Origin of the sequence: Streptomyces sp. NPDC051315 (assembly GCF_044455165.1) — a bacterium.
In the GTDB taxonomy this organism is placed as follows: Bacteria; Actinomycetota; Actinomycetes; order Streptomycetales; family Streptomycetaceae; genus Streptomyces.
On record NZ_JBITEN010000008.1, the window covers coordinates 112723 to 224506 of the forward strand.

Here is a 111784-nt window from a genome sequence, read left to right on the forward strand (position 1 = left end):
GCCTGAGCCAGGCTGGCCCCAGCAGGACGAAGGTCGTATCCCGGAGGTGAGGACCATGAGCACCCTGCCGGTCGTCGCGGCGGTCGACGGTTCCGAGGACAGCTGGCGCGCCCTCGACTGGGCCCTGGACGCCGCGCGCAGACGCGGTGCGCCGCTGCGCGTGGCACACGTACGCCAGTACGCCGTCTGGGGGCAGCCCGGCGCCCCTGTCGTCGTACCCCCGCCTCCGGACCAGGACCCGGTGCTCGCCGACGCCCGCACCCGGCTGGCGGGGCGTGCGGAGGCGGCGGACCTGCAGTACGTCGGCCTGGACGGCGCGCCGGGTGCCCTGCTGCCCGAACTGGGCGCGGAGGCGGAACTGCTCGTCCTCGGCTCCCGGGGACGCGGCGGTTTCGCCAGACTGCTGCTCGGCTCCAACGGCCTGACCGCCGCGCGGGACGCCGAGTGCCCGGTCGTGGTCGTACCCCGGCCAGGCCGCGAGGTCGACGGCCCGCGGCCCGAGCCCGAGCCCGGACCCCGCGTGGTCGTGGGCCTCAAGGTCGACGGGCCCGACGACGCCGCCCTCGGCTTCGCCTTCACCGAGGCCGCCCTGCGCCACGCCCGCCTCCAGGTGCTCGCCGCCTACCCCTGGCCGCTCCAGACCTGGGCCGCGCCCGGCGAACTGATCACGCCGGAGGTCGACCAGGAGGCCGTCGAGCACGAGACCCGCACCCTCGCCGAGGGCTTCCTCGCCGCGCACCGGGAACGCCACCCCGCGGTGCGCGCCGAGGCCTGGCCGGTCCCCGGCGACGCGGCCGGCCACCTCGTCGCGGCCTCCAAGGACGCCGACCTGGTGGTCGTGGGCCGCCACCGTCGCCGGCTGCTGGCCCCCGCCCGCATGCTGGGCTCCGTCACCCACGCCGTCCTGCTGCACGCGGCGAGCCCGGTGGCGGTCGTACCGCCCGCGCCGGGGGACGAGTAGGCCGCGGTCCACGCGGTCCCGGTTACGGGACACCGACGCCCCGCTCATCGGTCGCGCGGAGGACGCCGAGGGAACCGGCCGGCCCAGGGGCGCGGGAAGCACGCGACCGGCTCCGGGCGATCCGCACCCGGACGACGACCCCGGCCGATCGCCCGCTCCCTCGACCGCGCCGCCGTACGCCACCCCGTACCATGGCCGCATGTCGTTCCTCCGCCGCCGCAGCGCCACGCCCGCCGGGCCCGACTTCGACGTTCTGGCCATGGACCCGGGCGACTGGCCCGGCAATCTCGGCGCCGGCCTGCTGCCCGCCCCCGACGGCACCTGCCAGGGCGTCTTCCTGCGCTACGACCTCTTCGGCGGCCGCGGCCCCGCCATGATCATCGGCAACCTCCCCGAGGGCTCCCCGGCCCGCGAGGTCGAGGAGGGCCAGGTGCCCTTCGAGGTCGCCCAACTGCTGCTCGCGCTGGAGAACGACGAGGAGGTCACCGTCGTCGGCACCGAGGACACGCCGGTGATGCAGGGTGACAACCTCCTGATCGTCCGCCGTCTCAAGCTCTCCGAGAGCCGCATCTCCTGCGTGCAGTTCGACCGCAGCGACAACGTGCTGGTGACCATCGCCGCCTGGGACCGCCCCATCACGGACGACCTGTACGCCCTGCTGAAGCCCCTCCCGGCGGAACTCTTCCAGCAGGGCTGAGCGGGACCGGCCCGGGTCTACGCCGCCGACAGACGTACGTCCGCCGCCCGGACGAACGCCACCCGGTGCCCGTACTGGATCTGGTAGTACAGGTCCTTGCCGACCACGACCCGGTGGGCGTCGGTGGCGAAGGTGACCGCGTAGTAGTACTCGCCCGGCACCTTGTCACCGACCGCGTACTTCTGGCCCTTCGGCAGCCGGTACGGCAGCGGTGAGACCGCCTGGGCCGGGACCCCCGCCGGATAGGCCGACGCCTCCGGATAGGCGCGCCCGTAGAGGGGGACGCTGCCCACGCCGGCCCTCGGGGTGACCACCAGGCCGGACGCGGGCACGGCCGCCGGCCGCTTCGCAGGGTTGCGGAACCAGGCCTTCTGACCCAGGTACCAGATCGCCGTCCAGTCCCCCCACCGGTCGGCGACCACGTACTGCTGGCCGGTGGAGACCCGCGACGAGATGTCGTTCACGCCCGTCGTCGGCGTCGTGCCCAGACCGACGTCCTTGATCAGGGCGGCAGTCTCCGAGTGGTCGGAGTACAGCCGCACCGCGCTGGAGCCGTGCGCCGCGCACGGTGCGCCCGTGGTGACGCAGCCCGTGTACGGCGGCTGGTTGGCCGGGTAGTCCGGCAGGATCGTCACCAGCCCGCCGCTCCCGTCGGCCGTGCTCCCGAAGGGACGGCCCAGCAGCTCGAAGTAGTGCCGCCAGTCCCAGTACGGCCCGGGATCCGTGTGCATCCCCGGAACGGTCGCCGTCGTCGGGCCGGGCACGTTGTCGTGGCCCAGGATGTGCTGCCGGTCCAGCGGGATGCCGTACTTCGCCGCCAGGTACGTCACCAGCCGCGCCGACGACCGGTACATCGCCTCCGTGTACCAGGAGTCGGGGAACGCGAGGAAGCCCTCGTGCTCCAGGCCGATCGACTTGGCGTTGACGTACCAGTTGCCCGCGTGCCAGGCCACGTCCTTCGCCTTCACGTGCTGCGCGATGTGGCCGTCGGTGGAGCGCAGCGAGTAGTTCCAGGACACGTAGGCGGGGTCCTGGACGAGGTCGACGACCCCTTCCCAGCCGCCCTCGGTGTCGTGGACGACGATGTACCTGATGGACTGGGAGTCCGGGCGGTCGCCCAGGTCGTGGTTGCCGTAGTCGTCGTCGCCGAGCTGCTCGTACGGCGCCGGGACCCACTCGCAGGAGACGGTCCTCGGGCACTCGGTCCCCGCGGCGGAGGCCATGCGCAGACCGGTGTGCCGAAGCTGGGTGGTGTCGGGAACCAGCCCGGGCCGCGCGGGCAGGGCGATCCGCTGCCCGGCGTCCGTGGTGCGCTCGGCGCCGGTGCGGATCACGTCGTACACGTCGTTGGCGTAGGCGGCGCCCGTCGCGCTGTCGTCGGCGCCCGAGAAGCGCGCCACCGCGCCGTACCAGTCCGCCGGATCGGGGCTCAGCGGTTCGCCGAGGTCGCGCTGGGCGGCGGCGAGCAGGGCGGCGCCGCCGGCCACGTTCGCCGCGGGGTCGGTGCGCAGCTCCTCGGGGTTGCGATCGGTCAGCTCGGCGGCCTGGAGGAGCGTGGTCAGACGGGCCGGGATCTCCGCGTCCTCCGGGAGCGCCCTGTCGGGGCGCAGGGGCGGGCGGGCGTCGTCACCGCGGGGGTCCTCCGTGCCCTCGCTGTGGTGCGGGGCCGTGGTCAGGGCGGTGCGGGCGTCGGTGAGGTGCATCGGACCGTAGCCGCCGGTCACACTCGGCGCTCCGCCGTGCGTGTCCCAGCGGGACTGGAGGTAGGACACGCCCAGCAGCACGCTCTGCGGCACGCGGTACTCGGCGGCCGCGGCGGCGAACGCCCGCTGGAGTCCGGTCGTGGAGTCGCTCGTCGCTCCGGTGGACGGGGTGGCGTTCGTGGAGTCGCTCGTCACTCCGGTGGACGGGGTGGCGCCGATCAGCGGCAGCAGCAGAGCCGCCGACGCGGCGGCGCCGGCGGCTCTGCGGGCGCGGGCAGGACCGGGGAGAGATCTGGGGCGGGTGACGGATCCTCGCAATGCGGCCTCCTGGAACGAACGTGCGGGGGCGTGCGGGGCCGGGCGTGAGGCAGTGGTACCCGGTTGCCGACGATCCGTCAATCATGCCGCCGCGAGTGCCCTTTCCCATGTCACCAGGGGTCCGGCGAGTTCCCCCGCGGCGCGCTTCGGGCCTGCGTGCGTCGGTGGAGCACACCAATGGGGGACCGCCGAGCGGTGAGCGCGCCCCGGCACCGGCGGACATACGAAGGTCCGCGGTGCGCCGCCGCTCTGGCGCACCGCGGACCTCCTCCCCCTCAGCGAGTGCCGACCGCTGCCCGCACGGCCCGGCGAGCCATCTGGCAGTCGTCGTGCAGCCGCCGCAGCAGCAGCCGCTGCTCCTCGCCGGACGGCGCGGCACCCGGGTGGGCCACCCCGGGAGCCGTCGGGGTCGTGTCGTGCATCGAACGCTGCACGGCCGTCTCGTAGGTGCGGATCTCCCGGGTCAGCACCAGCATCAGGTTCACCAGGAACGCGTCGCGGGAGGCCGGGCCCGCCGACTGCGCGATCTGGCTGATCTGACGGCGCGCCGCCGGCGCCTCGCCCAGCACCGACCACAGCGTCGCCAGGTCGTAGCCCGGCAGGTACCACCCCGCGTGCTCCCAGTCCACCAGCACTGGACCGGCCGGTGAGACGAGGATGTTCGACAGGAGGGCGTCGCCGTGGCAGAACTGGCCCATGCCCTGGCGGCCGGCGGTCGCCGCGATGCCGTGCAGCAGCTTCTGCAGGTCCCCCAGGTCCCGGTCGGTGAGCAGTCCCAGCTCGTGGTAGCGGGAGATCCGGGCGGCGTAGTCCAGCGGCGCGTCGAAGTTGCCCGCCGGCGGCCGCCAGGCGTTGAGCCGGCAGAGCGCGCCGAGCGCCGCCCTGATGTCCGCGCGCGGCGGGGCCTCCGCCGGGTGCCGCTGGAGGGCCGCCACCCGTCCCGGCATCCGTTCGACGACGAGCGTGCAGTTGTCCGGGTCCGCCGCGATCAGCCTCGGCACCCGCACAGGGGGGCGGTGCCGGACGAACGTGCGGTACGCGGCTATCTCGTGCCGGATCCGCTCGGACCAGACGGGGGAGTGGTCCAGTAAACACTTCGCGACGGCCGTGCTGCGTCCCGTCGTACCGACGAGGAGCACGGAGCGGCCGCTGCGGCGCAGCACCTGCACCGGGGCGAACTCCGGGCAGATCCGGTGCACCGACGCGATCGCCGTACGCAGCTGGGCGCCCTGGGGGCCGGACAAGTCGAGTCTCCCGCTGAGCGGTTGCGTGCCGAGTCCCGCGGGACGCCGGCCGCGGCCCGTGCCGAGCACGGGGGCCGCCGACCGCGCGGGGTCGAGGTAGGGGCCGCCGCCGCCCGGGCGGGTGTGCAGCGACCGGGGCGGGGCGGACACGGAGGACGATGCTGCGTACATGGGCGAGACAGATCCCTTCGTGTGCCTGCGACGTCAAAGCGCTGCCCGGCCCGGTCTCCCGGGTGCACCCTGGGGAATGTCCCTCGGTGACCGGGGCGGGGTGGCGCGTTCCTACCTGACACCCATGGCCCAGTGGCACACCATCTGGCGGACCCTGGCGAAACCCTGGCGAATAGTCCCTCGGCAACTTTCACCGGGCTACTGTCAACTCAGCCGAGAACCTGGGGGCTTACGTGAGCGGACAACCCAACACCCGGCTCGCGGACCTGTTCGGCCTGGCCGGCTGGTCCAAGGGCGAACTCGCGAGGCTGGTCAACCGGCAGGCGGCGGCCATGGGCCACCCCCAGCTGGCGACGGACACCTCCCGGGTGCGGCGGTGGATCGACATGGGAGAGATCCCGCGCGATCCGGTGCCGCGGGTGCTGGCGGCTCTGTTCACCGAGCGACTCGGCCGTGTCGTGACCATCGAGGATCTCGGTCTGGTCCGGCACGGGCGTACGGGGAAACGGCAGGGCGGCGGGAGTGCGGAACATCCCGACGGCGTGCCGTGGGCGCCCGAACGGACCGCCGCGGTCCTCACCGAATTCACGGGAATGGACCTCATGCTCAACCGACGCGGCTTGGTGGGCGCGGGTGCCGCGCTCGCCGCGGGATCAGCACTCAGCAGTGCCATGTACGACTGGCTGCACACCGACCCCACCCTCTCCGCCGACGCTCCCGTCATCGACCACCCCCTCGTGCACGCCGACTCCGCCGGGTTCGACCGCTACGAGGCCGCCCCCATCGGGACGGAGGAGGTCGACGAACTGGAGCGCTCGGTCGAGGTGTTCCGAGCCTGGGACGCCGCCCGCGGAGGCGGGCTCCAGCGCAAGGCCGTGGTGGGCCAGCTCAACGAGGTGGGCGGCATGCTCGCCTACCGTCATCCCCCTCATCTCCAGCGACGCCTGTGGGGCGTCGCCGCCAACCTCGCCGTCCTCGCGGGCTGGATGTCGCACGACGTCGGCCTGGAGCCCACGGCGCAGAAGTACTTCGTCATCGCCGCCCATGCCGCGAGAGAGGGCGGTGACCGGCCGCGGGCCGGGGAGGCGCTCTCCCGGGCGGCCCGTCAGATGGTGCACCTCGGCCGCCCCGACGACGCCCTCGACCTGATGAAGCTCGCCCAGTCCGGCTCCGGCGACGAGGTGCTGCCGCGGACCCGGGCGATGTTCCACACCATCGAGGCCTGGGCGCAGGCGTCCATGGGCAAGGGCCAGGCCATGCGCCGCACCCTGGGCCGGGCGGAGGACCTGTTCGTCTCCGACAAGGGCGATGTGGAACCGCCCTCCTGGATGCAGACCTTCAAGGACGAGGACCTGTACGGCATGCAGGCCCTGGCCTACCGCACCCTGGCCGAGTTCGAGCCGGGGGCGGCCGCGCACGCCCAGTACTACGCGGAGAAGGCGCTGGCGCTGCGCGTCGACGGGCGGGAACGGTCGAAGATCTTCGACCATCTGTCCATGGCGTCGGCCTGCTTCATCGCGGACGACCCCGAACAGGCGGACCGGTACGCCCGGCTGGCCCTGATGTCCATGGGGTCGAACTCCTCCCGCCGCACCTGGGACCGGCTGCGCCAGATGTACCGGCTCACCGCGGAGTACTCCGACTACCCGAGGATCAGTGAGCTGCGGGAGGAGATCCGGCAGGCGCTGCCGAAGCCGAGGGGAGGCCGGGGCGGGAGCGCCGCTCAGGCGTAGGCCCGCCGGGACAGGCCGGTCCGTCAGGCGTCTGGGTCCTCCGGTACGGGTCGGGCAGGCGTTGGCCCGTTGCGCCGCCCGGTCGGTGGGGCCGGTGTCGCGGTCTCCCCCGGTCCGTTACGGCGTCACCCGGGCGACGAGCACACAGGCGTCGTCCTCGCGGTCGCCCGTGCCGAACTCCTCCACGACCACCCGCACGCACTCCTGTGCGGTGTGCGCCGCGTCGAAGCGCGGGGCCAGGTCCAGCAGGGGGGCGGGGTCGGCCGGTGCGTCGGTGTGGGGCACCAGCCCGTCGGTGTGCAGCAGGAGCAGGTCGCCCGCCCGGAGGGTCTCCTCCGCCTGTCCGTAGGCGGCGTTCGAGGTGGCGCCGAGGAGGACGCCGTCCGGTGCGCCGAGCCGGCGCCCCGTCCCGTCGCGGAACAGCAGCGGGGCGGGGATTCCGGCCTGCGCCCACATCAGGGTGCGGGTCCGGGCCCGGTAGCGGCAGCAGACGGCACCAGCGAGGGCGGGCTGGGCGCCCGCGTCCAGTAACTGGTTGAGCCAGGACATCAGCTGGGACGGCTGGGTGCCGGCCATGGCCATGCCGCGCAGGGCGCCCAGCATCATCGCCATGGTGGAGGCGACGGCGGGGCCGTGCCCGGTGAGGTCGCCGACGCTCAACAGGATCTCCCCGTCGGAGAGTTCGAGCGCGTCGTACCAGTCGCCGCCGATCGGTGAGCTGGTGCGGGAGGGCAGATGGCGTGCGGCGATGTCGAGGTGACGGGGGCCCTGGTGCGGGAGCCGCAGGGAGCCGCGCCGGGGCGGCAGCACGGCTTCCTGCAGCTCGACCGCGAGCCGGTGCTCGGTCTGTGCCTGGTACCGCTGGCGTTGCAGCGAGTCACGGGTCTCGCGCACCGCCCGCTGGCCGCGGCGCAGTTCGCTGACGTCGCGCAGTACGGCCCACATGGAGGCGGTGCTGCCGTCGGCGTCGAGCACGGGCTCGCCCATCATGTGCACGGTCCGGACCTCGTGGTCCGGCCGTACGACCCGGAACTCCCCGTCGATGGGCCGGGCGTCGACGAGACAGTCGGTCACCATCGCGGTGAGTTTCGGGCGGTCCTCCTCGTGGACGAGCGAGGGCAGTTCGTCGAGGGTGAGCGCGGGTGCGGCCGGGTCGCGGCCGAGGAGCTCGTACAGCTCCGCGGACCAGACGGCCTCGTCCGTCAGCAGGTTCCACTCCGCGCTGCCGACCCGGCTGAGCAGGGCGCCGGGCCGGGGAGGGGGCGGCGCGGGTGCGTCCTGAACCGTGGGCGGGCCGTCCCGCAGTTCGGCCAAGTGCGCGTCGAGATCGTCGAGTTGATGCAGCGCCAGGTCGTAGAGCGCGCGCTGCCAGCGTTCCCGGGGGTCTGTGTCGTCACTCTGCGTGTCCCGTCGTACGGCGTCCACCTCGCCCTTGAGTCGGCGCGTCTGTGTGATCAGCGCGTCGACCGAGCCGCGTCCTGGCGGCTGGGCGGCTGGGCGGTCCGCAGAGAGATGGGGCGGCATGACGCACTCCGATGCGGGGGACGGGACGACCAAGGGCGACGGAAGGGCCGTTACGACTGTTGCACAGCCCGCGACGCGGTGTAAGGGATTTGGCAACACACGATACGGTGATGCGTCTGGCATATGCCACAGTCTTCACGGAGGCATTGTGCGGTGTGAATGACGTACGCCTGGGGCTCGGGCAAATCGTAGACGGCGTACGCGACTTGGGGGATTCGAAAGGGCGCGCGACCGGGTTCCTCCGCGTGTTCGACGGCCCTGTGTTCCATGCCTGTGGCGCCCTCCGGGGTCGGCCCCTGTACTCGTGACGCAGCTCACATCAATTCACCCCTGCTTTCGCGTAATGCGAACCGCCCCTGTGAGGTCCTACAAGCAGCACCCGAAACGGCCGACTTCTCAACGCTGCGGAGACCGACCATGGACCTCGCCCACGTCACTGTCGAACAGCCCGCCCGTGCCGAGCTCATCACCACGGGAGAGCGGGAACTGCCGGTGTCCGCCACGCTCCGCTACACCTCCGACGACCCGCTCGCCGTGCACCTAGACTTCCCGTCCGAGGCCTGTCTGGAGGGCGAGGCCGTCACCTGGACCTTCGGCCGTGCGCTGCTGGAGGAGGGGCTGCGCGGGCCGGCCGGGACCGGTGACGTGCAGATCTGGCCGTGCGGCCGGGCCCGTACGGTCATGGAGCTGCACTCGCCGCTCGGGCTGGCCATGCTCCAGTTCGACACGGCCGCCCTGCGCCGCTTCCTGCTGCGCACTCACGCCGTGGTCGAGCCGGGGCGGGAGGACGTCGCCGCCGCGGTCGACCGGGGGCTGAACGCGCTCCTCGGCAACGTCTGAGCCGTCCTGCGGCGTCAGCGGTACAGGTCCGGGCGCGGGGCGAGCTCGACGGCCACACGCGTGCCGTTCTCCAGTGCCCGGACCCCGGCCTCGGCGACGACGGAGGCCGCGTACCCGTCCCAGGCGGTCGGGCCGGTGACGCCGCCCCGGCGGGTGGCGTCCACCCAGGCCTGCACCTCGCGGTCGTAGGCCTCGGCGAACCGGACCAGGTAGTCCTGGGGCACGTCGGAACCGGCGGAGCCGCGCGCGGTCACCAGCATGCCGTGGTCGTCGCCGATGCGCGCGCTGCCCGCCTCGCACACGGCCTCGCAGCGCACCTGGTAGCCGAAGCCGCAGTTGACGAAGACCTCCACGTCGACCAGGGCCCCGCCGTCGGTCTCGAACAGTACGAACTGAGGGTCGAGCAGCCCCTCGGGCGCGCCGGACGAGGGGCGCGGCCGCACCACCGTGACCGCCGTCAGCTCCTGCCCCAGCAGCCAGCGGGCCGCGTCGATCTCGTGCGACACCGAGCTGTCGATCAGCATGGCGCTGGTGAAGCCGGGGGGTGAGGAGACGTTGCGGTGGGTGCAGTGCAGCATCAGGGGCCGACCGAGCCGCCCGTCGGCCAGCAGGGCCCTGAGCCTGCGGTACTCGGCGTCGTAGCGCCGCATGAAGCCGATCTGCGCGAGCCGCCGTCCCCGCCTCGCCTCCGCCTCCAGGACGCGCAGCGCGCCGGCGGAGTCCGGCACCATCGGCTTCTCGCACAGCACCGGCAGACCGCGGGCGAAGGCCGCGAGCAGGGCCTGCTCGTGCGCGGGCCCGGGCGAGGCGATCAGTACGGCCTCCACGCCGGGGGAGTCGAGGGCGGCCTCCACCTCCGTGTGGACCGAGACCCCGTCGATCCCGGCGACGGCCTCCTCGGCGCGGGCGGAGTCGAGGTCGGCCACCGCGGCGACCCTAGCCCCGCTCACCACCCGGTCGAGGCGCCGTATGTGGTCTGCGCCCATGTGTCCGGCGCCCAGCACCGCCACGCCCAGCAGGTCACCCACGTGCCCTCTCCCTCCCGGCCGGTGATCACGCCGTAGCGTACGCCGCCGGGGGGAGCGCCGGACAAGGCCGCCTCAGTAGCGCAGTACCCCCGCGATGCCCTCCGCCTCGCCCAGGGTGCCGTCCGGGACGAAGCGCACCTCCGCGCCCGTCTCCAGGCACTGCTCGACGATCTCGTCGACGATGTCGTCGCGGGCGTCCAGGTCGCCGCTCGCGGCCGGGGTCAGGTGGTCGCCGTCGTCGCGGACCGTCACGCGGTAGTTCTCCTCGACCGCCAGCAGCCGGACCCGGCCCTCCCGGGCGTTCTGCCAGACCTCGTCGACGCCGGCCGCGAAGGTCCGGTGCCCGCGGGCGGAGTCCAGCTCCCGGGCCACGGCGTTCGTGTCCCGGCGGGCCTCCTCGTCGAGCAGCGGGCGTACCGCCTGCCACACGGTGTCCGGGGTGGCGTGGGTGAGGCCGCCGTGCGGGACGTGCACCGCGTCCCGGGTGACGCCGCCGAACTCGTCCAGCAGGGACAACGCCGCCTGCTCGCCGGTGACGTACAGCGGGCGCGGGTTCTCGCGCAACAGCCGGGCCATGGCGGTCTCGGCGTCGCGCAGGAAGTGGCGGGTGCCCTCGTCGCGGAAGGTGCTCGGCAGGTCGCCGATCCGCTCCATGCGCTCGGCGTCGAAGTTCTCCCGGCTCCTGACCAGCGGGAAGCCGCCGGTGCGCGCCTCGGTGACCCGGCCGGGGCCGCCGTTCCACAGCGTGACGCGGTCGGCGGAGACCGACAGCACCCAGAACAGCCGCTCGGCGGCCCGCGCGGAGACCAGGTTGCGGGTGAGGAAGGTGTCGGAGAGGACGACGCGTTCCGGTACGGGGCGGGGCAGCGACCACACCTGGTGCTCGCCCGGCGCGGCGAAGATCACCAGGCCGTCCTCGGTGTGGGTCAGGTCGATCTCGGCCAGTGCCCGGTCGAGCTGCTCGGCGACGTCGACGCGCCGCTCCCGGGTGACCGACGGGTCGGTCTCCAGCTGCTTCTTGGCCTCGGTCACGACGTTGCGCAGTCGCACCCGGTCCTGGGTGCTGTCGGGTTCGCGGCGGTGCGTCGGGGTCAGCACGGACACCGCGGGGTAGGGGCGCGGACGGCGCAGTGCGGAGAGGGTCGCGGGGCTGAGTGCGTGCTCCATATCAGCACGATAGGTCCGATTCGTCCCCGGGGCATGACGTGCCCCGGACGTGCGGACCTCACCGTCGTCGACGGACGCGAGCACCACTCGCGGACCTGCGACTCTCCGCCCAGACGCCCACCAGCACCGCATCCCGGCCGCACCGCCGCCCTCTCCTGGACGGCGGCGCCGACGGCGCAACGGGCCGTCCCCGTCGCGGTGGGGGGCCTCGACGCGGCCGGCGAGGCCGTGGCGGCCCCTCGACGCAGGACAGGACCTCATCTCCGGGGCGGCGCCCGGCGGTTGGGGCGCTCAGGGGCTTCCCCCGCCCCGCCCCGGAGGTCACCGGCAAGGCCTCCACCCCGCGCGGCGGCTCCCTCGACGGCGTCGACCGCTTCGACGCCGCCTTCTCCGGCCCCTGCCCGCGCGAGGCCGCCGCCCCCGACGTCCCCGGACGCATCCTCGACTTCCCTGGTACCCGACGGTGACGCCGGACGCGGCGGCCGGTTACCGTACGCGGCAGTAACCGGACGGCACCGCACCGCAGGAGGCACCCATGCCGCAGCTCGAAGTCGACGGCGCGACCCTGACGTACGACGACGAGGGCCCGCGCGGCGGCGGGGTCCCCCTGGTGTTCGTCCACGGCTGGACGGCGAACCGGCACCGCTGGGACCACCAGGTGGCGTACTTCTCCGAGCGTCGCCGGGTGATCCGGCTCGATCTGCGGGGGCACGGGGAGAGCGGCGGGGCGGGCGTGAAGACCATCGGCGAGCTGGCCGGGGACGTGCTCGCCCTCCTCGACCACCTCGAGATCGAACGGTTCGTCCTCGTCGGCCACTCGATGGGCGGGATGATCGCCCAGACCGTCGCCCTCGCCCACCCGGAGCGCGTCGAGCGGATGGTGCTGGTGAACTCCATCGGACGCATGGCCTACAGCCGGGGCAGGGGCCTGCTGATGGCCGTCTCCACCCTCGTCCCCTTCAAGCTGTTCGTCGCCGCCAACATCCAGCGCGCCTTCGCCCCCGGCTACCCGCGCGAGGAGATCCGCCGGTACGTCGCATCCTCCGCGGACACCCCGCGCGAGGTGGTCATGACGCTGTACGGCGCCATGCGGGCCTTCGACGTCCTGGACCGGGCGGGGGAGATCCGCACCCCGACCCTGATGATCCACGGCTACCACGACATCCAGCTGCCGGTGCGGCAGATGCTGCGGATGGCCAAGGCCTATCCGGACGCCACCGTCCGCATCCTCGACGCGGGCCACGAGCTCCCCGTGGAGAAGCCCGCCGAGCTGACGGCCGCGATCGACGCCTTCGTGACCCCCGCTAGCTGAAGGAGTCCGGGTCCGCCGCCTTCCAGTCCGCCGCCCACGACTCCGGCGGCCCGGCCAGCAGAGCGCCCGGCTCCAGCCACTCGTACAGCTCCGCGTACGAGCGGACCGTCGTCGGCCCCGTCCGCCGCACCAGGTGGGCGGGGCCGAGTCCGACCGGCTCCCGTACGCCCATCGCCGCCATGATCCGGACGGCGCCGCGGACCGTCGCCCGCTGGTAGCGGAGGACCTGTCGTGACCTGTCGCCGACGTCCAGGGCGCGCGCCCGCGACCGGTCCTGGGTGGTGACGCCGGCGGGGCAGGTGCCGGTGTGGCAGCGCCGGGCCTCGACGCAGCCGAGGGCGAGCATCATCGCGCGGGCCGCGTTCGTGTAGTCGGCGCCCTGGACGAGGCGCCGGACGATGTCCGAGCCGGTGGCCACCCTCCCGCTCGCCCCGATCCGGATCCGGTCCCGCAGACCGGCGCCGACCAGCGCGTTGTGCACCGTGATCAGCCCCTCGGTGAGCGGCATGCCCAGCCGGCCGGCGGACTCCGCGGGCGCCGCGCCCGTCCCGCCCTCCGACCCGTCCACGACCACGAAGTCCGGCGTCACCCCTTCCGCCACCATCGCCCTGCACAGTGCCAGGAACTCCCGTCGCGACCCGACGCACAGCTTGAACCCGACCGGCTTGCCGCCCGCCAGCTCCCGCATCCGCGCCAGGAACAGCACCAGTTCCCGGGGCGTGGAGAACACCCGGTGACGCGGCGGCGACACCACCGTCTCGCCCGCCGGCACCCCGCGCTCGCGCGCGACCGCGGCGCTCACCTTCACTCCGGGCAGTTCCCCGCCACCGCTCGGCGCGGCCCCCTGCGAGAGCTTCAGCGACACGCACCTCACCTCCGGCAGCGCCGCCTTGTCCGCGAACACCCGGGCGTCGAAACCACCGTCGCCGGTGCGGCAGCCGAAGTACCCCGTCCCGATCTCCCAGACGAGGTCCCCGCCCCCGCGCAGGTGGTGCTCCGACAGCCCGCCCTCCCCGGTGTCCTGCGCGAAACGCCCCAGCCGGGCAGCCTGGTTGAGCGCGAGAACCGCCCGCGACGACAGCGCCCCGAAGCTCATCCCGGACACGTTCAGCAACGCCATGTCGTACGGCTGCCGGCAGTCGGGCCCGCCCACCCGCACCACCGGCGGCTCCTCGGGCGGCTCGACCGGGCGCAGGGACGGCACCAGGAACTCGTGGCCGTCCGCGTACACGTCGACCTCCCCGGCACGCTCCCGGACGACGGCGCGCCCGCCGTGCGGACGACCGGCCGGGGGAGAGACGCGCGGCACCGCGCCCCGGCGCCGCACCGGGCACCGGCAGCCCAGCCCGGTCAGCGCCAGCAGCGGCCCGGCCGCGCACCACCACCAGGCGGACAGGGCGTACGAGGCGGCCGTCGCCCCGGCCGCGGCGAGGGCGACGAGCAGCAGTGAGAGGTAGCGGAGCACTCAGCCGTCCTCGTCCGCCCCGCAGGAGCTGCCACTCGGCGGCAGGGAGCCGTGGAGCAGGAAGTCGTCGACCTTGCGGTGCACGCACTTCGACGAGCCGTACCCGGTGTGTCCCTCGCTCCGGTTGTCGAGGACCACGGCCGACGGCCCGAGCCGCTCCGCCGTCTCCACGGTCCAGTGGTACGGCGTCGCCGGGTCGCCCCGGGTGCCGATGAGCAGCATCCTCGGCGTGTCGAGGTCCTTCACCCGCTCGCGGATGTAGTCGGTCCCCTTGGGCCGGCCGTAGCACATCAGCACCTGGGTGAGCCGGTACCGGCCGAAGACCGGTGACGCCTTCTCGTAGGCGGCGCGCAGCCGCTTCAGGTCGGCGGTGACCTGCTCGGCGGTGGGGCGGTCGGGGTCGTCCGCGCAGTTGATCGCCATCAGCGCCGCCGGCAGGTTGTCGAGCGGGATGTCCTCCTCGTCCACCAGGCCCCCGGTGGGCTCGGCGCCGCCCGGGTCCCGGAACGGCAGCGCCAGGCCCCCGGTCGCGAACGCCATGACCCCGCTGGTGTCCCCGTGCTCGACGAGCTGTGCCAGCGCCCGCTCCAGCGACGGCCACAGGTCCTTGCTGTACAGCCCCTGCCCGATGGCGCCCACGAGGTCCTGCCCGCTGAACTCCTCGCCGAAGTCCGTCGCCACCGGGTCCTCGTCCAGCGAGCGGACCAGCCGTACGACCTCCTCCCGGCCCTTGCGCGGGTCCTGCCCGAACGGGCAGGCGATGTCGTCGGCGCACCAGTCGACGAAGTCCTCCAGCGCCACCTGCTGCCCCCGGGCGCTCGCGATGCCCTGCTCGGCCAGCGGCTCGGTGAGCGTGTCGACGCCGTCCAGGACGAGCCGGCCCACCCGGTCGGGGAACTGGGCGGCGTACACCGCGCCGAGCCGGGTGCCGTAGGAGAACCCCAGGAAGTTGAGCTTCTTGTCGCCGAGCGCATCGCGCATCACGTCCAGGTCGCGGGCCGCGTCGACGGTGCCTATGTGCGGCAGGACGGGCCCGGAGTGGTCGGCGCACGCGGCGGCGGCCTTCTTCAGCCGGTCGAGGAGCAGCCGCGGGTCGTCGACGTCGGCCGGGGTGTCGTCGAGGGCGGCGAACGCGTCGTGCTCACCGTCCCCGCAACTGACCGGCGAGGACCGGCCGACGCCCCGCGGGTCGAAGGACACCACGTCATAGCCGTCGGTGAGGTCCATGAAGTCCTTGCCGTCGTACGCCAGTGTGGGGACGCCCGGGCCGCCGGGCCCGCCGAAGTTCAGCAGCACCGAACCGCGCTTGTCGCCGGTGGCCCGGTAGCGGGCGAGCGCCAGGTCGAGGGTTCCGGCCTCGGGGCGCGCGTAGTCGAGGGGGACGGTCACCTTGCCGCACTGCAGATCGTCGGGCATCCCGTCGCCCTCGCACTGTTTCCACGTGACCTTCTGTTCGTAGAACCGCGACAGGCCGGGATCACGGTCACGCTGTGTGTCCGCGGTCGCCGTCGGCAGTCCGGCGCCCAGCAGGGTCAGTACGGCGGCCGCGGCGAGCGCACAGCGTCGCGGCCGGGGCCGTCTCGACAGCTTGGCCAGCATCAGTGCCTCCAGGGGCGCCCCACAGCGGACCGGGAACCGGCGCCCTCGCCCACCATAGGCGGGCCGTGCGGGGGCCGCCTCCGGGAGCTCCGCAGCGGCGCTACGCTGCGCGCGCGCCGGGGCCAGGGAACCGGGGGCCGCGTGTTCGACGCGGTGACGCCCGATGGGGTGAAAGACCGAATGGGCATAACTCGGACGCTTCGGGTCGCGTTCTACGGGGTGCGGGCGAGCGCCCGCGACCATGTCTGGAAGGCAGGGACCCATGAGACGGGTTACCCGAAACGGTGTGATCGCCGTCGCCGCCGCCTCGGGCGCGATGGCCATGACGATGCCCGCGTTCGCCGACTCCGCCGCCAACGGCTCCGCGGCCGGCTCGCCCGGGCTGGTCTCCGGCAACGGCGTCCAGCTGCCGGTGCACGTCCCGGTGAACCTCTGCGGGAACACCGTGAACGCGGGGGGCTTGCTGAACCCCGCCGTCGGCAACAGCTGCGTCAACGGGGGCTCGACCGCCGCGCGGACGACGTCCGGCGGCGGCGCGACGGCGACCGGCGGCGGCGCGACGGCGACCGGCGACACGGCGCACTCGCCGGGCGCCGTCTCCGGCAACAACGTCGAGCTGCCCGTCGACCTCCCCCTGAACGCCACCGGCAACAGCGTGAACGTCGTCGGCATCGGCAACCCGGCGTTCGGCAACCAGTCCGTGAACACCTCGGACGGGGGGCCCGCACCCGCGGCCGAGCCCCCGGTGCGGCACACCCCGCCCGCCGCCTCCCGGCCGGCCCCCGCTTCCCCGGACACCGTCCCGCAGGCCGGGGCGCCCCAGGCGCCGACGGCCCAGGCGGGCGTCCCCTCCCTCGCCCACACCGGGGCCGACGCCACCGCGCCCGTGCTCCTGGGCAGCACGGCCCTGATCCTCGGCGGCGCGATCCTTTACCGCCGGTCCCGGCCGGGCACGGAGCGCTGACCCACGCCCGCGCGGTCGGTCGCGGGGCGGGCTGCTCCCCCGGAGCCCGCCCTCGGGCGCCGAGGAACCGCCGGCCCGGTCCCGCGGTCGCCGTACGCGAACGCCCCGTGAGCCCGGTAAATGAGTGGAGACGGCCGGGCCGGAATGCTGGGGTGGGCCCATGGACCACACAGCCGTACTCGCCCTCTACGACCGCGACATGCGCCGGGGCGCACACCCCGACGGCCCCGACGCCCGCATCGAACGCACCGCCGGAGTGACCCGCCAGGTCGCCTCCGCGCAAGGCTGGAACGGCGTCGTCTGGTCCGGCCTGGACACGGCCGACGCGGACACGGCGATCGCCGAACAGATCGCCCGTTACACCGCACTCGGCCACGGGTTCGAGTGGAAGGTCTACGGGCACGACCGTCCCGCCGACCTCGGACAGCGGCTCGCGAGGGCCGGGTTCACGTCCGAACCCGAGGAGACGCTGATGATCGGCGAGACCAGGGACCTGCTGTTCGACGCCGCGCTCCCCGACGGCGTGCGGATCGTCCCCGTCACCGACCCGGCCGGCGTCGGTCTGGTGACCGACGCGCACGAGAGGGCGTTCGGCACGGACGCCTCACGGCTGCGCCACCAGCTGCTGGCCCGCCTCGCCGCCGACCCCGACACGGTCGTCGCCGTCGTCGCCCTCGCCGGGGACGAGCCGGTGAGCTCGGCGCGGATGGAACTGGTGCCCGGGACACGGTTCGCGGGCCTGTGGGGCGGCGGCACCGTCGAGGGCTGGCGCGGCCGCGGCATCTACCGGGCCCTGGTCGCCCACCGCGCCCGGGTCGCCGCCGACCGCGGCTACCGCTACCTCCAGGTCGACGCCTCCGACCGGAGCCGCCCCATTCTGGAGCGGCTCGGCCTCGCGGCCCTGAGCACGACCACGCCGTACGTGTACGTGCCCTGAGCGCCTCGTGGGGCGACGCGGCCCGGCCGGCCCGCTCGTGGGCCGACCGGGCCGCCTTCCCGTGTGCCGGGAGTGGCGTCGACCGTGTCGGGGTGGCTACGACCTGGGGACGCTCTTCGCCGCCGTACCGGCGCACAGCAACCCGAGGAGCAGGGCGAAGGCGCCGATGACGACGTTGTTCACGACAACACCGGCGTCGGGGCTGTCTCCGACGACCCACGGAGCGATGATCATCCAGATGCCCAGCGCGCACATGGCCCAGCTGAGGCCGTACATGCGGGCCGGAGCCGCGGTGAATCCGAGTGCCAGCACGCCGAGCGCAATGCCGACGACCAGGTTGTGGACCACGAGCGCGGGCTGGCCGGCGGTGTAGTGGAGTATCCACGGGGACACGGCGCAGTACAGACCGAGCAGGAACACCGGTCCGTCCACGAGCGCCACATCACGACCACCGAGGACGCGGTCGTACCGCGACCGCATCTCGGGTACATCGGGGTGAGTCGACATGTCGCCTCTGGTGGGCGAGGCGTTGGCCATGACTCGTCTCCTTCGACTCGCAGGCCGACCGCGTCTGTGGTGCGGTGTGCGGTAAGCGCCGCGCAGGTCCATTCTGCGCTTGCCCGCTCTTTGGGTGTGGGAGGTGGGACGGGCCGTGCCGGTCGGGCGGGGGCTCGCCCCCGGAGCGTACCGACCCTCTCCGGGGGCGAGGGGGAGCGGGGCCGCGCTCCCGCCGCGGCGCCCGAGGGGACGGGACGCCGCGGGAAGGACTTCCGTCGGTGCGCGCGCTTCGGATGCACTGATCCGCGCCGCCGCCCGGTGCGATTCGGGGGCATTCGATGCTGAGGCTCGGAGGCTGCGATTCGGGCGTATCGAGTCCGCGCCGCGATCGGAGGCATTCGATGCAGCGTTCGTGCGTCGAAAGGGCGTCGACATGTCCGCGAGCGGACCTCGGGAGCCGGTCAGGAGGGTGTCCCCGGCTCCAGACGCAGGCGCAGCTGGTGCATCCCGCGCCGGGCGTGGCTCTTGACCGTGCCCAGCGGCCAGCCGGTGCGCGCCGCGATCTGGGTCTGCGTCAGGTCCTCGTAGAAGGCCAGCCGCAGCACCTGCCGCTGGGGCGCCGGCAGCCTGGCGAGTTCGGCGCTCACCAGGACGCGGTCGAGGACGGTCTCGGGGCGGTCGCGTCCGGGGTCGGCCAGGGCGAGGACGGACCCGGCCGAGGCGACCAGCTCGCGGCGACGGGTGCGGGCGGCGAGGGCGTCGGCGATCTTGCGCCGGGTGATGCCGACGATCCAGCCGCCGACCGTGCCGCGTTCGGGCCGGTAGCCCGCGTGACCGCGCCAGACGCCGAGGAACACCTGCTGGGTGACGTCCTCGGCCTCCTTGGCGTCGCCCAGGGAACGCCGGGCCAGCGTGTGCACCAGCGCCGACCAGCGCCGGTAGGCGGCGGCCAGACACGCCTCGTCGCCCGCGGCCAGGCCGCGGGCCAGTTCCTCGTCGGGCAGGTGGTCCGCGGTGGGCGCGCCCTCGGTGGTGGTGGAGGCGGGCGGGGCCAGGGCGCAGGACGGCAGGCTCATGGCGGCGGCTCCTCACGTCGGGCGGCCTGTCAGCGGGCCGGGACGTCGTCCGGGGGTGTTCCCGTGCCGTCATCGTGCGAGCCGCGGCGCCCGCGCCTCAACATGCGTCGTTTTCGCGTCGTATCGTCGAGTCATGAGCGAGTCCCCGAGCCCGGACGACCCCGGCCTGACCACCGGGGCCTTGGCCCGCCGACTGGGCGTGGCGCCCACCACGCTGCGGTCCTGGGACCGGAGGTACGGCATCGGACCCGCGGTCCGCGCCGACGGACGCCACCGTCGCTGGCGGCCGGACGACGTGGCCGTGCTGGAGGCGATGTGCCGGCTGACGACGGCCGGGGTGCCGCCCGCCGAGGCGGCGCGGGCGGCGAGGGAGGCCGGTCGCGGAGCGGGGGCGAGCCCCCTGCCGCGGGCCGGCAGCGTGCCGGACGGCGTGGGCCGGTCCCAAGTGGCCGGTGCGCTCCCCTTCGGCGGCGACGTGCGTCAGGAGTGCAGGGGACTCGCCCGCGCCGCCGTACGGCTCGACGCGCCGGCCGTCGAGGAGCAGCTGGGCACGGCCGTCGAACAGTACGGGCTGACCGTCGCCTGGCAGGAGGTGATGGTGCCGACCCTGCACGCCGTGGGACGCAAGTGGGCGTCGTCCGGCGACCGGTACGTCGAGGTCGAGCACCTGCTGTCCTGGCACGTCTCCACCGCCCTGCGCCGCGCCACCGGAGGGTCCGTCCCCGGGGAGGGGGCGGGCGGCGCGGGGCCGGTGGTGCTGGCCTGCGTGCCCGGCGAGCAGCACACCCTGCCGTTGGAGGCGCTCAACGCGGGGCTGAGCCGGCTCGGGCTCCCCACCCGCATGTTCGGCGCCGCCGTGCCCGCGGAGGCGCTGACGGCCGCGGTGCGGCGCCTGGGGCCGTCAGCGGTGGTCCTGTGGGCGCAGGCCCGCTCCACGGCGAGTCTGGCGCTGGCCCGGCACGTCGCCGAGACGCGGTGGGGCGTGCACGGCGCACGGCGCGGGCCGACGGTCGTGCTCGGCGGTCCCGGCTGGGCGGGACGCGCCGCGCAGGGGATGCCACGGCCGACCGGACTCCGGGAGGCCCTGGAGATGCTGTCCGGCGCGCAGGTGCTCGCGTAGGCGGGGGACGGTCCCCGGACGTTCACGTGAGGCGCCCCGCGCTGCCAGGCCTTGGCCTCCCTTGCCCCGCAGCGCGGCGGGAACCGGTCCGACGTGTCGGCGTGAGCTGGTACGACCTTCCGGCGTCAGCTGGTACGACGTCCCGGTGTGGCGGGTACGACGTCCCGGCGTGAGCCGGTGCCAGTCCCGGAGTCTGATGGTCCTGCGTCCTGCGTCCTGCGTCCTGCGTCCTGGCGTCCGGCGTGCTGCGGCGGGCCGGCCGGCGGAACGTGGTCGCGCCCACGTCCCACCGACTTGTCCCGGCGTCCCGGTGTCTCTGCGTCCCGGCGTCCGGTGTTCCCGCGTCCCGGTGCCGGCTCGCGCGGCGCCCCGGTGTCAGCGGCGCTCCTCGCCGAGCAGCCCCGCCACCACTGCGTCGGCCGCCGGAGCGAGCAGGCGGCGCGCGTCCGGCACGTCCTGCAGGCCCACGACCAGCGCGAGGCAGATGTCCGCCGCCTCGGCCGCGGTGACGCCGTCCGCCGTGCCGGCCTCGGTGAACAGGCCGACCAGCAGGCCCCGCAGGTCCGTGCCGAACGCGGCGCACAGCGAGCCGAAACGGCGGCCCTTGTCGTCGAACAGTTCGGCGGTGTGCGGGGAGTCCCCGGCGAGCCGCAGGACCAGGTCGAGCTTTGCGGCCAGGACGCCCCGCACGCGCTGGGCGTACGGGACCTCCGGTGCGGCAGCGGCCCGCCGGGCCCGCTCCAGGGCCCGGTCGTGCAGCCGGGCGGCGAGCCGCCGGAAGGCGTCGTCCTTGTTGCGAACGTACTGGTAGACCGCCGACCGGGAGACGCCCATCGTCGAGGCGATGTCGTCCATCGTGGTGCGCCGCACGCCGTACCGGGTGAGGCACTGGTACGTGGCGTCCAGGACCTCGGGGAGCCGGTCGGCGCCCACGGTCAGCCCAGCTTCTTCAGCAGCTCGGCGGCGAGCGGCTCGGAGGAGGCCGGGTTCTGGCCGGTGACGAGGTTGCGGTCCACGATCACGTGCGGTGCCCACGGCTCGCCGACCCGCACGTCGACGCCGGCCTCGGTCAGCCGGTCCTGGAGCAGCCACCGGGCCTGCTCGCCCAGCCCCGCCTGGAGCTCCTCGGCGTTGGTGAAGGCGGCGACTCGGTAGCCCGCGAACGCGTTGGAGCCGTCCTCCCGCACCGCGGCCAGCAGGGCGGCGGGGCCGTGGCAGACCACCCCGAGCGGCTTGCCCGACTCCAGCGTCCGGACCAGGAGCCGGCCGGAGTCGGCGTCGACGGCCAGGTCCTCCATCGGCCCGTGCCCGCCGGGGTAGAAGACGGCCGCGTAGTCGTCGAGGTCCACGTCCTCCAGGCGCACCGGGTGCTCGAGCTCGGTCATGGCCGAGAGCCCGGCGGCGATCCGGTCGGCGGCCTCCTGACCGCCGTTGGCCTCGGCGGCGAGGCTGCCCTTGTCGACCGGCGGGACGACTCCGCCGGGCGTCGCCACGACGACCTCGTGCCCCGCCGCCCGGAACGCCTGGTGGGGGGCGACGGCCTCCTCGGCCCAGAAGCCGGTGGCGTGCCGGGTGCCGTCGGCGAGCGTCCAGTGGTCGGCGCCGGTCATCACGAACAGGATCTTTGCCATGGTGTGTCTCCGCGGTGTCGGTGCTGACGTCCCGGATGCGGAACGTCAGCGTGTCGTGTCTCCGAAAGTAGGCCCCGTCACCCATAGGGATCCAATGGAACTTCCAATGGCAGGCATTGGAAACGTAATGGAGTGCAAGGGAATACTGGGCCGGGTGGAGCACACCCAGCACCTCGACCTCAACCTGCTGCGCACCTTCCTCGCGGTGTACCGCTCGGGCTCGTTCACCGGGGCCGCGCAGTCCCTCGGCCTGTCCCAGCCGACCGTGACGACGCAGATGCGCGCCCTGGAGCGGCAGGCCGGGCGGGAACTGTTCGAGCGGCTCCCGCGCGGTGTCGCCCCCACGGCCGTCGCCGACGCGCTCGCGGCCCGGGTCGCCGCCCCGCTCGACGAACTGGCCGCGGTGGCCGGCCCGGACCCGACGGCGGCCGGCCGGGCCGACCCGGTGCACCTCGCCGGGCCCGCCGAACTGCTGTGCGCCCGGGTCCTGCCCGCCCTGGCGCCGCTGGTGGCGGACGGCGTCCGGCTGCGGGTGGCGACCGGTCTGACCGAGCCGCTGCTCGACGAGCTGCGGGCCGGACGGCACGACCTCGTCATCGCCACGACCCGCCCACGTGGCCGCACCCTGATCTCGGCGCCCCTGACGGACGAGGAGTTCGTGCTGGTCGCCGCACCGGCGTGGGCCGCCCGGATCGGGGACCGGCCGGCCGCGCAGCTGCCCACGGCGCTCCAGTCCGTGCCGCTGGTCACGTACGCGGAGGACCTGCCGATCGCCCGTCGTTACTGGCGGCACGTCTTCGGGCGGCGGCTGTCGAGCCCCGCCGCGGTGACCGTGCCCGACCTGCGCGGGGTGCTGGCGGCGGTCGTCGCCGGGGCGGGCTTCACGGTGCTGCCCCGCTACCTCTGCCTCGCCGAGCTGGCCTCGGGTGCGCTCGTCGCCCTGCACGAACCGGACGACCCGCCGATCAACACCGGCTTCCTCGTCCAGCGGCCCGGTGCCGTGGAGAACCCCGACGTCACCCGCGTCCGCGACCTGGTGCTGGGCGCCGGGCGCACCTGGTGAGGCGGCGGTCCGGGCGCGTTCTCCTCCTCGGCCGGCACCCTTGCGCCACCCAGCCGCTGCGGTCGCCCGTTGCCGGAGCCGTCCCCCCCTCTGCCCCGTCTGCTCAGTGACCCCCTACCTGAGTAGTCAAAAAAGTGAGTATGCTGCCCCGGTCGACCGGCGAACAGGGGGCTGTCCATGACCGGCACGTGGATCCGTTACACGCGCTACGTGGCTCTCGGTGACAGCCAGACCGAGGGACTCGGCGACGGTGACGACGACACCGGCCTGCGGGGCTGGGCGGACCGCCTCGCGGAGAACCTGGCGCACCACCACCCCGGTCTGCGCTACGCCAACCTGGCCGTCCGCGGCCGGCGCGCGAGGCAGGTCCGCGCCGAGCAGCTCGCTCCCGCCCTCGCCCTGCGTCCCGACCTGGCCACCGTGGTCGCCGGCGTCAACGACCTGCTGCGGCCCCGCTTCGACGCCGACGAGGTCGCCGGCCACCTGGAGGCGGCGTTCGCCGCGCTCACCGCGCAGGGCGCCCGCGTCGCCACCGTGACCTTCCCCGACGTCGCCCGCCTCGTCCCCCTCGCCCGCCCGCTCGCCCCGCGCGTCCTCGCCCTCAACTCCCGCATCAGGGAAGCGGCCGGACGACACGGTGTCGTCGTGGCCGAGACCCGCGGTCACGACGTGGTCACCGATCCGCGCCTGTGGAGCCCTGACCGGCTGCACGCCTCCCCGCTCGGCCACGCCCGGATCGCCGCCGCCGTCGCGCACGCCCTCGGCGTCCCCGGCAGCGACGACTCCTGGACCCACCCCCTGCCCGCCCCGTCGTCCTCCGCCCCGGCCGGATGGCGCGCCGGGTTCGGCGAACTGCGCTGGGCGGCCGCCTTCCTGGGCCCCTGGCTCGGCCGTCGCCTGCGGGGCCGCTCCTCCGGTGACGGCCGCACGGCCAAGCGGCCCGGCCTGCTGCCCGTCGACGACCGGCCCGGACGGACCAGCCCGAGTGCCTCGCCCGTCTGAGTCCCGCGGCCGCATCCGCCCAACGGGCGCGACGGGAAGTGTCAGCGGGCGGTGATCCCACCACCGGCCGCTCGACGAAGGGCACGGACGTGACCATGGCCAGGAAAAACCCCCCGGACGTCCTCGTGATCGGAGCGGGCGTCGCCGGACTCGCGTGCGTCCGGGACCTGCTCACCGCGGGCCTCGACGTCCGCGTGCTCGAAGCCTGCGTCGGCGTGGGCGGACGCATGCGGTCCGACCGCGTCGTTGCGCGTCCTCAGTCCTGCGAGCGCGCCCGCCTGAACCGGGCGAGCCCCTCGGACAGTTCGACGAGGGGATCCGGGTAGTCGATCGCCGCGCGGTCCAGGCCCGGCAGCTTCCACGGCTCGTGCACCGCGGGCCCCGCGATCCCCGCCAGTTCGGGCACCCAGCGCCGGACGTACGTCCCGTCGGGGTCGTACCGCTTGGCCTGGGTGACGGGGTTGAGGACCCGGTTGGGCCGGCTGTCCGTGCCGGTTCCCGCGACCCACTGCCAGTTGAGCTGGTTGTTGGCCACGTCCCCGTCGACCAGGAAGTCCAGGAAGTGCCGGGCGCCGATCCGCCAGTCCACGTACAGCGTCTTGGTGAGGAAGCTCGCGGTCAGCAGCCGGCCACGGTTGTGCATCCAGCCCTCGTGGCGCAGCTGCCGCATCGCCGCGTCCACGACCGGGTAGCCGGTACGGCCCTCCCGCCACGCATCGATCTCCGCCCGGGCCGTCCGCTCCGTACGCCAGCGGTCCTGCCGCGGGCGGTAGTCGGCGCGGGACGCGTCCGGGCGGGACGCCAGCAGCTGGCGGTGGAAGTCGCGCCAGGCGAGCTGCCGTACGAACGCCTCGGCGCCCGGGCCGCCCACCGCGCGCGCCCGCCGCACGAGCTCGACGGGGGAGAGCGTGCCGAAGTGCAGGTGGGGCGAGAGGCGGGAGGTCGCGTCGCCGGCCAGGTCGTCGTGCCGGTCCGCGTACAGGGCGAGCCCGCCGCGCAGCCAGGCGGCCAGCCGCTCCCGCCCCTCCGTCTCCCCGCCCGGGGCCAGCCCCTCCGACACGCCCTTGTACGACGGCAGCTCCTCCGAGCCGATACCGTCCGGCACCCGGACGGTCCCCGGCGCGTCGAGCACGTCCCGCGGCCGCTGCTCCGACCACCGCCGGAAGTACGGCGTGAACACGGCGAAGTGGTCGGAACCGTACGGCGTGACCACGCCGGGCGCGACAGCGGTCGTCACCGCGTCATGGACGTGCAGGCGCACCCCCTCGGTCTCCAGGGCGTGCCGCAGCCGCTCCTCCCGGCGGTGCGCGTGCGCGCTCACGTCCGCCGACAGGTGCACCTCGTCGGCGCCCGCCTCGGCGGCCACCCGGCACACCTCCGCGACCAGGTCCCCGGAGCGGACCACGAGCCGGCCGCCCCGCTCCCGCAGCCCCGCGTCGAGGTCCCGCAGGCAGTCGGAGAGGAACGCCAGCCGGTTGGGGACGGCGAACCCGGCGCCGTCGACGGCACGGTCCCGCACGAACAGCGGCACCACCTCCCGGGTGCCCTCCAGGGCCGCGCGCAGCGGCGGATGGTCGTGCAGGCGCAGGTCGGAGGTGAACAGGACGACCGAGACGTTCATGACGCTGACTCCGGATGAGGTGAGGGGTCCACCGGGTGCTTCCGCGTCGGTGCGCCCGGCGGATGCACGGCGGCCGTCCCGCGGGACTCAGGCGGCGGGCGTCCCCCTGCGGGACTCGGGCGACGTCGCCCCGCGGGACTCCGCCGCCGCGGCCCGGGCGATGTTGCGGGCCATGCCCCCGAACACCACGGCGTGGAAGGGGGAGACGCCCCACCAGTACGCCTGGCCGAGCAGCCCGTGCGGGTGGAACAGGGCGCGCTGGCGGTAGCGGGTACGGCCGGCGCCGTCCGTCTCGGCGTACATCTCCAGCCATGCCAGGCCCGGCAGCCGCATCTCCGCCCGCAGCCGCAGCAGGCTCCCCGGCTGGATCTCCTCGACCCGCCAGAAGTCCAGCGAGTCGCCGACCCGCAGCCGCGCCGCGTCCCGCCGGCCCCGGCGCAGCCCCACCCCGCCGACCAGCCGGTCCAGCCATCCGCGCACCGCCCAGGCGAGCGGGAAGGAGTACCAGCCGTTGTCGCCGCCGATGCCCTCGATCACCCGCCAGAGGGCCGCACGCGAGGAGTCCACCGGCAGTTCGCGGTCGTCGGTGTACAGGCTTCCGCCGGCCCAGTCGGGGTCGGTGGGCAGCGGGTCGCTGGGAGCGCCGGGGAGGGAGGCGGAGGACCAGCGGGTGGTGACCTGCGCGGCGCGCACCCGCTGCAGGGCCAGCCGCACCGCCTCGTCGAAGCCGACGGGATGGCCCGGCGGGTCCGGCACGTACCGTGCGATGTCGTGCTCGCGGCAGACCACCTCGTGCCGCAGCGACTCCGTCAGCGGCCGTGCGATGGCGGCCGGCACGGGCGTGACCAGGCCGACCCAGTGGCTGGACAGGCCGGGGGTGAGCACCGGCACGGACAGGATCAGCCGGCGCGGCAGGCCCGCCACGGCGGCGTAACGGCTCATCATGTCGCGGTACGTCAGGACGTCCGGACCGCCGATGTCGAAGGTCCGGTTGATCTCGGCGGGCATCCCGGCGCTGCCGACGAGGTAGCGCAGCACGTCCCGCACCGCGACGGGCTGGATCCGGGTGCGCACCCAGCTCGGCGTGACCATGACGGGCAGGCGCTCGGTGAGGTAGCGCAGCATCTCGAACGAGGCCGAGCCGGAGCCGATGACCACCGCCGCCCGCAGGACCGTGGTGGGGACGCCGGAGCCGAGGAGAATGCGGCCGACCTCCGCGCGGGAGCGCAGATGCGGCGACAGCTCCCGCTCGGGCACGCCGGGCGGGGTGAGTCCGCCGAGGTAGACGACGCGGCGCACCCCGGCGGCGCGGGCCCGCGACCCGAAGATCCGCGCGGCCCGCCGGTCGGTGTCCTCGAAGTCCTCGCCGGTGCCCAGGGCGTGCACCAGGTAGTAGGCGACCTCGACGCCGGCCATCGCCTCCGCGACCGACGCGGCGTCCGTCACGTCCCCGCGCACCACCTCGGCCTCGCCGGCCCAGGGGTGGTCGCGCAGCCGCTCGGGGGAGCGGGCCAGGCAGCGCACCCGGTACCCCGCGGCGAGCAGCTCCGGCACGAGCCGGCCGCCGATGTACCCCGTGGCACCCGTCACCAGGCAGAGCGGGGCTCGGAGGTCGTGGCCGTGTGCGGTCATCTGTCCTCGGATCCTTCGTGTCGTCGGCGGCCCCCGGGTATCGCTTCCCCGCGCGGGCCACCCGCGGATGCGCGGGGGCGTCCGTGCGCACGATCGGGTGATCACACGCAACGACTAGGCTGATCGCGTGGCCACAGCGAACGACCGTGAGCACCGCGCCGGGGGAGACCGGCCCGACGCGTCCGGGGCACCGACCGACCTGCACGCCTTCGCCGTCCGGCTGCGCCGGATGAACGGGGAGATCAACCGGCTGGTGCACGGCTTCGCCGCCGACCACGGACTGCACGCCACGGACGTCCAGGCACTCGCCGCGATCCTCGACGCCGACGAGCCGATGACCCCCACCCGCCTGCGCGAACACCTCGGGCTGACCTCCGGTGCCGTCACCGCCTGCGTGGACCGGCTGGAACGCGCGGGACACATCCGCCGGGTCCGCGAGAGCGCCGACCGCCGGGTGGTCCACCTGTACTACGCCTCCGACGCCCGCTCGGCCGCCCGCACCTACTTCCGGCCGCTGGCCGAGGCGACCGAGGCCGCCCGGTCCCGTTTCAGCGAGGACGAGCTGGCGGTGGTGCTGCGCTTCCTCGCGGCGATGGGCGAGGAGCTCTCGGCGATCACGCCCCCCGTCCGCTGACCACGCGCCGTCCCCGCGCATCCGGGGACCGGCCTCCGGCGGAAGAACGGGCACCGTCTACGATCTCATCCGCAAACTAACTCAATCATTGAGATTGTTTTCGATCGAGATACTTGCCGTCCGCTTGGAGAACGATGTCCGTCACCCCTCGACGCGCCCGCTGGCTCGTCCCCCTCCTCCTCGTCGCCGTATGGCTCGGCGTCGGCGGCGTCCTCGGCCCCTACGCCGGACGCCTGGGCGAGGTCGCCACCAACGACCAGGCCGCCTTCCTGCCGCGCAGTGCCGAGTCGACCGAGGTCATCGCCGCCCAGCGGGCCTTCCGCCAGGACGAGACGCTGCCCGCGATCGTCGTGTGGACCGGTGACCGGGACACCGCCCTGCGGGACCGGCGCGCGGCCGCCGACCGGGCGCTCGCCGCCCTCGCCGACGCCCCCGGTGTCACCGGCCGGGCCTCGCCCGCGCTGCTCTCCGAGGACGGGAAGGCCCTCCAAGGCGTGGTGCCCCTGCGCCCCGACCTCGGCGACGACCTCGCCCCGGCCCTCGACCACATCCGCGCCACCGCCGAACGCGTCCCCGGCACCACGGTCCACCTGGCCGGCCCGGCCGCCAGCCAGGCGGACCTGTCCGACGCCTTCGCCGGCATCGACGGCCTGCTGCTCGCCGTCGCCCTGGTCACCGTCCTCGTCATCCTGCTGCTCGTCTACCGAAGCCTGCTGCTCCCCCTCGTGATCATCCTCGGCGCGGTCTTCGCCCTCGGTCTCGCCTGCACCGTCGTCTACGTCCTCGCCGACCACGACGTGGTCCGTGTCGACGGACAGGTCCAGGGCATCCTCTCCATCCTGGTGATCGGCGCGGCCACCGACTACGCCCTGCTGCTCACCGCCCGCTTCCGCGAGGAACTCACCTCGCGCGCGGACCGGTTCGCGGCCGCCCGGGCCGCGCTGCGGCAGTCCTGGGGCGCCATCGTGGCCAGCGCCGCGACGGTCGCCCTGGGGCTGCTCGCCCTGCTGCTCAGCGACCTGACCAACAACCGTGCCCTGGGGCCGGTCGGGGCCATCGGCATCGCCGCCGCCGTCGTCAGCACCCTCACCTTCCTCCCCGCCGTCCTGGTCCTCCTGGGCCGCGCCGCGTACTGGCCCGCGAAACCCCGTCCGGCCGGCCGGGGCACCGGCGGAGCGGGTGTCTGGCGTCGGATCGCCGACGTGGTCGACCGCGCGCCCCGCGCGGTGTGGGCGGTGTCGCTGGCCGCGCTGCTCGCCTGCGCCGCGTTCGCACCCACCCTCACCTCCCGGGGCGTGCCGCTCGACGAGACCTTCGTCGACGACGCCCCGTCCGTGACCGCGCAGCGGACGCTCGCCCGGCACTTCCCCGGCGGCTCCGGCAACCCGACGGTGGTCATCGCCGACGCCGACCGGGCGGAGCGGGTGGTGGCGACGGCCCAGAAGACCGCGGGCGTCGCCTCCGCGGCGCCCGTGGCGGCGTCCGGGCGGCCCGGCGGAGAGCCGCTCGTCGTCGACGGCAGGGTCCGCGTCGACGTCACCCTGACCGCGGCGGCCGACAGTGACGCCGCCAAGGACACCGTGGCGCGGCTGCGCACCGACCTGCACGCGGTGCCCGGCGCGGACGCCCTGGTCGGCGGCTACACCGCCCAGCAGTACGACACCCTGCGCACGGCGGAACGGGACCGCACCCTGATCGTGCCGGTCGTCCTCGCGATCATCTTCCTCATCCTGACCGTGCTCCTGCGCTCCCTGCTGATGCCCGCCCTGCTCGTGGTCACCGTCGCCCTCAACTTCCTCGCCACCCTGGGCGTTTCGAGCCTCGTCTTCCGGCACGTGTTCGGCTTCACCGGCACCGATCCGTCGGTGCCGCTGTACGGCTTCGTCTTCCTCGTGGCGCTGGGCGTCGACTACAACATCTTCCTCATGTCCCGGGTCCGCGAGGAGTCCCTGCGGCACGGCGTGCGCGAGGGCGTCCTGCGCGGCCTGGTCACCACCGGCGGCGTCATCACCTCCGCCGGCGTGGTGCTGGCGGCCACCTTCGCCGCGCTCGGCGTGATCCCGCTGGCCTTCCTCGCCCAGATCGCCTTCATCGTCGCCTTCGGCGTGCTGCTGGACACCCTCGTGGTGCGCTCGCTGCTGGTGCCCGCCCTCGTGCGGGACATCGGACGGCGGGCGTGGTGGCCGGGACGGCTCAGCCGCGGTGGTGCCACGGCCGGTGAGGACCGGGCCGCGCGCACGTGAACATGCTCGCGCCGATCCGGGGCAGGCGCATGACGAGGGAGTTGTCCGTTTCGAGACGGGAGGTGTCTGCCGCTATGGGCGCGAAGGTGTTGGAGCGGTTTCCTGCGGGAGCTCCGCGCGGATCGTGGCCGGCGGAGGAATGCGCGGCACGACGGCGGGCGGAGGGTGAGCCCGCGACCGTCGTGATGGACCTGGAGTCCGACGCCTTCCTCGTCGTGGTGCCGGCGGGCGAGGAGGACTGACGGCATCGGGACCGGCGGCGAAGGCCGGCACACCTGACGGCGACGGTCCCGTTCCCCCACGGTCTCGTGTTCGACGTGGGCCGTACGGAAGGCAGTTCCTCGCGGCCCACGCGAAAACCGAACGGGGTGACCGCCACCGGCATTCCCGCCGTTTCCGACCGCACGCCGGAACAACACGCGCGCATTTCAAGCGCCTTGAAGACTTTCCCGCGTACTGACGTGAAATGCGGGGGTCCGCGATACGAGACCGGCCGGGATTTCCTTGACGGTCCCGGCCGGTGGCTGCCACGATCGACGCCATGAAGACGCGACTGGACCTCACGCGGCGACGCCATGTCGACCTCGCGCGTGTCTCCAGCGCCTCCTGTTGCGCCCGTCGCGCCACGGCCTGATCCCGTCCGCGGATCCGCCGCGCCCTTTTCCGCACCGAGAACCGCATCCGCCTTTGCCGGGGCGGTCGTGTGCGTCTTCTTCCTTTCTTCTTTCTCCGGCGCCTCCCGAGCGCGTCGGCAATCCCCCGTGAATTCGGTGTGCCCGAGAAACGTCCCGATTCCAGGGTTCCGCGTGTCCGCGGTGCCCGCGCGATCGGTCTTCGGCACCTGACCGCTCCCACCGGGGCGCCCGCCCCGCACGGGCGCCCCGGACTCCCCGAAAGAGGACCCATGGCCACCGTCCTGTCCGTCTCCGGCAGCCCCTCCGCCTCCTCCCGCACCGGCCGTCTGCTGCGCCACCTCGACCAGCGGCTCATCGCCCAGGGCCACGAGGTGATCCCGCTCGACGTGCGTACGATCCCGGCCGAGGCCCTGCTCGGCGCGGACTTCCGCCACCCCGCGATCGTCGAGGCCACCGAGCTGTTCGCGCGCGCCGACGGAGTCGTCGTGGGCACCCCCGTCTACAAGGCGTCGTACTCGGGAGTCCTCAAGGCGCTCCTCGATCTGCTCCCGCAGTACGCGCTCACCGGGAAGACCGTGCTGCCGCTCGCCACCGGCGGATCGGTCGCCCACGTCCTCGCCATCGACTACGCGCTGCGGCCCGTCCTCACCTCCATGGGCGCCGCCCACATCGTGCAGGGCTGGTTCACCCTCGACAAGGACATCACCGCCCACGACGACGGCTCGATCACCGTCGCCCCGGCCGCCACCGAGGCGCTCACTCAGGTCGTCGACCGGTTCTCGCGCGCCCTGGGGCGTACGCCGTACCTGGCCACGGCGAGCTGAGGCGACCCACGTCCGCGCTGGTGACCGCCGGCGGCACCGGAGGATCCAGCACGTCGGCCGTCACGTGCCCCACGGGGGCTGTCCGCCCCGCCACGGCCTCCTCCCGTGACCCCTCTGATCGGAGACCCCACGTGTCCCTCACCTTCCACTGGTTCCTGCCCACCAACGGCGACAGCCGCCACGTCGTCGGCGGCGGCCACGGCGCGCCCGTCACCGCCTCGGGACGGGACCGGCCGCCCACGGTCGCCTACCTGAGCCAGATCGCCCGCGCCGCGGAGGACCTGGGCTTCGTGGGCGCGCTCACCCCGACCGGGGCCTGGTGCGAGGACGCGTGGCTGACCACCGCGATGGTCAGCCAGAACACCGAGCGGCTGAAGTTCCTGGTCGCCTTCCGGCCCGGCTTCCTCTCGCCCACGCTCGCCGCGCAGATGGCCTCCACCTTCCAGCGGCAGACCGGCGGACGGCTGCTGCTCAACGTCGTCACCGGCGGTGAGAGCCACGAGCAGCGGGCCTACGGCGACTTCCTCGACAAGGACGACCGCTACCGCCGTACCGGCGAATTCCTCGAGGTCGTACGGGCGTTGTGGGAGGGCGAGACCGTCGACCTGAAGGGCGAGCACCTCCGGGTCGAGGACGCGCGACTGGCCCGGCTGCCCGATCCGGTCCCCGAGGTGTACTTCGGGGGCTCCTCGCCCGTCGCCGGCGCGATCGCCGCCCGGCACGTCGACGTCTACCTCACCTGGGGCGAGCCGCCCGCCCAGGTCGCCGAGAAGATCGCCTGGATCAGGGGGCTGGCGGCGCAGCACGGGCGCGCCCTGCGGTTCGGCATCCGGCTGCACGTCATCACCCGGGACACCTCCGAGCAGGCGTGGGCGGAGGCGAACCGGCTGCTCGACGGGTTCGACCCGCAGACCGTGCGGTCCGTGCAGGCCGGACTGGCCCGCAGCGAGTCCGAGGGGCAGCGGCGGATGCTCGCGCTGCACGGCGGCAGCCGGGACGGGCTGGAGATCCATCCCAACCTGTGGGCGGGCATCGGGCTGGTGCGCGGCGGTGCGGGGACGGCGTTGGCGGGGAGCCACGAGGAGGTCGCCGAGCGGATCGAGGAGTACGCGGCGCTGGGCATCGAGGAGTTCGTGCTGTCGGGCTATCCGCATCTGGAGGAGGCGTACTGGTTCGGGGAGGGCGTGCTGCCGCGGCTCGCCGCGCGGGGCCTGTGGCGGCACCCGGCGGCCGATCGGGCAGCGCCGGTGGGGGTGCCGTTCGAAGGGCTGAGCGGGGCGAGCGGCTGAGTGGGTCGAGCGGGCCGAGGGGACCGAGTGGGCGAGGGGGCCCAGTGGGCTGAGGGGCCGAGTGGGTCCAGCCGGGCCGAGCGGTGGAGCCGCACCCCGGCACATGGCCCGCGCTTCTTACGGCAAGCCGCCGGCCAGGGCGTTCAGGTGTGCCGTCCGTGACGCGGGTGTCTGGCCCTGGACCAGGAGGAACAGGGCCTCCCTCGCCAGGCGTTGGGCCCTGCTCGACAGCAGCATCGAGCGTCCGCCCCCCGCCACCACCGCCGCCGTGGTGGCCGTCAGCAGCACCTCGTACGCCTGTGTCCTCAGGGCCAGCCTCTCCTCCGCGTACTCGTGCGGCACCGGGTGATCGGCGAGGGCGTAGGCCCGGCCGCGCACCTCGGCCAGGCGGGCGCGCAGGGGAGCCGCCGTGTCCTCGTCCAGCAGGGCCAGGGCCGACTCCGTGATGCCGAAGAGCGCCGGGCCGGCGTTCACCGTCTTCGGGTGGTCCGTCGCCGCCCACTGCTCGTACGGTGTCCGGAGGACCACCGACTCCTCGGGCAACCAGAGGCCGTCCAGCTCCAGGGACACCGTCCTGGACGCGGTGAGGGCAGCCAGCCGCATCGGCTCCGACGCGCGCAGACCCGGCTGCTCCCGGGCGTCCGCGAAGGCGAACAGCGCCTCGCCGGCGTCGGTGACCCCGGCGAGGAGCATGACGTCGTTCAGGCCCCACCCGGTGTACCAGGGCACCGTCCCCTCGAAGCGCCGGCCGCCCCGCTCCCGGCTCACCCGGACGGGTGTGCGCGGGTACGCCCGCAGGTGGGCGTAGGCCACCCCGGACAGCAGTTCGCCGCGCGCCAGCGGGGCCAGCAGGCGGTCGCGCACCGGAGCCTCGCTCCTGGCCAGCGTCAGCACCGGGGTGTGGTGCTGCGTCTGCACGAACCACGTCGAACAGCACGCTCCGGCCAGGATCTCCGCCGTCTCCCGCACCACCGCGGCGGGGGCCGCCGACCCGCCGTACTCCTTCGGCGCGTTCGCCCCCAGCAGACCCGAGCGCCGGATCTCGGTGAGGTGGCTCACCGGCACGCCCTCCTGGTCGACGCGTTCGGCGTGTGGGGCCAGCAGCTCGTCGGCCAGGCGGCGGGCGCTGGTGACGAGGGGGTGCGGTGCGGTCATGGGGACGATTCTTCCGGTGCCGCGACGCGCGGTGTCGATCCGGGTGTGCCGTTCGGGGAGGAGGGCACGAGGACAAGCCGACGGTATCCGGGGCGGGTTCACTGGTCTACACCCTTGACTGGTACAGACCAAAGCGGTTGAGTGTGCCTCCACACCCCCACCACGGCCGCCCGCCGCACCGAAGCCGGTTCCTCCGCCCCGTGTGCCCAGGGCTGGTGCTCCGCCCTGCCCCTGCGGTGAGCGGCCGTGCCCCGCGAAGGAGTTGATCCCGTGTCGAGGCGCCGCATCTCCGCTGTCCTGACCGCGTTCGTCCTCGCCGGCGCGGTACCGGTCCTCCTGCCGTCCACCCCGGCGTCCGCCGCCGCGTGCTCCAGCTATCCGAGCTGGGTCGCCGGCAAGGCGTACCGCGCCGGCGACATCGTGCGCTACACCGACGGCAAGGCCTACATCGCCGAGCACGACAATCCGGGCTACGACCCGACCATCAGCACCTGGTACTGGGAGCCGTACGCCTGCGACAGCGGCTCCGGGACGCCCGTCGGCAGTTTCGTGGTGACCGAGGCCCAGTTCAACCAGATGTTCCCGAACCGGAACGGCTTCTACACCTACAGCGGTCTCACCGCCGCGCTCGCCGCCTACCCCGGCTTCGCCACCACCGGCGGTGACACGGTGAAGAAGCAGGAGGCCGCCGCCTTCCTCGCCAACGTCAGCCACGAGACCGGCGGACTGGTGCACGTCGTCGAACAGAACACCGCCAACTACCCGCACTACTGCGACTGGAGCCAGCCGTACGGCTGCCCGGCCGGTCAGGCCGCCTACTACGGACGCGGCCCCATCCAGCTCAGCTGGAACTTCAACTACAAGGCCGCGGGCGACGCGCTCGGCATCGACCTGCTGAACAACCCGTGGCTGGTGCAGAACGACGCCGCCATCGCCTGGAAGACGGCCCTGTGGTACTGGAACACCCAGTCCGGTCCCGGCACCATGACCCCGCACAACGCCATGGTCAACGGCGCCGGCTTCGGCCAGACGATCCGCTCCATCAACGGCTCCCTGGAGTGCGACGGCAAGAACCCCGCACAGGTGCAGAGCCGCGTCACCAAGTACCAGCAGTTCACGCAGATCCTCGGTGTGGCGCCGGGCGGCAATCTCTACTGCTGACCACCGCACGCCTGACCGAACTCCGCCATGACCTCCGAAGGGATCACCGCGGACGCCGCGGGCACCTGGAGACTCGGCGACCTGACCGTCGGCCGCGTCGGCTTCGGCGCGATGCGGCCGACGGGCAGCGCCGCCTTCCACCCCGGGACACCGAGCGACCGTGACCGGTCGATCGCCGTCCTGCGCAAGGCGCGCGACCTCGGCGTCAACCACACCGACACGGCGGCCTTCCACTTCTCCTCCCTCCGCTCCGCCGACGAACCCATCAACAGTGCGCTGTTCCCGTACCCGGACGACCTGCTCATCGCCACCGAGGTCGGCCCGTCCCGCGACCACGCGGTTCAGCGGGGCACCTCGGCCGGCCCCGAGGACCCGCGCGGCCACGTCGGGGAGAGCCTGCGCCGGCTCGGCCGCGACCACCTCTGACCTCGTGTACCTGCGCCGTATGCGCCAGGACTCGGGCGCCGAGCACCTCGGCGCCCTCGCCGAGCTGCGCGAGGCAGGCCTCGTCCGCCACCCCGGCATCTCCGACGTCGAACCCCGCCACCTCACCGAGGCCCTGGCCGTCGCCCCGCGGTGAGCGTCCGGAACCGCTTGCGGCCTGGACGACCGCCCGCGCGCGACCGAGGAACTCCTGCGCGCCTGCGACGAGAAGGGAATCGCCTTCGTGCCGTTCTCCGCCATAGCGGGAGAGGGAGGGGCGCGGGGCGCGCCCACGACGAGGAGGTCCTGGCGGTGGCCCGTGCCCACGGCGGCAGTCCCGCCCAGCTGAGACTCGCCTGGGGCCCGGCCCGGGCCCGCACGTCCTGGCCATTCCCGGTCCGGGCACCCCCACCACCTCGTCGAGAACGTGGCGGCGGGCGCGCTCCGGCCCGGGGCGAGGAGCCGGCGAGACTCAACGGCGCGCAGCGGCAGGGCGGTTGAGCGAGCACGGGGGAGCGGGCCGTCAGACGACCCACGCTCCGTCCCGCATGACGTGCCGCCCCGGCATCTCGTGCACCTCCCGCCACGCCTGCACCTCACGGGGCCGCACCCTGAAGTAGCCGTAGGGCGCGCGTTCCTCGCGGGGATCCCACCCCGTCCTCGCGAGGAACGCCTCGGCCGCCTCCGCCGGCACCCCCCGCGCCGTGAAGGTCTCCGCCTCGCCGTCGATCAGGACGACGTCCCGGGTGGCGCCGAACGCCAGCCGCACCCGCCGCCCGTCCCGCAGATTGCGGCCCGTGGGGTTGGTGAGCCGGGTCGACAGCCACAGGTGCGCGCCGTCCCAGACGAACCACAGGGCGACGAGGTACGGCACCCCGGCCGGGTCCGCCGTGGCGACCCAGACGTCGAGCTCCTCCTCCAGCCGGTCCAGTACGTCCCGCTTGCGCTGCTCGGGGCCGCGAGGCGGCTCGGTGATCTCCATGGCGGCGACGCTAGCCGCCGGCGCCCCACGCCGCCTCGGGCCGGAGACCCACCCGCGCCTCGGTCTCGGGCCCTGGTCCGGTCCGCCGGCGGGCCGGACCCTGCCCCTGCCGGGCCGACCGCGCGTTCGGCTGAACGGCACCTCAAGAGCCCTGTACGGGCCTCGCTCATGAGCACGATCCAACGGATTCTCAGTCGCCTGTCCCAGGTGGGGCTTGTGGCGACGGTCGCTCCTCCGTGCCGCCCGCCGCGGGGCGACTGGCGTCCGTCAGGTTTTACGTATAACCTCTCCCGCTAATCAGACTCCCGGAAGGTCCCGATGACCCGTATCGCCCTGGTCACCCTCCTTGTCGACGACTACGACGAGGCGATCCGCTTCTACACCGACGCCCTCGGCTTCCGCCTCGTCGAGGACGAGCCGCGCCCCGACGGCTCGCGCTGGGTCGTGGTGCGCCCGGACGTCCACCAGGACGGCACCGGACTGCTCCTCGCCCGCGCCGTGGGCGACGCGCAGCGCGCCCGGGTCGGCGACCAGACCGGTGGCCGGGTCGGGTTCTTCCTGCACACCGAGGACTTCGCCCGTGACCACGCCCGGATGGTCGCCGCCGGCGTGACCTTCCTGGAGGAGCCCCGCCACGAGGCGTACGGCTCCGTCGCCGTCTTCCAGGACCTGTACGGCAACCGCTGGGACCTGCTCCAGCCCGCCCAGCGCTGATCCTGCTCCCCTGCCCCCAGCTGCCACAGAAGCCCCAGAGAAAGCCAGAGAACAACCGCTCATGACCGCGCCCCGCATCGACACCGACACCCTCCGCCGGCTCCCCAAGGCCGTCCTGCACGACCACCTCGACGGCGGCCTGCGCCCCGCCACCGTCGTCGAGCTCGCGGACGCGATCGGCCACACCCTGCCCACCACCGACCCCGAGGAGCTGGCCGCCTGGTACTTCGAGGCCGCCAACTCCGGTGACCTGGTCCGTTACATAGCCACCTTCGAACACACCCTCGCCGTCATGCAGAGCCGCGAGGGCCTGCTGCGCACCGCCGAGGAGTACGTCCTCGACCTGGCGGCGGACGGCGTGGTCTACGGCGAGGTGCGCTACGCCCCCGAGCTGATGCTGAACGGCGGGCTGACCCTGGCCGAGGTCGTCGAGACGGTCCAGGAGGGCCTCGCCGCCGGCATGGCGAAGGCGGCCGCGGCCGGCACCCCCGTCCGCGTCGGCACCCTGCTCTGCGGCATGCGCATGTTCGACCGCACCCGGGCCACCGCCGACCTCGCGGTCGCCTTCCGGGACGCGGGTGTCGTCGGGTTCGACATCGCCGGCGCCGAGGACGGCTTCCCGCCCGCCGACCACCTGGACGCCTTCGAGTACCTGCGCCACGAGAACGTGCCGTTCACCATCCACGCCGGTGAGGCCCACGGCCTGCCCAGCATCCACCAGGCGCTCCAGGTGTGCGGCGCCCAGCGCATCGGCCACGGCGTGCGCATCACGGACGACATCGTCGACGGCAAGCTGGGCCGCCTGGCGGGCTGGGTCCGCGACCGCCGCGTCGCCCTGGAGATGTGCCCGACCTCCAACCTCCAGACCGGCGCCGCCACCTCCATCGCCGAGCACCCGATCACCGCGCTGAAGGACCTCGGCTTCCGGGTCACCCTCAACACCGACAACCGGCTGGTCTCCGGCACGACGATGACCCGTGAGATGTCCCTGCTGGTGGAGGAGGCGGGCTGGACGGTCGAGGACCTGCGCACCGTCACCGTGAACGCCCTGAAGAGCGCGTTCATCCCGTTCGACGAGCGCAGGGCCCTCATCGAGGACGTCGTCCTGCCGGGTTACGCGGCCGCGCTCTGAAGCAGCCCGCGCACATAGGCGGCCTGTCCGACGTGCTGGAGATCGTCGGACAGGACGCTGACCAGCCGTACGCCCAGAGTGACCGGCGGATCCCAGCGCTCGTCCACGATGCGCTCCAGCTCCGCCGCCGTCAGCCCGCGCAGCGCCTGAAGGGTCTGCGCGTGGACGGCGTCGTGGTAGCCGGTCAGCAGGTCGCCCTCGGAGACCTGGACCCTGGCGACCTTCGCCGCGCTGTGCCCGTATCCGGTGTCACGGCGCGGCAGGTCCAGGCCGAACCGCTTCTCCCAGTCCTGGGACAGCCACACCTGGTCGAGCCCGAAGGCGTCCGCGACATGGTCGTCCTGGACCCGGGTGAGGTGCCAGACCAGCCAGGCGATGGAGTTGGTCTCGGCGGTGGGGCGGGCGTTGAGGTCGTCGGGGTCCAGGCCTCCGACGGCGGCGTGGACTTCTTCCTGGATGCGGTTGTACCCGTCGATGAGGATGTCCTTCGCGTGCATAGGTCCACCATGGCGCACGCGCCGTCCGGGCGCCGCTTCTTGGCCGGACCCTTACCCGGCCCCCGTGTCCAGCAACGCCATCAGCGCCCGGGCCGCCGGGCTGGTGGCCTGCGGCGGCGGCAGCAGGGCGACCGTCTCGTACGCCACCTCGCCCGTGTCCTTGAGGGGCAGCGCGGTGAGCGACTCCCGCTTGTGCCGGAAGTGGCGCGGCACGACCGCGATGCCGAGGTTCTCGCCCACCAGGTCCAGCAGACTGTGCACGTCGTTGACCTCCAGCGCCACCGTGCGGCGGGCGCCCGCGGCGGCGAAGGCGGCGTCGGTGGCCCGGCGCGGGCCCCAGTCCGGGTGGAAGTCGACGAACACCTCGTCGGCCACGTCCGCCGGGGTGAGCGCCGCGGCGCCGGCCAGGCGGTGGTCGGGGTGGCACAGCACGTACATCGGCTCACCGGCCAGCGGCGCGGACCGCAGCTGGTCGCTGTCCGCCTGGGTGCGGTAGGCGAAAGCCAGGTCGAGGCGCCCGGCCGCCACCTCCTCGGCGAGCGCGCCCGACCCGGACTGCCGGAGCCGGATCTCCACGTCCGGGTGCCGCCGCCGGAAGGCGGCCAGCAGCCCCGCCACGTGCACTCCCGCGATGCACTGTTCCGTGCCCACCGCGAGCGTGCCCCGCACCACGCCCTGCACGGCGGCCACCGCCTCGTGGGCCGCCCGCACCTGCGCCAGGATCCGCTCGGCCTCCGCCAGCAGCGCCCGGCCGGCCTCCGTCAGCGTCACCCGGCGGGTCGTCCGTACGAACAGCGGCGCCCGCAGTTCGCGCTCCAGGGCCCGGATCGACGCCGACAGGCCCGACTGGGAGACCATCAGGCGTTCGGCGGCCCGGGTGAAGTGCTGGTCCTCGGCGACCGCGACGAAGTGCTGGAGATGGCGCAGTTCCATGATTGAGAAGCCTATCCGCTGAATCCCATCGGATTCTCCTGTTGGACCACTACCCGCAGGTCCCGCCAGAGTGGGTAACGGTTCGAGTGAACCGATCTTCCGAGCCAACCCCTCATGGAGTCGCGTTGTACACCGCACACCCCGACCGCTACGCGGACATGCCCTACCGGCGCACCGGACGCAGCGGCCTGAAGCTTCCCGCGCTCTCGCTCGGACTGTGGCACAACTTCGGCCCGGACCGCCCGGTCGAGACCCAGCGGGCCATCCTGCGCCGCGCCTTCGACCTCGGCATCACCCACTTCGACCTCGCGAACAACTACGGCCCGCCGCCCGGCGCCGCCGAGTCCGCGCTGGGCGAGTTCCTGAAGGCCGACTTCGCGCCCTACCGCGACGAGCTGGTCATCTCCACGAAGGCCGGCTACCTGATGTGGCCCGGCCCGTACGGCGAGTGGGGTTCGCGCAAGTACGTGCTGTCCTCGCTGGACCAGAGCCTGAAGCGGATGGGCCTGGACTACGTCGACGTCTTCTACTCCCACCGCCCCGACCCGGAGACTCCGCTGGAGGAGACGATGGGCGCCCTGCACTCCGCGGTCCAGCAGGGCAAGGCGCTCTATGTCGGCGTCTCCAACTACTCGGCCGAGCAGACCCGTGAGGCCGCCCGCATCCTCGGTGAGCTGGGCACCCCGCTCCTCATCCACCAGCCGCGCTACTCGATGCTCGACCGCCGCCCCGAGAGCGAGGGACTGCTCGACGCCCTCGACGAGCTCGAGGTCGGTTCCATCGTCTACTCCCCGCTGGAGCAGGGCCTGCTCACCGCCCGCTACCTCGACGGCATCCCCGAGGACTCGCGCGCGGCGAGCGACAGCCCCTTCCTGAACTCCGACGCCCTCACCGAGGAGCTGGTCGGCAAGCTGCGCGCCCTGGACGAGATCGCCCAGGCGCGCGGTCAGTCGCTGGCCCAGCTCGCCCTGGCCTGGGTGCTGCGCGGCGGCCGTGTCACCTCCGCCCTGGTCGGCGCGAGCAGCGCCCGGCAGGTCGAGGACAGCGTCGGTGCTCTGGGCAACCTCGACTTCGACGCGGACGAGCTGGACCGGATCGACGCGGTGATCAAGGGCTGAGCCGTTGTGTCAGGCGCACGGTGACGGTGCCGCCCTCCCGTCCTCCGATGGTCTGACGGACCCCGGCCTCGACGGGGAGCCTGTGCGTGCCGTCACCGCGGGCCATGAACGAACTGCTGAAGGGATGCCCGTCGACCGGTCCGCGGATCCGGACCGGTCCGCGGGTGCCGGAGATGCCACGGACTCCGGCCGGAGACACAGGCCCAGCCGCCCTTGTCCGGTTTCTAGCTCAGGACCGCGCTGAATTCCGCGTCCACTTTTCCGCCGGTGGTCAAGGTGTTCTCCTCGCGGCGATCTCTTCCGCCTTTTCCGGTGGACCGCCGCGAGGAGCGGAATTCATCGTTCACGCTCCGGCCGGATCATTCACGCTCCGGCCGGCACCCGGTCCAGGAATCCGAGGACCGAGGTGATCAAACCCTCGGCGTCGAGAGTGATCACGTCGGAGCCGGCCACCGGCGCGGACCCGTCGCTCCGGCTCACCAGCTCCCAGGAGAAGCGGGCCGTGTCGTGGTGCCCGTCGACGGCCCCGCTCAGCCGGAAGACGAAGCCGGGGAAGCGGGCGTGCGTGGCCGCGATGACGGCCACGATCCCCTCGTGTCCGCGGACGTCGGCGAGCGGGTCGGTGTAGCCGCCCTGCGGGGCCCAGGCGGCGGCGACCGCCCTGGCCCGTGCGCCGGGCTCAAGGGCGTTCCAGGCCTCGAGGTAGCGGCTGACGGCGGTCTCGTAACGGTCGGTCTGTGTGGACATGGACATCGGCCCCCATGAGGTCGTCCGTACTGGTCGGGAACCGGATCGAAACCCTGCCGATCCGGTGGGACCACCCTGCCCGCGTCCGCCGTGCCGGTCGATTACCCGTCGGGTAATGACGGTGATGAACGCCGCCCGCAACATTTCGGCCATGAACGGCGATGAATATGCCAAGAGACTGGCCAAAAAGTCATGGTGACAGTGTTTCAGTCGTCAACATACTCGAACTGCAGGGGCAGTTCACCCCACAGGAGCCGCACGGAAAGCGAGGCCGCACCGGCAAGCGAGCGACGGGGGAGAAGGACGTGCACGACGAATTCCTGTGCCATGTCACCGCGTACGGCGTCTGTGACGGCCGGCGCATCGGCGTACCGCTGGGTACCTACCGTGCCCCGACGCTGGCGCTCGCCCTGTGGTGGCTGCGGGACCGGGCCTCCTGGATCGCCGAGCGGCTCGATCCGCAGCCGGACGGCGGGAGCATCCCGCCGAAGGCGCTCGTGCCGGTCGCCGAGACCGTGCCGGACGTGCCCGGCGTCCTGCGCGCCTGGTGTGCCGACGTGGAGCGGCAGGAACTGGTCGCCGACGAACTGGCCGGTGGGCGTCTGGTGCGGATCGCCGCCAGCGACGAGACCACCGAGTACGAACTCCTCGCCGAGTCCGTCGACGCCCTGCGGATGCAGCGGACCATCCCGGCGCTCGTCCTTCCCGTCGGCTGACAGGTGACGCCGGCTGACACCTGACGTCGGCTGACACATGACCCCGGCCGACGCGTGACGCAGGGGCGCCACCGCCGTCCCGATGGGACGCATAAGGAGCGAATCGATAGAATTCCGGCATGGCGGAGCGGCCGTTCGCCTCGACTGCGCCCGAACTCGTGCTGGAGACCGAGACGGGCTCCACGGTGATGACCCCGAGCCAGACCTACCGCGTCGGCCGGGACCCGCTCAGCGACATCCACCTCGACGACGCCCGCGTCTCCTGGCACCACGCGGTGCTGCGGCCCGACGGCGGCCACTGGATCCTCGAGGACGAGCACAGCACCAACGGCACCTACACCGACGGCCGCCGCATCGACGAGTGGGGCGTCGGCCCCGGCAGCGTGATCCGCTTCGGCAGCCCCGACGACGGCCCGTGCGCCGTCCTGACCGCCCGCCCGCCGCCCGCGGCGGAGCACCGGTCGGCGGTGACGGACCCGGGAGTGACGGGAGCGTTCCGGCAGCCCACCACCGTCCGTCCGCTGCCCGCCCGCAGCGTCCGCATCGGCCGCGCCGCCGACAACGACCTGGTCATCGACGACCTCGTGGTCTCCCGCCGGCACGCCGAGCTGCGGGCCCTGCCCGACGGCGGCTACGAGATCGCGGACCTGGGCAGCCACAACGGCACCTATCTCAACGGCCTGCCCGTCACCACCGCCCCGATCGGTCCCGGCGACGTCGTCGGCATCGGCCACTCGGTGTTCTGCCTGGTCGGCCACGAACTCCAGGAGTACGTCGACACCGGCGAGGTCTCCCTCGATGTGCAGGACCTCACGGTCACCGTCGACCACGGCCGCAGGGTCCTCCTCGACCACGTGTCCTTCCCGGTGGGGGAGAAGTGCCTGCTGGCCGTCGTCGGACCGAGCGGCGCCGGCAAGTCGACGCTGCTCAACGCCCTCACCGGCCAGCGCCCCGCCGACCACGGCACGGTCGTCTACGACGGCCGCGATCTCTACCACGACTACGCCGAACTGCGCCAGCGCATCGGACTCGTGCCGCAGGACGACATCCTGCACGCCCAGCTGACCGTGCGCAGCGCCCTCACCTACGCCGCCGAACTGCGCTTCCCGCAGGACACCGCGCAGGCCGAGCGCCGCGACCGGGTCGAGGAGGTCCTCCGCGAGCTGGGCCTGGAACAGCGCGCCGGCCAGCCCGTGCACAGTCTCTCCGGTGGCCAGCGCAAACGCGTCAGCGTCGCCCTGGAACTGCTGACCAAGCCGTCGCTGCTGTTCCTCGACGAGCCGACCTCGGGCCTGGACCCGGGTATGGACCGCTCGGTGATGCACATGCTGCGCGGGCTCGCCGACGACGGCCGTACCGTCATCGTCGTCACCCACAGCGTCCTCAGCCTCGACGTCTGCGACCGGCTCCTCGTCCTGGCCCCCGGCGGCCGGGTCGCCTACTACGGACCGCCCGGCGACGCCCTCGCGTTCTTCGGGTTGGGGCAGTGGCCCGAGGCCTTCGAGGCCTTCGAACGGGACCGGGAGCGCGACTGGGCGGGGCAGTACGCCGACTCGCCGTTCCACCGGCGGTACGTCGTCAACGCCAGCGCCCAGCCGCTGCTGCCCCGCGAAGGCCCGGTGATCATGCTGCCGCCGGCCCGGCCCCGCAGCCGCTGGGCCCAGCTCGGCACCCTGGTGCGCCGCTACACGGCCGCGCTCAGCGCCGACCGCACCTTCCTGGCCATCATGATCGCCCTGCCGTTCGTGATGGGCGCCATGGCCCGCGCTCTCGCCGGCAGCACGCTCACCCGGGACACCGCGATGAACGCGCTGCTGATCCTGTGCGTCGGCGGGGTGCTGACCGGAGCGGCCAACGCCGTGCGCGAACTCATCAAGGAACGCGTGATCTACCAGCGGGAACGGGCCGTCGGCCTGTCCAGATCGGCGTACCTGATGTCGAAGGTCGTCGTCCTGGGCGCGGTGACCGTCGTCCAGGCGGTCGTCCTGACGCTCGTCGCCCTGCTCGGCGTCGACCTCGGCGCACCCGGAGGCGAAGGCGTGCTGATGCCGCCGCTGGTCGAGATCGCCATCGCCGTGGCCCTGCTGGCCTTCACCGCGATGATGCTGGGCCTGCTGGTCTCCGCGCTGGTGCGCAAGGAGGAGGTGACGATGCCGCTGCTGGTGCTGCTCGCCATCGTCCAGGTGGTCTTCTGCGGCGCGCTGCTGTCCCTGGACGGCGTGCCCGGCCTGGAGCAGCTGGCCTGGCTCGTGCCCTCCCGCTGGGCGTTCGGCGCGATGGCCGGCACCCTGGACCTGGCCCGGATCGTGCCCGGCGACCTGACGGCGGACCCGCTGTTCGAGCACGCGGCGGGCGTCTGGCTGCTCGACGTGGGGATGCTCGTCGTGCTCTCGGCGCTCTTCGGATACGTCGTCGCCCGCCTGCTGCGCCGGCACGAACCCGCCGTGATGCGGAAGTAGGCCGGCGATGACGACCCCCGGCTTCCGGCCCACGCACGTCGTCCCCCAGCAGGGCATGCCCGCCTGGGAGGCTCCCGACCCGGCCCGTCCCACCGTCCCCCTCGACCCGCTGCTGCCCGTCCGGCTCGCCGAACGGCGCGGCGACTGGGGGCACGTGCTGTGCGCCAACGGCTGGTCTGCCTGGGTGGACGCCCGGTACCTGGTCGCCGTCCCCCAGGACCCGCCCCTCGCCGACGGCTCCCTCACCACCGTCACCGACCCCCGCCCCCTTCTCGGCAGGGCGGAGCAGGCCCTCGCGCGCTACCGGGCGGCCCTCGAGGAACTCGCCGGCGGCGCCCTCGACGGCGAGACCTTCCACCGCCGCACCCAGGGCCTGCGCATCGGCGTCGTCGTCGACGGCGAGTCCATGTGGCTCTACGACCCCACCAGGGGGTGCTGGGCGTACGGCGACGGCACCCGTCTGAGCACCTACGCGGTCGACGACCCGCCCACCACCACCCACGACGCCGGCCACGTCTCGACCCGGGGCGTCGCCTCCGAGGGTGAACCCTGATGGCCGGCGAGACGGGCCTGTCCTCCGGCCGGCCCTCCGAACTGGTCGGCCGTCAGGTCGCCGGGTACCGCATCGAGGACGAGCTCGGCCGCGGCGGCATGGCCGTCGTCTACCGCGCCCGCGACCTGCGGCTGGACCGGACCGTCGCCCTCAAACTGCTCGCCCCGGAACTGGCCCGCAACGACACCTTCCGTCAGCGCTTCACCCACGAGTCCCGGGTGGCCGCCGCGATCGACCATCCGCACATCGTGCCGATCTTCGAGGCCGGCGAGGCCGACGGCGTCCTCTACATCGCCATGCGCTACGTCGTCGGCAGCGACCTGCGCCACCTCCTCGACGACCGGGGCCCGCTGCCGCTGCCGACCGCCGTCCGCATCGCCGCGCAGGTGGCCTCCGCGCTCGACGCCGCCCACGAGCACGGGCTGGTCCACCGGGACGTCAAACCCGGCAACATCCTCGTCGCCCGCGGCACCGACAGCCACCACCCCGAGCACGTGTACCTCACCGACTTCGGCCTGACGAAGAAGTCGCAGTCCCTGACCGGTTTCACCAAGGTCGGCCAGTTCGTCGGCACCCTCGACTACGTCGCGCCCGAGCAGATCTCCGGCCGTCCGGTCGACGACCGCTGCGATGTCTACGGCCTCGGCTGCGTCGTCTACGAGACCCTCGCGGGCCACCCGCCCTTCCGCCGTGACGACGACATGGCCCTGCTCTGGGCCCACCAGTACGACGATCCGCCGCCGATCACCGAGGCCCGCCCCGATCTGCCCCCGTGCGTCGACGCGGTCTTCGCCCAGGCCCTGGCCAAGACCCCCGACGCCCGCCACGCCACCTGCCTCGCCTTCGTCTCCGACCTGAGGGCGGCCGCATCGGGCGGCTCCCGCACGGGCCACCCGCCGACGCAGGTGAACGTCAGGGTCGCCGCGGAGGGGCGACCGAAGCCGCCACCGGCGTGGGCGGCGCCGGCGTTCGGGCGGCGCGAGTAGGACGTGTCCTCCGCGGCCCTCCGACCCCCGTCGTGTCAGGCCGGACCGGCGCGGGCGGCCGTCGGCACGGGACCCGGCGCGGGGACGGCCGGAAGGACACGGACCAGGGCACTCCCGGACCCGGTCGGCCGTACCCGGCCCGCCGTCTCACCGCGCCCGGCCCGCCTCACCGTGCCCGGTCGCCGACCCCCGCCCGCCCGGACGAGGGGGCGTCGACCTGGCCGTGCCCCGACGTGCCCCGGGCCAGCACCCCGCCCAGGAAGCCGGCGACCGCACCCCACACCGCCGCGAGGCCCAGCGCCGTCCACGGCAGGGGACGCAGGAAGAACTCCCCGGACAGACCGAAGCCGCCCAGGTCGCTGATGCCGAACACGGACAGGCCGTAGTGCGCGGAGATACGTCCGACCAGGCAGATCATCAGCACCGTGAGCACCAGTGCGACCGCCATGCGCACCGCGTGCCGCCAGCCGGGTGTCCGCGCCGGTGAACGCGCCGCCATCACGAAGGCCGCCGCCAGCAGCAGCACGGCGTCCACGGCCACGAGCCACCACACACGGCCGTCGTGGTCGGCGAGGGTGCCCAGGTTCAGCGTGGCGGTGTCCGAGCCGCGCAGCACCTCGTCCAGCACGCGCGGCATCGGCAGCCCGAACGGGCCCTCCACCCGGCCCTCCCAGCTGGCGCCCAGACCGATGGTGAACGCGAGCCACACCAGGTTGGGCAGGCCCAGCAGTACCATCGCGAGGGTCTCGGCGGGACGACCGCGCGTCACCGCGACCCCCAGGGCGACGAGCACGCCCAGGGCGACACAGGCCAGGAGCAGCAGCACCATGGCGTACGCGGCCGGCCGCACCGCCTCCTGGAAGCGCAGCAGCCGGGCCGGCAGCGGCGCCCCGCGCGACACCAGCAGCGCCAGCACCAGCACACCGGCCAGCCACAGCAGCCCGAACACGAGGGTGAGCGGCACGTCCGCGGTGAAGCCGGCCTTCGGGCTGATGCCGAACACGTCGCCGAGATCAGTCAGCGTGTCGTCGCCCACGGAGAGCGCGAAGGTCTGACGGGCGGCGAACGCCAGGGCGAGCAGCGCGAGCAGCCAGACCACGGCGATCCGGGCCGCCCAGCCGGTCAGTTCGGCCGCCCCCGCGACCGCCCGGTGACGCAACGGCCGCAGGAAACCGGCCGCGGTCACGAGGGCCCCGGACAGCGTGACGGACAGCGGGACCACGGTCAGCCCCGCCCGCGCGTCGGCCGGCCCCCCGGCGTCCGCGGAGAGTTCGACCGTGCCGCCGACGGCGGTGACGACGGTCGCCGCGACCACCCGCGGGAACGCGCCGTCGGGCAGGTCCGCGGCTCCGGCCCCCCACAGGCCCAGCGCGGCCACCACGCCCATGGTGATCAGCCCCGCCAGGGCGGTGACGACCGCCTGTGGCCAGCCGTGACGGGCGACTGCCTGCGCCGAGGGGGTGTGCGGGCTCACCCTGCCACGCTAAGCAGCGCCCGCCCCGCGCGCCTGCCGGGAGAGCCGTCCGCGTCGGCTTGCGAGTGACACCCGACCGGAGCACACAATGGTGATGTTGGCGAACATAGCGGCGCGCATGACACAAACGCCGCGAAGAGCCACGTCGGGAGTGCTCGTGAGCGTCGAACCGCCGTCGTCCGGCCGCCCCACAGGACCGCCGTCCGGCCCTCTGTCGGGACGCTCCCAACCACCCGCCGGCCCACCCTCCCAGCCGCCCGCCGGCCCACCCTCCCCACCGTCCGGCGGCAGCTCCGGCGGGACACCGCCGGGCGGCACGCCCGAGCCCCGCCGTCAGTGGTGGAAGTCCGTGCCGCGCCTCGCCCTGCTCACCACCGCCCTCGTGGTCGCGGTGGCCCTCGCGCTCGTCCTGACCCGCACCGGCGGCGGTGGCGGTGGCGGTGACGCCGGGGCCGGCAAGAGCGAGGTCTTCCTCCAGGCCGCGGGCAAGACCGGCCCCGACCCCTTCACCGACAACACCGCCAACACGCCCTCCGTCCCGCCCACCACCTCCGTCACCCCGACCACCTCGGTGCCCGCGAACGTCGTCCAAGGCGTCGACGGCGGAGCCGGCGGCGTGTACGGCGGCACCCGCAACGTCCCCGCCTGCGACGTCGAGAAGCAGGTCAGGTTCCTGCGGCAGGTACCCGCCAAGAACGCGGCGTTCGCCTCCGTGGCCGGCGTCGCCCCCTCCCAGGTCCCCGCCTACCTGCGCTCCCTCACCCCCGTCCAGCTGCGGTATGACACCCGGGTGACCAACCACGGATACCGCGACGGCGCCGCCACCCCGTACCAGGCCGTCCTCCAGTCCGGTACGGCCGTCCTCGTCGACGCACGCGGCGTGCCCCGGGTGCGCTGCGCCTGCGGCAACCCGCTGACCCCGCCGGTCGCCCAGCGGACCACGCCGGAGCCCGTCGGCGACTCCTGGCCGTCGTACCGGCCGTCGAACGTCGTCGTGGTCACGCCGTCGACGACCGTGGTCGAGGCCTTCGTGCTCTACGACCTCCGGCACGAACGCTGGTTCGCCCGCGAGCGGGGCGACACGGGTGAGAAGGACCGCCCCGCCAAGCCCCCGGCGAAGCCGCCCACGCCGTCCGCGAGCGTCTCCCTGTCGAGTTCGCCGTCGGAGGAGAAGAGCCCGCGGAGTCCGTCCTCGAGCCCGTCGACGTCCACGAGCCCCGGCTCACCGCCCCCCAGCGGGGAGTCGCCGTCGTCGAGCGAGAAGCCGCCGACGTCGAGGGAGGAGTCGCCGAGTCCCAGCCCGGAGCCGCCCTCCGAGCCCCCGCCCCCGCCGCCGCCGCCGACGACCCGGACCGAGACGGAGCAGCCCGCCTCGCCGCCGGAGGCCCCGAGGACGGAGGACACGACCACGCAGTCGGCACCGGCCTCACAACCCCCGTCCGCCCCCAGCAGCCCTCCCGCCCTGTGAGGCAGCCCATGGCCGCGGGGGAGAAAGCGGGGGACTGCGCGGCCCGGCACGGGGTACGAGCACAGGTGCAGCAGCGTCCGGCCAGTTCCGGCCTCCGAGAGAGAAACGCATGACCGAGCACCTGGACGGGTCAGTGATATTGACCGGTTTCGACGTACCCGTGGAGCCGCTACGGCGAGCGGCGCACTACACCGGTGAACCCGGTTCCATCGCCGACGCACGAACCTTCGCCGCCTACTTCGTCGACCAGCTCAGGACGGAGTGGTACGCCACCGTCGACGAGCGCGTGCGCGGCGAGGTCCTCCTGGTCGTCAGCGAACTGGTCACCAACGCCGACCGGCACAGCAACGGCCCGTACATCCTGGAACTGGAGGGGACGGACTCCTCGGTGACGGTGTCCGTCTACGACAGCAGCGACGCCCTGCCCCTGCGGTTCCCCAAGGACCCGCGGCGCATCGGCCGGCACGGTCTGGAGATCGTGCACGCGCTCGCGACGGAGGTCACCGCCGAGCGCGTACCGGTCGGCAAGCGCGTCCGCGCCGTACTCGGGCTCGTGTCGAAGAAGTGAGCCGTGGGGCCGCCGGCCCCACGGCTCCTGTGCTCTCAGGCGCAGCCCAGTTCGCCCAGCATCCCCTGGCGCAGCCGCATGATGATCCGCTTGATGAGGCGGGAGACGTGCATCTGGGAGCAGCCGAGCCGCTCGCCGATCTCCGCCTGGGTGGCCTCCTCCACGAACCGCATGTGGATGATCTGCCGGTCGCGTTCGCTGAGCTCCGCCATCAGCGGGGCCAGCGAGTGGAAGTCCTCGACGAGCCGCAGCCCGTCCTCCTCGACGCCGATGAAGTCGGCCAGGACCGCCTCGCCGTTCTCCGGGCCGTCGCCGGTGAGCGCGGCGTCGAGCGAGGAGGAGTTGTAGCCGTTGGAGGCGATCTGCGCCTCGATGACCTCCTTCTCGGGGAGGTTCATCAGCGTGGCCAGCTCCGCCACCGTGGGTTCCCGGTCCAGCCGGCTGGCGAGTTCGTCGCGTGCCTTGGCCAGCTCGACACGCAGTTCCTGCAGCCGCCGCGGCACGTGCACCGCCCACGTCGTGTCCCGGAAGAACCGCTTGATCTCGCCGACGATGTAGGGCAGCGCGAACGAGGTGAACTCCACCTCGCGCGAGATCTCGAACCGGTCGATGGCCTTGATCAGGCCGATCATCCCGGTCTGGACGATGTCCTCCATGTCGTCGCCGCGGCCGCGGAACCGTCCGGCGGCGAACCGCACAAGCGACATGTTCATCTCAATGAGGGTGTTGCGCGCGTACTGGTACTCGTGCGTGCCCTCCTCGAGCTCCGTCAGCCGCTGGAAGAACTGACGGGACAGCTCGCGTGCGTCGCGGGGGGCCACGCTCCTGGGGTCCTCGACTCCCGGCAGCGGTGCGCCACCCGTGCTGGTCCCGGCGGTGTCCTCGACGACCTGTGCCTCCGACCCGATCACGGCGTGCATAACCTCTCCCACGAAAGTCACGGTTGGACGTCTGCTGGTCCCGGTCCGTGAGCGGACCGGGTGCAGGCCCGCTCAGGGGGCGGATACCCCGAGTTCGCCGTCACATGCCCAACGTATTCGGACCGGCCGGAAACCGAGAGGGGGAGGCGAGGTGGGGACCGGCGGAGAACCGGCGGTGGAGGCGGGCGCTGGGGCGGCCGGAGCCCTCTGTACGCCGCGACCGGGGCGTTGGTCCGACCGGAGGAACCCGGGGGGCGAGGGCGGCATCGGCGAGAGGGCCGGTTGGGCTCACCGTGCCGTGCCCGGCTCACACCGCCGTGCCCGGCTCACCGTCCCGTGCGCCGGGCGGTGATCAGCTCGTGGAGGTAACGCTTGGTGACGGTGCCGCCGTACCGGCCGTCGATGAGCTCCCGGAGGCACGCCAGCAGCCCCCGGCGCGCGGACTCGTCGAGCGCCAGGTGTCCCGAGTAGGTCAGCAGGACCTCGATGTACGCGTCCGTCGAGTACGTGATCTCCTGCGCGTGACGGTGGACGGTGACGTCCTCGAAGCGGGCGCCGGCGGTCAGCTCATCGGTGTCCGTGGCCGTCACGTCCTCGCTCTCGAGGCGCAGACCGGGCGGGGTCGCCGGGTCCCACCGCTCGTAGCAGCGCTGCGCGTCCGCGAAGAACTCCACGCTGCCGCCCCTCACATGGTGGGTCGTCACGAGCGCCAGCAGGCCGCCCGGACGCAGCGCGTCGGCGGTCCGCGTCACGCGCAGCGCCGGGTCGATCCAGTGGAAGGCGGTCGCGCTCACCCCCAGGTCGAAGGGATCGGTGGGCAGCGGCCAGTGCTCGAAGTCGTCGACCACCACGTCCACCCGCGGGAACGCGGCGAGGTGGCGCCGGGCCACGGCCGCCAGGGACGGGCCCAGCTCGACCGCCGTCAGACGACAGCCCGTCTCCGCCAGCGGGCGCGTCAACTGACCCGTGCCGGGCCCGATCTCGAGCACCCGGCTGTCCGGCCCTAGTCCGGCGTGCCCGGCCAACCGCCGCACCAGGGGCGGGGGATAGGAGGGCCGAACCCGGTCGTAGCGTTCCGCGACCGTGTCGAACGTGTTCCGCAGCATCACTGGCGCACCTCTCCGACCGGCCGTCACCGGTTCCCCCGGTCGGCCTTCCCGCGTCCCCCGACCACGACACCCGCACCAGGAACGGGAAGAGGGGGCGTCCTGCGCCGCGGCCTCGCTGACCGGACGCGATTTCCCTGTGGGCGGAACGCCGGGCCCTTCCCGTGGCCGCCCGCGCTCCTAGGCTGGGAGGGTGAGCAACCAAGCGCCGAACCACGCCCGCGTGATTCCCTTGCGTCCCTCGGCCGAGCGCCCGGGAACCGCCCGCCCCGCCGACCGTCCGCCCGCCCCCAGGGAGCCCCTCTGGCGCGACCTGGTCGGGGACGTCCTGCGCCGCGAACGCCAGGCGCAGGAACGCACGTTGAAGGACGTCGCCGACGCCGCCCGCATCTCCATGCCGTACCTGTCCGAGGTGGAGCGCGGCCGCAAGGAGGCCTCCTCCGAGGTCCTCGCGGCCGCCGCCCACGCCCTCGGCCTGAGCCTCGGCGACCTGCTGGCGCGGGCCCAGGGCGAGCTCGTCCGGCTGAGCGGCCGACACGCCGGCGCGCGCCGCGCGCCCACGACCTCGTCGCACAACGGGCTCTGCCTGGCCGCCTGACGCACCACGCGGGCCGGCGTCTCGGACTCGCCGCCGCCCACGGGCCGGCGTCTCAGACCCGCACGAGACGCCGGCTCAACACCTCGTCGGCCAGGCCGTACGCCACGGCCTCCTGCGCGGTGAACACCTTGTCGCGGTCCATGTCCGCGCGCAGCGTCGCGAGGTCGTGACGGGTGTGGCGGGCCAGCACCTCCTCCACCTGGGCGCGGATCCGGACCATCTCCTTCGCCTGCAGGGCGAGGTCGGAGACCGTGCCCCGGCTGCCCCCGCTGGCCGGCTGGCCGAGCAGCACGCGCGCGTGCTCCAGCGCGAACCGCCGCCCGGGATCGCCGCCGGCGAGCAGCACGGCCGCCGTCGAGGCCGCCTGCCCCACGCAGAACGTCGAGATCGGCGCCTGCACGAACGTCATCGTGTCGTAGATCGCCATCAGCGAAGTGAACGAGCCGCCGGGCGAGTTGATGTAGATCGCGATCTCGCTCTCGGGGGCCGCCGACTCCAGATGGAGGAGTTGCGCGATGACGACGTTGGCGACCCCGTCGTCGATCTCGGTGCCGAGGAAGATGATCCGCTCCGACAGCAGCCGGCTGAACACGTCGTACGACCGCTCGCCCTGCGGGGTCCGCTCGACGACGTTCGGAATCGTGTACGTCCCCATGTCACAGCCCCATCCGTCGCCTGGAGGCGGCCGGGCGGACGTCGGCCAGCGACTCCACGACCCGGTCCACCATGCCGTACTCCCTGGCCTCCTCGGCCGTGAACCAGCGGTCGCGGTCACCGTCCCGGGAGATGGTCTCCGGGCTCTGGCCGGTGTGCTCGGCGGTGATCCGCTCGATCGTGCGCTTGGTGAACTCCAGGTTCTCCGCCTGGATCTCGATGTCGGCGGTGGTGCCGCCGATCCCGGCCGACGGCTGGTGCATCATGATCCGCGCGTTGGGCAACGCGTACCGCTTGCCGGACGCGCCGACGCTGAGCAGGAACTGGCCCATGCTCGCCGCGAAACCCATGGCGAGCGTCGAGACGTCGTTCGGGATGAGCCGCATCGTGTCGTAGATGGCCAGGCCCGCGTGGACCGACCCGCCCGGGCTGTTGATGTACAGGCTGATGTCGGTGCGCGGGTCCTCCGCGGACAGGATCAGCAGCTGGGCGCAGACCCGGTTCGCGGAGATCTCGTCGACCTGGGTGCCGAGCAACACGATCCGCTGGTTGAGGAGTTGGGCGGCGAGCTGGTCGTCGAAGCGGGAGGGCGGGGTGTCGCCCTCCTCGGCCCGGGGCAGCAGGACCGGCGCGAGGCCGGAGGTGAGTGGGGGCATGGGCCCTCCTTCGAAGGCGTCGGCGCGGCGTCGCTCGCCGCGCTCCTCCCACCTTCGGCCTCCGACCGGCCCGGCCGGGGATTTCCCTGCCCTCGGCAGATTCGCCGAGGGCAGAGCATGCCGGGGACCCCCGGGCGCCCGGAGCCCCCGTGCTCAGCCGATCCCCTTCTTCCGCAACTCCCGGAAGAACGCCCGCACGTCCCCGACCAGCAGATCCGGCTCCTCCATCGCCGCGAAGTGCCCACCGCGGTCGAACTCGGTCCACCGCACGAGGTTCTCCGTACGCTCCGCGTTGCGCCGCAGCGGGATCTGCAGTTCCGCCGGGAACAGCGCGAGCGCGGTCGGCACCCTCGACGGCTCCCGGGGCGCGGCGACCCGGCCGCTGGTCGTGTGCTGCCGCTCGTAGTAGATGCGGGCGGACGAACCGGCCGTCCCGGTCAGCCAGTACAGCATCACGTTCGTCAGCAGCTGGTCCCGGTCGACGGCCTCCTCCGGCACCTCCCGGGAGTCCGTCCACTCCCGGAACTTCTCGACGATCCAGGCGAGCTGACCGACCGGCGAGTCGCTGAGCCCGTACGCCAGGGTCTGCGGCCGGGTGGCCTGCTGGTAGTAGTAGCCGGTCCCCTCCGCCGAGAACGCGGTCCACCGCCGCCACGAGGCCAGCGTCCGCTCCCGCTCCTCGGGTGCGAGCGCCGCCAGCTCCTCCGGCGTGGGCTCCGTGATGGCCTGGGCACCCGGCAGCAGGTTGAGGTGGACGCCGATCACCCGGTCGGGGTGGGCCCGCCCGAGCTCGCGGGAGATCGCCGCGCCCCAGTCGCCGCCCTGCGCCCCGAACCGCTCGTAGCCGAGCCGGGACATCAGCTCCGCCCACGCGTCGGCGACGCGGCCCGCCTCCCAGCCGCTCTCCGCCACCGGCCCGGACAGCCCGAAGCCCGGGATGCCCGGTACGACGACATGGAAGGCGTCGGCGGGATCCCCGCCGTGCGCCGCCGGGTCCGTCAACGGACCCACCACGTCCCAGAACTCGACGATCGACCCCGGCCAGCCGTGCGTGATCACCAGCGGGGTGGCGTCCGGCTCGGGCGAGCGGACGTGCGCGAAGTGGATGTTGGCCCCGTCGATGGTGGTGGTGAACTGCGGCCACTCGTTCAGCCGGGCCTCCGCCGCCCGCCAGTCGTAGGTGTGCCGCCAGTACGTCACCAGCTCCCGCAGGTAGTCGGCCGGCACACCGTACGCCCAGCCCGTCGTGGGCAGCCCCGCGGGCCAGCGGGTCAGGTCGAGTCGTGTGTGCAGGTCGTCCAGGTCGCTCTGGGGTACGTCGAGGCGGAAGGGACGGATGCCGCTGTCGGCGGGTGAGGACGTCATGGTCCGGATGTTAGTTCGGGCCGGGGTCACGGCCATCCGGATCAATGGCCGGCGCGAGCGATGAGTTCCGGGGCGGGCGCGGGTCGACACTCATGACCGTGTTCCACGCCCGCGTCTCCCGTCTCCAGGAGGAACCCATGACCACCGACGGATTCACCACCTGCCTCTGGTTCGACGGCCGGGCGGAGGAGGCCGCCCACTTCTACGTGTCGGTCTTCGAGAGGAACTCCGCCATCGGCACCGTCGCCCGCTACACCGAGGCCGGGCCGGGGCCCGCCGGCTCCGTGGTCACCGTGGAGTTCACGGCGAACGGACAGAGGTTCGTCGCGCTGAACGGCGGCCCGCAGTTCACGTTCAACGAGGCGATCTCCTTCCAGATCGACTGCGCCGACCAGGAGGAGGTCGACCACTACTGGAACAGGCTCACCGAGGGCGGCGGCGAACCCGGTCCCTGCGGCTGGCTCAAGGACAGGTACGGCGTGTCCTGGCAGGTCGTCCCCCGCGTCCTCATCGACATGGTCACCGACCCGGACCAGGAGAAGGCCGCCCGCGCCACCAAGGCCATGCTCTCCATGGGCAAGCTCGACATCGCCGCCCTCCAGCAGGCCTACGACGGCCGGTGAGGTCCCCTCACCGGCCGGCGTCGGCCAGGATCTCCTTGATCACGTGCCGGGAGTTCTCCGCCAGCGGCGGATTGGTCTCCCAGTAGAACGGCAACGCGATCAACGCGATCGACAGCGCCCAGCCCCGGCCGCGTGCCCACTCGGCGTCGTCCGCGCCCACCGTCTCCCGGAAGACGGCGCGGGCGGGCGCCGGAAGCAGGTTCCAGGCCACGATGAGGTCGACGGCGGGGTCGCCCACCCCCACGCTGCCGAAGTCGATCACCGCCGTGAGCCTGCCGTCCTCGACGAGCACGTTCATGGGCGACAGATCACCGTGCGCCCACGCCGGCGGCGCCGTACGGCCCGGAGCCCGCAGCGCCTCCTCCCACAGGGCGGTGACCGCGTCGGTGTCGATCCGTCCCTCCAGCTCGGCGATGGCGGAGCGGGTGAACGCGTCCCGCTCCGCCAGGGGCACGCCCCGGTGGCACCGCGGCCCGTCCCGCACGTCGATCCCACGCAGCCCGGCGACGAACGCGCCCAGATCCGCCGCCAGCGCCTCGGGACCGTCCACCGCGCCCGCGACCGGGTTGCGGCCCTCAAGCCACCGGTAGACGGACCACGGCCAGGGATACCCCTCGCCCGGCTCGCCCCGCTCCAGCGGCACGGGCGCGGCCACGGACAGCCGCGGGCCCAGCCGGGCCAGCCAGTGCTGTTCGTGCGCCACGCTCTCCACGGCGCCGGGGTGCCGGGGCAGCCGCACCACCTTGTCGTCCCCGAGCCGGAACATCGCGTTCTCGGTCCCGGCGGACGCCAGCCGCACCACCGGCAGCGACGCCCACCGCGGGAACTGCGCGGCGACCAGCCGCCGCACCAGCGGGACGTCGATGCCGATCTCGTCCGGACGCATCCTCACCACGGTCATGCGGACCATTGCAGATGCCCCACGCGCCCGCTGTCCAACGAATTCGACGGCCCCTCGGCGAAACGACCCGGACCCGGTCGGCGGTGATCAGCAGGTACGGGAGGCCGGCGCTCTCGCAGGCGGTCCGATACGTCTCCTCGATCCCGCGTGGCCGGGTGGTCGGCCCGGCCGCGCCGCTCCCAGCAGGGCAGGGCCACGCCGGTGAGGTCCTGCACGTGCACCGGGACGAGCCGGTGGCGGCCGGGCGCCCGGAAGTACCCGGAGCGCGGAGGGATGTCGCAGACGCAGTGGGCGTTGATGAACGACACCTCGCGCGAGGCCTGGCCGTAGGCGTGCTCCCGTGCGACCGGGAGGCAGCCGTGGAAGGGGGGAGACGGTCACCGTCCGTCAGCGGGCGTGGGGAGGAGTGCCTTCGCCGCGCGGGACGGCGGGCGGGTGGCTAGCGTGAGGAACCGGACAATCCATCCTCATCGGAAGGGCCGCCGTCATGGCCGTGCAACCTGAGGGAACCCCTTGTTGGGCCGACGCGATGTTCAGTGACCTCGAGGGGGCGAAGACCTTCTACGGCGACGTCCTCGGCTGGACCTTCGGCGAGTCGTTGTCGGAGTACGGCAACTACACCCAGGCCTACGCGGACGGCAAGGCGGTCGCCGCCGTCGTGCCGCCCATGCCCGGTCAGGACGGCCCGTCGGCCTGGTGCCTCTACTTCGCGTCCGAGGACGTTGCCGCCACCGCGGCGAGGATCCGTGAGAACGCCGGCGAGATCCTGCTGGAGCCGATGCCGGTCGCCGATTTCGGCACCATGTGCCTGGCCCGCGAACCCAGCGGCGCGGTGTTCGGCGTGTGGCAGGCCGGCACCCACGAGGGCTTCCAGGCGATGGGCACCCCCGGCGCCTACGTCTGGGCCGAGGTCTTCACCCGCGAGCCAGGGAAGGCCGACGCGTTCCTCGCCGCCGTCTTCGGTTACCGGCAGAAGCGGCTGGAGGACGAGGCGATGGACTTCCACCTCTACGACCTGGGCGATCGTGCCCTGCTGGGCCGGATGACCATGACGGAGGACTTCCCGCCCGAGGTCCCCTCGTACATCAACGTGTACTTCACCGTGCCCGACTGCGACGAGGCCGTGGCCCGGGCCACGAAGCTCGGCGCGACCCCGCGGCTCGGGCCCACGGGTTCGCCGTTCGGCCGGTATGCCTCCCTCATCGACCCGCAGGGCGCGGACTTCTCGGTGATCGACGTCACCACCACCGAGGGAGAGATGCCGAAGACCACCGAAGTCTCCTGACCGGCCCTCGGCCCCAGGCCCCGGCCCTCGGCCCCCGGGTTCCGGTCCGTGCCGAGCGCAGCGCCGGGCCATGGCATGATCGTGCGCATGCGTGAACGTGTGGTGGCCGCGTGCGACGGGGCTTCGAAGGGAAACCCGGGACCGGCCGGCTGGGCGTGGGTGATCTCCGACGACAGTGAGGCCCCGGCCCGCTGGGAGGCCGGACCGCTCGGCAGGGCCACCAACAACGTCGCCGAACTCACCGCGCTGGAACGCCTGCTGACGGCCGTCGACCCGGACGTGCCGCTCGAGATCCGCATGGACTCGCAGTACGCGATGAAGGCCGTCACCACCTGGCTGCCCGGCTGGAAGCGCAACGGCTGGAAGACCTCCGCCGGAAAGCCGGTCGCCAACCAGGACCTGGTCGTGCGCATCGACGAACTGCTCGAGGGCCGCACGGTCGACTTCCGCTACGTCCCCGCACACCAGGTCGACGGCGACCGGCTCAACGACTTCGCCGACCGGGCCGCCAGCCAGGCGGCGAGTGTCCAGCAGCCCGCGGGCAGCGCCCTCGGCTCGCCCGAGCCGCCGCCCTCGCCCGACACCCCGCCGGCCGCGGGCGCACGACGCCGGACCGCCGACGGCAAGTCGCCGCGGCGGTCCGGTGGTTCGTCGTCCCGCACGATCAAGGCCAAGTTCCCCGGCCGCTGCGTGTGCGGACGTCCGTACGCGGCCGGGGAGCCGATCGCCAAGAACGATCAGGGCTGGGGTCACCCGGAGTGCCGTACGGCGGCGGCCGGGTGACGGTGGGCGTCGGTCAGGTGACCACGCCGCGCCAGCCGCCGGTCTCGTTGCCGCGCTCCTCGATGAACTCCTTGAAGCGCTGGAGGTCGCCCTTGGTCTGCCGCTTCACGATGCCCAGCTTGTCGCCGACGGTCTCCGCGAGACCCTCCGGCTCGTAGTCCAGCTGGAGCATCACCTTGGTGTGGTCGTCGTCGAGGCGGTGGAAGGTCACCACGCCGGCCTGCCGTGCCTCCCCGCCGACCGTCGTCCACGCGACCCGCTCGTCCGGGATCTGCTCGGTGATCTCCGCATCGAACTCCCGGTGCTGCCCGGCCACCTCCGTCACCCAGTGCGTGAGGGTGTCGGTGCGCTGTTCGACGCGTTCCACACCGCTCATGAACTTGGGGAACGTCTCGAACTGGGTCCACTGGTTGTAGGCCGTGTGCACGGGGACGCCGACCTCGATGGATTCTTCGACCTTCGTCACGGTCGTTTCCTCCTTCGTTCTCTTCGGGTACGCCGCTCGGGTACCCCTGACCTGCGCGGTGAACCGCGCCCGGGTCAGTCGGTGTCGAAGGTGTAGTGCGCGGTGTGGTCGAGCAGGCCGGCCGGGGTGGTGTCGTTCCAGGGCTTCATGGTCTCGTTCAGGTCGACCACGTTCGGGGTCCCCGCGGCCGGGAGGTACGCGGATCCCGGGTGCCGCCGCTGCCACTCGGCCCACAGCTTGTCGATGTAGGCGTGGTGCAGCCAGAACACCGGGTCGTTGGGCGAGACCCCGGTGGCCATCTGGCCGCCGACCCAGACATGGACCCGGTTGTGCAGGTTGACGCCCCGCCACCCCTCCAGGTGGTTGCGGAAGCCGTCCGAGCCGCTGTTCCAGGGCGCCATGTCGTACGTCGCCATCGCCAGCACCGACTCCACCTCGGCCCGCGTCGGCAGCTCGCGCACGCTCGCCCCCAGCGCCCGCCGCAGATACGTCCGTCCGTCGAGGCGCACACTGATCGGCCAGTTCCCGGTGGACGCGGCGAACGGCCCGTCCATCACCCGGCCGTCCAGACTGCGTCCCGTGCCGCCGAGGAAGTCCGGTGCCCACAGCGAGGACCGCGTGGTGCGGTCCACGGACCAGTCCCAGTACGGCAGCGCCACCGAGGCGTCCACCGACTGCAGCGCGCGCTCGAACTCCAGCAGGAATCTGCGGTGCCAGGGCAGGAAGGACGGGGACCGGTGTCCGGTGCGCTCGCCGTTGTCGGTGTCGCCGACGATGAAGGCGTTGTGCGTGGTGACGAAGGCGTCGTAACGGCCGCTGCGCTTGAGTTCGAGGAGGGCGGCGACGAAGCGGCGCTTCTCGTCGGCCGTGAGGGACGCCTGGTTCTTGCGGACGGTCATGTGCGGATGCTCCAGAGGTGCGTGCGGGAGGTTCAGTGGGCGGTGGGGAAGGGCAGCAGCCGGGCGCCCCGCAGCTCGTCGACCGCGGCACGGGCGGCGGCCCGGGGGGTGGGCACCGGGTCGTAGTGGCTCACCACGCTGATCCAGCTGCCGTCGGCGTTGCGCATGACGTGCAGTTCCACGCCGTCGACGAACACGGCGTACCCGGCGCCGTGGTGACCGCCGCCGTGGTGGCCGCCACCCGCCGACGGCCGGCCCTGTATCCGGCGGCCCTTGTAGACCTCGTCGAAGGAGGCGGGGGAGTCGGAGGGGGAGGGGGCAGCGGGGGAGTGGTCGTGGTCGCCGGCCCGGGCGGCGGGGGCGACGACGGTCTGGGCTCCGGCGGCCGTGGCGAGGGCGGCCGCGGCGGTGAGCGCGCGACGACGGCTGAGTTCGGGCATGCGGGATCTCCTGCGGTTCGTTCGGTTGACGACCCCGCATGCCTATCGGCCGGTGGAAGAACGGGAGAAATCTCGCAGAAGTGGTTGGCTACGATCCGGACAATCAATTACATGTCGTGCAATGTTGAACGAAGATGATCTTGCTGTCCGCAGGCTCCCGCATGACCCGGAAGGGGCAATTCCTTTCCCTGGGAGCGGTCCTTTCGGTGGCTTTTCGCACACCGCTGTCGCGCCGGTGGTGTGGCTCACGTGGAGAAAGTGACGGAATCGGGGATACGAGGCGACTTCGGCCGGTGTCACCGACTGCTACCCTCCGTCCTCCAGTGACCACTCTTCGTCATCTCTAGGGGTGTGCGTGAAAGTCGCCTGCGTCGGCGGCGGGCCCGCCGGCCTGTATCTCTCGATCCTGCTCAAGCGCCAGGACCCCGCCCACGACATCACCGTCTACGAGCGCAACCCGGAGGGATCGACCTACGGCTGGGGCGTCACCTACTGGCGCGGCCTCCTCGACCAGCTCCACGCGCGCGACCCCGAGTCGGCGCGCGCCGTGGAGGAGAGCTCCGTCCGCTGGAACCAGGGCGTCGCCCACGTACGGGACCTGTCGACCCGTCAACCCGGCGACGTGGGCCACGGCATCGGCCGGCACCGGCTGCTCGAGATCCTCGCCGACCGTGCCCGCACCCTCGGCGTGCGCCTGGAGTTCGAACACGGGGTCACGGCAGAGGACCCGCCGGAGGCCGACCTCCTCGTCGCGGCCGACGGTGTCCACAGCGCCCTGCGCACCCACCACGCCGGACACTTCGGCACCGACCTCACGGCGGGCCGCAACCCCTACATCTGGCTCGGCACCACCCAGGTCTTCGACTCCTTCACCTTCGCCTTCGTGGAGACCGACCACGGGTGGATCTGGTGCTACGGCTATCCCTTCAGCTCCGAGCGGAGCACGTGCGTCGTCGAATGCGCCCCCGAGACCTGGGCCGGACTCGGCCTGGACCGGGCGAGCGAGGCCGACGGACTCGCCCGGCTGGAGAAGCTGTTCGCGCACATCCTCGACGGCCGTCCCCTGATCGGCCGCGCGTCCGCCGACGGCGGCGCCCAGTGGCTGACCTTCCGCACCCTCATCAACCGCACCTGGTACCGCGACCGCCTCGTCCTCCTCGGCGACGCCGCCCACACCACCCACTACTCCATCGGCGCCGGCACCACCCTCGCCCTCGAGGACGCCTTCGCCCTGGCCGACTCCCTGCGGGAGTGCGCCGACCTGCCGCAGGCCCTCGCGCACTACGAACGACAACGCAAGGCGGCCCTCCTCTCCGCGCAGAGCGCCGCCCGCTACAGCGCTCACTGGTACGAGAACCTGACCCGCTACATCCACCTCCCCCCGGAGCAGATGTTCGCCCTGCTCGGCCAGCGCCACTCGCCGCTGCTGCCGTACGTCCCGCCCCAGCTCTACTACCGGCTCGACCGAGCGGCGGGCCGGATGGAGGCGCTGCGCCGCTTCAAGCGCTGGCTCGGCCCGAAGCTCGCCCGGACCGCGCACGCCCGGGCCCTGACCGCGCGCGAGTGACCCGTTCGGACCCGTGGCTCGGGTGAACCCGTCCGGACCCGCAGCCTCCGGTGAACCCGTTCGGACCCGACCCCAGCCGGAGCGCCGGTGGCCTGCCGCCCGTCTCACCCTCCCGGTCCTGGCGCACTCCGGCACGCGCACCACACCGGCCTCGTCGGCGTCGCGCCGTTGCCGACGCTGCACGGCCACCCGCCGGCGTCCGGTGTCGCGGGAACGGTCGCCCTGGCGGCGTGCGCGGTGGCGCTGACGATTGCCGGCGGGGCCGGCCCGAGGCCCCGCGCGGACCGGCACCTCAGCCCCTGAGCGCGCTGTCCCGCGCCGACTGCCGGCCTCGGGCCGAGGCCCTCTGCCGGAAACGCCGAAACCCGTCCCGTGACGACTCGGGATGCCCTACCGTGAAGCGCTTCCGAGCCGTCCGCGCCGGGCCTGTGCCACCGGGAAGGGAGGACCGGGTGCAGCCAGGAGGAGCTGGAGAGAACGGCGCCGCCGCCCCTCACCGGTACCGCGATCACATCGACTTCCGGGGCGGCCGGTTCCACGGCCCCGTGGCGGTCTACCACGGTTGCGACCACGCACCGGCCACCGCGCTGTCCGATCTGCCCGCGCCCCGGGCCGGGTTCACCGGACGGGACCGCGAACTCGCCGTGCTGCTCGACGGACTGCGTCCGTCCGCCGGCACACGGGCCGGCACCCCCGTCATGTGGGCCGTGACCGGCCTGGGCGGCATCGGCAAGACGGCACTCGCGCTCCAGGCGGCGCACATCGCGCAGGGCAACGGCTGGTTCACCGGCGGCACACTCTTCCTCGACCTCGCGGGGTACGACGACACCCCGCGCACCCCCGCGCAGGCCGTCACGTCACTGCTGCACACACTCGGGGTCGGCGGCATCCAACTGCCCTCGGACGAAGTCGACCAGTACCGCCTCTACCGCAGCCGGCTCGCCCTGCTCGCCGACCAGGGCAAGCGGGTGCTGCTGCTGTTCGACAACGTCTGCGAGCCCGGCCAGTTGCCGCCGCTCCTGCCGGGTGGCGACGCCCACCGGGTCGTCTTCACCTCGCGGGAGTCGCCCGAGTCCCTGCCCGCCCGTGAGCTGGTCCTGCAGCCGCTGCGCCCGGAGGAATCGGCCGCGCTCATCGAGGGGGCGCTGCGCCTGCGGGAGGCCGGGGACGACCGGCCGGAGCGCGAGGCGGATTCGGTCGAGGAACTGGCGGCGCTGTGCGGGCACCTGCCCCTGGCCCTGCAGATCGCGGCCGCCCTGCTGCGTCACCGCCGGTCGCGCGGCCGTGTGGCCTCTCTCGTCGAAGAGCTGCGGACACGCACCGATCGTGCGGCCACCCTCTCCAGCCGGGGCGTGGACCAGTACGGCAGACCACTGGCCCTGTCCCCGGTCCTGGAGGCGTCCGTACGCCGCCTCCCCGCGGACCGGGCCCATACTCTCTGCCTCCTGGCCCAGGTCCCCTGCGTGGACTACGGCACGGACACCGCGGCGGTCGCCACCGGCCTCGGGGAGCCCGCGGCACTCGACATGCTGGAGGATCTGGCCCAGGCCCACCTGGTGACCCTGGAGCAGCCCCGCGACGAGGCGCCCGTGCGCTGGCACATCCACGATCTCGTGCGCGGTTACGCCACCACCCGCGCCGGGTCCGACCCGCGTCTCACCGCGGCGGGGCGGGAGGCCCGCGCCCGATTACGGCGGCACTATCGCGCCCAGGCCCAGCGGTTCGACCTGCTGCACCGCCCGGTGCCGGCCCGGGCCCCCCAGGCCGCCGCGATCGCCCGCAGGAGTGCCGCGCTGGCCTGGTTCGACCGTGAGCACGCCAACCTCGTGGCCGCCGCCCTGTGGCCGGACGAGGGCGACCCCGAGGTCGGAGTCGGCCTCGCGCTGCATCTGGCCGAGTACCTGCGCTGGCGCCGCTTCTTCGAGGACTGGATCGCCGTCGGCCAGACCGCCCGCCCCCTCGCACGCCGGATGAACGACGACCACGCCGAGGCCGCCGTCTGCAATCACCTGGGCAACGCCCTCCTCCGTGCCGAACGCCCCGTCGAGGCCGTCGAGCCGCTCACCCACGCGGCCGTCCTCTTCCGCCGCGCCGGGGACCGGGCCGGAGAAGGCCTGGCCTGGAACAACCTCGGTCTCGCCCAGCGCCGGTCCGGACATCCCGGAGCGGCCCTCACCCTGCACGTCCGAGCCCGTGACCGCTTCCGCGCCCTCGGTGACCGGTGGAACGAGGGGCGCGCCTGGCACAACCTCGGCCTCGCCCTCGACGCGGCGGGCCGCCACGCCGAGGCCGTCGGCGCGTTCCGCCGGGCCTGCGCGCTGCACGGGACGACGGACCGCATCTTCCACGGCGACTCGCTCAACAGCCTCGGCTGCGCCCTCCAGGCGGAAGGCCGGGCGGAGGAGTCCGTCACCGCCTTCCAGGAGTCGCTGCGCATCCGTCAGGAGTACGACAACTGGTATGCCACCGGGCTCACGGCGTACAACCTCGCCCACGCCCTGGAGAACACCGGCCGGCAGGACGAGGCGGCGCGGGCCCGGGCCCAGGCCGTCGAGGCGTGCGCCCGCGCCGGAACCACCGCGGCCGTCTACGGACACCACCACTGAGGGGCGGTGGCGTCGACGAGCTCGCCCCTCACGGACAGGCCCCTACGCGAACAGCCGCCCGTGCAGCGCGGCGCGGAACACCCGGTGCGGGTCCAGGCGGTCCAGCGTGCCGGCCGCCTCGTCCCAGGCGGCGCCGAAGGAGGACGGCACGGCCGTCCCGAGCACCTCGTCGTCGCTCCAGGCGGACTCGTCCGTGTACCCCCAGCCCTTGGACCACTCCACCCGGGTGAGGGCGTGCGTGCCGTCGTACGCCGTGAGCAGGAACCGTTCCAGCTCGCGGTAGAACGCGCCGGTGTGCGGGGTGCCCGGCAGGGTCAGCACGTCCAGCCAGACCGCCGTGTCCCACTCCGGGTGGCCGGCGTCAGGGCGCAGCGCGGACAGCAACGGCGCCCGTGCGCCCGCCAGTCCGGTGTCCGCCGGATCGTCGAGACCGGTGACCCGGATCTCCACCGCGCCGTTGACGGGGAAGCGCCCGCCGGCGGCGTAAGCGTTCAGCCGCTCACGGTAGAACGCGGCGAACTCCGCGACGACGCGCTGCACCTGGTCGCGGCGGGTGAGCACCGCGTACCCGTTGGCGTGCACCCGCAGCGTGGTCGGCCTGAGGTACAGCAGCGTGTTCTTCGACGGCCCCCAGATGTCCGCCGACAACGTCGCCACCAGCCCCAGCCTGGCCGCCTCGAGCTGCGCCGTGCCCAGCGCCGGCGCGAGGTACCAGGCCGCGTCCGAGACCATCGTCCCCACCAGGTCCGCCACCGGCCTCGGGACGCTGTCCGAGAAGGGGTAGGGATACGGCGACGTCACCCGCCGTGAGGTGAGCGGCCTGGTCGGCTCGACCGACCACACCTTGAACCACGGGAACTCGGTGAACGCGAACCAGATCGCCTCCACCCGCCCGTCCGACTCCAGGAAGCTCGCCAGTGTCCGCCCGTCCGAGCCGGGCGCCGCGAACAGCTCGCTCGCGGGGATGTCCGTACGGCTCAGGCACCGCAGGTCGGTGTTGGGCCCCACCCGGAGCGTCACCTCGGTGACCAGCGAACACCCCAGATGCGTCAGGAGCGCGGCGCAGTCCGCCTCGTCCCGTGTGAACGTCCGCAGCACGTAGGCGCCGTTGTCCGCGTCCCACACCACGGCGGTGAGGGAGAGCACGAGATTGCTCAGCGAGCCGTAGGTGTGCCCCGGCAGCCGCTTCTCGCCTCGGGCGGGGACGGCGGTGCCGTGCGCGTCGACGGCCAGGGCACCGCCCAGTGTGAGGTTGCCCGGCGCGGGGGCGGCGGTGACCCCGAGGCCGTGCTCCTCGAGGTAGGTGAGCAGGGCCTCCGTCGTGACCCCGGTGCCGGCCCGCACCGCGTCGGCCGACTCCAGGGCCAGGCCCGTCAGGTGCGGGCCGGTGTCGACGAGCAGGACCCGCGCGTCCGACGGCGTCCCCTCCGCGACCGTCAGGGGCGACCAGCCGTGCGAGGCACCCCGGGCCCGCACCGTCCAGCCGTGCCGCCAGGCCCAGTTCACGACGGCGACCACCTGGCCGGGGCCCTCGGGCACGCAGGCCCACAGCCCGGTCACGGTGATCTCGCCGTCCCAGTTGCGGTACGCCGTACGGGAGAGGGGGACGTCCGCCGGAAAGTCCGGCAGCTCCTCCGCCGCGGCGACCGGGTCCGCCGCGACCAGACACGGCACGGTGGCCAGCGCGGCCGCGGTGCGCAGGAAGCCGCGGCGGGTCCAGGAGGAGTCTCCCGGCTGTTGGTTGCTCACTGAACGATCAGTCACGGGCTCACGCTAGGGGCCCTTCGACCGGGGGAGGGGAACCGTCGAACATCGTCACTCCTGCGGGTGAAAAAATCACGGGTGGCGGGAAGGAACGCCGGTTCCGCACAGGACCGGAACGAATGACAGACTGACGCCATGGACGAGCGCGTATTCGGTAGGTCTGGTCAGCACGCATCCGTCGTCGGCCTCGGCACCTGGCAGCTGGGCGCCGACTGGGGCGACGTCGACGACAAAGAGGCCCTGGCGGTTCTGGAGGCGGCGGCCGAGCACGGGGTGACCTTCTTCGACACCGCCGACGTGTACGGCGACGGACGCAGCGAGCAGACCATCGCCACGTTCCTGAGCAGCCGCCCGGACCTGCATGTGCTGGTCGCCACCAAGATGGGCCGCCGGGTCGAGCAGATCCCCGAGAACTACGTCCTGGACAACTTCCGCGCCTGGAACGACCGCTCCCGCCGCAACCTCGGGGTCGACCGTATCGACCTGGTGCAGCTGCACTGCCCGCCCACCCCCGTCTACTCCAGCGACGAGGTCTTCGACGCCCTCGACACCCTGGTGGAGGAGGAGCGCATCGCCCACTACGGCGTCAGCGTGGAGACCTGCGCCGAGGCCCTCACCGCGATCGCCCGGCCGGGCGTGGCCAGCGTGCAGATCATCCTCAACCCGTTCCGCATGAAGCCCCTGCGCGAGGTGCTCCCGGCGGCCCGGGAAGCCGGCGTCGGCATCATCGCCCGTGTCCCGCTCGCCTCCGGTCTGCTGTCGGGCAAGTACACCAAGGACACCGTCTTCCCGGAGAACGACCACCGCACCTACAACCGGCACGGCGAGTCCTTCGACCAGGGCGAGACCTTCTCCGGTGTCGACTACGCCACCGGCGTCGAGGCCGCCGCCGAGTTCTCCGCCCTCGCCCCCGAGGGGTACACCCCGGCCCAGCTGGCACTGCGCTGGATCATCCAGCAGCCCGGCGTCACCACCGTGATCCCCGGCGCCCGCTCGCCCGAGCAGGCCCGCGCCAACGCGGCCGCCGCCAAGCTGCCGGACCTCTCCGACGAGACGCTGGGGGCGATCGCGGACCTGTACGAGCGGCGGATCAAGGAGCAGGTCGAGGGGCGCTGGTAGCCGGACCCGGGTGACGGGGGAGGAAAACGCCGTTCAGGGGGTACTCGCCGGAACACAAGACCGAACAGTCACTCGAACCGGGGAGGACAGGTGGCAGGGACGGCAGCGGCGGCCGAACGGCGCAGAGGGCGCAACGAGACCGAGGAGGAGCGCGCGGACCGCATGTGGGGGGAGTTGATCCAGGAGGTCCGCGTCGCCCAGACGGGTGTCCAGATCCTCTTCGGCTTCCTCCTCACGGTGGTGTTCACCCCCCGCTACGCGGAGCTGGAGGCGACCGACCGGGCCATCTACATCACGACGGTCGTCCTGGGCGCCTGCGCGACCGGCGCCCTCATCGGTCCCGTCTCCCTGCACCGGCTGGTCTCCGGGCGGCTGGTGAAACCGCAGGCGGTCAGGTGGGCCTCCCGGATGACCTTCATCGGGCTGGTGCTGCTGCTCGCCACCATGACCTCGGCCCTCCTGCTCATCCTGCGGGTGGCCACCCACGACGGCTACGTCCCCTACCTGGTCGCCGCCGTGGTCGCGTGGTACCTGCTGTTCTGGTTCGGGGTGCCGCTGTGGACCCGGCACCGCTACACGGCGCGCTGACGCCGTCCGCGCCCGGCATGCCGGGCCCGGCCCGGCCCCGGCTCGGTCCGTCCCGCGCGTCCCGCGCAGCGCCGTGAGGCAGCTGCCGATCGCCTACTGGAGCTCCTCCAACTGCTGGACCATGTCGTCCTCGTAGAAGTCCTGGGCGTCGTCGAAGGTCAGTTCCTCGAACGCCTTCGTCGCCTTCTGCAGGACTGCTGTAGAACTTCGTGCGCCGCTCCTGGACCCGCAGGGCGGGGTCGGCCTCCACGGTCTCCACCACGAGGCTCTTCAGCGAGTCGTAGGCCTCGGCCGCCCACTCGCCGGCGTCCTCGCCCTCGTCCAGCTCGTCGAGCAGCGACAGGTGCCGCTCGGCCTCCTGGCGCAGCTCGGCGGGCGCGTCGAGGGTCTGCCCGGCCGGGGTCCTGATCCGCCCGGACTCGGCGATCTGACGGACGTAGCCGATGCGGTCGGCGGAGCGGCTCTCGCTGGCGACGGCCTTCTTCAGGTCGTCGGTGCGCACGACGTCGCGGGCCAGCTCGGTCTGGAGTTCCGGGTCCTCCTTGACGCGGTCCAGGAGAGCGGCGCGGGCCGCCCGGGCGGTCGAGGGGTCCGCGAGGATCGCGGCGCGCAGGGCGGTGGGGTTCTCCGCGACCTCCAGCGCCTTCGTCGGCCGGATACCCTCCGCCTCGGCGGCCTCGGCGGCCTCGGCGGCCTCGGCGGCCTCGGCGGCCTCGGCGATCGCCGCGCCGCGCTCGGAGGCGGCGCTGGAGCGGGAGGCGTAGTACGCCAGCCACACGTCCGCGTCCGGCAGCTCCACCTGCTGGCCCGGCGCCAGCTCCTCGAAGTGCGGGACGAGCCCGTCGTCCGCCGCCCGGTCCCACTGGGCGGACGTCTCGGACGGGTCGATCGCCAGGGTCACGGACGACTCTCCTCTTACGGGCTGCGGGGGCGGGCGGGGGCCGGCACTGCGCGAGTGCGGACCGGCAGCCAGCCGGCGCCCCCGGCCGTGCCGTGACCGACCCGCGCCCGCCGCGGCGGGACCGTCAGCCGAGGGCGTCCCGCAGCGCCGGCAGCAGCGTCTTCTCCGACCAGTCCAGGTACGCCGGCTGCGAGTCGCCGCCGATCTGCACCAGGGCGATCTCGGTGAACCCGGCCTCGGCGTACGGCCGTACGGCCTCGACGAAGTCGTCGGGGTCGTCGCCGCAGGGGATCGAGGAGGCGACGTCGTCCGGTGTCACGAACTGGGTCGCCGACTCGAAGGAGTCCGGGTGCGGCAGTTCGGAGTTCACCTTCCAGCCGTTGCCGAACCAGCGGAACTGCGCGTGCGCGCGCTTCACGGCCGTGTCCCGGTCGGGGTCGTAGCAGACCGGCAGCTGGCCCACGCGCGGCTTGCCCGCCCCGCCGTGCCGGTCGAACGCCTCCAGCAGACCGGACTTGGGCTCGGTGGCGATCACCAGGTCGGCGAGCCGGCCGGCGAGCTTGCAGGACTGTTCCCCGGAGACCGCGACACCGATCTGCGGCGGCTCGTCGGGCAGGTCCCACACCCGCGCCGACTCCACGTCGAAGTGTGTGCCGTGCCGCGTCACATGGCCCCCCTCGAAGAGCGCGCGGATGATCTCCACGGCTTCCTCGAGCATCTCGTGCCGTACGTCCACGGAGGGCCAACCGCCCCCCACCACGTGCTCGTTGAGGTTCTCCCCGGAGCCCAGCCCCAGCCGGAAGCGGCCCCCGGACAGCAGCTGCATGGTCGCCGCCTTCTGGGCGACGACCGCCGGGTGGTAGCGCATGGTCGGACACGTCACGTACGTCATCAGGGGAATCCGGGACGTCGCCTGCGCGGCGGCGCCCAGCACGCTCCACGCGTACGGCGCGTGCCCCTGCGAGCGCAGCCACGGAAAGTAGTGGTCCGACGTCACCGAGAAGTCGAAGCCCGCCTCCTCGGCCCGTACGAGATGGTCGACCAGTTCACGAGGGCCGGCCTGTTCGGTCATCATCGTGTATCCGATTTGCACCATGAGTCCCGAGTCCCCGGCGGGCCGGGGCGGAAACCGGTCACGGACGGCGCGGCAAAACCGCTCGTCGGCCACGCGGGCCGCGGGGCAGGATGCGGGCATGAGTGTGCGTCCGCTGCCTTCGAGCACCCCGTCCGCCCAGGGCGTCGACGCCTCCGGCGTCCTCGCCCTCCTCGACGCCGTCGACGCGGCCGAGCACATCGAACCCCACAGCCTGATGATCCTGCGACACGGCCGGGTCGTCGCCGCCGGCTGGTGGGCGCCGTACGCGCCCGACCGCCTCCACCTGCTGTACTCGATCAGCAAGAGCTTCACGTCCACGGCCGCCGGGTTCGCCGTCGCCGAGGGGCTGATCGGCCTCGACGAACCGGTGATCTCGTACTTCCCGGAGTTCGAGGCGGACATCACCGACCCGCGCAGCCGGGACATGCGGGTGCGGCACCTGGCGTCGATGGCGAGCGGCCACGAGGCCGAGACCTTCGAGCGGGCCCACGCGCTCGACCCGGACGAACTCGTCCGCGGCTTCCTGCTGCTGCCGCCGGACCGCGACCCGGGCACGGTGTTCGCCTACAACCAGCCCGCGACGTACACCCTCGCGGCGATCCTCCAGCGCGTCACCGGCCGGCCGCTCTCGGCGTACCTGCGGCCACGGCTGCTGGACCCGCTCGGCATCGGCGAGGTCGCCTGGCTGACCGACCGGCACGGCCGCGAGCTGGGCTTCAGCGGGCTGCACGGCACCACCGACGCCGTCGCCCGGCTCGGTCAGCTCTATCTGCGCGAGGGCGTCTGGGAGGGGAAGCGGCTGCTGACACGGGAGTGGGTCGCCGAGGCGACCCGCGCGCACATCCCGACGGCGGGAGCCATGGGGGACACCGACCGGCAGGACTGGCACCAGGGCTACGGCCTCCAGTTCTGGCGGTCCCGGCACGGCTACCGCGGCGACGGGGCCTACGGCCAGTTCTGCCTGGTCCTGCCCGAGCAGGACGCCGTCCTCGCCATGACCGCGGCGACCGCCGACATGCAGGGCGTGCTCAACCTCGTCTGGCAGCACCTGCTGCCGGCCTTCCGGCCGCAGCCGCTCTCCGGCCGGGAGGACACCGACGCGGCCCTCGCCGACCGCCTGACCCGCCTGGCCCTGCCACCGGCCGTCCGCGAGCCGGCGCCGCCGGAGCGGGCGAAGGAGTGGTCGACCGCCCGGTTCGCTCCCTACGGCGGTGTCTGCGCCGACCGGCCGAGCCTGACCGGTGCCGCCGTCACGGCGGACGCGCACGGCTGGACGCTGACCCTCCTCGAGGACGGCCACCGGCTGGACCTGCGGCCGGGCTCCGGCGCCTGGACCGTGGCCGAGGAACCGGTGCCCACCGCGGTGAGCGGCGGCTGGACCGACGGCGACACCCTCGCCGTGGACATCCTGTTCCTGGAGACCCCGCACCGCATGCGGGTGACGTGCTCCCTCACCGGAGGGACGTTCACCGCGCGCTGGGCCACCGCGCCGCTGCACGGCGGGCCGCTGCGCTCCCTGCGCGCACCGCGCCGGCCGGCCTGAGCCGCGGGCGGCGGTCCGGACCGGGCCGGTCCGTGCGAACCGGGCCGGCCCGCCGGCCCGGCCGGCTCGTCCGCCCCCGGGCCGTGTGAGCCCGGCCGGTCCCTGTGCCCGAAACGGGCCCCGGTGACCCCGCCCCTCAGTCCGAGCCGGGCCGGAAAGTCGTCAGGAAGGTGTCCAGGGCCTGCCGGTTCGCGGCCTTCTCCCAGTCCGCCGCGGGCGTCGTCCAGCGCAGCGAGAAGCCGCGGTGCCCCCCGAGCAGGAACCCGCGGCCGAACGTGCGCACCCGGGTGCCGTCGTCGTCGACGAACCACTCCATGTCGGCCGCCTCGTACCCCTGGTACGTCGTCGCCTCGATCGCGCCGACGCGCCGGAAGCCGTCCCGCTGCCGCAGGCCGGGCTCGACGGTGTCGCGCCAGACGACCACCGGGTCCTCGCCGACGCGTTCGCTGTACGTCACGGCGAGACTGCGCGGGTCGCCCTCCGCCCCGAAGGTGACGCGGTAGGCGAGGTCGGAGGTGCGCGAGGTGTCCAGCCGCTTCCAATCCTCGGGGAGCGCGACGGAGAAGCCCTCGGGCGCCCGGTAGAGGCGGTAGCCGGCCGGTACGGCGTCGGTGGAGGCCGTGGGTGAGGGGCTCGGCGAGGCGGCCTCGGGGGGTGACGAGGGGGCGGACGAGGAGGCGGACGCGGTCGGGGCGGGTGGCGGCGTCGGGGTCGGCGTGACCGGGACTCTGTCACCCGCGTCCTCGCCGGGTGACGTCGGGGAGGCGGAGGGGCGGGCCTGCGCCCCGCCGGACCCCGTCTCCTCGGTGCCCGGCAACCGGCCCGTCGCGGCGAGGGCGGCGACCGCCACCGTGACGACGGCCAGCACCGTACCGGCCGCCAGGGCCCGGCCGCTCCACCGCGGACGGACGATGCGCCCGAGGGCGTACGCCGGCCGTGTGCGGGGCGCGGCCACCGCGTGCGGGTCCTCGTCGAGGACGCGGTGGAGGGCCTCGCGCACCACCGGCCGGGTGAGCCGCTCCCGCGAGTCCTTGCGCAGCAGGCCCTGCACGGTCGGGCCCAGGGGCCCGGACCGCAGGGGCGTCCGCAGCGGCAGCCGGTCCACGGCCTTCAGCGTCGTCTCGGGCCGGTCCCGGTCCCGGTACGGCGGCCGCCCCTCGACCATCGTGTAGAGCAGCGCGCCCAGCGCCCACAGGTCGGCGGCCGGACCGATCCGCTCGTCCCGCGCCTGCTCGGGAGAGGCGTACGCGGGTGCCGCCAGGCGTGGCGCGAGCGTCGCGCCCGCCAGGCCGAACCCGGTCACGACGACCGGCCCGCGCGCCCGCACGAACACCTGGCCGGGACTCAGCTCGCCGTGGGTGATCCCCTCGCCGTGCGCGGCCTCCAGGACGTCGAGCACCTCCAGCCCGATCGCGGCCGCCCGGGTGGGGCTGAACGCACCCTTCTGTTCCAGGAGCTGGCCCAGCGGCAACCCGTCGATCCACTCGGTGACGATCCACAGGGCGCCCTCCTCCGCCACGGCGTCGAGGACCGTGGCGACCTGGCCGGGGCACATCAGGGTCATCGTCTCCGACATGCGCAGCACGCGGTCCGCGGCCTGCCCCGCCTCCTCCGCGCCCTGGCCGGCCGGCAGCCCGATCCGGGTGACCAGACAGGGCCGGGGGTCCGCCCGTTCGGTGGCGTACTCGGCGTACCAGCTCACGCGGTTCGTCTCCTGGTGGACGACGTCGAGGAGCCGGTACCGCCCGGCGACCAGCTCGTGCCTGGAGACGTGCGCCTTGACCATGGTCATCCCTCGCTGAACCGGAGTTCTCCTTTCGCAGTGGTACGGCTGGAGTGAGGTGGTCCGTTCAAGGGAAGTGCAACTCCGGCGCGATTCCTGTCTTTCATTCAAAAACGGCGAGCAAATGTGCGAGGAAATCAAATTACTCCGGGCGGTTCGGCGGGTGTAACCAGAGGTAAACCGGCATCCGGCGCCCGCGAACGGGCCCCCGCCGGGCGCCGTCCATTCCGCGGTGAGGGCCGCCCCGACGATTTCTTCTTACCGGCACGGAACTCGGCGCAGTTCCCGCCCGGATGCCGACGCGGAACCCGGCGGGGAGCTCAGCGCAGCCCGAATCGCTCGGCCCAGGAGGACATGTCCGTCGTCGTCGCGTTGCCCCCGCAGACCACCAGCCCCAGCCGGGCGCCGTCACCCACCCGCGCCACGACCCGCCGGGCCGCCGGAAGCAGGCACCCGGCCGCCGGCTCGGTCCACACCTTGGCGTGCTCGGCGAGCTCGACGCAGCCCCGCACGGCCTCCCGGTCCGGCACCACGAGCACCTCGGTCACCAGGGCGGAGACATGGTCGTACGTCAGCCGCGTGACGGCCGGAGCGCTGAGGGTGGTGGAGATGGACGACACCTCCACCGGGACCGGCCCGTCAGCCGCCAGCGCCGCGGACATCGCCTCCGCGCCCTCGGTCTCCACACCCCAGATCCGCACGTCCGGCCGACGGGCCCGCAGGGCGGCCGCGACCCCGGAGATCAGCCCGCCGCCCCCGATGCTGACCAGCACGTCCGTCACCTCGTCGGCGTCGTCGGCGAACTCCAGCCCCACCGTGCCCTGACCGGCGACGACCACCGGATCGTCGAACGGGTGGACGAGGGTCAGACCCTCGTCCCGCAACCGGGTCACGAGCGAGAACGCGCTGTCCATGCCGTCCGTCAGCCGTACCGACGCGCCCGCCTCCTCGGCGATCTCGACGGCCCGGGCGGGCGCCGAACGCGGCATGACCACCGTGGCCTTGATGTCGAGGGCGGCGGCCATGACCGCCACGGCGATCCCGTGGTTCCCGCCGCTCACCGCCACCACCCCGGCCGCCCGCTCGCCCTCGCTCAGCGAGAGCAGCTTCGCCGTCGCCCCGCGCGCCTTGAAGGAGCCGGTGCGCTGCAACAGCTCCAGCTTCACGGTGACCGGGACGCCGAGCAGCGCGGACAGCCCGGGGCTGGGGAGAGTCGGGGTGCGGACCACGTGCCCGGCGATCCGCTCCGCCGCGGCTTCGATGTCCGAGATGCCGATCAAGACAACCACCTTTCCGGTGCGCCGGTCCCGGCGCACCGCTTGGCACCCTGTCGCGCGGCACGCTCAAGGTCAACACGGGGTGGACGCCGGAAGAGGGGTACCCGCCGTCAGAGGTCGCGCCGCACCAGGAACTCCAGCAGCGTCCGCAGGTCGTCGGTGGCCCGCGCCCGCAGCGGCACACCGGTGAGCGCCGCCTCCGTGGCGGCCACCTGCCGGCGCGCCTCGGCTAGCGCCGCCGCACGGCCGCCGGCCTCCTCGACCAGCGCGGCCGTCTCGGCGGGGTCGCCCCCGGCCTCCAGGGCCAGGACCAGTCGGCGCGCTACCGGAGCCGGCGAGTCGAGGGCGGCCAGCACCGGAAACGTCTTCTTGCCCTCGCGCAGATCGCCGTGGACGGGCTTGCCGGTGACGGCCGGATCGCCCCAGATCCCCAGCATGTCGTCGACCACCTGGAAGGCGATCCCGAGATGCCGCCCGGCACGGTCGAGCGCCGTGACCGTCTCCGGGGGCGCGCCGCCCAGCACGGCGCCCAGCGCGGCCGCGCAGCCCAGCAGCGCGCCCGTCTTGCCCTCCGCCATCGCCCGGTAGGCGTCGGGACCCGGCCGGTCGGGACCGGACCAGGGGCGGGCGGCGAACAGCAGGTCGTCGGCCTGCCCGCGCACCAGGTCCGTGAGCGCCGCCGACAGCAGCCGTACGCCTGCCGCGCCGTGCGGGGCCGCGGCCAGCGTCTCCACGGCCAGCGCGAACAGGGCGTCACCCGCGAGGACCGCCGGTCCCGTGCCGTAGGCCTTCCACACCGTGGGGCGGCGGCGCCGGGTCGGGTCGCCGTCCATGATGTCGTCGTGCAGCAGCGAGAAGGTGTGCACCAGCTCCACCGCGACCGCCGCCGCGACGCCGGCCCGCTCGGGCGCCCCGGCCGCCTCCGCGCCGAGCACCGCGAGAGCCTGCCGCAGCCCCTTCCCGCCGGACGCGACGACGGGCGCCCCGCCGACCTCGCACCAACCGAAGGAGTACGCGGCCATCTCACCCACCCAGGGGTGCAGCCGTCCGACGGCCTCGACCAGGGCCGGCCGCACCAGGGAACGGCAGCGGTCGAGGATGCCGGCGGCGGACGCCGGCCCCGGGCCCGCCGTCGGCGGGCCCGCCGGGGCGACCGTCGTGGAGAACGCCGTCACCGTACGGCCTCCGCACCGGTGCCGCCGGGCACGTCCGCGCCGATGCCCAGCTCCTCCTGGGCCCGCGCCACCATCTCCCGCGCGTGCCGCAGTCCTATCCGCTCCAGTTCCTTCGCCAGACCGGCCAGCTCCGCCGCGGTCTCCGCCCGATCGCGGCCCAGGCGGGCCAGGGACTTGGCCAGACCGAGCCGGGCGAGCGCCTCCCCGCGCGGCTCGCTCATCGCGGCGAACTCCGCGAGCGCCTGTTCGTAGAGCTCCCGTGCCTCGGCGTGATGGCCCGCCCGGTACAGGACGTTGCCGCGCATCTTGTGGTTGTAGGCGAGCGCGCTGGAGAGGTTCATCGCGCGGCAGGTCGTCTCGGCCTCCGACAGCAGGGCGAGGGCCCGCTCGGTGTCCCCGTCGCGCACGGAGACGATGTCGGCCAGCCCGCGCAGTGCCCAGGCGTGTCCGCGCCGGTCGTCGGCGCGCGCGGCGATCTCGGCCGCCTCCTCGAACAGGGCGTAGGCGGTGTCGTGGGCACCGGAGTTGCGGTGCATCTGCGCGATGCCCTCCAGGGCCCACACCGTGTGCCGTGCCTCGCCGCGCCTGCGGGCCTCGGCCAGCAACTGCTCGTGCAGCCTGCCGACGGCCTCGTAGTCGCCCTGGATGCGGCCGGTCTCCGCGAGTCCGGCCAGCGAGTAGCCACGGACGACGACGTCCCCGCCCCGCTCGCCGAGCTCGGCCGCGAGGCCCAGCAGCCGCCGGGCCAGCCGGAAGGCGCCCCGCTGCCGGGCCAGGGTGCCGCCGCTCCACAGCGCCCAGGCCATCGCCGCCACGTCCCCGGCCTCCCGGGCCGCGCGGTAGCTGGCCTTCCAGGCCGAGTCCGCCTCCCGCACCTGCCCGAGCCGCCGGTGCGCCTCGGCCACCGCGAGCCCGGAGCGGGCCACCTCGGCGTGCTCACCGGCCCGCTCGGCCGCCTTCAACTGCTCGGTGCCCGCGGCCAGTACGTCCACGAGGGAGGAGTTCACGGAGAGGGTGGTGAGGGCGCCCTGGTACTCGGGGGCGAATGCCTTGCCGTACATCGATTCCTTTCGGCACCGAGTATGCGCTGCGTGTATACCCGATGTGTATAGTGCGCCGGACTGCACCCCCGGCCGATGCGGGCGGGGGTGGGTCTTCCGTTGTCGCTGGTCAAGACGCGGGCGCGGAGGGCGGGGTTGGCCTGTGAGGCGTAGATCACCTCAGGCGGGCCGACGGGGCGTCAGGCGCCGAAGAGCTGTGTCCAGTACGTGCCCGCGGGGCCGCCGCCCGCGAAGCCGACGCCGATATGGGTGAAGTCGGGCTTGAGGATGTTGGCGCGGTGCCCGGGGCTGTTCATCCAGTCCTCCACGACCTCGGCGGGGGAGCGCTGACCGCAGGCGATGTTCTCGCCGATCGTCCGCCGCGTGGAACCGGCCGCGGCCGCCCGGTCCCAGGGCCGGCTGCCCTCGGGCGAGGTGTGGGAGTAGAAGCGGCGCGCCACCATGTCCGCACTGTGGGCCCGCGCGACCGTGGCGAGCAGGGGATCGACACCGAGGGGCCGCAGTCCGGCCCGCGCCCGTTCGCCGTTGGTGAGGTGGACGACGTCCGCCTCCGTCCGTGCCAGACCTGCGGGTGTGAGCGGGCTCGCCCACAGGGCGGTCCAGTAGGTGTCGCCGGTGCGTCCGTCCCGGACGTGTGCCAGCCCGGTGTGGGTGAACGCCGGGTCACGCAGGACGCGCCGGGTCCGGTCGGCGCGCAGACAGTACGCGACGAACTCGGCGGGCGTGCGGGGTCCGGACACCAGGTGTTCTCCGACGGCGAGGTACTGGTAACCGGTGGCCGTGAGCCGCTGGTGGAGCGAGACGCCGTCCGCGCCCTCGGTGCCGAGCCGGCCGGCCGCCGCCATGGCGGCGGCATGGGCCCGGGCCGCCGCGGCCAGACGCGTGTCCACGGCGACGGGCGTGCAGCCGGCCGCGGCGCGGTCGCGGTTGACGAGGGCGAGGAAGCCGTCGGGCTCGGGGGAGGGCCCGGAGGGGCGCACGAGGGTGGGCGCGGACGCGGAGGCCGGTGTGCGGGAGGGGGCCGGCGCGGAGGGCCGTACGGCGGTGGCGGTGGGCCGGGCCGCAGACGTGGTGGCGGCCGGAGGCGGGGCGGTGGGCGGCGAAGGGGGCGCGGGTCCCTCCTCGACGACGTCGACCCCGAAGTCGCGCGCCAGGCCCGCCAGTCCGTCCGCGTACCCCTGTCCGAGCGCCCGCAGCTTCCATCCCCCGCCCCGCCGGTAGACCTCGGCGAGCAGCAGGACCGTCTCCTGGCGTGGGGACGGTGGCGCGAACCGGACGAGCGGGCGGCCCCGCGGGTCGGTGACGTGGAGTGTGGGGACGGGCAGACGGGCCAGCGGTGTGCCCGGGTCGGCGGCGCTGACGACCACCGTGACGCGGGTGGCGCCGGCCCGCAGCCCCGCCGGGTCGAGCGTGAGCGTGTCGCCCCGCAGACGGGCTCCCGGGGCCGTCGGCTGGTTGTAGAACACGAAGTCGCCGTCGCCCCCGACCCTGCCGCTGTCGTCCGTGACCAGCGCGCTGACGTCGAAGGGGCCGGGCACCCGGACGGTCAGCATGCCGCCCGGAAGGGGCACATTGCCCCCGGGGACCAACTCGCTCATCCCGCCGTCCTGATGTCGTCGTGCGGCCCCCGTGGGGCCTTGTCCGCGGAACGGCCGGCAGGGCCGACGGGTTCCCGGCCGCCGTCGGTCCCTCCCGGCCCGCTCGCCGGACGCGTGGTCAGTTCCGCACCGTGGCGGCGGAGTCCCGCGCGGTCGCGGCAGCGATGTCCTCCGCCCGCTCGTGGGGCAGCACGACACCCCTGCGCGCCCCCGTCGCCTTCCCGCAGAACGCGGATTCCAGCGTGCGCAGCATCGTGTTGTGCACGCGGGCGCTGTTGGACGTGTTGGCGAGCGCGCTCAGGCTGCGCTGCCCGTCCTTCGACGTGAACGCGTACGTGTAGTAGCCCTGTACGGCACCGGTGTGCCCGTACACGGAGACCCCGCAGGACAGGTCGCGGCGCCGCAGCCCCAGCCCGTACGCCTGCCGGGTGCCCGCCGGCACCCAGCGCCGCATCTGGGTCAGCGCCCCGGCCGAGGTCAGCCGGCCGCGCAGCACCGAGGAGAGGAAGACGTTGAGGTCACGGGTGCTGGAGATGAGCGCGCCCGCGCTCTGCGCCCAGGACACCGTCTGCCGGGTCGCGTCGACCAGGGTCGTGGCCGGGGCGTCCGGGGTGAGATAGCCACGCGTGTGGAGGCCGGGGATCGCGGTGGCCGGGTGGACGTAGAAGGTGTCGCGCAGCTTCAGCGGCTCGATGATCCGCTTCCGGTACTCGGTGCCGACCGTGTGTCCCGAGAGCTTCTCGATGAGCATCCCGGCGACGACGAAGTTGGTGTTGGAGTAGGAGTAGGCGCCGCCGGGGGCGGTCGTGCGCGCGTGGCGCAGCGAACGGTTCAGCAGCTGACGGTAGGTGAAGACCCTGGTGCGGACCGCCTCGAAGCCGCGGACGGTGCTGGCGAACAGGTCGTTGGTGTAGTCGTACAGACCGCTGCGGTGGCTGAGCAGGTGGCGGACCGTGATCCGGCCGTCGGGCAGGAGCTTCGGCAGGTAGCGGTTGACCGGCGCGTCGAGGGACAGCTTGCCCTCGTCGACGAGTTGCAGCAGGACGACGGTGGAGAAGATCTTCGTGACGCTGCCGACGCGGAAGCGGTTGCCGGCGCCGAGCGCCCGTTGCGTGCGCCGGTCGGCGAGGCCCACGGCGAGCCGGTGGACCGAGCCGTGGTCGTCGAGGCGCGCCATCGCCCCGGGCGCCCCCTGCTGCGTCGCCGTGCGCAGAACGCTCCGCAGACCGGTGAGGTCCGGTTGCGGCGGTGCGACGGCGGCCGCCGCCGGGCGCGGGGGCGCGGGCGAGGCGTGCGCGGGCGAGACGTGCGCGGGCAGCGTCAGCAGGGACAACAGCGCCGCCCCGAGTGCCGTGCCCCCGCGCACCGTCCGCGGTCTCCTCCTCTCCCGTCTCGGCAGGTCCTTCGCTGGTGCGAGATCGGTGACTTCCACTCGAGGCAACCTTCTTCCGTGCCGTCACGTCCCCACAGCCGACGCACAGGTGGGTCACCTGCTGATCACTGTGCGGTGGGGTCGGCTCAGTATCACCGTGAAGGCTGCCAAAAACGGTGATTTCGGCCTTACATGGACATGCCTGGTCCGAAAGGGTGGCGCACCGAGGGCGCTGGTCAGCCCCGGCCGCCGTCACCATGACGTCGACGGCGCGACGACAGGGGTGGGGGGGGGGGGGGGGGGGCGGGCCCGCGGGCCCCCCCCCCCCCCCCGCCGCCCGCGCCCCCCCCCCCCCCCCCCCCCGCCCCCCCCCCCCCCCCCCCCCCCCCCCCCCCCCCCCCCCCCCCAGTCCCCCCGACGATGACGCGTAACGCCCCGGCCCCCCTCTCAGGGGCGCCCCCCGGTCCCCCCCGGGCGGGCCGGGCCGGCCCCTTCGGGCCCGGCGCTCAGCGGTGCAGTGACCGTGCCCAGTCCGCCGGCACCCGGCCCGCCGGCCCCGGCGCCGGCTGGTCCGTCGGGTGGCTCGCCGGGGGCGCGAGGTCCGGGCCGGACTCGTACAGCTCGTCGTTGTCGTAGTCCCAGAACCACTCCTCGCCCGGCTCGAAGCTGCGGACCAGGGGATGGCCGGTGGCCTTCCAGTGGGCGGTGGCGTGCTGGGCGGGGGAGGAGTCGCAGCAGCCGATGTGCCCGCAGGCGGCGCAGCGCCGCAGGTGGAACCACCAGCCGCCCGTCGCGTGGCACTCGGCACAGCCCGTGCCGCTGGGCGGGACGCTCGGGTCGATGGCGTCGGCGTCGGTCATACGGGCTCCTCGGCGGTCTCGGGTTCGGGGGCGGTCTCGGGGTGCGGGGCGGTCAGCGGCAGCAGGACCTGGAAGCGGGTGTCGCCCGGCTGCGACTCGACCTGGAGGCTGCCGTGGTGCTTGTTGACGACGATCCGCCAGGAGATGTCCAGGCCCAGCCCGGTGCCCTCGCCGACCGGCTTGGTGGTGAAGAAGGGGTCGAAGATACGGCTGCGGATGTCCGCGGGGACACCGGGCCCGGTGTCGCGGAACTCCACCAGCAGCCGGTCCCCCTCCCGTGCGGTCCGCACCGTCAGCGTGCCCTCGCCGCCGGTGCTGTTCATGGCGAAGACCGCGTTGTCGATGAGGTTCGTCCACACCTGGTTGAGCTCCGCCGGATAGGCGGGGACGTGCGGCACCGTGCGGTCGTAGTCCTTGACGACCTCGATGCGCTGCCCGATCTTCCCCGACAGCATCAGCAGGGTGCTGTCGAGGAGTTCGTGGACGTCGACGACCCGGTAGGGGGCGCGGTCGAGCTGGGAGTACTGCTTGGCGGCGTCGACGAGGTGGGAGATGCGGTTGGTGGAGTCGTCGATCTCGTCCATCAGCAGCTCGGTCTCGACGGTGTAGTTGAGCCACCCGACCGCCCCCGGCAGGATGTCCTCGTCCACGGCCGCCGCGACCTGCTCCAGCCAGTCCACGTCGAGTCCGGCCTGGACGAAGACGGGCGCGATCCGCCAGCCCTCCGGGATGCCGTGTTCGTCGAGCCAGTCGGTGAGCTCGTCCTCCCGGTCGGAGGCCTCCAGCGGACTCAGCACCGGTGCCTTGGCGACCCGTTCGGCGGTGCGCTCCTGGATGTCGATGAGGTCGGCGAGGGTCTCCCGGGAGTAGGGGCCCTGGGCGATGACGGCGAGCTTGTGCCGCATCTTCGCCACCCGCTCCCGCAGGGTCGCGGTGGCCCGTACGGCCGCAGCCGCCGGGTTGTTCAGCTCGTGCGTGAGCCCCGCCGACAAGGAACCCAGGGCCAGCAGCCGTTCCCGCTGCCCGACGGCCCGCTGGGTGTTCTTCGAGCCGAAGAACAGTCCCTCCAGCAGGTGGGCGGCCATCGGGAACCACTCCTGCATGATGTCCGCGAACGACTGCGCGGGCAGCACGAAGAAGCGGGTCGGCTCCGTCACCCGCATCGAGTTGTTGTAGACCTGCGGCACCCGGTCCCCGAGGTACGCCTGCATGGCCCCCGCGTACACACCGCGCTGCGAGGTGCGGCTGACCTCGATGTCGTCGCCGCCGACCCGGCGGTACAGCACGACCGTGCCCTCGATCATCACGTAGAAGCAGGTCGCCGGCTCGCCCTCGGAGTACACCGGACCGGCCTCGAACTTCTCGACCCGGCCCTCGCCGCACAGCCGTCCGAGCTGTTCGGGGGAGAGCTTCTCGAACAGGAACAGGGAGCCGATCTCCCGCGGGCTGCACGGCATGACCCGCCCGCTCACGACTGCTCCAGGTACCGGTGGACGAGCATCACGGCCATGGCTCCCTCTCCGACGGCGGACGCGACCCGCTTGGCGGACTCGGCGCGCGCGTCGCCCGCCACGAACACGCCGGGGATGTTGGTCTCCAGGTGGTACGGCGGCCGGTCCAGCTCCCAGCCCGCGGGCGGCCGCCCGTCCGGTGTGAGGTCGGGCCCGGCGAGGATGAACCCGTCGCCGTCCCGCAGGACCGTCCCGCCGAGCCAGTCGGTCAGCGGGGCCGCGCCGATGAACACGAACAGCCACTGCGCGTCGACGAGTTCGGTGTGCCCGGTCCGCGTGTCGCGCAGCGTCAGCTGCTCCAGGTGCCCCTCCCCGTGCGCCGCCTCGACGACCGTCCCGGCGCGCACCGAGATGTTGGGCGCCTCGTCGATCTGCTGGATCAGGTAGTGCGACATCGACGCCGACAGGTCGGGGCCGCGCACCAGCAGCGTCACCGACTTGGCACCCCGGGACAGGTACATCGCCGCCTGCCCCGCGGAGTTGGCGCCGCCCACGATGTACACGTCGTGGCCCTGGCAGGAGGGCGCCTCGGTCAGCGCCGACCCGTAGAAGACCCCGCAACCGGTCAGATCGGCGGTACCCGGCGCCTGCAGTTGGCGGTACGACACCCCGGTCGCCAGGATCACGCTGTGCGCGGCGATCTCCGATCCGTCGGAGAACCGTACGACGCGCGCGGCCCCGTTCACCTCCAGTGCCGTGACCTCGCGCGCGGTGAGGATCTCGGCGCCGAACTTGGTGGCCTGGCGACGGGCCCGGTCGGTGAGCTGGGCGCCGGAGACACCGTCGGGGAAACCGAGGTAGTTCTCGATGCGGGAGCTCTGACCGGCCTGCCCGCCGGTCGCCGACCGCTCCACGAGCACCGTCCGCAGCCCCTCGGACGCCCCGTACACGGCCGCGCCGAGCCCGGCCGGTCCGCCGCCGATCACCACGAGGTCGTAGAAGTTGGCCGTCGGCGTCGTCGCCAGGCCGACGCGGGCCGCCAGCTCGGGCGCGTCCGGCTCGACCAGCGGCGCGCCCTCCGGGGTGATCACCAGCGGCAGCCGCTGCCCGTCCGCCCCGGCCGCGGCCAGCAGCCGCCGCCCCTCCGGCTCGTCGGAGGAGTACCAGCGGTACGGCACCTGGTTGCGGGCCAGGAACTCCCGCACCTCCGAGGAGCGCGCCGACCAGCGGTGCCCGACCACCTTCGTGCTCGGCACGGGCCGGTAGTCGCTCGCCCGCCACGCCGCCAGCAGGTCGTCCACGACCGGGTAGAGCTTCTCCTCCGGCGGATCCCACGGCTTGAGCAGGTAGTGGTCCAGGTCGACGACGTTGATCGCGTCGATCGCCGCGTTGGTGTCGGCGTACGCGGTCAGCAGCACGCGCCGCGCCCCGGGGTACACGTCCAGGGCCTGTTCGAGGAACTCGATGCCGTTCATCTGCGGCATGCGGTAGTCGGCGAGGATCACGGCCACCAGGTCGCCACGCAGCTTCAGCTCGCGCAGCGCGTCCAGCGCGGACTCACCGGACTCCGCGCGCACGATCCGGTACGACGCGCCGTAGCGGCGCCGCAGGTCACGGGCGACGGCACGGGAGACCCCCGGGTCGTCGTCCACGGTCAGGATGACGGTCCGCGCTGTCTCGGCCGCCTGTGCCATACGTCTCCCACCCCGAGCGGTTCACGACTCGCCGCACGGCGAACCCCGCGCAGGCTCCCGCCATCGTATGTTCGATCGGTGCCGTTCGCTCCGCGAAGCGGGAGGCGGTGCGTTCCCGGCACAGGCCGGGGCGCGCGTGGTCAAGGGCCCGGCCCCCGGCACGGGACCGGAAGAGGGCCGGCGTCAGTCCCGCCGCTCCCGCGGCACGCGGACTCGTCGCCCTCGGGATCGGCCGGCCCTGCCCACGTCCGCTCACGCCCTCCGTCTCCGTGCCGACCGCCCAGGGTCGGCGGACGCTCGCCCCCCGCGCGTGCTGGTCGTCCGGACGGATGTCCGGGGGAGCCGGTTCTTGACCGTCCTGACGGTCCCGGCCTTCGGCACCGGCATTCCTGGCGGTCCTGGCCGTCGGCACCGGCACGGAGAGCAGGCACGGGAGGCGGCCCGGGGCCGGCCGCATCGCGTACAGCTCGGCGCGTCGTGGACCGTGAGCCGGCCGAGGGCCTCGGCCCACCGGCGTCCCGGCGCCACCCACCGGATTCGGCCGCGCCGACGATCACGTGTCACCCTCCCACGGTCATGCCGGGCGGCTTGGTGAAGACTGGGGCCGACAGATCGAACGCGACGCAGGGAGGCGGCGGGATGACGGGCCCGATCACGGCAGGGGTCGACGGGACGGACGAGAGCCTCGCGGCCCTCGCCTGGGCGGCCCGGGAGGCCGTCCGGCGGGACGTGGCGCTGAGGGTGGTGCACGCCTGGCGGTTCCAGTCGGCCGCCGCGGCCGAGGTGGCGGACCGGGACACGCAGGAGCAGTGGGTGCGGGCCAACGTCCAGCAGGCCGCGGAGGAGATCACCGAACGGCACCCCGGCCTGCAGGTGACCACCGACATCCTGGAGGGCGACGCGGTCGAGACGCTGGCCGCCGCCGCGGCGGAGGCGGAGATGCTCGTGCTGGGCTCGCGCGGCCACGGCCCGGTCGTCGGGTTCCTGCTGGGCTCCGTCGGACAGCAGGTGATCGCCGAGGGCACGCGCCCCGTCGTCCTGGTCCGCGCCGGGACGGAGCCCAGCAGCGAGGTGGCCGGCCGCGAGATCGTCGTCGGCCAGCACGGCGCCCCCGAGGACAGCGCCTCCGTGCTGCGGTTCGCCTTCGAGACGGCCGCCGCCCGCGGTGCCACCGTCCGGGCCGTCCGCGCCTGGACGCTCCCGCCGCTGTTCTCCTACAGCCCCGGCTCGCTCAAGCTCCTCGACGAGGCCGGCGGCCTGGAGCCGTTCGAGAAGAAGGCGCTGACCGCGGCCCTCGCACCGTGGCGTGAGCGCTTCCCGGACGTGCCGGTGGTCGAACACGTGGAGATCGGCAGCGCCGGGCAGGTGCTGCTCTCGGTGGCCGGGCGGGCCCAGCTGATGGTCGTCGGCCGGCGCGCCCACCGCACCGCGGTCGGCGCCCGGATCGGCTCCGTGGCGCACGGCGTGCTGCACCACGCGGACTGCCCGGTCGCCGTCGTGCCGCACGAGTGACTCACTCCGGGACGGTCGGCTCCAGCGTCTCCCGCGCCTTGGGCAGGACCTTCTCGATGTAGTCCTCGACGGCCGTGTCCAGCCCGATGTCGTGCTGCGCCCGCTCCGACAGGTACCAGCGGTGTTCGAGGAGCTCGTGGTAGATCTCCGCCGGGTCCATGGAGCCGCGCAGCTCGACCGGCACGGCCCGCACGGTCGGCCGGAACACGTCCCGCACCCACCGGTGCGCCAGCACCTCCGGGCGGGCGGCCAGCGGGTCGCCGGGGGCGTAGTCGTCCTGGGTCGCCATCCAGCTCTCCAGGTCGTTCAGCAGCCGTCTGGCCTGGTTCTCCTCGGTGTCCAGGCCGGTCAGCCGCAGCAACTGCCGCTGGTGGTGCCCGGCGTCGACGACCTTCGGCACGAAGGTGACCGTGTCGCCGTTGGAGGAGTGCTCGATCTGCATCTCGGCCACGTCGAAGCCGAGGTCGTTGAGCCGGCGGATCCGGCGCTCGATGTAGTGGTACTTGCCCGCAGGGTAGACGGAGGTGCGGGTCAGCTCCTTCCACAGGCCGTGGTAGCGGGCGCAGATCTCCATGCCGAACTCGATCGGGTCCACCGACGGGTGCAGCGCCCCCGACGCCTCCAGGTCGAGCAGCTCGCCGCTGATGTTCACACGGGCCAGGTCGAGGTCGTAGTCGCGCTGGCCGGTGCTGAGCTGCGGGTGCAGGTCGCCGGTCTCGGCGTCGACGAGATAGGCGGCGTAGGCGCCCGCGTCGCGCCGGAAGAGCGTGTTGGACAGCGAGCAGTCGCCCCAGGCGAACCCGGCGAGGTGCAGGCGGACCAGCAGCACCGCGAGGGCGTCCATCAGCCGGTGCATGGTCGCCGGCCGCATGGTCGTCTCGAACATCGACCGGTACGGCATCGAGCCGCCCAGGTGCCGGGTCACCAGCACCGACTCCAGCGGGTCGTCGGCGTCGTCGGTACGCCCGGTGACCACGGCCAGCGGGTCGACGGCCGGGATGCCCAGCCGGTCGAGGTCGCGCAGCAGCTCGTACTCGCGCAGCGCCGGGCGCTCGGCGAGCTCCTTCACGGCGATGACCTCGTCGCCGGCGCGGGCGTAGCGCACCACGTGCCGGGAGATACCGCGGGGCAACGGCACGAGGACGTCCTCGGGCCATCGCTCCAGGGGCAGGTGCCAGGGGAGCTCCAGCAGGAGGGCCGGATGCTCCGGGTTGGTGGCGCTGATCTGCAAAGCCATGGCCCGAACATTAGGGCCTCCGGGTGTACGGCCTCAGCAGCTGTTCAAGGGCCGGGACGCTCCGGCCCCGGGCGGCCCGCGCCGCGGTGGGCGCCGGCGGTCAGCCAGTCCGGTACGGCCCGGGAGATGGGCCCCGTCGGCGCGGATGTCGTACCCCTCGTAGCCGGGCATGGAGCCGGCCTCCAGGACGTACCGGTCTCCGGTGGCTTCCTCGATCGTGAAGTCCACGCCGAGCAGGGGCACGCCGGTCTCCGCCACCAGCCGTCGGCAGCCCTCCAGCCGGGCCCACCCCTGTAGGGCGTCAGTCACGGCCGGCCAGGAAATCGGCCGGAGCCCATTCCCCCTGCGGCACCTGTGACAAGCGGGTGCCGTACGAGGAAGGAGCGCTCCGCTCGCCGAATTCGCTCGCGAACGGAACCACGGTTCCGTGAAGGATCACCGGCGGTCGACGTCGGACAGGCCACCGAACGCGACGGTGTTCCCCGGCCCCCCACCGCAGAAGGTGGCGCACCACCGCTTCCGGCCGCTCATTACTCCCGGGGTAATCGACCTCTCCCCCCTCCTCCCGGAGGATCGGGCACATCGACGGGAACCCCCGCCGGAATCCAGCCGCAGCCGCGAGGAGAGCGCCATGTCCGTGAAGTCCACTGCCGCCACGGCGAGTTCGGTCACCACCGCGAGTTCCGTCGCGGAGGCCACCCGGGCCGTCGTGCAGGAGTTCGTCGCCGCCCGGCTGGCCGGCGACACCGGGCGGCTCGTCGAGCTCTTCGCCGACGAGGTCGACTGGCTGCTCGCCGACAACCCCGCCGTACCGTGGATCCGCCCGCGCTCCACCGCCGTCGAATGTGCCGCGCAGGCCGCGGAGTTGCTGGAGCACACCGTGCCGGAGGACGCGCGCGCCTCCGTCCACACGTTTCTCGTCGACGGTGCCGACGCCGTCCTGATGGGGCATCTGGCGGGGACCGTTCGCGCGACGGGGAAGTCCTTCGAGGGCCCGTTCGCGCTGCACCTCACCGTCGAGGACGGCAGGATCACCCGGCATCACCTCTACGAGAACAGCCTGTCGATCGCCGAGGCCTGCACCCCGTGAGGGCGCGGGCTGGCCGGGCTCGCCGGCGCGGCGGCCGTCCGTCTCACGGCGTGGGGGCCGCCGCGATCCGCGGCGCATCGGTGGCGTGGGCCGCGGTCACGGCGGCTGCGGACGTCACCCGTGCGTCTCCGGGGAACCGTGGCCATTGGTGCGGAAGATCCGGTCCAGGTGGTACCCGAGGATCGCGGAGGCGGACTCCGGACTGCGCTGGCCGACAAGGACGCTGGTGCCGAGCCCCGCGGACATGGCCAGCAGGCTGACCGCCTCCGCCCCGGGGTCCACGCCGGGTGCCAGCAGACCGGCCTCCCGTGCCTGCTGGAGGAGACCGGTCACGGTGGCCTCGGCGGCATCGGGGTCCTTGATGAAGGGCTGGGCCGCCAGCGCCTCGTCGTGGACGGCCAGGACGGCGTAGGACGTGTAGAGGTGGTGGAAGGAGCGGCTCTCCTCGTCGGCGGGCAGTGCCGCCGTCAGCAGCGCCTCGATCACCGCGCGCGGGCCCGGATCGTCCCCGGCGGCCCGGACCCTGGCGGCGACCCGCTCACCGAATCGCTCGGTCAGATGGCGCAGTCCGAAGAGCAGCAACTTCTCCTTGGTCTCGAAGTAGTACTGCACCAACCGAAGCGACACACCCGCCTCCGCCGCCACGTCGCGCATCCCCACGGCATGCAGCCCGCACCGGCCGGCGACCCGGACGAGTGCCTCGGCGATCTCGGTCCGCCGCTCTGTGTGATCCACGCGCCTGGGCATCGTCCGGCTCTCCGTTCGTCGCTCCACCGGGTGCGGGCCTCGGGTCCTGGGCCGCTCCGGGGCCGTTGATGATACAGGCGTATCATCTATGTGATACGTTCGTACCACGAAAACGACTCCCTCGGAGGTGGCCGTGCCCAAGACCGCCGAAGTCCGCACCCGGCCCGATGTCGGCCGCTATGTGAGCAGCGCCCGGCGCGACCGCTACTTCGCGGCCTGCGACGCGCTCTACGCGATGGGCGCCCCCGCGCTGTCGGAAGAGGACGTGGAGACGTCCTTCGGTACCACGCACGTCTACCGCTACGGTCCCGCGGACCCAACCGCCCGCTCGCGCACGCCCGTTGTCCTGGTGCACGGGGCCGGCTCCTGCTCCGCCATGTGGTACCCGAACACCCCGGCCCTCAGCGCCGAGCGGCCCGTGTACGCGATCGACACCCTGGGCGACCCCGGCCGCAGCGAGCAGTGTGAACCCATCCACGCAACGGAACGCGCCGCGCAGTGGCTGGACGAGACGCTCGCGGGGCTCGGGCTCGACCGTGTCCACCTCGTCGGCAGCTCGTACGGTGGATGGCTCGCCCTCAACCAGGCGCACCGCAAGCCCGGTCGCCTCGCCTCGGTCACCCTGCTCGATCCCGGTGGCCTGGAGAAGGTGGGGGTGCGCTTCTTCGTCTGGATCTTCGTCAGTCTCTTCGCGACGTTCGCCCCCAAGGCACTTCGCCCGCGACTGGCGGCCTGGCTGGAGCAGCCGGTCCTCGTCGTGCCGGAGCTGCGCACGATGGTCAGAGCAGCCGTCCGCGCCTACCGCATACGCCGTCCCGCTCCGCTGCCTCTGTCCGAGGCCGAACTGTCGACCGTCCGCACCCCGCTGTACCTGGTGCTCGGCAAACGCAGTCTGCTCGTGAACCCGTACCGGCAGGTGGAGCGCGTGCCGCGCCTGGTACCGGCCGCCCGAGCCGAGATCATCGGGAACACCGGACACGGCCCGCAGATCGACCACGCGGAGGAGGTCAACCGCCGGATGCTGGACTTCATGGACTCCGCCGACTGACGACGGTTTCCGCGCGTCCGCCGACCGATGCGGGGAGCCTCGCCCGGGACTTGGGCTCACACGGCGGCACTTGCTCACCCCGGAGGCCGGTACGCAGCGGGCGGAGCGACCCTCGGCGGGCCGGTCGCAGGCCCTCTGGCGCAGGATGGGGGCATGGGTGGTATCACGGGTTTCGTCCGCTCCGGGTCGCTGGGTGTGGCCTTCGCGGTGCTCGACGACGGCAGCGGGGCGTGCGACCCCAACGACGAGGTGCTGGTCGCCGCCCCGAACTGGACAACCGCAGCACGGCTGATGCGCGAGCGTGGCTACCGGCGCGTCCCCAAGCAGCCCGACCGACTGAAACCGTCGCCCGACGCCGTCGCTCTCGCGGTGAGCACTCCCGGCGTCGTGTACCGGCGGAAGTGGGCTGCCGGAGAGGAGTGGCAGCCGATGGCCTGAGGTGCTGCCGCGGAGCGCGTCATCGCAACGCCGCCACCACCCCGTGGATCTTCTGGTCCGCGAGGGTTGCGCCGCCCACCAGGCGGTCGAAGACCAGGCCGTCCACGCGGATAAGCAACGTGACGGTGCGACCCTCGGCGTCGGCGACGCCCTGCGCGGTCAGGACGTCGCGCACGTGCCGCGCGGCGTTCTCGCGCGGCACGAGGATCTCCCGCAGTTCGGGATGGTGCCCGCTCGCGATGGCGCAGGCGTAGCGAGCGAGGGAGCGGCGCCGTTCGTCGCCGGTGAGCCGCTGCTCGACGAAGGCGGCGACCCCGTTGCCGGTTGCTCGGCGCTCCGCGGCACGGGTGTCCGCTCGCCGAACTCCTGGAGTTCGGCCCGGTCGAGCGCGACCAGACGCCGGACCAGCGCCGTGAGCAGTGCCTGACGGGTGCGGTAGTAGGCCGAGGTGGTGCCGGGCGGCAGGTTCGCCGCCCCGTCCACCGCGCGACGGGTCGGTCCCCGGATCCCGGTCTCGGCGAATACGTCGATGGCCGCATCGGCGAGCAGAGTGCGTCGGTCGGTGGGCATCCCCCTTTCTGCACCTGCGGAGACGGGAGGGAGTCACCCCCTGGCTATCCTCCCGACATGAAGATCGGACTGGGTGGCCCTGCGTCCGGGGCGGGAGTCGGGGCGGGATTCGGGGCGGCCACCTCGCTCGTCAACGCGCTGTCGTCGCCGTACGTGCCGCTCGGGACGCCGCTCGTCGGAACCGTCTGGGCCAGGACCGCCAAGGTGCTCAGCCTGCTGATGGACGCGGGCTGGTCATGGGCCGCGCTCGCGGTGGTGACGGGCTGGCTGGCGGGTGCGCCTGTCCGAGGGGCGCTGGCCGGGGCCCTGACGCTGATCGGGGCGTCCGTGGCGTACTACGTGACCGACACCTTGGTCCTGGGGGCTTCGCCGGCCTCGTTCGTGCCGGAGATGGTCATGTGGTCCGTGGCCGGTCTGCTGTTCGGACCGGTCCTGGGGCTGGTGGGTGCGGCCGTCGGGCGGCCTGGGCTGACCGGCTTGCTCGCCGCGCTCACGGTGCCGCTGGGTGCCGCGGTCCAGATGGTCGTCATGCCACCCCGACCCCACCTCACCTTGACCCCGGCCATCGTCCTCGCCGAGGCCATCGTCTGGACGGCCGCCGTGGCGAGTGCCGGCTGGGCCGTCCACCGCTTCCTGGTCGAGAGGCGCTCAGCCGCGAGCGGATAGCGGAACACGCGATCGCGCGCCGGATGCGGAGCCCGCGAGCCGGCCGGAGTTGCCGTCGGCCCGCAAGGCTGCCCGAGCTCACCGTGCCGACGGGCAGGGTGCCGGACCGGGGCGGCCCCCCCCGCTCGTCGCCGGGACCCTCGCGGCATTCGCCGCCGTCCGCTTCCGCCGTCACAGTCCCCGGCCGTCGGGAGTGATGGTGCGGGCGATCCGGTCGGCATGCAGGCGTACGGCGTGGGCGAGGTCCAGGCTGCCCTGGGTGATGACCCACTGCAGTTGCAGACCGTCGCTGACGGCGATGCACTCGCGGGCGACGGCGGTGCAGTCGGTGTCCGCCCGTAGCGTGCCCTGCCGCACGCCGTGCAGGAGGAGGCGGGCGAGTTCGTCGACGGCGCGTTCGTAGCGCTCGGCGAAGAGGGTGTGGGCCGCGCTGGTGGGATCGGCGGCCTCGGCCGAGGTGAGGACGAACAGCTCGATGAGGCCGGGTTGGGCGAGATGGCGTTCCGTGGCCGCCACCATGGCGCGCAGCACGTCCAGGCCGGTCGCGTCGTCCGACAGGCGCGCCCACCACTCCGCCTCCGTGGTGAAGCGGTGCTCCATGACGCCGAGGAGCAGGTGTTTCTTGCTGCGGAAGTGGTGCAGCAGACCGCCCTCGGTGATGCCGACGTCCTCGGCGATACGAGTGAGCGGGGTGCGGTGGTAGCCCTCCTGGGCGAACCGCTGGGCGGCCGCCTCCACGATCTTCTGGCGCCGGGCGATACCGACCGAGTAACTGCCGCGCGGGCCCCGGGTGCTGCTGCTCATGGGTTTCACCGTAGTCAGGTGGCGGCCGTGAGGGATGCCCGGGTGGGCACGGCCGACAGGGCGTGTGACCTGTATCACCATCTGAAAACCTAGTGTGCTCGGTTTTTGGTCCGCATCATCGTCCGGAAACCTCGGCGTAACGATGCGCCGACCTCCCCTCGGAGCGACCATGAACTTCTCGCCCGACCCGGCGCAGCCGCCGACGGCTCTCCAGCAGGCGACCGACACCGACCCGACCGGCCCCACACGGTCCGACTCCGACCCGACCGGCCCCACACGGTCCGACTCCGGCACCGCGCGCTGGAGCGCGCCCGAACTGCGCCGGCTCGCCGCGCTCATCTGGCCCGGCCAGCTCCTGGTGGTGGCGGGCATCGTCGCCGCGAACGCCCAGCCGCAGATCGCCCAGCACTTCCACACCCACCAGATCGCCTGGTTCAGCCTGGCCTTCACCCTGGCCACGATCGTGGCCACCCCGTTCGCCGTGCGCCTGGGCGAGGTGTACGGCAAACGCCGGGTCATGCTCGCTCTGGCGGCGGCCGGCCTGATCGGTGACCTGATCACGGTCCTGGCCCCGAACTATCCGGTGATGGTCGTCGGCCGTGTCGTCGGCGGCCTGTACGGCCCGGTGGCCGCCCTGGTCCTGGCCGCGGCCCGTGACCTGTTCCCGCCCCGCAAGGTGGCCGTCGCCCTGGGCACCGTGGCCGGATCGGTCGGTGTGCTCAGCCTGCTCACCCCGCTGCTGTCCGGCTGGCTCCTGGACGCCTTCGGCTGGCGCGGTGCCCTGTGGTTCCTGGTGGCCTCGACCGTCGTGGCCATGCTGATGCTGCTGTGCCTGCCGGAGACACCGCGCCGGGTGGCCGCCGGGACGCTCGACTGGCTGGGCGCGATGCTGCTCGGCGGCGGCCTGGCCCTGCTGGTCTTCGCCCTCGGCCAGGGCCGGGACTGGGGCTGGACCTCGGCAGGCGTGGCGGGCGGGCTGGCCGCGGGAGCGGTGGCGCTCGTCGCGTTCGTCCTCCGGGAGCTGAGGGTGCCCGACCCCGTCCTGGACCTGCGCATGCTGCGGCGCCGCCCGGTGGCCACCGTGCTCCTCGGCTCCTCCGTCCCGCAGGCCGCCTTCTTCGCCTCGCAGACGATCCTGATCTTCCTCGCCCTGTTCCCGGCGATTCCGCACGTCTCCGACGGGCTGGGCTGGACCACCACCCACAACGCCGTCGTCGGCATACCCGCCGGGCTCGTCACCTTCGCCGCCGGCGTCGCGGTGGGCAACGTCGTCCGCAGGATCAGCCCCCGCACGGTCTGGTACCTCGGACTCGTCCTCCTCGCCGCCGGAATGGTGGCCGCCGCCTTCCTCCACCGGGACACGACGCAGATCGTGCTCACCGGCGTGGTGATGGGCCTGGGCGGGGGCATCCTGATGGCCGGCCAGCAGGCCATGATCGTCTCCGTGGTCTCGCCCGAGGAACAGGCCGCCGCGAACGGCATGTCCTCCCTGCTGACCCAGGTCTTCCTCACCCTCGGCAGCCAGCTGCTCTTCACCGTGCTGGCCGCCGACTCCACCCTCCTGGACAGCACCGCCTTCTACCGGGACCAGGCCTACACCAACGCCTACCTGGCGATGGCCGCCATCGTCGCCGTGGGGCTGCTGATCTCCCTGGCCATCCCGCGGCTGCGCCGCCCCTCGGAGGCCGACTCCGGCGAGGCCGCCGCACCCACCGCCCGAGCCTGACCGCACACCGGAAGGAACCGACCGTGTCCCCGATCCGCCCCACCCATCTGCGTGTGGAACACCTCGACCGCCCGCTCGGCACCGACGTGCGCAGGCCACGCCTGTCCTGGCGACTGCCGCAAGGCGCCACACGCCAGCTCGCCTACCGCATCGAGGCGGGCGACTGGGACACGGGGCGGATCACTTCACCCGCCAACACCTATGTGCGCTACGGCGGTCCGGTCCCGGCCTCCGCCACGCGCACCGCTTGGCGGGTGAAGGTGTGGACCGACCTGGGCGAGAGCGACTGGTCCGAGCCCTCCTGGTGGGAGACCGGTCTGCTGCACCCGGACGACTGGCGGGCACGCTGGATCGAGCCGGCGGAGACCGAGCCCGCCGAACCCGGCCGCCGTCCGGCCCACCTCTTCCGCCAGGACTTCACCCTCGGCAAGCCGGTGCGCGCCGCCCGCGTCCACGCCACCGCACACGGCGTCTACGAACTGTTCCTCAACGGCCGCCGCGTCGGCGACGCGGAGCTCACCCCCGGCTTCACCGCGTACCGATCCCGCCTGCAGGTGCAGACCTACGACGTGACCGGCCTGCTCACCAGCGGTGACAACGCCCTGGGAGCCGTGCTGTCCGACGGCTGGTTCCGCGGCCGGCACGGGTTCGCCCGTGCGGCGGACGGCTTCGGCACCCGCACCGCCCTGCTCGCCCAGCTCGTCGTCACGCACCCCGACGGCACCACCACGACGATCCGCACCGGCCCCGACTGGCGCACCACCGAAAGCGCCGTGACGGCCGCGGACCTGATGGACGGCCAGGAGACGGACCTCCGCGCGCACGACCCGCGGTGGGCGACCCCGGGCTTCGACGACAGCCGCTGGGACAAGGCGCAGACCGCGGACGGCGGGCTGTACGCCGACTTCACCCGCCTGACGAGCACCCCCGCACCGCCGGTGCGTCGCGTCGAGGAGATCCGACCGGTCGCGGTGACCGAACCGTGCCCCGGCCGCCATGTGGTGGACCTGGGCCAGAACATCAACGGCTGGATCCGGCTGAGCAGCCTCGGCCCCGCCGGGACGCGCCTGACCCTGGTGCACGGGGAGGCCCTCGACGAGCACGGTGACGTCACCGTCGACAACATCCGCGCCTTCGACTGGGTCACCCACCGGCCCCTGCCCGCCGGGCAGACGGACACGGTCGTCTCCGCCGGCCGCACCGGCGAGACGTTCGAACCCCGCCACACCACCCACGGCTTCCGCTACGTCCGTGTCGAGGGCCACCCCGGCCCGCTGACCGCCGACGACGTCACCGGGGTCGTCGTCCACACCGACCTGACCCGCACCGGCTGGTTCACCAGCGGCGACGCGCGCGTCGACCGCCTCCACGAAGCCGCCGTACGGAGCCTGCGCGGCAACGTCTGCGACGTACCCACCGACTGCCCGCAGCGTGAGCGCGCCGCCTGGACCGGCGACTGGCAGGTGTTCGTGCCCACCGCCGCCTTCCTCTACGACGTCGCCGGTTTCACCGCCAAGTGGCTGCGCGACCTGGCCGCCGACCAGTGGGCCGACGGCCGGGTGCCCAACTTCGTGCCCGACCCCGCCGACGAGGCCGCCCGGCGGGCCTCCGCCGAGGGCGGCATGACCGGCTCGGCAGGCTGGGGCGACGCCGCCGTGATCGTCCCCTGGGAGATCTGGCGCGCCTACGGCGACCTGGACCTGCTGCGCGAGCAGTACCCCTCCATGCGCGCCTGGGTGGAGTACGCCGCCGCTCAGGCCCGCACCCGCCGCCACCCGGACCGCGCCGCCGCCCGCCCCTGCCCGGCCCCGCACGAGGAGTTCCTGTGGGACACCGGCTTCCACTTCGGGGAATGGCTCGAACCCGGCATCGCCCCCGACCTGGACCCCTCCCGCGACCGCGGCGACGTGGCCACCGCCTACCTGTACCGCTCCGCCGACCTGCTCGCCCGCGTCGCCGCACTCCTCGGCCACTTCGACGACGAGGCCCGCTACCGGTCCGTCGCCGACGGCGCCCGCACCGCCTGGCAGCGCGAGTACATCACCGACAGCGGCACGATCACCCCCGACACCCAGGCCACCCTCGTGCGCGCCCTCGCCTTCCGGCTGCTCCCCGACGCACTGCGCGCATCCGCGGCCGACCGGCTCGCCACCCTCGTCCGCGCCGCGGGCACCCACCTGACGACCGGCTTCCTCAGCACCGGACTCCTGCTGCCGACGCTCGCCGAGAACGGCCACCTCCCCCTCGCCTACGACCTGCTGCTGCAGGACTCCTCACCCTCCTGGCTTGCCATGATCGCCAAGGGCGCGACCACCATCTGGGAGGACTGGGACGGCATCGACGAACAGGGCCGGCCCAAGATGTCGTACAACCACTACAGCAAGGGCGCCGTCATCTCCTTCCTCCACCAGTACGTCGCCGGCATCCGCCTGCCCGACACCCCGGACGCGACCACCGCCGGCTACCGGCGCTTCGTCGTCGCGCCCCGGCCCGGCGGCGGCATCACCTCGGCATCCGCCCGCCACGACTGCCTGCACGGCACCATCCGTTCCGCATGGGAGCACGACGGCACCACCTTCACCCTCACCGTGGAGATCCCCCCGGGCACCGAAGCCGAGATCGACCTGCCCGGGACCGGCCGGACGACCGCCGGCCCCGGTACGCACACCTTCACCAGCGAGCTGACGTCATGACCGAGCCGAGCCGCACGCCCGCAAGCCGGCCGAGCAGACCCGCGATCCGCCGCGCAGCTCGGATCCGGACGACCACGACGGTCACCACGGCGGTGAGAGGGCCAAAGCGACGGAGACACCGGGGAGGGTGAGCAGCCCGGCTGCGACGGGACGGCACGGCTCGGTGACGCGGTCCTCCTCGCCAAGGCGTCACCCGTTGGGGGCGTCGTAGGCCGGCGTCGCCCCGTCTGCCGCGCCCGCGCGTGCCGGGCCGGGCCCTCAGCTCGCGCGGCCGCGGGCTCCCCGGGAGGCCCGGGGCGTGATCCCGGGCGCAGGGCGGTCCTCCCTCGTCCCGTCAGCAGGCGGGTGGCGCGGACCGGTCGCGCTGTCCGTCATGGCGTCGCGAACGCCGGTTCGTCCGCCGGCCGGCGCGTCCTGCCCCTGCGCAGCGCGCGGACCAGCAGCCCGTGCCGGGGTGCCAGGCACCAGGTCAGGGCGAACAGGGCGGTCAGGACGCAGACGATGGAACCGCCGGCGGCCAGGTCGTGGGCGTAGGACACGTACAGCCCGGCCAGCGCCCCCGTGCCGCCGAACACGGAGGCCAGCAGGGTCATCGCCCACAGCCGTTCGGTGAGCATGCGGGCCGCCGCGGCCGGAGTGATGAGCAGCGACAGCACGAGGACGTTGCCGACCGCCTCCAGCGAGAGCACGATCGTGGCGGTCACGACCGTGTAGAGGACCAGGTCGAGCCCGAGGACGGGGAGCCCGGCCGCCCGGGCGGTCTCGCGGTCGAGGCTGACGGCGACCAGTTCCTTGCTCAGCAGCAGGACCACGGCCACCAGGACCGCCCCGACGCCCGCGGCAGTCCACACGTCCTGCGGACCGACCGCGAGGACCTGTCCGAACAGGAACGACGACAGGTCGGTGGACCAGCTGTCCTGCGTGGACACCAGCACGATGCCGAGCCCGAACGCGCTGGAGAAGAACACCCCGATGACGGTGTCCTCCTTCAGCCGCCGGTTCTGCGAGACGAGCGCGATGAGGAGCGAGGTGGTCAGGCCGGCGAGCGCCCCGCCGAGCAGCAGGTTGCCCTGGAAGGCGTACGCGAGCGCGACACCCGGGAAGGCCGAGTGGGACACGGCCTCGCCGATGAACGCCATCCCGCGCAGCACGACGTACACGCCCACGACCCCGCAGACCAGCCCGGTGATCACGGCGACCGCGAACGCCCGCTGCATGAAGGGAAGGTGCCAGGGGTCGGTGAGGAACTCCACGACGGTCACGCGGCCCTGCCTTCCGCGGCGGCGCCGATCGCCGTGTCCAGGCCGAAGGCGCGCAGCATCTGCTCGGGATCGGCGAGCAGTTCGGGTCCGCCCTCGGCGACGACCGTACGGTTGAGCAGCGCCACCCGCGAGCAGGTGCGGGCGGCGGCCGCCAGGTCGTGCGTGGTCATCAGCAGGCCCTTGCCGTCGGCGGCCAGCCGGCCGAAGAGGTCGTTGAGGAGTTCCTGGGTGGGGACGTCGACACCGGTGAACGGCTCGTCCAGCAACAGGACGCGGGGATCGCTCGCCAGCGCTCGGGCCACGAGCACGCGCTGCCGCTGGCCGCCGGACAACTCCCCGATGGGCCGCCGGCGCAGGTCCGTCAGGCCGACCAGCTCCAGCGCCTCGTCGACGGCCGCCCGGTCGGCGCGCCCGGCCCGCCGCAGCCGGCCGATGGAGCGGGTACGGCCGGACAGCACCGCGCCCGCGATGTCGATGGGGAAGTCCCAGGCGAACTCGTGGCGCTGCGGCACGTACCCCACGAGGTGCCGGGCACGGGCGGGAGACAGGCCGTCGACCAGCACCTCACCGCTCGCGAGCGGGACCAGGCCGAGGGCGGCGCGCAGCAGGGTGGTCTTGCCCGCGCCGTTCGGGCCCAGCAGGCCCAGCAGGTCGCCCCGGTGCAGGGCCAGCCGCGCGTCCTGGACGGCGGTCCGCCCACCGAGGACCACGCTCACGTCCCGGGCCCGCACCAGGGGCTGCGCGGTGCTCACGCGGGCGTCCTTCCGGCCGTACGACTCCGGCGCCGGCGGCTGACGGCGACGAAGGCCGCCCCGAGCGCGGCGAGTGCGGCCGCGGTCCCGCCCAGCAGCGCGGCGTTCCCCGCGCCGGTCGAGGCCATGGAGCCGCCGTCCGAGGAGGTCCCCGCCGACGACGCGTCGCCGCCCGTGCCGCTGTCCGGCGAGCCGCCGCCCGCTCCGCCCGTTCCGGAGGACGGGCCGCCGCCCGATCCGTCGCCGGGCTCGACGGCGTCCGGGTTCTCGTCGCCGACCACGAAGGCCACGGTCTCGGTGTCGCTGACCGGGGTGCCGTCGGCGAGACTGCCGCCCATCCGGAGCGTGAGCCGGTAGGTGCCCTCCTCGGTGAAGGCCCAGCCGCCGTGCGCGTGCGTGCCGGCCGGGACCTCGAAGGAGTCCGGCACCCCGTCCTTGCTGTTGAACAGGACGGTGGCGCCCGACATCGCGTCGTAGGTGTAGAGCGCGACCGTGCCGGGGCCCTCGACTCCGGTGAGGGAGAACCGCACGCCGCCCTTGGTGGCGCCGGCCTCGATGTTGTCGGTGGACCAGCCGGGCCACAGCAGCCCGTCCTGCTGGACCTGGTCGAGCAGCCAGACCGGATCGCCGGCCGTGCCGAGGAAGGCGAAGTCGTCGCCGTCCGGCAAGGTGTTCTTCGCGGCGGGCTTGACGTGCAGAATGACGGAGGAGGGCTCGCGCCAGGTGGTCTTCCCGGAGACCGTGCCGTCCTTGACGTGGATCTGCATCCTCCTGTCGACGACCCGGGCGGCGATGTCGATGTGGCCCTCGTCGATCACCGTCGGGGTCGCGACCACGTCGGTGTCCGTGGTGGCGCGCGCGGCGACCGGCGCCGGGTCGGCGGCGGCCGGGGTCCTGCCGGCCGCGGCGAGGCGGCTGTCCGTCCGGGGTGTCACCTCGGCGGCGGGTGCCGGGGGAGAGGGCTCGGCGGACGCGCCTTCCCGCTCCCCGGCGGCCCCGTCCGCGCGTGCGACGGCCTCGTCGCCGACGAGCACCGTGTAGACGGTCCCGACGGACAGCTCCCGCCCGTCGACGGTTTCGGCTTCGGCGGTGAAGACGGCCCGGTACACCCCCTCCGCGGTGAAGGCCCACCGAGTGCCGCCCTGCTGTCCCACGGGCAGTTCGTAGCCGTCGGGCAGCCCGTCGGCGCTGTCGAACAGCAACGGCTCCCGCCCGCCGTCCTCCGCCTCCGCGTACACCTTCAGCTCGCCCGGCCCGTCGAGCCCGGTCAGCGACCACCGCACGGTGTTCCGGTCGACGGCGCCCTCGGGCACGCCGGTGGTGTCCCAACCCGGCGCCGGGGCGTCCGCCCGCAGGGCGTCGGGCACCTCGACGACGTGCGCGGCCGCGCCCGTCACGGCGTCCAGGCTCAGCGCCCCGTCCGCGTAGGCGATCCGGCCCAGTCCGGGCCCGGTACCGCTGTCGTCCGCGGCGGCGACACCGCTGCCCGCGAGCGCGGCCGCGAGTGCCGCGGCCACCGCGACGCGTTCCCTTCCCCTGCCTGCCATCAGGCATTCCCTCCCAGGCACTCGGCGAGTTCGTTCGCGTTGTGCCGCATCATCGATACGTAGTCGTGGATCTCGTCGTCGAAGGAGTCGCCGTAGACCGTGCAGACGCCGACGCCCTCGTCCTGGGCGACCCGCTTCAGCACGTCGGCGCGGGCGGCGAGGTTCGGCTCCAGGAACACGGCGGGCACCTTCTTCTCGCGGATGGTGGCGCCGAGTTCCTCCACCTCCGCCGCGCTCGGCTCCCGGTTGGGCACCGGCACGACGAAGCCGGCGACCTCCATGCCGTACGCCTCGGCGAGGTAGCCGAAGGCGTCGTGCGTGGTGATGAGGTCGCGGTTCTCCGCCGGGACGGTCGCGAGCGTGCGGGCGACCTCCTGGTCGAGGGCGCCGAGCGTCCTCAGGTAGGACGAGGCGTTCTTCTCGTACGTCGCCTTCCCGTCGGGATCGGCCTTGATCAGTTCGGCCTCGATGCGGCGGACGTACGCCTCCGCGTTGGCGACGTCCTCCCAGGCGTGCGGATCGAGATCGCCGTGCACGTGCTTGCCGATGACGGCCTGCGGCAGCACCCACACCGGGTCACCGGCCCGGCCGAGGAAGGCGTACGGCTGCTCCTTCGGCACGGACTCCTTCGCCCGGTCGGGCACGTTGAGGACGACCTCGCCGGCCGGGTGCTCGGTGCGGGCGCCGGTCTTCTCCTCGTCCGCGCGGACGTACACCGTGCCGGTCCGCGCGTTGAGCGTGACGTCGGCGTGACCGCCGTCCAGTACGGTCGTCCCCATGGGTGCCGCGGCCGTGTCGCCGACGGTGAAGGTGACGGTGCCGCTGCCGATCGCCTCCGTCTTCCCGTCGAGCGTCTCCGTCCGGCCCTCGACCGTCAGCCGGTAGGTACCGGGCTCGCTGAAGGCCCAGTTGACGTGGGTGTGCGCCTCGGGCGGCAGGGTGAAGGAGTCCTGGGCGTCGAGGCCGTCGGCGGTGTCGACGTACACCTTGGGCCGGCCGAGCGTGTCGGTGAGGTAGACGCGCAGGTCGCCCGGCCCCTCCACCTTCGTCGCCGTCGTGCGGACCTGGGAGCCGTCACCGGCCACCTCGCCCTCCACGGCCCAGCCCAGCCACAGCACGTCCAGCCCGAGGTCCTCCTCCAGCTTCATGACCGTGCCGCCGTACTGCTCCAGCTTCTCGGCGATCGCGATCTTCGGAGCGTCCTCGGGCGCGTTGGTGTGCACCATCTTCATGATCCCGGGCTCCTCGAGGAGCAGCCCGTTGCTGAAGACGACGTCGGCCTTCGCGACCCGGGCCGCGTCGCCGGGGCTCGGCTCGTAGGAGTGCGGATCGCCGGTGCGCGGCACGATCGACGTGACGTCGACGCGGTCGCCGCCGACCTGCTCGACCAGGTCCGCGACGATCGCCGTGGTCGCGGAGACCGTCAACGCGGCGTCCGACGACCCGGAGTCCGCCCCGCCGCACCCGCTGCCCGCCGCCGTGACGAGCAGCGCGCAGGCGCTGGCGAGCGCGGTTCTCGTGGTACCTCTGACGTGCCCCCGCATGGGGCTCCCCCTTCTTCCACGCCCCCACTGCGAGGGGGCCTTCACTTCCCGGACCCCGCGTGGGGGCCATGACCGAGCCGCGTACGGCGGACCGGGATCGCCGCCGCCCGGTCCGCCGTACACGGGGCTCTCACCGCACGGGGCGACGACGTCGTACGGCGAACACCGCGCCGCCCCCGAGGAGCACCGCGGCAACGGCGATCCCCGCGATCACGGCCGCACCGGACCCGGTGGAGGCGAGCCCGCCACCCGTGAGGGCGGTTCCACCGCTCGACGAGGTGCCGGTCGTCCCCGCGGAGCCGGCGGCCGGCTCGGCCGTCGGCGCGGTGGGGGGCGCCGAGCCGGTCGCGTCCGGCGCGTCGGTCGCCGGAGCGGAACCCGGCACCGAGACCGACGGCGACGGCGAGGGCGACGCGGTCGGCGACGCCGTCGGCTCGTCGCCCGCGCCCGGCACCACGGTCGACGGATCCACGTCGTCCCCGACGACCCAGGCGAGCGTCTCGGTGTCGCTGACCTTCGTGCCGTCGGCGAGCGTGGCGCCGACGGTGAAGGTGGTGCGGTAGACGCCCTCCGCGGCGAAGGTCCACACGAAGTGGCTGTGCCGGCCCGCGGTCAGCGCGTAGCTGTCGGGCAGTCCGTCCCCGCTGTCGAACGCGATGTCCACCGCCCCCAGCGAGCCGGGGTTGAACATGGTCACCGCGCCCGGCCCCTGCACCTTGTCGAGCCGGTACGTGATCGGCCCGTCGACGTCGGCGGCGCGGTACTCCTCGGTGTTCCAGCCGGGCCAGAGGAGACCGTCCACCTGGCTCTCCGGCAGCCACCACACGGGAGCCCCGACCGTGCCGAGGAAGCCGAACCCCTCCGTGATCCTCCGCAGCGCCGCGGGCCTCACGTGCAGGACGGTCCTGCCGGGCTCGTGCCACTGGTGCGACTGTGAGGTGCCCTGCTTGACCTGGAACCGCAGCTTGCCGTCCACCGGCCGGGCGGCCAGGTCGAGATGCCCGTCGTCGATGACGTGCGCGGGCACGGGCGGGGTGGCCGACGGCGTACCGCCCGAGGCGCTGACCGGGGCCGAGGGGCCGCTGGGCGTGGGGCGGGTGCCGTCGCCCGGCAGCACGTCGGCCGGGTCGACGTCGTCGCCGACCACCACGGCGAGGGTCTCCGTGTCGCTGACACCCCCGGCGGTCACCGTGAAGGTGAGCCGGTAGACGCCTTCGGCGGTGAACATCCACAGGGGTGCCGGACGTTGCCGCTCCCTGGGGAGCGTGAAGACGCGCGGTGCCGAGGCGGTGCTGCCGAGGTGGATCTCCGGGGAGCCGTCCGACCAGTCCGTCTCCCGGGTGTACGTGGCCATGCCGAAGTCGCCCGGACCCCGGTAGCCGGAGAGGGCCACTTCGGTGCCGGCGCCCGCTTCGGCGCCGTTCCAGCCGGGCTCGGGCGCGAAGAGGTTCTCCGCCTCCCAGCCGTTGAGCTGCCAGGTGTCCTGGTCGGTGGTACCGAGGGCGGTCGCGACCGGGTTCGGCGTGTACTGGAGCGTCGACTGGGGCGCGTGCAGCACGACGTCGGACGGCTCGCGGACGACCGGGGTCTCCCCGCCGCGGTCGTCGATCCGCAACTGGAGCGTGCCGTCGACCAGCCGGGGCGTGAGGTCCAGCTCGCCCTCGTCGAGAACGACGGCACCACCGGCGGCGTGGGCGGACCCGCCGCCGCCGGTGGTCAGCCCTGCCGCGCCCACGGCCACCGCTGCCGCGGCGGTCAGCACCGCGGCGGTGAAGGCGCGTCCACCGCGCGTCAGGGCCCGCATCACGAGCTGACGACGACGGTGTACGTCTCGGTGGCGGACTCGGTGACCCCGCCGACCGTGCCCTGGACGCGGAAGGTCAGCCGGTAGGTGCCGGCCTCCTCGAAGGCCCAGTTGGCGTGGTTGTGCGTGGCGACGCCGAAGGAGCGGGACTTGAAGGTGGTGATGGCGGGGTTGGAGTCGAACCAGCGGCTGCCGCTGCCGGCGTAGACGCTGAAGTCGTCGGTGGCGGCTCCGTTTCTGGTGGCGCCGACCAGGGTGTAGGCCACCGTGTTGTTGGCGAACACGCCGGTGGTGAGGTGCTCGGTGGAGATGCCCGGGAACAGGACGCCGGCCGCGGCGGCTTCCGTCTCGGTGTCCGGCAGCAGCCAGATCTGGCTGCCCGAGCCGAGGAAGCCGAAGCCCGGGTTGGCGACCTTGGCGGCGGCCGGGACGGACAGGGTCACGTCGGCCGGCTCGTACTCCGTCTCGTTCTCCTCGTCGTGGACGTGCAGGTGCAGGTCGGCGCCGTCCCATTCGGCGTCGAGTACGTCGACGTGGCCGCCGCTGAGCGTCGTCGCGGCGACGGCCGGGGTGGCGGCCAGGCCGGCTACGGCGAGCGCGGCGGCGAGCGAGCCGGAAACGGTCAGAGCGCGGGTGAAAGCACGCAAGTCGATCCCCCCAGGATCAGTAGGCGCACGCGCTTGAGCGTGCGCAGACAAGTCACATGGTAATCATTTTCAAAAAGGATTGGCAATGCGGTGTGTGTGGCCTGTGAGGGCTTTGCCGATGGAAGGTGTGCCCCGGTGATGGTCGCCGACGACGACGGCGGCCCGGGGGCGGGGAAGGTCGTATGGGCGGCCAGGGGGTCGCAGGAGGTCGGATGTGGGGCGGGCGTGGCGGAAGGCCGAAAGACCGGGCGGCGGGAGGTCGCGGAAGGCCGGGCAATTGGGCGTCACGGGGGGAGTGCACGATCCAGGCTTCCCTGAATTCAGGATCTCCTGTACCGTCGCGGATGTGCTGACCGTTGCCTCCGACATCGAGGTGCTGGCCCGATTCGGCCGCGCGCTCGCCGACCCGATCCGCTGTCGCGTCCTGCTCGCCCTGCGCGACGCCCCGGCCTACCCGGCCGACCTCGCCGAAACCCTCGGCGTCTCGCGCACCCGGTTGTCGAACCATCTGGCGTGTCTGCGTGACTGCGGCCTCGTCGTCACCGTCCCCGACGGCCGCCGCACCCGCTACACGCTGGCCGACGAACGCCTCGGCCACGCGCTGGACGATCTGCGCTCGGCGGTGGTCGCCGTCGAGACGGACCGGACGTGCGTCGATGCCGAGATCAAGGGGTGCTGCTGACCGTGGCCACGGACACACCCCTGTCCCTCGGCTCCGGCCCGGCCCGCCGCGAAGCACTCACCCGCCGGATACGGCTGCTGGTCGCCGCCACCATCACCTACAACGTCATCGAGGCGATCGTGGCGCTCACCGCCGGCACCCTCGCCTCCTCCACCGCGCTGGTCGGCTTCGGCCTGGACTCCGTGATCGAGGTGTCCTCCGCCGCAGCGGTCGCCTGGCAGTTCTCCGCCCGCGAGCACTCCGTCCGGGAGGCCCGGGAGAAGACCACACTGCGGATCGTCGCCGTCTCCTTCTTCGTGCTCGCCGCGTACGTCACGGTCGACGCGGTACGAGCCCTCCTGGGCACCGGCGAGGCCGAGCACTCCCTCCCCGGCATCGTGCTCGCGGCGCTCTCCCTGGCCGTGATGCCGTTCCTGTCCACCGCCCAGTCCAGGGCCGGGCGCGCACTCGGCTCCGCCAGCGCGGTCGCCGACTCCCGGCAGACCCTGCTGTGCACCTACCTGTCCGCCGTCCTGCTGGCCGGGCTGGTCCTCAACGCCACCCTCGGCTGGTCCTGGGCCGACCCGGTCGCCGCGCTCGTCATCGCCGCCGTCGCCGTCAGGGAAGGCCGCGACGCATGGCGGGGCGAGGGCTGCTGCGCGGCTCCCGCCCCGACACCGTCCGCCGGCGTCGAGCCGGACGCGTGCGGCTGCCGGCCCGGGTGCGCCTGCTGCGACTGAGGCCGCACCACCACGGTCGCGCCCGGCCCAGCCGCGTCAGCCCGCCGATCTCCCTCACGGCGATCACCCCGGCCGGGTCGCTCCGCGCGCCGCGACCAACTGGACGTTGTCGCCGTCCAGCCCGTCGCGGGGCCGCCCGGTGGGAGGGGCGCACGCTGACCCAGCTCCTGTGCGGACACCCGGTGACGCGGTTCGTGGCCCCAGTCGCGACAGTCAGCAGACGGGCGGTCCGCTGCCGGTGCCGGGGCTGAGGGTGAAGACCTGGTCGAGGCCGACGACGCTGAGGATGCGCAGGAGGGTCGGAGGTACGGCGGCCAGAGTGATGTCGGCGCCGGCGGCCTGGGCGCGCTGGCGTGCGGCGAGCAGGGAGGTGATGCCGGTGGAGTCGCAGAACGCCAGGTCGGACAGGTCGAGGGTGAGGCACTGGCCTGGCTCCAGGACGAGGTGTTCGACCTGGTGTCGCAGGGCGGCGGCCCGGGCGTAGTCGAGTTCACCGGCGACGTGAAGGACGGGGCCGGTGGCGGCTTCGCCGTGGGTGATGTGCAGCGGGGTCATCGTGGCTGGTTCGTCGTCGGGCGGGTGTCGGGCCGGGCGGCGGGGACGCCGAGGGCGAGCAGGGCGGTGTCGTCGTTGAGGCCGTCGCCGAACCCTTCGAGCAACGCGGTCAGCGCGGTGATCACCGCGTGGGGTGCGGCGGGCGCGTGGTCGGCGGCGAAGGCGAGCAGCGCGTCTTCGCCGTACAGGCTGTCCCGAGTGGGGCCGGTGCGGGCCTCGGTGAGTCCGTCGGTGTAGAGCAGAAGGGTGTCACCGGGGGCCAGTGTGGTCTTGGCGATGGTGCTGGGCGCGGTGGGCAGGGCGCCGACGAGCATGCCTCCCGGGGTGGGCAGGAATTCGGCCCGGCCGTCGGCGCGCAGGATCAGCGCCGGGGGGTGGCCGCCGGAGGCCAGCCGGATGCTCGCGTGATCGTCGTCCGTCCCGGTTTCCAGGATGCCGAAGACGCAGGTGCAGTAACGGGGGTCCCCGCTGGCCGTGTACCGCTCGTGCAGGACGGCGTTCAGCGTGGTCAGCGCGGCATCGGGCTCCGGGTCGTGGTGGGCGGCGGCGCGCAGGGTGTAGCGGGTCAGCGAGGTGAGGGCGGCGGCCTGGGGGCCCTTGCCGCACACATCGCCGAGGAAGAAGGCCCACCGGTCGCCGTCGATGGGGAACAGGTCGTAGAAGTCGCCGCCGAGCTGATCGGGAGAGGCCGTGTGGTAGTAGACGGCCGTCTCCAGTCCGGGCAGAGCCGGCAGGCTGTCGGGCAGGAGGGACTTCTGCAGCACCGCGAGAGCCTGGGCCAGCCGTTCCCGGTCGGCCTCGGCCTGCTTCCTGGCGCTCTCCGCCTCCGCGCGCGCCCGTTCGGCTTCGGCGCGGGCCCGTTCGGCGTCCTGACGGCGGCGGAGCAACTCCTCCTCGTAGGCGCGCCGGTCCGAGGCGTCGAAGACGGTCGTGCGGATCAGCAGGGGCTCGCCCTCGCTGCCGTGCTTGACCACGGAGGAGACCAGCACGGGCAGTCGGCCCCGGTCCGCCGTCCTCATCTCCAGGGCGATGCCGTGCAGCTCGCCCTGCATGCGCAGCAGTGGCGCGAAATGGGTCTCGTGGTACAGCTTGCCGCCCACGGTCAGCAGGTCGGCGAAGTGTTTGCGCCCCACGACAGCCGCCCGCTCCAGGCCCAGCCAGGCCAGCAGCGTGGTGTTGATCTTGGCGATGGTGCCGTCCATCAGCGTGGACAGGTAGCCGCAGGGCGCTGACTCGTACAGGTCGTCGGCGCTGTCCTCCAGCAGCGCGGTGAAGGCCGCGTCCAGGACGGCCTCGTCGCCCTGCTCGGACGGCTCGGGCACACCATCGGTGCGGCACATCACGCCAGGCTCTGGAGGAAGTCGAGTATCGCCTCAGTGGTGGCTTCGGGGGCGCTGAGCTGTGGGCAGTGGCCGGTGGCGTCGAGCGTGACGAGGCGCGAGGTGGGGATCGCGGCGTGCACGTAGGCGCCGACCTCGCGGGGCGCGATGGCGTCCTGAGCGCACTCCAGTACGAGGGTCGGCACGGTGACGCTCTTCAGGTCGTCGCGGCTGTCGGACAAGAAGGTGGTGCGGGCGAAGACACGGGCGATGTCGGGGTCTGTGGCGCAGAAGCTGTTGGTCAGTTCCTGCCCCAGCTCCGGCCGCTCCGGATTGCCCATGATCACGGGAGCCATGGCGGAGGACCAGCCCAGGTAGTTCGACTCCAGGGCGGCCAGCAGCTCGTCGATGTCCTCCGCGGTGAAGCCGCCGCGGTAGGTGTCGTCGTCGATGTAGCAGGGGGAGGGGGTCACCATCACCAGCGCCCCGATCCGCTCCGGCGCGGCCTGCGCCGCCAGGACCCCGACCATGGCGCTGACCGAGTGGCCCACGAACACCGCCCGCTCCAGGTCCAGCGCGTCGCAGACCTCGACCACGTCCTGGGCGTACCCGTCGAGGGAGGAGTACCGCTCCTGGCTCCAGGCCGACAGATCCGAGCCTCCGGAGCCCACGTAGTCGAACAGAACCACCCGGTATCTCGCCGCCAGCGCCGGCACGGCCAGGCGCCACAGGTTCTGGTCACACCCGAACCCGTGCGCCAGCACCAGCACGGGCGCGTCCGCTGGACCGGTGACCGTGACATTGTTCCTTCGGCGGATGTCCATGCGAACATCCTCCCACCTACTTCGGGGCGGCTCGAACAGTCGTGATCCTCACGTGGCGCAGGGCGCCCCGCAGCGGACCGTGCCACGTGGGTTCACGGTCACCCGCGCGGGGGCGGGCCGGTGGCTGGTCGGCTGGAGCAGCTTCGTCGAGAACGCCCTCACCGCCAACCCGGTGCCCGCCCCACTCGCCGGCCGCGACCGCGCGGACCTCGACCTACTGATCCGCCTCGCGAACGCCGACCCCACCGCGCACGCCGACCGGCTCACCCATCCCTACGCCCCCGCGGAACTGCAACGGATCCTGACCGTCCTGCGCCATGTGCTGACGGCCCGCGCGACGGTCCTCGCCGCCAACGCGGCGTACATCGCCTCCGCCGCGCAGGACGACGCCGCCCGCGCCGAACCGCCGTTCCCGTTGCAGGGCTCGTACCGCAACATGCTCAGAACCGCTCAGCGGATCCAGCCCGTGATGAACGACGCCGAAGTCGAGGCCCTCATCGACGACCACTACACGGCCGAGGCCCGGGCCCTGACCACCGGAGCCGGGTCCGACCTGCTGAAACTGGCCGAACTACGTCGCGACCTCACCGCCGAGCAGGCGCGACGCCGGAATGAGCAGTGATGGCCCCGTTCCCGGTGCCGCTCGCCACCGCGGTCGTGATCACCACCCTCGGCACGGCCGTCCTCATACGCCGTGACCGACGACGCGCGACGGCCGACACGGAGGCGCCGGCGGGCGGGACGGAGGACGGAAGTCCGCGCTCCGGCCCGGCCTCTGATCAGCCGCAGCAACGGCCTCGTGGCAGCCGGCATCGTCCGCCGTGCGCCCAGGGTCTGTGCCGGCCGGGACGTCCTGGCGAGGGCGGCGAGGCCGGGCAGTGGGGGGCGGCCAGGGAGGCGCGGCAGCGGCTCGGCAGGCGAGAGGTCAGCGGATGATCGGCGACACAGGAGGGGGAGTGCTGCACAGGGCGTGTACGGCTGACCGTGCCGCTCGCTCCACGGCCGAGACGCCGTGGGACATGCTGGGGCTGCCGTGAGAGAGGACGACGACGTAGAACGTGCTCCCGTGCGCGGTGATCCGCCCCATGCTGTTGATCGCCCAGCGTCGGGAGTGGGAGCGCTGCAGCCAGCCGTTCTTGAGCTGCCACTGGCTGCCTTCCGCGGACACCCCCCAGTCCTGGTCGGTGTCGATCCGGTCCATGAAGGTCTGGATCAGGTGGCGTGAGGCCTCACTGAGCGGTGAGGGATGGGCGAACACGGCGGTCAGCAGAGCCAGTTGGTCTACCGCGGTGGTGCGGGTGAGGCCCCAGCGGGAGCCCGGTCCCGCTTGGGTGGAGTTCAGGCCCAGGGTCTTGTTCGCGTCGGTGAGTCCCGGGCCGCCGCCGATGCGCCGCCACAGGGCGGTTGCGGAGTCGTTGTCGCTGTCCTGGATCATCGAAGCGGCGGTCGATGTCTCCCACGGGGTGAGTGACTCTCCCTCACGCTGGGCGCGCAGCAGCAGGGCCGCCAGGATGTTCACCTTCACCAGGCTCGCGGTGATGTGCTCCTGTGAGCCGTACACCGCCCGCCGGCCGGTGCCGGGCTCCAGAACGGCCACGGACACCTGGGTGCCGCTCCGTCCTTCGATCGGTTCGAGGGAGCGAGCGAGCACGCTGTCCGCGTCCGTCCCGGCCGGCGCTCGCCTGCCGGGGCTTCCCGGTGGCGCCTGGGCCGGCTCACCGTTCCCCGACGAAGGCGCCCCCGACGTCGAGGGTGCCTGGTCCTCTGCCGGGAGGTGTCCGACCCGGTCACCGGTTCCGTCGTGACCGGCAGCGAAGCAGCCCGTGAGGAGCGTGCCCGCCAGCGAGCATGCCAGGGCCAGCTGTATTCGCTCCCGACACGGGCGAACCTTGCCGCGTCCGCTCGGCTCGGGCGGGAGGGACGTGTGCCCCGTCGCGTGGGGCGGACAGGCGGCATCATGGGGAGTCATCGGGATCCTCGATCGCACGAGCGGGCGGCAGCCTGAACGGAAGAGCATGCCCACAGTCTTTTCCGGCGGCAGACGCGCCGCATCCCGAGGCGATTTCCCCCAAGAGGAGCAAACCGCCCCTGAGGACAGCCGTCTGACGACCCCTCGAAAACCGAGGGCGTCCCCGCGTCTCCCGGCCCACCGCACCTGCCCCCCGCGCCGCCCTGTCGTGCACCGCCGCCCTTGGTGACCCGGCTGTGGCACGCCACCCTTGTCGGTGAGCACCCTGCGGCGTTCGGGGGAGGGCCGGAGGGGCCGCGCGACGAAGCGACCGGGCGCCGTCGGCTCGCGCCACCCCGATCCGCCCGACGGTACGACCGCGATCCCGAGGAGGCCGTCGAGGACGGGGTCGAGGACTTGGCCGTCGACCGCACTCGCGATGCCCTGTGGGCGCACACGAAACGCTGCCCCGGAGGATTGTCAGTGCTCGTTCATAGGATCACGGCATGCCTGATGCCTTCACCGTTCTGTGGACCCATGACACGTGCCGGGCCCTGCGCCAGGCGGGGCGCGTGGGCGAGCGCCCGCCGGTCGCCTTCAGCGGCATCCATTCCTCCCTGCCCGCCTGGTCGGGCGCCCGTGCCGGGGACGAGGTGTACGCGCTGCACGTCAACCGGTGCGTCGTCTACGTGGTGAGCCGCATGCGGGTGATCGACACGGAGCGGCGCGAATGCTGCGGCACCGCCCCGGCGACGTGGCGGGACCCGGCCTTTCCCGGACACGACGCCTGGTCGATGCTCGGTGCCGGCGGCTGCGGTGCCTCGGTGGTGCACGTGGATGCGACGCCCGTCGGCTTCGACACGCCGGTCCCGGGCGAACTGCTGTCGCGGCTCACCTGGCGCAACCGCCGAGGCCAGACCCGGGGTCTGAAGTACGTGGTGGACGGCCGTCTCGAGCGCTCGGTCAGTCTCCAGGGGTTCTACCGTCTGACCTCCGCATCGGCTGACGAGCTGCGGGAGGTCGTCGGCGACACCGTCCCCGGATGACGACGGGTGGAGGACGAGCAGGTGACCGGATCGCACTCGCTCCGGCCCTTCCCTTCTTCCTTCCTTCCGTGAGCACCGACGGGTGCTCGTCGCCAGACGGCTGCTTTCCGCTCTCGCCGGACGGGCCGGGGCGCACGGCGTCGGCAAGACGGTGCCGTCCTGTCGGCCGTGCCGGTCACTGGACGTAGGTGTCACAGAGGTCGCGGACGGAGGGTGGGACGGGTGCCTGGTGGGACCAGCTGCAGACGGTGCGCATGTCGTAGCTGCTGGGGGGCTGGGTGGTGGGCGGGAGGGCAGGCCGTCGGCGGGGCGGGGCAGGGGCCTGCGAGCGGGGCCGGGTGCGTGGGGGAGGGGCGGGCCGCGGTGGCGCCGGTTCGACGACGGCGCGCGGCCGGGCGGGGGTGTCCGGGCGAGGGGGCCGGTGGTCTGCGGTGTC

The 111784-nt window shown here is 73.4% G+C and carries 100 protein-coding genes and 6 pseudogenes (1 of these 106 cut by a window edge); 48 read left to right on the forward strand and 58 right to left on the reverse strand.

Going from position 1 to position 111784, the window contains the following annotated elements:
* Window positions 1-55: 55 nt before the first annotated feature.
* On the forward strand, window positions 56-961 hold the full coding sequence (locus ACIBBD_RS17215; protein ID WP_399420233.1) for a universal stress protein: 906 nt from the start codon (window positions 56-58) through the stop codon (window positions 959-961).
* 199 nt (window positions 962-1160) lie between these two features.
* Complete coding sequence (locus ACIBBD_RS17220; RefSeq protein WP_399420234.1) at window positions 1161-1658, forward strand: hypothetical protein; 498 nt, start codon at window positions 1161-1163, stop codon at window positions 1656-1658.
* A 17-nt stretch (window positions 1659-1675) separates the two neighbouring features.
* Here ACIBBD_RS17220 and ACIBBD_RS17225 read toward each other — a convergent pair whose 3' ends face one another.
* Both ACIBBD_RS17225 and ACIBBD_RS17230 read right to left on the reverse strand, forming a co-directional pair.
* Window positions 1676-3679 (reverse strand): N-acetylmuramoyl-L-alanine amidase, encoded by a 2004-nt coding sequence (locus ACIBBD_RS17225; RefSeq protein ID WP_399420235.1) that lies wholly within the window; start codon window positions 3677-3679, stop codon window positions 1676-1678.
* 275 nt (window positions 3680-3954) lie between these two features.
* Entirely contained in the window at window positions 3955-5094 is a 1140-nt protein-coding gene (locus ACIBBD_RS17230; RefSeq protein ID WP_399420236.1) for an aminoglycoside phosphotransferase family protein, read from the reverse strand.
* A 233-nt stretch (window positions 5095-5327) separates the two neighbouring features.
* Here ACIBBD_RS17230 and ACIBBD_RS17235 point away from each other — a divergent pair, with 233 nt between their 5' ends.
* Complete coding sequence (locus tag ACIBBD_RS17235; RefSeq protein ID WP_399420237.1) at window positions 5328-6827, forward strand: hypothetical protein; 1500 nt, start codon at window positions 5328-5330, stop codon at window positions 6825-6827.
* A gap of 117 nt (window positions 6828-6944) precedes the next feature.
* Here the strand turns inward: ACIBBD_RS17235 and ACIBBD_RS17240 are convergent, their stop codons facing one another.
* Window positions 6945-8351: a PP2C family protein-serine/threonine phosphatase gene (locus ACIBBD_RS17240; protein ID WP_399420238.1), complete on the reverse strand. Its 1407-nt coding sequence runs from the start codon at window positions 8349-8351 to the stop codon at window positions 6945-6947.
* A 417-nt stretch (window positions 8352-8768) separates the two neighbouring features.
* Here ACIBBD_RS17240 and ACIBBD_RS17245 point away from each other — a divergent pair, with 417 nt between their 5' ends.
* Window positions 8769-9191, forward strand: a complete 423-nt coding sequence (locus tag ACIBBD_RS17245; RefSeq protein ID WP_399420239.1) for an SsgA family sporulation/cell division regulator — start codon at window positions 8769-8771, stop codon at window positions 9189-9191.
* Window positions 9192-9205: 14 nt separating this feature from the next.
* Here the strand turns inward: ACIBBD_RS17245 and ACIBBD_RS17250 are convergent, their stop codons facing one another.
* Entirely contained in the window at window positions 9206-10219 is a 1014-nt protein-coding gene (locus tag ACIBBD_RS17250; protein WP_399420240.1) for a Gfo/Idh/MocA family protein, read from the reverse strand.
* Between the two features lie 72 nt (window positions 10220-10291).
* Entirely contained in the window at window positions 10292-11386 is a 1095-nt protein-coding gene (locus tag ACIBBD_RS17255; protein WP_399420241.1) for a chemotaxis protein, read from the reverse strand.
* 535 nt (window positions 11387-11921) lie between these two features.
* Between ACIBBD_RS17255 and ACIBBD_RS17260 the strand changes: the two genes are divergently transcribed.
* Window positions 11922-12698: an alpha/beta fold hydrolase gene (locus ACIBBD_RS17260; RefSeq protein WP_399420242.1), complete on the forward strand. Its 777-nt coding sequence runs from the start codon at window positions 11922-11924 to the stop codon at window positions 12696-12698.
* On the opposite strand, the gene ACIBBD_RS17265 is transcribed toward ACIBBD_RS17260, so the two are convergent.
* A complete protein-coding gene (locus tag ACIBBD_RS17265; protein ID WP_399420243.1) occupies window positions 12691-14163 on the reverse strand; it encodes a glutamate synthase-related protein in 1473 nt (490 codons plus the stop codon). The two genes, ACIBBD_RS17260 and ACIBBD_RS17265, sit on opposite strands and share 8 nt — an antisense overlap.
* Window positions 14164-15762 (reverse strand): alpha/beta hydrolase, encoded by a 1599-nt coding sequence (locus ACIBBD_RS17270; protein ID WP_399420244.1) that lies wholly within the window; start codon window positions 15760-15762, stop codon window positions 14164-14166.
* A gap of 262 nt (window positions 15763-16024) precedes the next feature.
* Between ACIBBD_RS17270 and ACIBBD_RS17275 the strand changes: the two genes are divergently transcribed.
* Window positions 16025-16726 (forward strand): chaplin, encoded by a 702-nt coding sequence (locus ACIBBD_RS17275; protein ID WP_399420245.1) that lies wholly within the window; start codon window positions 16025-16027, stop codon window positions 16724-16726.
* Window positions 16727-16886: 160 nt separating this feature from the next.
* On the forward strand, window positions 16887-17663 hold the full coding sequence (locus ACIBBD_RS17280) for a GNAT family N-acetyltransferase (protein ID WP_399420246.1): 777 nt from the start codon (window positions 16887-16889) through the stop codon (window positions 17661-17663).
* Window positions 17664-17759: 96 nt separating this feature from the next.
* Here the strand turns inward: ACIBBD_RS17280 and ACIBBD_RS17285 are convergent, their stop codons facing one another.
* Together ACIBBD_RS17285 and ACIBBD_RS17290 are read right to left on the reverse strand one after the other, a co-directional pair.
* Window positions 17760-18200, reverse strand: a complete 441-nt coding sequence (locus ACIBBD_RS17285) for an SPW repeat protein (RefSeq protein WP_399420247.1) — start codon at window positions 18198-18200, stop codon at window positions 17760-17762.
* A 422-nt stretch (window positions 18201-18622) separates the two neighbouring features.
* Window positions 18623-19237: a sigma-70 family RNA polymerase sigma factor gene (locus ACIBBD_RS17290; protein ID WP_399420248.1), complete on the reverse strand. Its 615-nt coding sequence runs from the start codon at window positions 19235-19237 to the stop codon at window positions 18623-18625.
* A 133-nt stretch (window positions 19238-19370) separates the two neighbouring features.
* On the opposite strand from ACIBBD_RS17290, the gene ACIBBD_RS17295 reads away from it, so the two are divergent.
* Window positions 19371-20357, forward strand: a complete 987-nt coding sequence (locus ACIBBD_RS17295) for a MerR family transcriptional regulator (protein WP_399420249.1) — start codon at window positions 19371-19373, stop codon at window positions 20355-20357.
* A gap of 375 nt (window positions 20358-20732) precedes the next feature.
* On the opposite strand, the gene ACIBBD_RS17300 is transcribed toward ACIBBD_RS17295, so the two are convergent.
* Window positions 20733-21290, reverse strand: a complete 558-nt coding sequence (locus tag ACIBBD_RS17300) for a TetR/AcrR family transcriptional regulator (RefSeq protein ID WP_399420250.1) — start codon at window positions 21288-21290, stop codon at window positions 20733-20735.
* Window positions 21291-21292: 2 nt separating this feature from the next.
* The gene (locus ACIBBD_RS17305) at window positions 21293-21988 is read right to left on the reverse strand and encodes a type 1 glutamine amidotransferase domain-containing protein (protein WP_399420251.1); all 696 of its coding nucleotides are present in this window, start codon (window positions 21986-21988) and stop codon (window positions 21293-21295) included.
* Between the two features lie 127 nt (window positions 21989-22115).
* On the opposite strand from ACIBBD_RS17305, the gene ACIBBD_RS17310 reads away from it, so the two are divergent.
* The 3 genes and pseudogenes from ACIBBD_RS17310 to ACIBBD_RS17320 form a co-directional block, all read left to right on the forward strand.
* Window positions 22116-23051, forward strand: a complete 936-nt coding sequence (locus ACIBBD_RS17310; protein ID WP_399420252.1) for a LysR family transcriptional regulator — start codon at window positions 22116-22118, stop codon at window positions 23049-23051.
* Between the two features lie 177 nt (window positions 23052-23228).
* On the forward strand, window positions 23229-24053 hold the full coding sequence (locus ACIBBD_RS17315; RefSeq protein WP_399420253.1) for an SGNH/GDSL hydrolase family protein: 825 nt from the start codon (window positions 23229-23231) through the stop codon (window positions 24051-24053).
* A 95-nt stretch (window positions 24054-24148) separates the two neighbouring features.
* Window positions 24149-24295, forward strand: a pseudogene (locus ACIBBD_RS17320) (NAD(P)-binding protein); the annotation flags it as partial.
* Window positions 24296-24309: 14 nt separating this feature from the next.
* Here ACIBBD_RS17320 and ACIBBD_RS17325 read toward each other — a convergent pair.
* Together ACIBBD_RS17325 and ACIBBD_RS17330 are read right to left on the reverse strand one after the other, a co-directional pair.
* On the reverse strand, window positions 24310-25674 hold the full coding sequence (locus ACIBBD_RS17325) for a cryptochrome/photolyase family protein (RefSeq protein ID WP_399420254.1): 1365 nt from the start codon (window positions 25672-25674) through the stop codon (window positions 24310-24312).
* An 87-nt stretch (window positions 25675-25761) separates the two neighbouring features.
* Window positions 25762-27306, reverse strand: coding sequence for an SDR family oxidoreductase (locus ACIBBD_RS17330; RefSeq protein WP_399420255.1), 1545 nt, complete (start codon window positions 27304-27306; stop codon window positions 25762-25764).
* Window positions 27307-27433: 127 nt separating this feature from the next.
* On the opposite strand from ACIBBD_RS17330, the gene ACIBBD_RS17335 reads away from it, so the two are divergent.
* The 6 genes from ACIBBD_RS17335 (at window position 27434) to ACIBBD_RS17360 (ending at window position 32931) form a co-directional block, all read left to right on the forward strand.
* Complete coding sequence (locus ACIBBD_RS17335; RefSeq protein WP_399420256.1) at window positions 27434-27940, forward strand: MarR family winged helix-turn-helix transcriptional regulator; 507 nt, start codon at window positions 27434-27436, stop codon at window positions 27938-27940.
* A gap of 134 nt (window positions 27941-28074) precedes the next feature.
* A complete protein-coding gene (locus ACIBBD_RS17340; RefSeq protein ID WP_399420257.1) occupies window positions 28075-30183 on the forward strand; it encodes an MMPL family transporter in 2109 nt (702 codons plus the stop codon).
* 74 nt (window positions 30184-30257) lie between these two features.
* Window positions 30258-30425 carry a hypothetical protein gene (locus tag ACIBBD_RS17345; protein WP_399420258.1) on the forward strand — a complete coding sequence of 56 codons (168 nt, stop codon included), beginning with the start codon at window positions 30258-30260 and terminating at the stop codon, window positions 30423-30425.
* Window positions 30426-30724: 299 nt separating this feature from the next.
* Window positions 30725-30817 (forward strand): putative leader peptide, encoded by a 93-nt coding sequence (locus tag ACIBBD_RS17350; protein ID WP_399420259.1) that lies wholly within the window; start codon window positions 30725-30727, stop codon window positions 30815-30817.
* Between the two features lie 270 nt (window positions 30818-31087).
* Window positions 31088-31642, forward strand: coding sequence for an NADPH-dependent FMN reductase (ssuE, locus tag ACIBBD_RS17355; protein ID WP_399420260.1), 555 nt, complete (start codon window positions 31088-31090; stop codon window positions 31640-31642).
* Window positions 31643-31773: 131 nt separating this feature from the next.
* Window positions 31774-32931 carry an LLM class flavin-dependent oxidoreductase gene (locus ACIBBD_RS17360; protein WP_399420261.1) on the forward strand — a complete coding sequence of 386 codons (1158 nt, stop codon included), beginning with the start codon at window positions 31774-31776 and terminating at the stop codon, window positions 32929-32931.
* A 117-nt stretch (window positions 32932-33048) separates the two neighbouring features.
* Here the strand turns inward: ACIBBD_RS17360 and ACIBBD_RS17365 are convergent, their stop codons facing one another.
* A complete protein-coding gene (locus ACIBBD_RS17365) occupies window positions 33049-34086 on the reverse strand; it encodes an acyl-CoA dehydrogenase family protein (RefSeq protein WP_399420262.1) in 1038 nt (345 codons plus the stop codon).
* A 270-nt stretch (window positions 34087-34356) separates the two neighbouring features.
* Here ACIBBD_RS17365 and ACIBBD_RS17370 point away from each other — a divergent pair, with 270 nt between their 5' ends.
* Together ACIBBD_RS17370 and ACIBBD_RS17375 are read left to right on the forward strand one after the other, a co-directional pair.
* On the forward strand, window positions 34357-35247 hold the full coding sequence (locus tag ACIBBD_RS17370; protein WP_399420263.1) for a glycoside hydrolase family 19 protein: 891 nt from the start codon (window positions 34357-34359) through the stop codon (window positions 35245-35247).
* Window positions 35248-35274: 27 nt separating this feature from the next.
* Window positions 35275-36118 (forward strand): annotated as a pseudogene (locus ACIBBD_RS17375) (aldo/keto reductase); the annotation flags it as partial.
* A 75-nt stretch (window positions 36119-36193) separates the two neighbouring features.
* On the opposite strand, the gene ACIBBD_RS17380 reads toward ACIBBD_RS17375, so the two are convergent.
* Window positions 36194-36652: a pyridoxamine 5'-phosphate oxidase family protein gene (locus ACIBBD_RS17380; protein WP_399420264.1), complete on the reverse strand. Its 459-nt coding sequence runs from the start codon at window positions 36650-36652 to the stop codon at window positions 36194-36196.
* Between the two features lie 318 nt (window positions 36653-36970).
* Here ACIBBD_RS17380 and ACIBBD_RS17385 point away from each other — a divergent pair, with 318 nt between their 5' ends.
* Both ACIBBD_RS17385 and ACIBBD_RS17390 read left to right on the forward strand, forming a co-directional pair.
* Complete coding sequence (locus ACIBBD_RS17385; protein ID WP_399420265.1) at window positions 36971-37366, forward strand: VOC family protein; 396 nt, start codon at window positions 36971-36973, stop codon at window positions 37364-37366.
* Window positions 37367-37427: 61 nt separating this feature from the next.
* Entirely contained in the window at window positions 37428-38498 is a 1071-nt protein-coding gene (locus tag ACIBBD_RS17390; protein ID WP_399420266.1) for an adenosine deaminase, read from the forward strand.
* On the opposite strand, the gene ACIBBD_RS17395 is transcribed toward ACIBBD_RS17390, so the two are convergent.
* Together ACIBBD_RS17395 and ACIBBD_RS17400 are read right to left on the reverse strand one after the other, a co-directional pair.
* The gene (locus ACIBBD_RS17395; RefSeq protein ID WP_399420267.1) at window positions 38480-38995 is read right to left on the reverse strand and encodes a DinB family protein; all 516 of its coding nucleotides are present in this window, start codon (window positions 38993-38995) and stop codon (window positions 38480-38482) included. The genes ACIBBD_RS17390 and ACIBBD_RS17395 overlap by 19 nt on opposite strands.
* A gap of 51 nt (window positions 38996-39046) precedes the next feature.
* The gene (locus ACIBBD_RS17400; RefSeq protein WP_399420268.1) at window positions 39047-39928 is read right to left on the reverse strand and encodes a LysR family transcriptional regulator; all 882 of its coding nucleotides are present in this window, start codon (window positions 39926-39928) and stop codon (window positions 39047-39049) included.
* A gap of 125 nt (window positions 39929-40053) precedes the next feature.
* Here ACIBBD_RS17400 and mgrA point away from each other — a divergent pair, with 125 nt between their 5' ends.
* A complete protein-coding gene (mgrA, locus tag ACIBBD_RS17405) occupies window positions 40054-41046 on the forward strand; it encodes an L-glyceraldehyde 3-phosphate reductase (protein ID WP_399420269.1) in 993 nt (330 codons plus the stop codon).
* Here mgrA and ACIBBD_RS17410 read toward each other — a convergent pair.
* Both ACIBBD_RS17410 and ACIBBD_RS17415 read right to left on the reverse strand, forming a co-directional pair.
* Window positions 41036-41245, reverse strand: coding sequence for a DUF1905 domain-containing protein (locus tag ACIBBD_RS17410; protein ID WP_399420270.1), 210 nt, complete (start codon window positions 41243-41245; stop codon window positions 41036-41038). The genes mgrA and ACIBBD_RS17410 overlap by 11 nt on opposite strands.
* A 164-nt stretch (window positions 41246-41409) precedes the next feature.
* Window positions 41410-41793: a nuclear transport factor 2 family protein gene (locus tag ACIBBD_RS17415; protein ID WP_399420271.1), complete on the reverse strand. Its 384-nt coding sequence runs from the start codon at window positions 41791-41793 to the stop codon at window positions 41410-41412.
* A gap of 305 nt (window positions 41794-42098) precedes the next feature.
* On the opposite strand from ACIBBD_RS17415, the gene ACIBBD_RS17420 reads away from it, so the two are divergent.
* From ACIBBD_RS17420 to ACIBBD_RS17435, 4 genes are all read left to right on the forward strand, one after another.
* Window positions 42099-42509 (forward strand): hypothetical protein, encoded by a 411-nt coding sequence (locus ACIBBD_RS17420; RefSeq protein ID WP_399420272.1) that lies wholly within the window; start codon window positions 42099-42101, stop codon window positions 42507-42509.
* A gap of 119 nt (window positions 42510-42628) precedes the next feature.
* Entirely contained in the window at window positions 42629-44968 is a 2340-nt protein-coding gene (locus tag ACIBBD_RS17425; protein WP_399420273.1) for an FHA domain-containing protein, read from the forward strand.
* A 7-nt stretch (window positions 44969-44975) separates the two neighbouring features.
* Window positions 44976-45521, forward strand: coding sequence for a hypothetical protein (locus ACIBBD_RS17430; RefSeq protein ID WP_399420274.1), 546 nt, complete (start codon window positions 44976-44978; stop codon window positions 45519-45521).
* Window positions 45521-46507 carry a serine/threonine-protein kinase gene (locus tag ACIBBD_RS17435; protein WP_399420275.1) on the forward strand — a complete coding sequence of 329 codons (987 nt, stop codon included), beginning with the start codon at window positions 45521-45523 and terminating at the stop codon, window positions 46505-46507. The genes ACIBBD_RS17430 and ACIBBD_RS17435 overlap by 1 nt, the downstream gene beginning before the upstream one ends.
* A gap of 166 nt (window positions 46508-46673) precedes the next feature.
* Here ACIBBD_RS17435 and ACIBBD_RS17440 read toward each other — a convergent pair whose 3' ends face one another.
* Window positions 46674-47981, reverse strand: coding sequence for a streptophobe family protein (locus tag ACIBBD_RS17440; protein ID WP_399420276.1), 1308 nt, complete (start codon window positions 47979-47981; stop codon window positions 46674-46676).
* Between the two features lie 157 nt (window positions 47982-48138).
* On the opposite strand from ACIBBD_RS17440, the gene ACIBBD_RS17445 reads away from it, so the two are divergent.
* The gene (locus ACIBBD_RS17445; RefSeq protein ID WP_399420277.1) at window positions 48139-49449 is read left to right on the forward strand and encodes a DUF6777 domain-containing protein; all 1311 of its coding nucleotides are present in this window, start codon (window positions 48139-48141) and stop codon (window positions 49447-49449) included.
* Between the two features lie 109 nt (window positions 49450-49558).
* On the forward strand, window positions 49559-50017 hold the full coding sequence (locus ACIBBD_RS17450) for an ATP-binding protein (protein ID WP_399420278.1): 459 nt from the start codon (window positions 49559-49561) through the stop codon (window positions 50015-50017).
* Window positions 50018-50052: 35 nt separating this feature from the next.
* Here ACIBBD_RS17450 and ACIBBD_RS17455 read toward each other — a convergent pair whose 3' ends face one another.
* Window positions 50053-50937 carry an RNA polymerase sigma factor SigF gene (locus ACIBBD_RS17455; protein WP_399420279.1) on the reverse strand — a complete coding sequence of 295 codons (885 nt, stop codon included), beginning with the start codon at window positions 50935-50937 and terminating at the stop codon, window positions 50053-50055.
* A 326-nt stretch (window positions 50938-51263) separates the two neighbouring features.
* Window positions 51264-52043, reverse strand: a complete 780-nt coding sequence (locus tag ACIBBD_RS17460; RefSeq protein ID WP_399420280.1) for a class I SAM-dependent methyltransferase — start codon at window positions 52041-52043, stop codon at window positions 51264-51266.
* Window positions 52044-52236: 193 nt separating this feature from the next.
* Here ACIBBD_RS17460 and ACIBBD_RS17465 point away from each other — a divergent pair, with 193 nt between their 5' ends.
* Entirely contained in the window at window positions 52237-52641 is a 405-nt protein-coding gene (locus ACIBBD_RS17465) for a helix-turn-helix domain-containing protein (RefSeq protein WP_399420281.1), read from the forward strand.
* 52 nt (window positions 52642-52693) lie between these two features.
* Here ACIBBD_RS17465 and ACIBBD_RS17470 read toward each other — a convergent pair whose 3' ends face one another.
* The 3 genes from ACIBBD_RS17470 to ACIBBD_RS17480 all read right to left on the reverse strand — a co-directional run bounded on the left by ACIBBD_RS17470 (window position 52694) and on the right by ACIBBD_RS17480 (window position 55316).
* On the reverse strand, window positions 52694-53296 hold the full coding sequence (locus tag ACIBBD_RS17470) for a ClpP family protease (protein ID WP_399420282.1): 603 nt from the start codon (window positions 53294-53296) through the stop codon (window positions 52694-52696).
* A gap of 1 nt (window position 53297) precedes the next feature.
* On the reverse strand, window positions 53298-53951 hold the full coding sequence (locus tag ACIBBD_RS17475; protein WP_399420283.1) for an ATP-dependent Clp protease proteolytic subunit: 654 nt from the start codon (window positions 53949-53951) through the stop codon (window positions 53298-53300).
* 153 nt (window positions 53952-54104) lie between these two features.
* The gene (locus tag ACIBBD_RS17480) at window positions 54105-55316 is read right to left on the reverse strand and encodes an epoxide hydrolase family protein (RefSeq protein WP_399420284.1); all 1212 of its coding nucleotides are present in this window, start codon (window positions 55314-55316) and stop codon (window positions 54105-54107) included.
* Between the two features lie 137 nt (window positions 55317-55453).
* Here ACIBBD_RS17480 and ACIBBD_RS17485 point away from each other — a divergent pair, with 137 nt between their 5' ends.
* A complete protein-coding gene (locus ACIBBD_RS17485; protein WP_399420285.1) occupies window positions 55454-55939 on the forward strand; it encodes a VOC family protein in 486 nt (161 codons plus the stop codon).
* Between the two features lie 7 nt (window positions 55940-55946).
* Here the strand turns inward: ACIBBD_RS17485 and ACIBBD_RS17490 are convergent, their stop codons facing one another.
* Both ACIBBD_RS17490 and ACIBBD_RS17495 read right to left on the reverse strand, forming a co-directional pair.
* The gene (locus tag ACIBBD_RS17490) at window positions 55947-56840 is read right to left on the reverse strand and encodes an aminoglycoside phosphotransferase family protein (RefSeq protein ID WP_399420286.1); all 894 of its coding nucleotides are present in this window, start codon (window positions 56838-56840) and stop codon (window positions 55947-55949) included.
* Window positions 56841-56910: 70 nt separating this feature from the next.
* Window positions 56911-57169 (reverse strand): annotated as a pseudogene (locus tag ACIBBD_RS17495) (SAM-dependent methyltransferase); the annotation flags it as partial.
* Window positions 57170-57327: 158 nt separating this feature from the next.
* On the opposite strand from ACIBBD_RS17495, the gene ACIBBD_RS17500 reads away from it, so the two are divergent.
* Both ACIBBD_RS17500 and ACIBBD_RS17505 read left to right on the forward strand, forming a co-directional pair.
* Window positions 57328-58125, forward strand: coding sequence for a VOC family protein (locus ACIBBD_RS17500; RefSeq protein WP_399420287.1), 798 nt, complete (start codon window positions 57328-57330; stop codon window positions 58123-58125).
* Window positions 58126-58200: 75 nt separating this feature from the next.
* Window positions 58201-58908 (forward strand): ribonuclease H, encoded by a 708-nt coding sequence (locus tag ACIBBD_RS17505; protein ID WP_399420461.1) that lies wholly within the window; start codon window positions 58201-58203, stop codon window positions 58906-58908.
* A 13-nt stretch (window positions 58909-58921) separates the two neighbouring features.
* Here the strand turns inward: ACIBBD_RS17505 and ACIBBD_RS17510 are convergent, their stop codons facing one another.
* From ACIBBD_RS17510 to ACIBBD_RS17520, 3 genes are all read right to left on the reverse strand, one after another.
* Window positions 58922-59374, reverse strand: coding sequence for an SRPBCC family protein (locus tag ACIBBD_RS17510; RefSeq protein ID WP_399420288.1), 453 nt, complete (start codon window positions 59372-59374; stop codon window positions 58922-58924).
* A 74-nt stretch (window positions 59375-59448) separates the two neighbouring features.
* Complete coding sequence (locus ACIBBD_RS17515; RefSeq protein WP_399420289.1) at window positions 59449-60273, reverse strand: tyrosinase family protein; 825 nt, start codon at window positions 60271-60273, stop codon at window positions 59449-59451.
* A 32-nt stretch (window positions 60274-60305) separates the two neighbouring features.
* On the reverse strand, window positions 60306-60713 hold the full coding sequence (locus ACIBBD_RS17520; protein ID WP_399420290.1) for a tyrosinase cofactor: 408 nt from the start codon (window positions 60711-60713) through the stop codon (window positions 60306-60308).
* A gap of 349 nt (window positions 60714-61062) precedes the next feature.
* On the opposite strand from ACIBBD_RS17520, the gene ACIBBD_RS17525 reads away from it, so the two are divergent.
* Complete coding sequence (locus ACIBBD_RS17525) at window positions 61063-62280, forward strand: FAD-dependent monooxygenase (protein ID WP_399420291.1); 1218 nt, start codon at window positions 61063-61065, stop codon at window positions 62278-62280.
* A 452-nt stretch (window positions 62281-62732) separates the two neighbouring features.
* On the forward strand, window positions 62733-64886 hold the full coding sequence (locus tag ACIBBD_RS17530) for a tetratricopeptide repeat protein (RefSeq protein WP_399420292.1): 2154 nt from the start codon (window positions 62733-62735) through the stop codon (window positions 64884-64886).
* A 42-nt stretch (window positions 64887-64928) separates the two neighbouring features.
* Here the strand turns inward: ACIBBD_RS17530 and ACIBBD_RS17535 are convergent, their stop codons facing one another.
* Window positions 64929-66650 (reverse strand): cholesterol oxidase substrate-binding domain-containing protein, encoded by a 1722-nt coding sequence (locus ACIBBD_RS17535; RefSeq protein ID WP_399420293.1) that lies wholly within the window; start codon window positions 66648-66650, stop codon window positions 64929-64931.
* A 135-nt stretch (window positions 66651-66785) separates the two neighbouring features.
* Between ACIBBD_RS17535 and ACIBBD_RS17540 the strand changes: the two genes are divergently transcribed.
* Together ACIBBD_RS17540 and ACIBBD_RS17545 are read left to right on the forward strand one after the other, a co-directional pair.
* Window positions 66786-67769 carry an aldo/keto reductase gene (locus ACIBBD_RS17540; protein ID WP_399420294.1) on the forward strand — a complete coding sequence of 328 codons (984 nt, stop codon included), beginning with the start codon at window positions 66786-66788 and terminating at the stop codon, window positions 67767-67769.
* Between the two features lie 162 nt (window positions 67770-67931).
* Window positions 67932-68357 carry a DUF6328 family protein gene (locus ACIBBD_RS17545; RefSeq protein WP_399420462.1) on the forward strand — a complete coding sequence of 142 codons (426 nt, stop codon included), beginning with the start codon at window positions 67932-67934 and terminating at the stop codon, window positions 68355-68357.
* Between the two features lie 93 nt (window positions 68358-68450).
* Here the strand turns inward: ACIBBD_RS17545 and ACIBBD_RS17550 are convergent.
* Together ACIBBD_RS17550 and ACIBBD_RS17555 are read right to left on the reverse strand one after the other, a co-directional pair.
* Window positions 68451-69219 (reverse strand): annotated as a pseudogene (locus ACIBBD_RS17550) (hypothetical protein); the annotation flags it as partial.
* 163 nt (window positions 69220-69382) lie between these two features.
* Window positions 69383-70354, reverse strand: coding sequence for an LLM class F420-dependent oxidoreductase (locus ACIBBD_RS17555; RefSeq protein ID WP_399420295.1), 972 nt, complete (start codon window positions 70352-70354; stop codon window positions 69383-69385).
* A 97-nt stretch (window positions 70355-70451) separates the two neighbouring features.
* Between ACIBBD_RS17555 and ACIBBD_RS17560 the strand changes: the two genes are divergently transcribed.
* Window positions 70452-71897, forward strand: coding sequence for a serine hydrolase domain-containing protein (locus ACIBBD_RS17560; protein WP_399420296.1), 1446 nt, complete (start codon window positions 70452-70454; stop codon window positions 71895-71897).
* Between the two features lie 136 nt (window positions 71898-72033).
* Here ACIBBD_RS17560 and ACIBBD_RS17565 read toward each other — a convergent pair whose 3' ends face one another.
* From ACIBBD_RS17565 to ACIBBD_RS17605, 9 genes are all read right to left on the reverse strand, one after another.
* Window positions 72034-73689, reverse strand: a complete 1656-nt coding sequence (locus ACIBBD_RS17565; protein ID WP_399420298.1) for a serine/threonine protein kinase — start codon at window positions 73687-73689, stop codon at window positions 72034-72036.
* A 311-nt stretch (window positions 73690-74000) separates the two neighbouring features.
* Complete coding sequence (locus ACIBBD_RS17570) at window positions 74001-74960, reverse strand: threonine/serine dehydratase (RefSeq protein ID WP_399420299.1); 960 nt, start codon at window positions 74958-74960, stop codon at window positions 74001-74003.
* A gap of 107 nt (window positions 74961-75067) precedes the next feature.
* Window positions 75068-76132 carry a polyprenyl synthetase family protein gene (locus tag ACIBBD_RS17575; RefSeq protein WP_399420300.1) on the reverse strand — a complete coding sequence of 355 codons (1065 nt, stop codon included), beginning with the start codon at window positions 76130-76132 and terminating at the stop codon, window positions 75068-75070.
* Window positions 76129-77193, reverse strand: a complete 1065-nt coding sequence (locus tag ACIBBD_RS17580; protein ID WP_399420301.1) for a tetratricopeptide repeat protein — start codon at window positions 77191-77193, stop codon at window positions 76129-76131. The genes ACIBBD_RS17575 and ACIBBD_RS17580 overlap by 4 nt, the downstream gene beginning before the upstream one ends.
* Before the next feature lie 179 nt (window positions 77194-77372).
* Window positions 77373-78791 (reverse strand): CAP domain-containing protein, encoded by a 1419-nt coding sequence (locus tag ACIBBD_RS17585; RefSeq protein WP_399420302.1) that lies wholly within the window; start codon window positions 78789-78791, stop codon window positions 77373-77375.
* A gap of 118 nt (window positions 78792-78909) precedes the next feature.
* Window positions 78910-80157, reverse strand: coding sequence for a serine hydrolase domain-containing protein (locus ACIBBD_RS17590; protein WP_399420303.1), 1248 nt, complete (start codon window positions 80155-80157; stop codon window positions 78910-78912).
* A gap of 512 nt (window positions 80158-80669) precedes the next feature.
* A complete protein-coding gene (locus tag ACIBBD_RS17595; protein ID WP_399420304.1) occupies window positions 80670-81023 on the reverse strand; it encodes a UBP-type zinc finger domain-containing protein in 354 nt (117 codons plus the stop codon).
* Window positions 81020-82480 carry an ATP-binding protein gene (locus ACIBBD_RS17600; protein ID WP_399420463.1) on the reverse strand — a complete coding sequence of 487 codons (1461 nt, stop codon included), beginning with the start codon at window positions 82478-82480 and terminating at the stop codon, window positions 81020-81022. Before ACIBBD_RS17600 ends, ACIBBD_RS17595 begins: the two co-directional genes overlap by 4 nt.
* A gap of 11 nt (window positions 82481-82491) precedes the next feature.
* Window positions 82492-84168 (reverse strand): FAD-dependent oxidoreductase, encoded by a 1677-nt coding sequence (locus ACIBBD_RS17605; RefSeq protein ID WP_399420305.1) that lies wholly within the window; start codon window positions 84166-84168, stop codon window positions 82492-82494.
* 639 nt (window positions 84169-84807) lie between these two features.
* Between ACIBBD_RS17605 and ACIBBD_RS17610 the strand changes: the two genes are divergently transcribed.
* A complete protein-coding gene (locus tag ACIBBD_RS17610) occupies window positions 84808-85680 on the forward strand; it encodes a universal stress protein (RefSeq protein ID WP_399420306.1) in 873 nt (290 codons plus the stop codon).
* A gap of 1 nt (window position 85681) precedes the next feature.
* Here the strand turns inward: ACIBBD_RS17610 and ACIBBD_RS17615 are convergent, their stop codons facing one another.
* Both ACIBBD_RS17615 and ACIBBD_RS17620 read right to left on the reverse strand, forming a co-directional pair.
* Window positions 85682-86917, reverse strand: coding sequence for a DUF4032 domain-containing protein (locus tag ACIBBD_RS17615; protein ID WP_399420307.1), 1236 nt, complete (start codon window positions 86915-86917; stop codon window positions 85682-85684).
* Window positions 86918-86950: 33 nt separating this feature from the next.
* Complete coding sequence (locus ACIBBD_RS17620) at window positions 86951-87226, reverse strand: hypothetical protein (RefSeq protein ID WP_399420308.1); 276 nt, start codon at window positions 87224-87226, stop codon at window positions 86951-86953.
* 322 nt (window positions 87227-87548) lie between these two features.
* Here ACIBBD_RS17620 and ACIBBD_RS17625 point away from each other — a divergent pair, with 322 nt between their 5' ends.
* Window positions 87549-88007 (forward strand): nuclear transport factor 2 family protein, encoded by a 459-nt coding sequence (locus ACIBBD_RS17625; protein ID WP_399420309.1) that lies wholly within the window; start codon window positions 87549-87551, stop codon window positions 88005-88007.
* Window positions 88008-88121: 114 nt separating this feature from the next.
* Here ACIBBD_RS17625 and ACIBBD_RS17630 read toward each other — a convergent pair whose 3' ends face one another.
* Window positions 88122-88754, reverse strand: coding sequence for a TetR/AcrR family transcriptional regulator (locus ACIBBD_RS17630; protein WP_399420310.1), 633 nt, complete (start codon window positions 88752-88754; stop codon window positions 88122-88124).
* A 133-nt stretch (window positions 88755-88887) separates the two neighbouring features.
* Between ACIBBD_RS17630 and ACIBBD_RS17635 the strand changes: the two genes are divergently transcribed.
* Together ACIBBD_RS17635 and ACIBBD_RS17640 are read left to right on the forward strand one after the other, a co-directional pair.
* Window positions 88888-89802, forward strand: coding sequence for an alpha/beta fold hydrolase (locus ACIBBD_RS17635; RefSeq protein WP_399420311.1), 915 nt, complete (start codon window positions 88888-88890; stop codon window positions 89800-89802).
* A 153-nt stretch (window positions 89803-89955) separates the two neighbouring features.
* A complete protein-coding gene (locus ACIBBD_RS17640; protein WP_399420313.1) occupies window positions 89956-90240 on the forward strand; it encodes a hypothetical protein in 285 nt (94 codons plus the stop codon).
* A 19-nt stretch (window positions 90241-90259) separates the two neighbouring features.
* On the opposite strand, the pseudogene ACIBBD_RS17645 reads toward ACIBBD_RS17640, so the two are convergent.
* Window positions 90260-90810, reverse strand: a pseudogene (locus ACIBBD_RS17645) (TetR/AcrR family transcriptional regulator).
* Window positions 90811-90867: 57 nt separating this feature from the next.
* Between ACIBBD_RS17645 and ACIBBD_RS17650 the strand changes: the two are divergent.
* Entirely contained in the window at window positions 90868-91476 is a 609-nt protein-coding gene (locus ACIBBD_RS17650; protein ID WP_399420314.1) for a hypothetical protein, read from the forward strand.
* Between the two features lie 171 nt (window positions 91477-91647).
* Here the strand turns inward: ACIBBD_RS17650 and ACIBBD_RS17655 are convergent, their stop codons facing one another.
* Window positions 91648-92280, reverse strand: a complete 633-nt coding sequence (locus ACIBBD_RS17655; protein WP_399420315.1) for a TetR/AcrR family transcriptional regulator — start codon at window positions 92278-92280, stop codon at window positions 91648-91650.
* A gap of 169 nt (window positions 92281-92449) precedes the next feature.
* Here ACIBBD_RS17655 and ACIBBD_RS17660 point away from each other — a divergent pair, with 169 nt between their 5' ends.
* A complete protein-coding gene (locus ACIBBD_RS17660; RefSeq protein WP_399420316.1) occupies window positions 92450-94006 on the forward strand; it encodes an MFS transporter in 1557 nt (518 codons plus the stop codon).
* A gap of 23 nt (window positions 94007-94029) precedes the next feature.
* A complete protein-coding gene (locus ACIBBD_RS17665) occupies window positions 94030-96699 on the forward strand; it encodes a family 78 glycoside hydrolase catalytic domain (protein ID WP_399420317.1) in 2670 nt (889 codons plus the stop codon).
* Between the two features lie 371 nt (window positions 96700-97070).
* On the opposite strand, the gene ACIBBD_RS17670 is transcribed toward ACIBBD_RS17665, so the two are convergent.
* The 6 genes from ACIBBD_RS17670 to ACIBBD_RS17695 form a co-directional block, all read right to left on the reverse strand.
* Window positions 97071-97961 (reverse strand): anchored repeat-type ABC transporter permease subunit, encoded by an 891-nt coding sequence (locus ACIBBD_RS17670; protein WP_399420318.1) that lies wholly within the window; start codon window positions 97959-97961, stop codon window positions 97071-97073.
* Window positions 97958-98713 carry an anchored repeat-type ABC transporter ATP-binding subunit gene (locus ACIBBD_RS17675; RefSeq protein WP_399420319.1) on the reverse strand — a complete coding sequence of 252 codons (756 nt, stop codon included), beginning with the start codon at window positions 98711-98713 and terminating at the stop codon, window positions 97958-97960. Before ACIBBD_RS17675 ends, ACIBBD_RS17670 begins: the two co-directional genes overlap by 4 nt.
* Entirely contained in the window at window positions 98710-100260 is a 1551-nt protein-coding gene (locus tag ACIBBD_RS17680; RefSeq protein ID WP_399420320.1) for a TIGR03773 family transporter-associated surface protein, read from the reverse strand. Before ACIBBD_RS17680 ends, ACIBBD_RS17675 begins: the two co-directional genes overlap by 4 nt.
* Complete coding sequence (locus ACIBBD_RS17685; protein ID WP_399420321.1) at window positions 100260-101804, reverse strand: anchored repeat ABC transporter, substrate-binding protein; 1545 nt, start codon at window positions 101802-101804, stop codon at window positions 100260-100262. The genes ACIBBD_RS17680 and ACIBBD_RS17685 overlap by 1 nt, the downstream gene beginning before the upstream one ends.
* Before the next feature lie 130 nt (window positions 101805-101934).
* A complete protein-coding gene (locus ACIBBD_RS17690; protein ID WP_399420322.1) occupies window positions 101935-103608 on the reverse strand; it encodes a choice-of-anchor M domain-containing protein in 1674 nt (557 codons plus the stop codon).
* Window positions 103608-104255 (reverse strand): choice-of-anchor M domain-containing protein, encoded by a 648-nt coding sequence (locus tag ACIBBD_RS17695; protein ID WP_399420323.1) that lies wholly within the window; start codon window positions 104253-104255, stop codon window positions 103608-103610. Before ACIBBD_RS17695 ends, ACIBBD_RS17690 begins: the two co-directional genes overlap by 1 nt.
* A gap of 346 nt (window positions 104256-104601) precedes the next feature.
* Here ACIBBD_RS17695 and ACIBBD_RS17700 point away from each other — a divergent pair, with 346 nt between their 5' ends.
* Together ACIBBD_RS17700 and ACIBBD_RS17705 are read left to right on the forward strand one after the other, a co-directional pair.
* Entirely contained in the window at window positions 104602-104937 is a 336-nt protein-coding gene (locus tag ACIBBD_RS17700; RefSeq protein WP_399420324.1) for an ArsR/SmtB family transcription factor, read from the forward strand.
* 2 nt (window positions 104938-104939) lie between these two features.
* A complete protein-coding gene (locus tag ACIBBD_RS17705; protein ID WP_399420325.1) occupies window positions 104940-105656 on the forward strand; it encodes a cation transporter in 717 nt (238 codons plus the stop codon).
* A gap of 213 nt (window positions 105657-105869) precedes the next feature.
* On the opposite strand, the gene ACIBBD_RS17710 is transcribed toward ACIBBD_RS17705, so the two are convergent.
* Genes ACIBBD_RS17710 through ACIBBD_RS17720 form a run of 3 tightly spaced genes read right to left on the reverse strand, consistent with a single transcriptional unit; the run spans window position 105870 to window position 108354 of the window.
* Window positions 105870-106211, reverse strand: a complete 342-nt coding sequence (locus tag ACIBBD_RS17710) for an STAS domain-containing protein (RefSeq protein ID WP_399420326.1) — start codon at window positions 106209-106211, stop codon at window positions 105870-105872.
* Complete coding sequence (locus ACIBBD_RS17715; RefSeq protein ID WP_399420327.1) at window positions 106208-107551, reverse strand: PP2C family protein-serine/threonine phosphatase; 1344 nt, start codon at window positions 107549-107551, stop codon at window positions 106208-106210. The genes ACIBBD_RS17710 and ACIBBD_RS17715 overlap by 4 nt, the downstream gene beginning before the upstream one ends.
* The gene (locus ACIBBD_RS17720; protein WP_399420328.1) at window positions 107551-108354 is read right to left on the reverse strand and encodes an alpha/beta fold hydrolase; all 804 of its coding nucleotides are present in this window, start codon (window positions 108352-108354) and stop codon (window positions 107551-107553) included. Before ACIBBD_RS17720 ends, ACIBBD_RS17715 begins: the two co-directional genes overlap by 1 nt.
* 139 nt (window positions 108355-108493) lie before the next feature.
* On the opposite strand from ACIBBD_RS17720, the pseudogene ACIBBD_RS17725 reads away from it, so the two are divergent.
* A pseudogene (locus ACIBBD_RS17725) lies at window positions 108494-108961 on the forward strand (DNA repair ATPase); the annotation flags it as partial.
* A gap of 318 nt (window positions 108962-109279) precedes the next feature.
* Here ACIBBD_RS17725 and ACIBBD_RS17730 read toward each other — a convergent pair.
* Window positions 109280-109951, reverse strand: coding sequence for a serine hydrolase (locus tag ACIBBD_RS17730; RefSeq protein WP_399420329.1), 672 nt, complete (start codon window positions 109949-109951; stop codon window positions 109280-109282).
* Between the two features lie 857 nt (window positions 109952-110808).
* Between ACIBBD_RS17730 and ACIBBD_RS17735 the strand changes: the two genes are divergently transcribed.
* On the forward strand, window positions 110809-111348 hold the full coding sequence (locus ACIBBD_RS17735; RefSeq protein WP_399420330.1) for a hypothetical protein: 540 nt from the start codon (window positions 110809-110811) through the stop codon (window positions 111346-111348).
* A gap of 175 nt (window positions 111349-111523) precedes the next feature.
* Here the strand turns inward: ACIBBD_RS17735 and ACIBBD_RS17740 are convergent, their stop codons facing one another.
* Window positions 111524-111784 carry the 3' portion of a hypothetical protein gene (locus tag ACIBBD_RS17740; protein WP_399420331.1) on the reverse strand. It continues 237 nt past the right edge of the window, so 261 of the gene's 498 nt are visible here — the last part of the coding sequence; its start codon lies beyond the right edge, outside the window; it ends in the stop codon at window positions 111524-111526.

What these genes read in the sequence shown, in the direction of transcription:
- ACIBBD_RS17215 (WP_399420233.1), top strand. Translation starts at nt 56, where the DNA reads ATGAGCACCCTGCCGGTCGTCGCGGCGGTCGACGGTTCCGAGGACAGC.
- ACIBBD_RS17220 (WP_399420234.1), top strand. Translation starts at nt 1,161, where the DNA reads ATGTCGTTCCTCCGCCGCCGCAGCGCCACGCCCGCCGGGCCCGACTTC.
- ACIBBD_RS17230 (WP_399420236.1), bottom strand. Translation starts at nt 5,094, where the DNA reads ATGTACGCAGCATCGTCCTCCGTGTCCGCCCCGCCCCGGTCGCTGCAC.
- ACIBBD_RS17240 (WP_399420238.1), bottom strand. Translation starts at nt 8,351, where the DNA reads ATGCCGCCCCATCTCTCTGCGGACCGCCCAGCCGCCCAGCCGCCAGGA.
- ACIBBD_RS17245 (WP_399420239.1), top strand. Translation starts at nt 8,769, where the DNA reads ATGGACCTCGCCCACGTCACTGTCGAACAGCCCGCCCGTGCCGAGCTC.
- ACIBBD_RS17255 (WP_399420241.1), bottom strand. Translation starts at nt 11,386, where the DNA reads ATGGAGCACGCACTCAGCCCCGCGACCCTCTCCGCACTGCGCCGTCCG.
- ACIBBD_RS17260 (WP_399420242.1), top strand. Translation starts at nt 11,922, where the DNA reads ATGCCGCAGCTCGAAGTCGACGGCGCGACCCTGACGTACGACGACGAG.
- ACIBBD_RS17270 (WP_399420244.1), bottom strand. Translation starts at nt 15,762, where the DNA reads ATGCTGGCCAAGCTGTCGAGACGGCCCCGGCCGCGACGCTGTGCGCTC.
- ACIBBD_RS17275 (WP_399420245.1), top strand. Translation starts at nt 16,025, where the DNA reads ATGAGACGGGTTACCCGAAACGGTGTGATCGCCGTCGCCGCCGCCTCG.
- ACIBBD_RS17280 (WP_399420246.1), top strand. Translation starts at nt 16,887, where the DNA reads ATGGACCACACAGCCGTACTCGCCCTCTACGACCGCGACATGCGCCGG.
- ACIBBD_RS17285 (WP_399420247.1), bottom strand. Translation starts at nt 18,200, where the DNA reads ATGGCCAACGCCTCGCCCACCAGAGGCGACATGTCGACTCACCCCGAT.
- ACIBBD_RS17290 (WP_399420248.1), bottom strand. Translation starts at nt 19,237, where the DNA reads ATGAGCCTGCCGTCCTGCGCCCTGGCCCCGCCCGCCTCCACCACCACC.
- ACIBBD_RS17295 (WP_399420249.1), top strand. Translation starts at nt 19,371, where the DNA reads ATGAGCGAGTCCCCGAGCCCGGACGACCCCGGCCTGACCACCGGGGCC.
- ACIBBD_RS17305 (WP_399420251.1), bottom strand. Translation starts at nt 21,988, where the DNA reads ATGGCAAAGATCCTGTTCGTGATGACCGGCGCCGACCACTGGACGCTC.
- ACIBBD_RS17310 (WP_399420252.1), top strand. Translation starts at nt 22,116, where the DNA reads ATGGAGTGCAAGGGAATACTGGGCCGGGTGGAGCACACCCAGCACCTC.
- ACIBBD_RS17315 (WP_399420253.1), top strand. Translation starts at nt 23,229, where the DNA reads ATGACCGGCACGTGGATCCGTTACACGCGCTACGTGGCTCTCGGTGAC.
- ACIBBD_RS17325 (WP_399420254.1), bottom strand. Translation starts at nt 25,674, where the DNA reads ATGAACGTCTCGGTCGTCCTGTTCACCTCCGACCTGCGCCTGCACGAC.
- ACIBBD_RS17330 (WP_399420255.1), bottom strand. Translation starts at nt 27,306, where the DNA reads ATGACCGCACACGGCCACGACCTCCGAGCCCCGCTCTGCCTGGTGACG.
- ACIBBD_RS17340 (WP_399420257.1), top strand. Translation starts at nt 28,075, where the DNA reads ATGTCCGTCACCCCTCGACGCGCCCGCTGGCTCGTCCCCCTCCTCCTC.
- ACIBBD_RS17345 (WP_399420258.1), top strand. Translation starts at nt 30,258, where the DNA reads ATGGGCGCGAAGGTGTTGGAGCGGTTTCCTGCGGGAGCTCCGCGCGGA.
- ACIBBD_RS17350 (WP_399420259.1), top strand. Translation starts at nt 30,725, where the DNA reads ATGAAGACGCGACTGGACCTCACGCGGCGACGCCATGTCGACCTCGCG.
- ssuE (WP_399420260.1), top strand. Translation starts at nt 31,088, where the DNA reads ATGGCCACCGTCCTGTCCGTCTCCGGCAGCCCCTCCGCCTCCTCCCGC.
- ACIBBD_RS17365 (WP_399420262.1), bottom strand. Translation starts at nt 34,086, where the DNA reads ATGACCGCACCGCACCCCCTCGTCACCAGCGCCCGCCGCCTGGCCGAC.
- ACIBBD_RS17380 (WP_399420264.1), bottom strand. Translation starts at nt 36,652, where the DNA reads ATGGAGATCACCGAGCCGCCTCGCGGCCCCGAGCAGCGCAAGCGGGAC.
- ACIBBD_RS17385 (WP_399420265.1), top strand. Translation starts at nt 36,971, where the DNA reads ATGACCCGTATCGCCCTGGTCACCCTCCTTGTCGACGACTACGACGAG.
- ACIBBD_RS17390 (WP_399420266.1), top strand. Translation starts at nt 37,428, where the DNA reads ATGACCGCGCCCCGCATCGACACCGACACCCTCCGCCGGCTCCCCAAG.
- ACIBBD_RS17395 (WP_399420267.1), bottom strand. Translation starts at nt 38,995, where the DNA reads ATGCACGCGAAGGACATCCTCATCGACGGGTACAACCGCATCCAGGAA.
- ACIBBD_RS17400 (WP_399420268.1), bottom strand. Translation starts at nt 39,928, where the DNA reads ATGGAACTGCGCCATCTCCAGCACTTCGTCGCGGTCGCCGAGGACCAG.
- ACIBBD_RS17415 (WP_399420271.1), bottom strand. Translation starts at nt 41,793, where the DNA reads ATGTCCACACAGACCGACCGTTACGAGACCGCCGTCAGCCGCTACCTC.
- ACIBBD_RS17425 (WP_399420273.1), top strand. Translation starts at nt 42,629, where the DNA reads ATGGCGGAGCGGCCGTTCGCCTCGACTGCGCCCGAACTCGTGCTGGAG.
- ACIBBD_RS17430 (WP_399420274.1), top strand. Translation starts at nt 44,976, where the DNA reads ATGACGACCCCCGGCTTCCGGCCCACGCACGTCGTCCCCCAGCAGGGC.
- ACIBBD_RS17435 (WP_399420275.1), top strand. Translation starts at nt 45,521, where the DNA reads ATGGCCGGCGAGACGGGCCTGTCCTCCGGCCGGCCCTCCGAACTGGTC.
- ACIBBD_RS17450 (WP_399420278.1), top strand. Translation starts at nt 49,559, where the DNA reads ATGACCGAGCACCTGGACGGGTCAGTGATATTGACCGGTTTCGACGTA.
- ACIBBD_RS17455 (WP_399420279.1), bottom strand. Translation starts at nt 50,937, where the DNA reads ATGCACGCCGTGATCGGGTCGGAGGCACAGGTCGTCGAGGACACCGCC.
- ACIBBD_RS17460 (WP_399420280.1), bottom strand. Translation starts at nt 52,043, where the DNA reads ATGCTGCGGAACACGTTCGACACGGTCGCGGAACGCTACGACCGGGTT.
- ACIBBD_RS17470 (WP_399420282.1), bottom strand. Translation starts at nt 53,296, where the DNA reads ATGGGGACGTACACGATTCCGAACGTCGTCGAGCGGACCCCGCAGGGC.
- ACIBBD_RS17475 (WP_399420283.1), bottom strand. Translation starts at nt 53,951, where the DNA reads ATGCCCCCACTCACCTCCGGCCTCGCGCCGGTCCTGCTGCCCCGGGCC.
- ACIBBD_RS17480 (WP_399420284.1), bottom strand. Translation starts at nt 55,316, where the DNA reads ATGACGTCCTCACCCGCCGACAGCGGCATCCGTCCCTTCCGCCTCGAC.
- ACIBBD_RS17485 (WP_399420285.1), top strand. Translation starts at nt 55,454, where the DNA reads ATGACCACCGACGGATTCACCACCTGCCTCTGGTTCGACGGCCGGGCG.
- ACIBBD_RS17490 (WP_399420286.1), bottom strand. Translation starts at nt 56,840, where the DNA reads ATGACCGTGGTGAGGATGCGTCCGGACGAGATCGGCATCGACGTCCCG.
- ACIBBD_RS17500 (WP_399420287.1), top strand. Translation starts at nt 57,328, where the DNA reads ATGGCCGTGCAACCTGAGGGAACCCCTTGTTGGGCCGACGCGATGTTC.
- ACIBBD_RS17505 (WP_399420461.1), top strand. Translation starts at nt 58,201, where the DNA reads ATGATCGTGCGCATGCGTGAACGTGTGGTGGCCGCGTGCGACGGGGCT.
- ACIBBD_RS17515 (WP_399420289.1), bottom strand. Translation starts at nt 60,273, where the DNA reads ATGACCGTCCGCAAGAACCAGGCGTCCCTCACGGCCGACGAGAAGCGC.
- ACIBBD_RS17520 (WP_399420290.1), bottom strand. Translation starts at nt 60,713, where the DNA reads ATGCCCGAACTCAGCCGTCGTCGCGCGCTCACCGCCGCGGCCGCCCTC.
- ACIBBD_RS17540 (WP_399420294.1), top strand. Translation starts at nt 66,786, where the DNA reads ATGGACGAGCGCGTATTCGGTAGGTCTGGTCAGCACGCATCCGTCGTC.
- ACIBBD_RS17545 (WP_399420462.1), top strand. Translation starts at nt 67,932, where the DNA reads ATGTGGGGGGAGTTGATCCAGGAGGTCCGCGTCGCCCAGACGGGTGTC.
- ACIBBD_RS17555 (WP_399420295.1), bottom strand. Translation starts at nt 70,354, where the DNA reads ATGGTGCAAATCGGATACACGATGATGACCGAACAGGCCGGCCCTCGT.
- ACIBBD_RS17560 (WP_399420296.1), top strand. Translation starts at nt 70,452, where the DNA reads ATGAGTGTGCGTCCGCTGCCTTCGAGCACCCCGTCCGCCCAGGGCGTC.
- ACIBBD_RS17565 (WP_399420298.1), bottom strand. Translation starts at nt 73,689, where the DNA reads ATGACCATGGTCAAGGCGCACGTCTCCAGGCACGAGCTGGTCGCCGGG.
- ACIBBD_RS17580 (WP_399420301.1), bottom strand. Translation starts at nt 77,193, where the DNA reads ATGTACGGCAAGGCATTCGCCCCCGAGTACCAGGGCGCCCTCACCACC.
- ACIBBD_RS17585 (WP_399420302.1), bottom strand. Translation starts at nt 78,791, where the DNA reads ATGAGCGAGTTGGTCCCCGGGGGCAATGTGCCCCTTCCGGGCGGCATG.
- ACIBBD_RS17595 (WP_399420304.1), bottom strand. Translation starts at nt 81,023, where the DNA reads ATGACCGACGCCGACGCCATCGACCCGAGCGTCCCGCCCAGCGGCACG.
- ACIBBD_RS17600 (WP_399420463.1), bottom strand. Translation starts at nt 82,480, where the DNA reads ATGCCGTGCAGCCCGCGGGAGATCGGCTCCCTGTTCCTGTTCGAGAAG.
- ACIBBD_RS17605 (WP_399420305.1), bottom strand. Translation starts at nt 84,168, where the DNA reads ATGGCACAGGCGGCCGAGACAGCGCGGACCGTCATCCTGACCGTGGAC.
- ACIBBD_RS17610 (WP_399420306.1), top strand. Translation starts at nt 84,808, where the DNA reads ATGACGGGCCCGATCACGGCAGGGGTCGACGGGACGGACGAGAGCCTC.
- ACIBBD_RS17615 (WP_399420307.1), bottom strand. Translation starts at nt 86,917, where the DNA reads ATGGCTTTGCAGATCAGCGCCACCAACCCGGAGCATCCGGCCCTCCTG.
- ACIBBD_RS17625 (WP_399420309.1), top strand. Translation starts at nt 87,549, where the DNA reads ATGTCCGTGAAGTCCACTGCCGCCACGGCGAGTTCGGTCACCACCGCG.
- ACIBBD_RS17630 (WP_399420310.1), bottom strand. Translation starts at nt 88,754, where the DNA reads ATGCCCAGGCGCGTGGATCACACAGAGCGGCGGACCGAGATCGCCGAG.
- ACIBBD_RS17640 (WP_399420313.1), top strand. Translation starts at nt 89,956, where the DNA reads ATGGGTGGTATCACGGGTTTCGTCCGCTCCGGGTCGCTGGGTGTGGCC.
- ACIBBD_RS17650 (WP_399420314.1), top strand. Translation starts at nt 90,868, where the DNA reads ATGAAGATCGGACTGGGTGGCCCTGCGTCCGGGGCGGGAGTCGGGGCG.
- ACIBBD_RS17655 (WP_399420315.1), bottom strand. Translation starts at nt 92,280, where the DNA reads ATGAGCAGCAGCACCCGGGGCCCGCGCGGCAGTTACTCGGTCGGTATC.
- ACIBBD_RS17660 (WP_399420316.1), top strand. Translation starts at nt 92,450, where the DNA reads ATGAACTTCTCGCCCGACCCGGCGCAGCCGCCGACGGCTCTCCAGCAG.
- ACIBBD_RS17680 (WP_399420320.1), bottom strand. Translation starts at nt 100,260, where the DNA reads ATGGCAGGCAGGGGAAGGGAACGCGTCGCGGTGGCCGCGGCACTCGCG.
- ACIBBD_RS17685 (WP_399420321.1), bottom strand. Translation starts at nt 101,804, where the DNA reads ATGCGGGGGCACGTCAGAGGTACCACGAGAACCGCGCTCGCCAGCGCC.
- ACIBBD_RS17690 (WP_399420322.1), bottom strand. Translation starts at nt 103,608, where the DNA reads ATGCGGGCCCTGACGCGCGGTGGACGCGCCTTCACCGCCGCGGTGCTG.
- ACIBBD_RS17710 (WP_399420326.1), bottom strand. Translation starts at nt 106,211, where the DNA reads ATGACCCCGCTGCACATCACCCACGGCGAAGCCGCCACCGGCCCCGTC.
- ACIBBD_RS17715 (WP_399420327.1), bottom strand. Translation starts at nt 107,551, where the DNA reads ATGTGCCGCACCGATGGTGTGCCCGAGCCGTCCGAGCAGGGCGACGAG.
- ACIBBD_RS17720 (WP_399420328.1), bottom strand. Translation starts at nt 108,354, where the DNA reads ATGGACATCCGCCGAAGGAACAATGTCACGGTCACCGGTCCAGCGGAC.
- ACIBBD_RS17735 (WP_399420330.1), top strand. Translation starts at nt 110,809, where the DNA reads ATGCCTGATGCCTTCACCGTTCTGTGGACCCATGACACGTGCCGGGCC.